At 65.7% G+C, this 114,610-nt stretch carries 97 protein-coding genes (1 of these 97 cut by a window edge); 48 read left to right on the top strand and 49 right to left on the bottom strand.

Annotation, left to right across the window (positions count from 1 at the left end):
- Positions 1–58: 58 nt before the first annotated feature.
- A complete protein-coding gene (locus JVX91_RS27700; protein WP_205337218.1) occupies positions 59–2,587 on the top strand; it encodes a LuxR C-terminal-related transcriptional regulator in 2,529 nt (842 codons plus the stop codon).
- An 18-nt stretch (positions 2,588–2,605) separates the two neighbouring features.
- On the opposite strand, the gene JVX91_RS27695 is transcribed toward JVX91_RS27700, so the two are convergent.
- Entirely contained in the window at positions 2,606–3,415 is an 810-nt protein-coding gene (locus tag JVX91_RS27695; protein WP_205337217.1) for a transglutaminase family protein, read from the bottom strand.
- 154 nt (positions 3,416–3,569) lie between these two features.
- Between JVX91_RS27695 and JVX91_RS27690 the strand changes: the two genes are divergently transcribed.
- Entirely contained in the window at positions 3,570–4,604 is a 1,035-nt protein-coding gene (locus JVX91_RS27690) for a Glu/Leu/Phe/Val dehydrogenase (protein WP_205337216.1), read from the top strand.
- A gap of 147 nt (positions 4,605–4,751) precedes the next feature.
- On the opposite strand, the gene JVX91_RS27685 is transcribed toward JVX91_RS27690, so the two are convergent.
- Together JVX91_RS27685 and JVX91_RS27680 are read right to left on the bottom strand one after the other, a co-directional pair.
- Complete coding sequence (locus JVX91_RS27685; protein WP_205337215.1) at positions 4,752–5,018, bottom strand: YebG family protein; 267 nt, start codon at positions 5,016–5,018, stop codon at positions 4,752–4,754.
- 268 nt (positions 5,019–5,286) lie between these two features.
- Positions 5,287–5,568, bottom strand: a complete 282-nt coding sequence (locus JVX91_RS27680; RefSeq protein ID WP_205337214.1) for a DUF3509 domain-containing protein — start codon at positions 5,566–5,568, stop codon at positions 5,287–5,289.
- Between the two features lie 169 nt (positions 5,569–5,737).
- Between JVX91_RS27680 and JVX91_RS27675 the strand changes: the two genes are divergently transcribed.
- The 6 genes from JVX91_RS27675 (at position 5,738) to JVX91_RS27650 (ending at position 10,801) form a co-directional block, all read left to right on the top strand.
- On the top strand, positions 5,738–6,220 hold the full coding sequence (locus tag JVX91_RS27675) for a phosphate-starvation-inducible protein PsiE (protein WP_084358703.1): 483 nt from the start codon (positions 5,738–5,740) through the stop codon (positions 6,218–6,220).
- 86 nt (positions 6,221–6,306) lie between these two features.
- On the top strand, positions 6,307–7,278 hold the full coding sequence (locus tag JVX91_RS27670) for an efflux RND transporter periplasmic adaptor subunit (RefSeq protein ID WP_205337213.1): 972 nt from the start codon (positions 6,307–6,309) through the stop codon (positions 7,276–7,278).
- Positions 7,260–8,432, top strand: a complete 1,173-nt coding sequence (locus JVX91_RS27665; protein WP_205337212.1) for an ABC transporter permease — start codon at positions 7,260–7,262, stop codon at positions 8,430–8,432. The genes JVX91_RS27670 and JVX91_RS27665 overlap by 19 nt, the downstream gene beginning before the upstream one ends.
- A gap of 9 nt (positions 8,433–8,441) precedes the next feature.
- Complete coding sequence (locus tag JVX91_RS27660; protein ID WP_205337211.1) at positions 8,442–9,575, top strand: ABC transporter permease; 1,134 nt, start codon at positions 8,442–8,444, stop codon at positions 9,573–9,575.
- 35 nt (positions 9,576–9,610) lie between these two features.
- Entirely contained in the window at positions 9,611–9,973 is a 363-nt protein-coding gene (locus JVX91_RS27655; RefSeq protein ID WP_205337210.1) for a YceK/YidQ family lipoprotein, read from the top strand.
- Between the two features lie 42 nt (positions 9,974–10,015).
- The gene (locus tag JVX91_RS27650) at positions 10,016–10,801 is read left to right on the top strand and encodes a 3-hydroxybutyrate dehydrogenase (protein WP_205337209.1); all 786 of its coding nucleotides are present in this window, start codon (positions 10,016–10,018) and stop codon (positions 10,799–10,801) included.
- Positions 10,802–10,891: 90 nt separating this feature from the next.
- On the opposite strand, the gene JVX91_RS27645 is transcribed toward JVX91_RS27650, so the two are convergent.
- Both JVX91_RS27645 and JVX91_RS27640 read right to left on the bottom strand, forming a co-directional pair.
- Positions 10,892–12,922 carry a DEAD/DEAH box helicase gene (locus tag JVX91_RS27645; protein WP_205340120.1) on the bottom strand — a complete coding sequence of 677 codons (2,031 nt, stop codon included), beginning with the start codon at positions 12,920–12,922 and terminating at the stop codon, positions 10,892–10,894.
- A 490-nt stretch (positions 12,923–13,412) separates the two neighbouring features.
- The gene (locus JVX91_RS27640) at positions 13,413–14,294 is read right to left on the bottom strand and encodes a DMT family transporter (protein WP_205337208.1); all 882 of its coding nucleotides are present in this window, start codon (positions 14,292–14,294) and stop codon (positions 13,413–13,415) included.
- Between the two features lie 123 nt (positions 14,295–14,417).
- Here JVX91_RS27640 and JVX91_RS27635 point away from each other — a divergent pair, with 123 nt between their 5' ends.
- The 5 genes from JVX91_RS27635 to JVX91_RS27615 all read left to right on the top strand — a co-directional run bounded on the left by JVX91_RS27635 (position 14,418) and on the right by JVX91_RS27615 (position 18,915).
- Positions 14,418–15,815 carry a PLP-dependent aminotransferase family protein gene (locus JVX91_RS27635; protein WP_205337207.1) on the top strand — a complete coding sequence of 466 codons (1,398 nt, stop codon included), beginning with the start codon at positions 14,418–14,420 and terminating at the stop codon, positions 15,813–15,815.
- 265 nt (positions 15,816–16,080) lie between these two features.
- Positions 16,081–16,650 carry a hypothetical protein gene (locus JVX91_RS27630; protein ID WP_205337206.1) on the top strand — a complete coding sequence of 190 codons (570 nt, stop codon included), beginning with the start codon at positions 16,081–16,083 and terminating at the stop codon, positions 16,648–16,650.
- Positions 16,651–16,784: 134 nt separating this feature from the next.
- Complete coding sequence (locus JVX91_RS27625; RefSeq protein ID WP_205337205.1) at positions 16,785–17,072, top strand: DUF3649 domain-containing protein; 288 nt, start codon at positions 16,785–16,787, stop codon at positions 17,070–17,072.
- Complete coding sequence (locus JVX91_RS27620) at positions 17,069–18,592, top strand: PepSY-associated TM helix domain-containing protein (RefSeq protein WP_205337204.1); 1,524 nt, start codon at positions 17,069–17,071, stop codon at positions 18,590–18,592. The genes JVX91_RS27625 and JVX91_RS27620 overlap by 4 nt, the downstream gene beginning before the upstream one ends.
- Entirely contained in the window at positions 18,592–18,915 is a 324-nt protein-coding gene (locus JVX91_RS27615) for a DUF3325 domain-containing protein (RefSeq protein ID WP_205337203.1), read from the top strand. Before JVX91_RS27620 ends, JVX91_RS27615 begins: the two co-directional genes overlap by 1 nt.
- A gap of 10 nt (positions 18,916–18,925) precedes the next feature.
- On the opposite strand, the gene JVX91_RS27610 is transcribed toward JVX91_RS27615, so the two are convergent.
- Complete coding sequence (locus JVX91_RS27610; protein ID WP_205337202.1) at positions 18,926–19,801, bottom strand: AraC family transcriptional regulator; 876 nt, start codon at positions 19,799–19,801, stop codon at positions 18,926–18,928.
- 136 nt (positions 19,802–19,937) lie between these two features.
- Here JVX91_RS27610 and JVX91_RS27605 point away from each other — a divergent pair, with 136 nt between their 5' ends.
- Positions 19,938–20,831, top strand: a complete 894-nt coding sequence (locus tag JVX91_RS27605; protein WP_205337201.1) for a DMT family transporter — start codon at positions 19,938–19,940, stop codon at positions 20,829–20,831.
- Positions 20,832–21,057: 226 nt separating this feature from the next.
- On the opposite strand, the gene JVX91_RS27600 is transcribed toward JVX91_RS27605, so the two are convergent.
- Positions 21,058–22,032, bottom strand: a complete 975-nt coding sequence (locus JVX91_RS27600; RefSeq protein WP_205337200.1) for a D-glycerate dehydrogenase — start codon at positions 22,030–22,032, stop codon at positions 21,058–21,060.
- A gap of 309 nt (positions 22,033–22,341) precedes the next feature.
- Positions 22,342–23,277, bottom strand: coding sequence for a LysR family transcriptional regulator (locus JVX91_RS27595; protein ID WP_205337199.1), 936 nt, complete (start codon positions 23,275–23,277; stop codon positions 22,342–22,344).
- A gap of 309 nt (positions 23,278–23,586) precedes the next feature.
- Here JVX91_RS27595 and JVX91_RS27590 point away from each other — a divergent pair, with 309 nt between their 5' ends.
- From JVX91_RS27590 to JVX91_RS27575, 4 genes are read left to right on the top strand one after another with little or no spacing between them, the layout of a single operon-like run.
- The gene (locus JVX91_RS27590) at positions 23,587–25,080 is read left to right on the top strand and encodes an efflux transporter outer membrane subunit (RefSeq protein ID WP_240201802.1); all 1,494 of its coding nucleotides are present in this window, start codon (positions 23,587–23,589) and stop codon (positions 25,078–25,080) included.
- Between the two features lies 1 nt (position 25,081).
- Complete coding sequence (locus JVX91_RS27585) at positions 25,082–27,268, top strand: FUSC family protein (RefSeq protein WP_205337197.1); 2,187 nt, start codon at positions 25,082–25,084, stop codon at positions 27,266–27,268.
- A 1-nt stretch (position 27,269) separates the two neighbouring features.
- Positions 27,270–27,470, top strand: a complete 201-nt coding sequence (locus JVX91_RS27580; RefSeq protein ID WP_045211321.1) for a DUF1656 domain-containing protein — start codon at positions 27,270–27,272, stop codon at positions 27,468–27,470.
- A 13-nt stretch (positions 27,471–27,483) separates the two neighbouring features.
- Positions 27,484–28,386, top strand: a complete 903-nt coding sequence (locus JVX91_RS27575; RefSeq protein WP_205337196.1) for an HlyD family secretion protein — start codon at positions 27,484–27,486, stop codon at positions 28,384–28,386.
- Between the two features lie 45 nt (positions 28,387–28,431).
- Here the strand turns inward: JVX91_RS27575 and JVX91_RS27570 are convergent, their stop codons facing one another.
- The 20 genes from JVX91_RS27570 to yaaA form a co-directional block, all read right to left on the bottom strand.
- Positions 28,432–30,120, bottom strand: coding sequence for a SulP family inorganic anion transporter (locus tag JVX91_RS27570; protein WP_205337195.1), 1,689 nt, complete (start codon positions 30,118–30,120; stop codon positions 28,432–28,434).
- 103 nt (positions 30,121–30,223) lie between these two features.
- Positions 30,224–30,469, bottom strand: a complete 246-nt coding sequence (locus tag JVX91_RS27565; RefSeq protein WP_205337194.1) for a hypothetical protein — start codon at positions 30,467–30,469, stop codon at positions 30,224–30,226.
- A 33-nt stretch (positions 30,470–30,502) separates the two neighbouring features.
- Positions 30,503–31,390, bottom strand: a complete 888-nt coding sequence (locus tag JVX91_RS27560) for a TIGR01459 family HAD-type hydrolase (protein WP_205337193.1) — start codon at positions 31,388–31,390, stop codon at positions 30,503–30,505.
- Positions 31,391–31,454: 64 nt separating this feature from the next.
- Positions 31,455–32,111, bottom strand: coding sequence for a dual specificity protein phosphatase family protein (locus tag JVX91_RS27555; protein WP_205337192.1), 657 nt, complete (start codon positions 32,109–32,111; stop codon positions 31,455–31,457).
- Between the two features lie 84 nt (positions 32,112–32,195).
- Positions 32,196–32,582: a hypothetical protein gene (locus JVX91_RS27550; protein ID WP_205337191.1), complete on the bottom strand. Its 387-nt coding sequence runs from the start codon at positions 32,580–32,582 to the stop codon at positions 32,196–32,198.
- Entirely contained in the window at positions 32,582–33,412 is an 831-nt protein-coding gene (locus tag JVX91_RS27545; protein ID WP_205337190.1) for an SDR family oxidoreductase, read from the bottom strand. Before JVX91_RS27545 ends, JVX91_RS27550 begins: the two co-directional genes overlap by 1 nt.
- Before the next feature lie 61 nt (positions 33,413–33,473).
- Positions 33,474–33,938: a multidrug transporter gene (locus tag JVX91_RS27540; protein ID WP_205337189.1), complete on the bottom strand. Its 465-nt coding sequence runs from the start codon at positions 33,936–33,938 to the stop codon at positions 33,474–33,476.
- Between the two features lie 346 nt (positions 33,939–34,284).
- Positions 34,285–35,727, bottom strand: a complete 1,443-nt coding sequence (locus JVX91_RS27535) for a mannose-1-phosphate guanylyltransferase/mannose-6-phosphate isomerase (protein ID WP_205337188.1) — start codon at positions 35,725–35,727, stop codon at positions 34,285–34,287.
- Between the two features lie 310 nt (positions 35,728–36,037).
- On the bottom strand, positions 36,038–36,685 hold the full coding sequence (gene algF, locus JVX91_RS27530) for an alginate O-acetyltransferase AlgF (protein ID WP_205340119.1): 648 nt from the start codon (positions 36,683–36,685) through the stop codon (positions 36,038–36,040).
- A gap of 96 nt (positions 36,686–36,781) precedes the next feature.
- A complete protein-coding gene (locus tag JVX91_RS27525) occupies positions 36,782–37,966 on the bottom strand; it encodes an alginate O-acetyltransferase (RefSeq protein WP_205337187.1) in 1,185 nt (394 codons plus the stop codon).
- 13 nt (positions 37,967–37,979) lie between these two features.
- Positions 37,980–39,542: an MBOAT family protein gene (locus tag JVX91_RS27520; RefSeq protein WP_205337186.1), complete on the bottom strand. Its 1,563-nt coding sequence runs from the start codon at positions 39,540–39,542 to the stop codon at positions 37,980–37,982.
- 460 nt (positions 39,543–40,002) lie between these two features.
- On the bottom strand, positions 40,003–41,115 hold the full coding sequence (locus tag JVX91_RS27515) for a mannuronate-specific alginate lyase (protein ID WP_205340118.1): 1,113 nt from the start codon (positions 41,113–41,115) through the stop codon (positions 40,003–40,005).
- Positions 41,116–41,151: 36 nt separating this feature from the next.
- A complete protein-coding gene (locus JVX91_RS27510; protein ID WP_205337185.1) occupies positions 41,152–42,564 on the bottom strand; it encodes an alginate O-acetyltransferase in 1,413 nt (470 codons plus the stop codon).
- Positions 42,565–42,575: 11 nt separating this feature from the next.
- Positions 42,576–44,270 (bottom strand): mannuronan 5-epimerase AlgG, encoded by a 1,695-nt coding sequence (gene algG / locus JVX91_RS27505; RefSeq protein ID WP_205337184.1) that lies wholly within the window; start codon positions 44,268–44,270, stop codon positions 42,576–42,578.
- Between the two features lie 155 nt (positions 44,271–44,425).
- Positions 44,426–45,859, bottom strand: a complete 1,434-nt coding sequence (locus JVX91_RS27500; RefSeq protein WP_205337183.1) for an alginate export family protein — start codon at positions 45,857–45,859, stop codon at positions 44,426–44,428.
- Positions 45,860–46,086: 227 nt separating this feature from the next.
- The gene (algK, locus tag JVX91_RS27495) at positions 46,087–47,484 is read right to left on the bottom strand and encodes an alginate biosynthesis TPR repeat lipoprotein AlgK (RefSeq protein WP_205337182.1); all 1,398 of its coding nucleotides are present in this window, start codon (positions 47,482–47,484) and stop codon (positions 46,087–46,089) included.
- A 13-nt stretch (positions 47,485–47,497) separates the two neighbouring features.
- A complete protein-coding gene (locus JVX91_RS27490; RefSeq protein WP_054910083.1) occupies positions 47,498–48,670 on the bottom strand; it encodes an HlyD family efflux transporter periplasmic adaptor subunit in 1,173 nt (390 codons plus the stop codon).
- A 51-nt stretch (positions 48,671–48,721) separates the two neighbouring features.
- Positions 48,722–50,203, bottom strand: a complete 1,482-nt coding sequence (gene alg8, locus JVX91_RS27485) for a mannuronan synthase (protein WP_037015978.1) — start codon at positions 50,201–50,203, stop codon at positions 48,722–48,724.
- A gap of 227 nt (positions 50,204–50,430) precedes the next feature.
- Complete coding sequence (gene algD, locus JVX91_RS27480; protein WP_138216128.1) at positions 50,431–51,741, bottom strand: GDP-mannose 6-dehydrogenase; 1,311 nt, start codon at positions 51,739–51,741, stop codon at positions 50,431–50,433.
- 1,020 nt (positions 51,742–52,761) lie between these two features.
- Positions 52,762–53,541 (bottom strand): peroxide stress protein YaaA, encoded by a 780-nt coding sequence (gene yaaA / locus JVX91_RS27475; protein ID WP_205337181.1) that lies wholly within the window; start codon positions 53,539–53,541, stop codon positions 52,762–52,764.
- A 527-nt stretch (positions 53,542–54,068) separates the two neighbouring features.
- Between yaaA and JVX91_RS27470 the strand changes: the two genes are divergently transcribed.
- The 6 genes from JVX91_RS27470 to glp all read left to right on the top strand — a co-directional run bounded on the left by JVX91_RS27470 (position 54,069) and on the right by glp (position 59,365).
- Entirely contained in the window at positions 54,069–55,460 is a 1,392-nt protein-coding gene (locus JVX91_RS27470) for a PhoH family protein (RefSeq protein ID WP_017519020.1), read from the top strand.
- Between the two features lie 426 nt (positions 55,461–55,886).
- Entirely contained in the window at positions 55,887–56,378 is a 492-nt protein-coding gene (gene moaC, locus JVX91_RS27465; RefSeq protein WP_205337180.1) for a cyclic pyranopterin monophosphate synthase MoaC, read from the top strand.
- Entirely contained in the window at positions 56,375–56,623 is a 249-nt protein-coding gene (locus tag JVX91_RS27460) for a MoaD/ThiS family protein (protein ID WP_205337179.1), read from the top strand. Before moaC ends, JVX91_RS27460 begins: the two co-directional genes overlap by 4 nt.
- 4 nt (positions 56,624–56,627) lie before the next feature.
- A complete protein-coding gene (moaE, locus tag JVX91_RS27455; RefSeq protein ID WP_205337178.1) occupies positions 56,628–57,080 on the top strand; it encodes a molybdopterin synthase catalytic subunit MoaE in 453 nt (150 codons plus the stop codon).
- A gap of 498 nt (positions 57,081–57,578) precedes the next feature.
- On the top strand, positions 57,579–58,133 hold the full coding sequence (moaB, locus tag JVX91_RS27450) for a molybdenum cofactor biosynthesis protein B (protein WP_205337177.1): 555 nt from the start codon (positions 57,579–57,581) through the stop codon (positions 58,131–58,133).
- Positions 58,130–59,365 carry a gephyrin-like molybdotransferase Glp gene (gene glp, locus JVX91_RS27445; protein ID WP_205337176.1) on the top strand — a complete coding sequence of 412 codons (1,236 nt, stop codon included), beginning with the start codon at positions 58,130–58,132 and terminating at the stop codon, positions 59,363–59,365. The genes moaB and glp overlap by 4 nt, the downstream gene beginning before the upstream one ends.
- On the opposite strand, the gene JVX91_RS27440 is transcribed toward glp, so the two are convergent.
- From JVX91_RS27440 to JVX91_RS27430, 3 genes are all read right to left on the bottom strand, one after another.
- A complete protein-coding gene (locus tag JVX91_RS27440; protein WP_205337175.1) occupies positions 59,362–59,730 on the bottom strand; it encodes a putative zinc-binding protein in 369 nt (122 codons plus the stop codon). The two genes, glp and JVX91_RS27440, sit on opposite strands and share 4 nt — an antisense overlap.
- A gap of 369 nt (positions 59,731–60,099) precedes the next feature.
- Entirely contained in the window at positions 60,100–60,753 is a 654-nt protein-coding gene (gene narL, locus JVX91_RS27435) for a two-component system response regulator NarL (protein ID WP_205337174.1), read from the bottom strand.
- Positions 60,750–62,612: a histidine kinase gene (locus JVX91_RS27430; protein WP_205337173.1), complete on the bottom strand. Its 1,863-nt coding sequence runs from the start codon at positions 62,610–62,612 to the stop codon at positions 60,750–60,752. Before JVX91_RS27430 ends, narL begins: the two co-directional genes overlap by 4 nt.
- A gap of 173 nt (positions 62,613–62,785) precedes the next feature.
- Here JVX91_RS27430 and JVX91_RS27425 point away from each other — a divergent pair, with 173 nt between their 5' ends.
- The 9 genes from JVX91_RS27425 to JVX91_RS27385 all read left to right on the top strand — a co-directional run bounded on the left by JVX91_RS27425 (position 62,786) and on the right by JVX91_RS27385 (position 75,961).
- A complete protein-coding gene (locus JVX91_RS27425) occupies positions 62,786–64,087 on the top strand; it encodes a nitrate/nitrite transporter (protein ID WP_205337172.1) in 1,302 nt (433 codons plus the stop codon).
- Positions 64,088–64,099: 12 nt separating this feature from the next.
- A complete protein-coding gene (locus tag JVX91_RS27420; protein ID WP_205337171.1) occupies positions 64,100–65,506 on the top strand; it encodes a NarK family nitrate/nitrite MFS transporter in 1,407 nt (468 codons plus the stop codon).
- A gap of 174 nt (positions 65,507–65,680) precedes the next feature.
- Positions 65,681–69,460 (top strand): nitrate reductase subunit alpha, encoded by a 3,780-nt coding sequence (locus JVX91_RS27415; protein ID WP_205337170.1) that lies wholly within the window; start codon positions 65,681–65,683, stop codon positions 69,458–69,460.
- An 11-nt stretch (positions 69,461–69,471) separates the two neighbouring features.
- Positions 69,472–71,007 carry a nitrate reductase subunit beta gene (narH, locus tag JVX91_RS27410; protein ID WP_205337169.1) on the top strand — a complete coding sequence of 512 codons (1,536 nt, stop codon included), beginning with the start codon at positions 69,472–69,474 and terminating at the stop codon, positions 71,005–71,007.
- A 17-nt stretch (positions 71,008–71,024) separates the two neighbouring features.
- Positions 71,025–71,765, top strand: a complete 741-nt coding sequence (narJ, locus tag JVX91_RS27405) for a nitrate reductase molybdenum cofactor assembly chaperone (RefSeq protein ID WP_205340117.1) — start codon at positions 71,025–71,027, stop codon at positions 71,763–71,765.
- A gap of 2 nt (positions 71,766–71,767) precedes the next feature.
- On the top strand, positions 71,768–72,454 hold the full coding sequence (gene narI / locus JVX91_RS27400; protein WP_205337168.1) for a respiratory nitrate reductase subunit gamma: 687 nt from the start codon (positions 71,768–71,770) through the stop codon (positions 72,452–72,454).
- 103 nt (positions 72,455–72,557) lie between these two features.
- Positions 72,558–73,376 (top strand): peptidylprolyl isomerase, encoded by an 819-nt coding sequence (locus tag JVX91_RS27395; protein ID WP_205337167.1) that lies wholly within the window; start codon positions 72,558–72,560, stop codon positions 73,374–73,376.
- 207 nt (positions 73,377–73,583) lie between these two features.
- Complete coding sequence (gene moaA / locus JVX91_RS27390) at positions 73,584–74,570, top strand: GTP 3',8-cyclase MoaA (RefSeq protein ID WP_205337166.1); 987 nt, start codon at positions 73,584–73,586, stop codon at positions 74,568–74,570.
- A 614-nt stretch (positions 74,571–75,184) separates the two neighbouring features.
- Positions 75,185–75,961, top strand: coding sequence for an ABC transporter substrate-binding protein (locus tag JVX91_RS27385; RefSeq protein ID WP_138526697.1), 777 nt, complete (start codon positions 75,185–75,187; stop codon positions 75,959–75,961).
- Between the two features lie 640 nt (positions 75,962–76,601).
- Here JVX91_RS27385 and JVX91_RS27380 read toward each other — a convergent pair.
- The 9 genes from JVX91_RS27380 to JVX91_RS27340 all read right to left on the bottom strand — a co-directional run bounded on the left by JVX91_RS27380 (position 76,602) and on the right by JVX91_RS27340 (position 88,406).
- A complete protein-coding gene (locus JVX91_RS27380; RefSeq protein WP_024765819.1) occupies positions 76,602–77,225 on the bottom strand; it encodes a transcriptional regulator in 624 nt (207 codons plus the stop codon).
- A gap of 89 nt (positions 77,226–77,314) precedes the next feature.
- Complete coding sequence (locus JVX91_RS27375; protein ID WP_205337165.1) at positions 77,315–78,445, bottom strand: FAD-binding oxidoreductase; 1,131 nt, start codon at positions 78,443–78,445, stop codon at positions 77,315–77,317.
- Positions 78,446–78,458: 13 nt separating this feature from the next.
- On the bottom strand, positions 78,459–79,406 hold the full coding sequence (locus JVX91_RS27370; RefSeq protein WP_205337164.1) for an ornithine cyclodeaminase family protein: 948 nt from the start codon (positions 79,404–79,406) through the stop codon (positions 78,459–78,461).
- A gap of 185 nt (positions 79,407–79,591) precedes the next feature.
- Positions 79,592–81,550, bottom strand: a complete 1,959-nt coding sequence (locus JVX91_RS27365) for a methyl-accepting chemotaxis protein (protein WP_205337163.1) — start codon at positions 81,548–81,550, stop codon at positions 79,592–79,594.
- 334 nt (positions 81,551–81,884) lie between these two features.
- On the bottom strand, positions 81,885–83,420 hold the full coding sequence (gene rhlB / locus JVX91_RS27360) for an ATP-dependent RNA helicase RhlB (protein WP_205337162.1): 1,536 nt from the start codon (positions 83,418–83,420) through the stop codon (positions 81,885–81,887).
- Between the two features lie 96 nt (positions 83,421–83,516).
- Positions 83,517–84,674 (bottom strand): dipeptidase, encoded by a 1,158-nt coding sequence (locus JVX91_RS27355; protein WP_205337161.1) that lies wholly within the window; start codon positions 84,672–84,674, stop codon positions 83,517–83,519.
- 65 nt (positions 84,675–84,739) lie between these two features.
- On the bottom strand, positions 84,740–85,678 hold the full coding sequence (locus tag JVX91_RS27350) for a GGDEF domain-containing protein (protein WP_205337160.1): 939 nt from the start codon (positions 85,676–85,678) through the stop codon (positions 84,740–84,742).
- Positions 85,679–85,828: 150 nt separating this feature from the next.
- Positions 85,829–87,721, bottom strand: a complete 1,893-nt coding sequence (locus tag JVX91_RS27345; protein ID WP_205337159.1) for an acyl-CoA synthetase — start codon at positions 87,719–87,721, stop codon at positions 85,829–85,831.
- Between the two features lie 31 nt (positions 87,722–87,752).
- Complete coding sequence (locus JVX91_RS27340) at positions 87,753–88,406, bottom strand: alpha/beta fold hydrolase (protein WP_205337158.1); 654 nt, start codon at positions 88,404–88,406, stop codon at positions 87,753–87,755.
- Between the two features lie 513 nt (positions 88,407–88,919).
- Between JVX91_RS27340 and JVX91_RS27335 the strand changes: the two genes are divergently transcribed.
- From JVX91_RS27335 to pcsA, 5 genes are all read left to right on the top strand, one after another.
- Entirely contained in the window at positions 88,920–89,948 is a 1,029-nt protein-coding gene (locus tag JVX91_RS27335) for an amino acid ABC transporter substrate-binding protein (RefSeq protein ID WP_205337157.1), read from the top strand.
- A gap of 119 nt (positions 89,949–90,067) precedes the next feature.
- Positions 90,068–91,252 carry an amino acid ABC transporter permease gene (locus JVX91_RS27330; RefSeq protein ID WP_205337156.1) on the top strand — a complete coding sequence of 395 codons (1,185 nt, stop codon included), beginning with the start codon at positions 90,068–90,070 and terminating at the stop codon, positions 91,250–91,252.
- Positions 91,253–91,276: 24 nt separating this feature from the next.
- Entirely contained in the window at positions 91,277–92,374 is a 1,098-nt protein-coding gene (locus tag JVX91_RS27325) for an amino acid ABC transporter permease (protein ID WP_205337155.1), read from the top strand.
- A gap of 12 nt (positions 92,375–92,386) precedes the next feature.
- Entirely contained in the window at positions 92,387–93,163 is a 777-nt protein-coding gene (locus tag JVX91_RS27320; RefSeq protein ID WP_205337154.1) for an amino acid ABC transporter ATP-binding protein, read from the top strand.
- Positions 93,164–93,586: 423 nt separating this feature from the next.
- Positions 93,587–94,282, top strand: coding sequence for a phosphatidylcholine synthase (gene pcsA, locus JVX91_RS27315; RefSeq protein WP_205340116.1), 696 nt, complete (start codon positions 93,587–93,589; stop codon positions 94,280–94,282).
- A gap of 110 nt (positions 94,283–94,392) precedes the next feature.
- On the opposite strand, the gene JVX91_RS27310 is transcribed toward pcsA, so the two are convergent.
- On the bottom strand, positions 94,393–95,349 hold the full coding sequence (locus JVX91_RS27310) for a helix-turn-helix domain-containing protein (RefSeq protein ID WP_205337153.1): 957 nt from the start codon (positions 95,347–95,349) through the stop codon (positions 94,393–94,395).
- 128 nt (positions 95,350–95,477) lie between these two features.
- On the opposite strand from JVX91_RS27310, the gene JVX91_RS27305 reads away from it, so the two are divergent.
- The 4 genes from JVX91_RS27305 to JVX91_RS27290 all read left to right on the top strand — a co-directional run bounded on the left by JVX91_RS27305 (position 95,478) and on the right by JVX91_RS27290 (position 98,036).
- The gene (locus tag JVX91_RS27305) at positions 95,478–95,960 is read left to right on the top strand and encodes a nuclear transport factor 2 family protein (protein ID WP_205337152.1); all 483 of its coding nucleotides are present in this window, start codon (positions 95,478–95,480) and stop codon (positions 95,958–95,960) included.
- Between the two features lie 73 nt (positions 95,961–96,033).
- Positions 96,034–96,735 carry a glutathione S-transferase C-terminal domain-containing protein gene (locus JVX91_RS27300; RefSeq protein ID WP_205337151.1) on the top strand — a complete coding sequence of 234 codons (702 nt, stop codon included), beginning with the start codon at positions 96,034–96,036 and terminating at the stop codon, positions 96,733–96,735.
- Positions 96,732–97,037, top strand: coding sequence for a GIY-YIG nuclease family protein (locus JVX91_RS27295; protein ID WP_205337150.1), 306 nt, complete (start codon positions 96,732–96,734; stop codon positions 97,035–97,037). The genes JVX91_RS27300 and JVX91_RS27295 overlap by 4 nt, the downstream gene beginning before the upstream one ends.
- A 63-nt stretch (positions 97,038–97,100) precedes the next feature.
- Entirely contained in the window at positions 97,101–98,036 is a 936-nt protein-coding gene (locus tag JVX91_RS27290; protein ID WP_205337149.1) for a glutathione S-transferase family protein, read from the top strand.
- Here the strand turns inward: JVX91_RS27290 and JVX91_RS27285 are convergent.
- The 3 genes from JVX91_RS27285 to JVX91_RS27275 all read right to left on the bottom strand — a co-directional run bounded on the left by JVX91_RS27285 (position 98,017) and on the right by JVX91_RS27275 (position 101,664).
- On the bottom strand, positions 98,017–98,943 hold the full coding sequence (locus JVX91_RS27285) for a DUF4344 domain-containing metallopeptidase (RefSeq protein ID WP_205337148.1): 927 nt from the start codon (positions 98,941–98,943) through the stop codon (positions 98,017–98,019). The genes JVX91_RS27290 and JVX91_RS27285 overlap by 20 nt on opposite strands.
- 233 nt (positions 98,944–99,176) lie before the next feature.
- Entirely contained in the window at positions 99,177–100,184 is a 1,008-nt protein-coding gene (gene yejK, locus JVX91_RS27280) for a nucleoid-associated protein YejK (RefSeq protein WP_205337147.1), read from the bottom strand.
- A gap of 115 nt (positions 100,185–100,299) precedes the next feature.
- Entirely contained in the window at positions 100,300–101,664 is a 1,365-nt protein-coding gene (locus tag JVX91_RS27275) for a TAXI family TRAP transporter solute-binding subunit (RefSeq protein ID WP_205337146.1), read from the bottom strand.
- A gap of 133 nt (positions 101,665–101,797) precedes the next feature.
- On the opposite strand from JVX91_RS27275, the gene sbcD reads away from it, so the two are divergent.
- The 4 genes from sbcD (at position 101,798) to JVX91_RS27255 (ending at position 107,758) form a co-directional block, all read left to right on the top strand.
- On the top strand, positions 101,798–103,018 hold the full coding sequence (gene sbcD, locus JVX91_RS27270; protein ID WP_205337145.1) for an exonuclease subunit SbcD: 1,221 nt from the start codon (positions 101,798–101,800) through the stop codon (positions 103,016–103,018).
- Entirely contained in the window at positions 103,015–106,464 is a 3,450-nt protein-coding gene (locus JVX91_RS27265) for an AAA family ATPase (protein WP_205337144.1), read from the top strand. The genes sbcD and JVX91_RS27265 overlap by 4 nt, the downstream gene beginning before the upstream one ends.
- On the top strand, positions 106,464–106,916 hold the full coding sequence (gene aac(6') / locus JVX91_RS27260; RefSeq protein WP_205337143.1) for an aminoglycoside 6'-N-acetyltransferase: 453 nt from the start codon (positions 106,464–106,466) through the stop codon (positions 106,914–106,916). The genes JVX91_RS27265 and aac(6') overlap by 1 nt, the downstream gene beginning before the upstream one ends.
- Positions 106,917–107,266: 350 nt before the next feature.
- Complete coding sequence (locus tag JVX91_RS27255; protein WP_240201801.1) at positions 107,267–107,758, top strand: DNA starvation/stationary phase protection protein; 492 nt, start codon at positions 107,267–107,269, stop codon at positions 107,756–107,758.
- Positions 107,759–107,884: 126 nt separating this feature from the next.
- On the opposite strand, the gene JVX91_RS27250 is transcribed toward JVX91_RS27255, so the two are convergent.
- Together JVX91_RS27250 and JVX91_RS27245 are read right to left on the bottom strand one after the other, a co-directional pair.
- Positions 107,885–108,685, bottom strand: a complete 801-nt coding sequence (locus tag JVX91_RS27250) for a hypothetical protein (protein ID WP_205337141.1) — start codon at positions 108,683–108,685, stop codon at positions 107,885–107,887.
- 26 nt (positions 108,686–108,711) lie between these two features.
- The gene (locus tag JVX91_RS27245) at positions 108,712–109,947 is read right to left on the bottom strand and encodes a dienelactone hydrolase family protein (RefSeq protein ID WP_205337140.1); all 1,236 of its coding nucleotides are present in this window, start codon (positions 109,945–109,947) and stop codon (positions 108,712–108,714) included.
- 170 nt (positions 109,948–110,117) lie between these two features.
- Between JVX91_RS27245 and JVX91_RS27240 the strand changes: the two genes are divergently transcribed.
- On the top strand, positions 110,118–110,660 hold the full coding sequence (locus tag JVX91_RS27240) for a hydrolase (RefSeq protein WP_205337139.1): 543 nt from the start codon (positions 110,118–110,120) through the stop codon (positions 110,658–110,660).
- A gap of 17 nt (positions 110,661–110,677) precedes the next feature.
- Here the strand turns inward: JVX91_RS27240 and JVX91_RS27235 are convergent, their stop codons facing one another.
- Positions 110,678–111,568 carry a LysR family transcriptional regulator gene (locus JVX91_RS27235; protein WP_205337138.1) on the bottom strand — a complete coding sequence of 297 codons (891 nt, stop codon included), beginning with the start codon at positions 111,566–111,568 and terminating at the stop codon, positions 110,678–110,680.
- Between the two features lie 158 nt (positions 111,569–111,726).
- On the opposite strand from JVX91_RS27235, the gene JVX91_RS27230 reads away from it, so the two are divergent.
- Positions 111,727–113,250 carry an MFS transporter gene (locus JVX91_RS27230; RefSeq protein ID WP_240201672.1) on the top strand — a complete coding sequence of 508 codons (1,524 nt, stop codon included), beginning with the start codon at positions 111,727–111,729 and terminating at the stop codon, positions 113,248–113,250.
- Positions 113,251–113,350: 100 nt separating this feature from the next.
- Here JVX91_RS27230 and rlmF read toward each other — a convergent pair whose 3' ends face one another.
- Entirely contained in the window at positions 113,351–114,340 is a 990-nt protein-coding gene (gene rlmF, locus JVX91_RS27225) for a 23S rRNA (adenine(1618)-N(6))-methyltransferase RlmF (protein WP_205337137.1), read from the bottom strand.
- 58 nt (positions 114,341–114,398) lie between these two features.
- Positions 114,399–114,610, bottom strand: partial view of a VTT domain-containing protein gene (locus tag JVX91_RS27220; protein WP_205337136.1) — the final stretch only. Its footprint extends 367 nt past the window's final position; only the last 212 of its 579 coding nucleotides appear in the window; its start codon lies off the right edge, out of view — the gene reads right to left on this strand; the stop codon is at positions 114,399–114,401.

Here is a 114,610-nt window from a genome sequence, read left to right as displayed (position 1 = left end):
TCCTTTGCCCGCCTCGTCCAGCGGCATAGTCTGGCCTGCAAATGGCCGGAAGAAGCCCATGTCGATAATCGCCCTGCACAGCGCGGCGCTGCCTCGCCTGCCCCGCCAGCACCTGCCCCGCGAACGGCTGCACGCCAGTCTGAGCGCAGCCGAATGCCGCCTGCGTCTGCTGGTGGCGCCGCCTGGTTGCGGCAAGACGGTGTTGATGAGCGAATGCGCGCGCCTGGCGCCCGCCGGCACTCGGGTGGTCTGGCTCGGCCTGGGTGGCCGGGCGCTGGAGCCCGAGCAGTTCTGCGAGCGCCTTGGCGAGGCGCTGGGCGTGCCCTGGTCCGGCGAAGCGGCCCTGGCTACCTGGCTGGAAAACGCCAGCGAGCCGGTCTGGCTGATGCTCGATGATTACCCCCGCGCGCCCGATCCGGTCCTGGACAACTGCTTCGATCGCCTGCTCGCCGTGGCCTCGCCACAGATCGGCTGGTGGTTGGCCAGCCGCCGCCGCCCGGCCTGCAACCTTACCCGTCTGCTGCTGGAAGGCGAATTGCTCGAGTTGGGCGCTGGCGCGCTGTCGCTGACCCAGTGCGAGCTGGATGCCTACTTGCAGATCGCCGGCCTGGAATGGCCGCAGGCACAGCGCCAGGCGCTGCAGGAGGCGACACTGGGCTGGTTCGCCGGCGTACGCCTGCGCCTGCTCAGCCTGGCCCGCGAGCCCATGGCCCCCTGCGTCACACAGGTGGCGGACACCGGTAGCGGCTTGCTGCAGGACTACCTGCAGCGCGAGGTGCTGGCCAGCCTGCCCGGGGAACTGGCGGAGGTTCTCTGCGGCCTGGCGCATATCGCGCGGTTCAACCGCGAACTCTGCGACTACCTGTTCGACGAACCGGGCCTTGGCCTGGACGGTCTGCTGGCCTGGGGCGTGCTGGTCGAGCCGGTGGACAACACGCAGCATTGGTTCCAGGTCGCGCCCATGGTCGCGCGGGTACTGGCCGGCCTGTCGCGCTGGCCGGCGGCGACCCTGCATCGCCGCGCCTGCCAGTGGTTCATCCAGATCGACGAGGTGCACGCCGCCTTCGAGCACTCGCTGTACGCCGAGCAGCCGGACGTTTCCGCCAGCCTGCTGCAACGCCTGACCGAAGAGCAGTTGCTGCATGGACGCAACGTAGAGCGCGTGCTGCAACTGCGCGAGTCCCTGCCTGAGGAGCTGCTGTGCAGCACGCCACGCCTGCTCATCCTCAACGCCTGGACCCTGCTCTTCGTGGGTCGGCTGGATGACGTCGAGTCCCTGCTGGCCGGTTTCACCCGCTTCCTGCCGATGCCCGGCGAACACCGCCAGCGCACGCTGATTGCCCAGTGGCAAGGCCTCAGCGGCATGCTCACCCATGCGCGAGGCTTGGCCGGCGCCCGCGAGCAACTGCGCGAGGCGCTGGCGCACCTGCCCGAGGAAGCCTGGGCGCAGACGCTGATCTGCCTCTCCGCCTTGACCCAGCAGGCCCAGGCCGAAGGACGCCTGGCCGAGGCGCGGCTGATCAACCGCGAAGCGCTCAAGCGTGCGCGCCTGCAGGGCAGCATGGCCTTCGAAGCCCTGCTGGAACTGGACCGCGCCCAGTGGCTGGAACAGCGCGGCGAGCTGCAACGGGCGGACGCGCTGTTGGCGCGGGTGCAGGAATACCTCGACGAGATGCGCATCACCTGCAACGCCATGGCGGGCCGTGTCGCCCTGCGCCGGGGCTGGCTGTGCCTGCGCCAGGGGCGCGACGAGGAAGCCCGCGAGCTGTTCATCGCCGGCCTGATTGAAACCCGCCGCAGCCAGGATCCAAGCCTGATCTACGGTTTTACCGGCATGGCCTGGCTGGACGCACTGGACGGCGACACCGATGGCGCGTTCGGCCGGCTGCTGGAGATGGAGCGGATGATGCAGCTGCAGCATGTACCGGAGCCGATGTACCGCGGCCCGCTGCTGCTCGCCAGCGGCGCGCTGAACCTGCGCCAGAATCGCCCAGGCCCGGCGCGGGAAGTCCTGCAACGGGTGGCCGCGCGGTACCGCATGGACCGCCTCAGCCCGCCGGCGGCGGCGCCGGACCAGATCCTGCGGGTCGAGCACCACCTTGCCCTGGCCGAGTTGTACGACGGCGATGTCGACGCCGCGCAACAGCGCCTGCTGGCAATGCTGCCGGAGCTGCTGCGCCAGGGCCGCAACACACTGGCCTGCGATGTCTGGCTGGCACTGGCCGAGACGCACTTCATCGGCGGGAGCCTTGACGAGGCGCGCAGTGCGCTCGACGAGGGCGTCGCCCTGGCGCAGCGCTTCGGTTTGCTCGCCACGTTGCGCGAAACCCAGCGGCGTCAACCTGGCCTGTTCGGCCTGCGTCCCCCATCCGGCGAGATGACCGCGCACAATCTGCTGAGCCTGCGCGAGCTTTCGGTGCTGGAGCTGATTGCCCGCGGCTGTTCGAACCTGGAGATCGGCGAGCGCCTGTACATCTCGCTGCACACGGTGAAGACCCACGCCCGCCGGATCAACGGCAAGCTCGGCGTGGAGCGCCGCACCCAGGCGGTGGCACGGGCGAAGGAATTGGGATTGTTGAAGGTCTGAAGCCGGCGGATCTCCGCCTCAGTGCAGCGCCTTGGGCGGCACGCTGATCACCGCCAGGCGTTGGGCCAGGCGCATCTGTTCGGCGGCGTCTTCGCTGAGCAGCATCGCCCGCTCCAGGTCGTAGCGTTCGGCCTGCGGGCAATCCAGCGTGTGGTAGAGATCGGCGCGGGCGAGGTGATCGCTGGCGCTGGGTGGTCCCAGTTCCAGGACGCGCTGGGCATCCTTCAGGGCCGCCAGTGGCTCGCCGGCGGCGAGGTGCAACTGGCGCAGGTTGCGCGACAGGCGCTGGACCATGTCGTTGGCGCTGGCCGTGCCCAGGTGCGCGGAGGAAAGCTCGGCATCGGGGCCCAGGTGACGTACCAGCAGGTCGCGACAATCGCGGGTGTAGAGACGACGGCCGGTAGCCGGGTCCAGCAGATGGTCGGCGCCGGGCACGCGCAGGAGAAAGCGGCCGGGGAAATTCACACCCACCAGGGTGATGCCGTTGCGTCGCGCCATTTCCAGCGCGATCAATGCCAGCGACAACGGCTGCCCGTGGCGGCGCTGCAGTACCTGCGGAAGCAAGGCGGCGCGCGGGTGCAGCGGATACTCGTCGTCCTCGGCGAAGCCCAGTTCACTCAGCCGGCGCAGTAGGAACTGCGCACGCTCGACATCGCCGGTGGTCAGCGGCAATGCCACCGCGACCTGGTGTGCCAGGCCATCGAACAGCCGCTGCGCCTGCTCGGGCGGCAGGTGCGGTTCGTGCTCGGCGGCGATCCACAAGGCTGCTTCGAACAGGGCGGGTGGGTCCTGGGCTAGGCAGGCGAGGCAGGCTTGACGCGGGTCCATGGCGTTCTCCGGCTGACCCTGCGGTTGTAACCGGAGCGGCGGGCGCTCGTCCAGTGGTGCGGTCGTCGCCCATGACGGTAACGTGACCGGCGCTGCCTATACTGTGAAGGTTCGCTTGCGAACCCATAACAATTCACAGCAAGGGAGCGCCGCCATGTTCGACATGATGGAAGCCACCCGGCTCGAGTCGCTGCATCTTGCCCAGGACCCGGCCACGGGACTCAAGGCCATTATCGCCATCCACAACTCCCGGCTCGGGCCGGCGCTGGGTGGTTGTCGTTACCTGCCCTATCCCAGCGATGAAGCCGCGCTGCGCGATGCCGCGCGCCTGGCACAGGGCATGAGCTACAAGGCTGCGCTGGCCGGTCTGCGCCAGGGCGGCGGCAAGGCGGTCATCCTGCGCGCGCCGCATGTGAACAATCGCGGCGAGCTCTTCGAGGCCTTCGGCCGCGTCATCGACTCTCTGGCGGGTGCCTACATCACCGCGGTGGACAGCGGCACCTCTAGCGCCGACATGGACTGCATTGCCCAGTTCACCCGCCATGTCACCAGCACCACCAGTGGCGGCGACCCTTCGCCGCACACCGCGCTCGGGGTCTTCTCCGGCATCCGCGCCAGCGCCCAGGCGCGCTTGGGCAGCGATGACCTGGATGGTCTCCGCGTCGCGATCCAGGGCCTGGGCAACGTGGGCTATGCCTTGGCCGAGCACCTGTCGGCGGCCGGTGCGGAACTGCTGGTGAGCGATATCGATGCGGGAAAGGTGCAACTGGCGGTGGAGCAGCTGGGCGCGCGACCCGTGCCCAATGAGGCGCTGCTGACCACGCCGTGCGACATTCTGGCGCCCTGCGGTCTGGGCGGCGTGCTGACCTCGCAGGTGGTCGGGCATCTGCGTTGCGCGGCAGTGGCGGGCGCGGCGAACAATCAACTGTCGCATCCCGAGGCCGCCGATGAGTTGGAAGCGCGAGGCATCCTTTACGCGCCGGACTATGTGATCAATTCCGGCGGACTGATCTACGTTGCCCTGCAACACCAGGGCGACTCGCTGCCGACCATCACCGCCCACCTGTCACGCATCGCCGAGCGGCTGACCGAGGTCTATGCCCACGCCCAGGCCGACCACCTGTCGCCGGCACGGATCGCCGACAAGCTGGCCGAACGGATCCTCTACGGAGAGTATTCGGGGCATTGAGATGTTCGGCGGGTGCGGATGCAGCCTGCGGGAGCTGGCCGCGCGCGATTGCGAGCGCGGCGACGGTTCTTCGCAGGAGCGGACCCTGTCCGCGAGGCTTTTGCGCAAAGCCCTCGCGAATGAATCCCCTCCTGCGGGTGCCCCCGCTTATTCCTCGGCGGCGGCTTCGCTGAAGATTTCGTTCAGCGCGTCGGGCTGGTTCTTGAAGGCGCGGGCGAAGGCGTCGCGGTTCTTGGCCATGAAGATGCCGATTTCCTCGACCTGATCTTCCTTCAACGAAGGCACCGCCTTCTGCAGTACCTCAGCCAGCGATTCCGCCAGCTCCAGCATCTTGTCGTGCCGGTCGGCTTCCGCCTTATCCATGAACAGGCGCTCCGGATCGCGGCTGCTGCGGTACACCACTTCGACGGCCATTCATCACCTCGTAAGCCTTCTCTTGATTGGGAGTGCGAAAATTACTGGGTATTTATACAGTAAAATGATTGCGCATTGCTACTGCTGCGCGAACCTTCGTTGGCAGCGTAGACGCAAGAGAGGGAATTGCCGGTATTCGGCCACTACGGATGGCGGCCCAAAGCAGTGCGCGCGCCCTGTTGGCGCGCGCGTGGCTATGGCGTGACTGGCGCAGGAGAACGTCAGTCAGATTGATCTGATGGTGGGGATTCTGCCGTAGGAGTCTCGCTCAGGACGCGATGGGCAGTCCGTTGCCGCCGCGGGTCATCGCGGCCAGCAACTGCGGCGCCGTGCCGCCTTGCTCGATGGCGATGCCGAACCGGATGCTCTGGATGAAGCGCTGCAACTGGTCCGGGTCCTGCAACTGGGCGTTGCGGATAAGACGGCGCGCGGCGACGCCTTCTTCGGTGGAAAGCGTGAGAACGATGCTGCCGTCGGGGCGTTCGAGGCTGAAGTTGACTCGATACTGCTCCTGGAAGGCATTTGTCAGCACCTGAAAGGGACTTTCCATAACTCGATCCTGCCTGTTTTGTGGCGTGCCTCTGGATGGACCGGAGAGTCGCCGAAAAAGTTCGCAGTCATATTGCCGCAGCGCAGCTATGGCATGACTGCGCAGAGTCAATGGCGTAGCCCTTGCAGGCTTTACGCCAACATAGCCTTGTGATGCGGAGAAGCGACGAATGAAACAGAACTGGGCCGAGCGCCTGAGCGAGCGGATGCACGGCTGTGCCGAGTCCCTGGGCAACCTGCTGGTGGAAGGCTTCCACTACCTGGCGCTGTTCGCCATCGGCGGCACGGTGTTCTGGTCGGCGGCGGTGGCTTTCGGCGAGATGGTCGGCAAGGGGCACGCCAGCATCGATGACATCCTGCTGCTGTTCATCTATCTCGAGCTGGGCGCCATGGTTGGCATCTACTTCAAGACCAACCACATGCCAGTGCGCTTCCTGATCTACGTGGCGATGACCGCACTGACCCGCCTGATGATCGCCGACATCCAGCACAACCACGTGCCCGACGACGGCATCATCCTGGTCTCGGTGGCGCTCCTGCTGCTGGCGCTGGCGATCCTGGTGGTGCGTTATGCGTCTTCACGCTTTCCCTCGCCGAGTTCGACGCAACGCGGTGGCGGCGAGCGCGACCTGATCAGCGACGACGAGCGCTGATCGGCCGGCGGCGTTGATCCAGACCCGCCGCTCGGGCGGCGGATGCACTACCATCGGTGCATCCACCGCCAGAGAAGTCCGAGCCCATGAAGGGATGGAAGCTGTTCGCCCCCTTGCTGATCCTGGTGATCATCGCCATCACCCTCTACCTGCGACTGCACACCCAGCCCCTGTTACTGCAGGGTGAGGCGGACGCCACCAATGTCATCGTCGCGTCCAAGGCCAAGGGCCGGGTCGAAGTGCTGCATGTGCACCGCGGCGACGACGTGAAGCAGGGCCAGGTGTTGCTCACCCTGAGCAGCCCGGAACTGCAGGCCCAGCTGGACTCCCTGCGTGCCGCGCGCAACCAGGTGCAGGCCAATCTCGACGAATCCCTCCACGGCACCCGCGAGGAAACCTTGCGCGCCTTGCAGGCCAGCCTGTCCCAGGCCCAGGCCGATCAGCGCAACGCTGATCTGGAGTACCAGCGCAACGAGGAACTGGCCGGGCGTGGCTTCGTGTCCCAGGCGCAGCTGGACCTGTCCCGCCGTGGCCGCGACGTGGCGCGCAACCGCGTCGCCGAGGCCCAGGCCAATCTCGACGAAGGCACCCAGGGCGACCGCGAGGAGCGCCGCCGTGCGCTGGAGGCCGCGGTACGCCGGGCCGATGCGCAGATTCTCGAACTGCAGGCGCAGACCGATGACCTCAGCGTAGTGGCGCCGGTGGACGGCGAGGTCGGGCCGATTCCGGCGGAGCAGGGCGAACTGGTCAACGCCTACAGCCCCTTGCTCACGCTGGTGCGCCTATCCGACAGCTACTTCGTCTTCAACTTGCGGGAAGACATCCTTGCGGATGTAAAAAAAGGCGATGAAGTGGCCATCCAGGTTCCGGCATTGAAGGGGGCGGAGGTGAAGGCCAAGGTCAGCTATATCGCGCCATTGGGCGATTTCGCCACCAAGCGCGCCACCCGCGCCACCGGTGACTTCGATCTGAAGACTTTCGAGGTTCGCCTCTACCCGGATCAGCCAGTGCCAGGCCTGCGGCCAGGGATGAGCGCGCTGTGGCAGTGGAAGCAGTAAGGCGCAACCTGCTGCGTTTCGCCCAGGCCTTCGGCAGCGAAACGCGGGTCGCCCTGCGCAGCTGGACCATCCACTGGCTCGGCTGGTTATGGCCGCTGCTGCTGTTCGTGGTGATCAGCGGCGTGTACCAGGCCGGCACTCTGCTGGACATGCCGGTGGCCGTGGTCGACGCCGATCACAGCAGCCTGTCCCGGCGTATCGTCCGCGAGCTGGACGCCGGCTCCCACGCCAAGGTCGAGGTGTTCGACGGCGGACTGCAGGAAGGCCTGCGGCGCCTGCGCATGGCCGACGATTACGCGCTGCTCTACATCCCGCGGGACTTCGAGGCCGATGCCCTGTCCGGCCGCCAGCCCACCGCCGAGCTGTACTACAACTCGTTGTTCTACTCGGCCGGCTTCTACTCGACCCAGGACTTCAGCGGGCTGATGAGCACGGTCAACGCCGAACTGCGCCCGCGCCTGGCTACCGGCATGGATCGCCCGATGCTGGCGCTGGCGAGCATCGCGGTGTCCTACGAGAGCCTGTTCAATGCCAGCGGCAACTACATCTATTTCCAGCAGTTCGCCGCCATCGTCCACCTGCTGCAACTGTTCGTCATCGTCGCCACGGTCCACGTGCTGGCCCGCGAGGCGCCGGAGCTGCGCGCGTCATCGCCGCACATCCTGCGGGCCAAGGCCCTGGGCGCGCGGCTGCTGGGCAAGATGGCGCCCTACACGCTGCTGTTCAGTACCTTGCTGATGGTCGAGCTGTTCCTGCTGGTGGAACTCAATGGCGCGCGGATCAATGGCAACCCCTGGTGGATGCTGGCGATTACCGTGTGCTACGTGGCGGCGGCGCAGAGCGTAGGGCTGATGCTGTTCATCTTCACCGCCGACCGCTTCAGTGCCTACTCGCTGATCGGCCTGTTGATCGGCGTGGCGCAGACCTATTCCGGCGTTCTCCTGCCCGAGCTGGCGATGCCGCAGATCGCCCGGATCATTTCCGAGGCCGAGCCGCTGACCCATACCCTGCACGGCCTGTTCGACCAGTTCCTGCGCAAGGCGCCCGCGGAGTCCGGGCTCTATACCTGCTGCAAGCTGCTGCTCTACCCGCTGATCGCCTACATGATCGCCAAGATGCGCCTGCGTCGGCGCCTCGACCTGAGTCCGGCGTAAGGAGCGGCCATGGAAAACTTCTGGAGCGTCTTTCGTCAGTCCTTGCAGAACATGCTTGGCAAGCCGCTGTGGCTGCTGATGGTGCTGTCGGTGGCGCTGACCACCTTGCCCTATGCCCACCGCACCATGGATGACCTGCCGGTGGCGGTGATCGACATGGATCACAGCGCCGTGTCCCGCGAGCTGATCCGCCTGCTCGACGCCGCGCCGAAGATCGCCACGATCGGCTACGACCAGTTGCCCGAGGCGCAGCGTGACCTGGCATGGCGCAAGCTGTTCGGCATCGTGGTCATTCCCGTGGACTTCGAGAAGCGCGTGCTGCATGGCGAGACGGTCACCGTACCGATCTTCGGCGACGCCACCAACCGCATGGCCAACGGGCAGATCCAGCAAGACATCAGCGCGACCTACAACGAGCTGTCGCTGCGCTACAACCGCGAGCGGCTGATGAGTGGCGGCTTCTCCGAACGGCAGGCCAACGTGCTGCTGCAACCGGCGATCGGCCAGCTCACCGACCTGTTCAACCCCGGCACCAGCTTCGCCGCCATCGTCCTGCCGGGGCTGGTGACGCTGATCCTGCAGCACAGCCTGTTGCTGTCCTGTACGCGGGTGAACCTCAACCTGCGCGGCGGCACCCCGCGTTCACTGCGTCAGCCGGCGTCCACGCGCTTTGGCCGCTACGCCGCGCAACTGTCGATCTGGACGGTGCTGGCGATGCTCTTCTATGTGATCTGGCCGTGGATGATGGGCTATCGCCAGACCGCCTCGTTCTTCATGCTGATGGGCCTGGTGCTGCCATTCCTGATGGCGGTGATCGCCATGAGCGAGTTCCTCGCCGAGGTACTGCCCTCGGAAGAGGCGGTGTACCTGACCATGACGTTCATCACCTTGCCACTGTTCTACATGGCGGGTTTCACCTGGCCGCCCCAGGCCATGCCGCAGTGGGTACAACTGCTGGCCGACGCGATCCCGTCCACCTGGGCGATCCGTGCGGTGGTGGAGATGAACCAGATGAACCTGCCGCTTTCAGCCGTGGCCGACCGCATCCTCATCCTCTTCGCCATGGCGGCGGCATATGGGTTACTGGGTACACTGGTCTATCAGTACCGCAACTGGCGCTGGGACCAACTCAAGGGTTGGTGAAGCACCACGTTTTTGGGTCGAGAGGGAGTTTCGATATGACGATCTACCGGATCGTGCCGTTGCTGGCCGCCGTGCTGCTCAGCGGCTGCGGGTCGATGCGTACCGTGGACAGCGATGCCCACGCCAGCATCAGTGAGTTGAAGCTGGGCAAAACCTACTGCACCGAGATCCCGCGGATCTACAGTGGGGTTGCGTACAACTACTGCGCGTTGCACGGCGATCCGGGCGGCAGGTACCAGCGCAGCGACAGCCTTTCGCCGCCCCCGCCCGACGCGCCCCAGGGCCTCTACTGGCCACTGTTCGACGGGGTGCTCTCCGCCGCCACCGACACGCTGGTGCTGCCCTATACCATTTATCGCCAGCAGCGCGACGGCAGCATCGAACTGATGCACGACTGAGCCGTCTAGAGTGAGTGTTTCAGTCTTTCCCGGGAGCGAGAAATGAGTGCATTGAACGGCAAGGTCGCGGTGGTCACTGGCGCCGCCAGCGGTATCGGCAAGCAGATCGCCCTGACCCTGGCGCAGGCTGGCGCGGCGGTGGCCATTGCCGACCTGCAGCAGGACGCGGCGCAACGTGTGGTCGAGGAAATCCAGAGCGCGGGCGGCAAAGCCCTGGCGGTGGCCATGGACGTCACCGACGAGCAGGCGGTGGATGCTGGCATCGATCGCGTCGTCGCCACCTTCGGCAGCGTCGACATCCTCGTCTCCAACGCCGGCATCCAGATCGTCAATCCGATTCAGGATTTCGCCTTCGCCGATTGGAAGAAGATGCTCGCCATCCACCTGGACGGTGCCTTCCTCACCACTCGCGCGGCGCTGCGCCACATGTACCCGGCCAAACGCGGCGGCGTGGTCATCTACATGGGGTCGGTACATTCCCACGAGGCGTCGCCGCTGAAATCGGCCTATGTCACCGCCAAGCATGGCTTGCTCGGCCTGGCCCGCACCTTGGCGAAGGAAGGTGGCCCGCACGGCGTGCGTTCCCACGTGGTGTGCCCCGGCTTCGTGCGCACGCCGCTGGTGGAGAAGCAGATTCCCGAGCAGGCCAAGGAGTTGGGTATCAGTGAAGACGACGTGGTGAAGAAGGTGATGCTCGGCGGCACCGTGGACGGCGAGTTCACCACGGTGGATGACGTGGCGCAGACCGTGCTGTTCCTCGCCAGCTTCCCCTCGGCAGCACTCACCGGGCAGTCGGTGCTGGTCAGCCACGGCTGGGGCATGCGCTGATTTGACGGGGTTCGCGAGCTCGCTCCTACGGATCAGGGTTGAGCTGCTTTCCGTAGGAGCGAGCTGGCTCGCGAAGCGTTCTGGTCGAGATCAAACCGCCTTGGGTAACGGCGCGAACAGCGCGTCGATGTCCGCGTCGTCCAACTGCCATTCGGTGGCGGAGCCTTCGAGTATGCCGGCGGCCAGCGCGGCTTTGTCCCGCTGCAGCCGCTGGATCTTCTCTTCCACTGTGCCGCGGGCGATCAGCTTGTAGACGAACACCGGCTTGTCCTGGCCGATGCGATAAGCGCGGTCGCTGGCCTGGTTCTCGGCGGCCGGGTTCCACCAGGGGTCGTAGTGGATCACGGTGTCGGCGGCGGTCAGGTTCAGGCCTACGCCGCCGGCTTTCAGACTGATCAGGAACAGCGGCACACGGCCTTCCTGGAAATCCTTCACCGGCGCACGGCGGTCCCGCGTATCGCCGGTCAGCAGGGCGTAATCGAGGTTGCGCTCGGCCAGCGCGTCGCCGATCAGTGCGAGCATCGAGGTGAACTGCGAGAACACCAGTACGCGGCGGCCCTCGGCGAGCAGTTCCTCGAGCATGTCCATCAGGTAGACCAGCTTGCCGGAGGTCACCGCGCGGGCGGATTTGCCGGTGGGAGCGGGCGCTTCCTTGTTCACCAGACGGATGTCGCAGCACACCTGGCGCAGCTTGAGCAGCGCCTCGAGGATGATGATGCGGCTGCGCGCCAGGCCACGGCGGGCGATCTCGTCGCGCACCTTGCGGTCCAGCGCCAGGCGCACGGTCTCGTAGAGGTCGCGCTGCGCCTCGCTGAGTTCGATGTGCTGGATGAACTCGCTCTTGGGCGGCAGCTCCGAGGCCACCTGTTCCTTGGTGCGGCGCAGCAGGAACGGGCGGATGCGCGCGGCCAGGTGCGCCAGGCGGCCCTGGTCGCCGTGGCGCTCGATGGGCGTGCGGTAATCCACGGCGAACTGTCGGGCATCGCCCAGCCAGCCCGGTAGCAGGAAGTGGAACAGCGACCACAGCTCGCCCAGGTGATTCTCCAGCGGCGTTCCGGTCAGGCACAGGCGATTGCGCGCGCGCAGGTGGCGCGCGGCCTGGGCCGCCTTGGTGCTGGCGTTCTTGATGTTCTGCGCTTCGTCGAGGATCAGCAGGTGATACTCGTGCTGGGCGAGCTTCTCCGCGTCGCGCGGCAGCAGGGCGTAGGTGGTGAGGATCAGGTCGTGCTCTTCGATCTTCGCGAAGGCCTTGCGCCGCCCGGCGCCGTGCAGCGCCAGTACACGCAGGCTGGGGGTGAAGCGCTCGGCTTCGTCGAGCCAGTTGGGCACCAGGCTGGTGGGCATGATCACCAGCGCCGGGCTGGTCAGACGCCCGGCCTGTTTTTCCAGCAGCACGTGGGCAAGGGATTGCAGTGTCTTGCCCAGGCCCATGTCGTCGGCAAGGATGCCGCTGGCACCGACTTCGCGCAGGGTCTGCATCCAGCTCAGGCCCTCGTGCTGGTAGGCGCGCAGTTCGGCATTGAGGCCGTCGGGGATCGTCGCCGGGCGGGCGCGGTAGTCGCGCAGGCGGTGGGCGATCTCGCGCAGCTGCTCGCCGCCCTGCCAGGTCAGTGGCAGTTCTTCCAGCTCAGTGAGCCGCGCCGCGTCGGGGGCGCCCATGCGCAGGCGGCGCACCGGCAGTTGTTCGCCGATGTAGAACTCCGACAGCGTGCCGAGCATCGGCTTGAGCTTGCCGAAGGGCAGGGACACGCGCAGCGGGCGGTCGGAGGCGGTCTGCCAGGTATGGATCGGGTTGCGCCCGGCATCCAGGCGCAGCACCAGTTGCTCGTCGTCGGCGTGACGGGCGAGGGCGATGGGATCGAGCAGCGCGGGCATGCGCCGGATCAGTTCGATCAGCGCCGGCAGCAGGCTGATGCGGCGGCCTTCCACCTCGATGCCCAGCTCCAGGTCGAACCACTGGCGGTCGTCGGTTTCCTCGATTTCGGCGTACCAGTTTTCCACTGGTGTGAGGTCGAAGACGAATTCGGGGCGGATGTCGATTTCCCAGCCTTGTTCGCGCAGCCGTGGCAACCCGTCGCGCATGAACTCCTGCCAGGCGCAATCGTCGGGCAGTTCGTGCATTTCCCCGGCGCTGTCTTCCAGCGCATCGCTACGGCGCATCGCCGGCTTGAAGCCGAGGTCGCGCAGGTCGGCGCGCCAGGCGTGTTCCAGCTCCAGCTGGCGGCTGACGCGGACGATCTGGTCGTCGCGGAACACCCGGATCTCGCGGCCCGAACGCTGGGTGACGCTGCCCGAGACCGGCATGTCGCCGTACAGGAAGGCCAGCGCGGCGCGGTGTCGGGAGATGTTCTGCATGCGCCCGCTGCGCAGATCGAAGCCGCTGTGCACATGGCTACCCAGGGTCAGGCGCGGCCGTGGCGCGAGCTCGTCCTGCTCCGTGGTGGGCAGGGGGGATTCGGCGGGTGGCTTCATCCGAGTTTCCTTCCGGCAGTCCAGCCGAGTACGCAAACGCCCGATCATACCGCGATTCTTCTCGGGCGGGACGCTTACGAGCCCGCTCACGACCAACTGCGCGTTGGCAGCGCGTGAGCGGGCTCCAGGAAACCACCGGTCAGCGGGCGAAGCGTTTCGCGCCGGCCACGCACAGAACCACGGCGACGGTCGCGCCAGCCATCAACGGGCTGATCTGCTCGTGCAGCAGCAGGCCGGCCAGCGCCAGGCCGAAGAACGGTTGCAGCAGCTGGAGCTGGCCGACCGCGGCGATGCCGCCAGTGGCCAGGCCGTGATACCAGAAGAAGAAGCCGATCAGCATGCTGAACAGCGAGACGTAGCCCAGGCTCAGCCAGGCCGGCCAACTGGCGCCGGTGAAGGTGTCCGGTTGGGTGTACAGCGCCAGGGGCAGCATCAGCGGCAGGGACAGCACCAACACCCAGCAGATCACCTGCCAGCTGCCCAGGTGACGGGCGATGCGCCCGCCTTCGGCGTAGCCCAGGCCGCAGACCGCGACGGCCGCGAGCATCAGCAGGTCGCCGGTGAGGTTTCCCGCGCCGCTCTGCGACAGCGCAAATCCGGCCACCACCGCGCTGCCCAGCAACGAGCAGATCCAGAACGCCGGGCGCGGCTGCTCGCCGGCGCGCACCACGCCGAACAGCGCGGTGGCCAGCGGCAGCAGGCCGACAAAGACGATGGCGTGGGCCGAGTTGACGTGCTTGAGCGCCAGCGCGGTGAGCAGCGGGAAGCCCACCACCACGCCGCCGGCAACCACCAGCAGCGGGATCAGGTCCTTGCGCGCCGGCAGTTTCTGCCGCAGCAGGATGAGGATCGCCGCTGCCAGCAGGCCGGCGATGCTGGCGCGGGCCAGGGTGAGAAAGGTCGGGTCGAAGTCGGCCACCGCTACCCGCGTCGCCGGCAGCGAGCCGCTGAAGATGAGGACGCCGAGGAAGCCGCTGAGCCAGCCGCCGAGGTTGCCGTTCTTGGCGAGATTGCCGTTCATGGTGGGTCTTCCAGCAGGAAATCGAGCGTCGAGGATGCGCGCGCCTCCGCCGGACGGCCAGTGACACACAGGTACAATCTGATCAAACTGTCCGTAAATTATCCCGGTACAGTCGAGGGCGGCATGGGCAGGCCAAAGAGCACGCGAGTCGATTCGGTGATGCACCATGTGCGCGAGCGACTGGCCGCGCGGGCGCTGGTGCCGGGTGAGCGGCTGCCGTCGATCCGCCAGCTCGCCGAGCAACTGGAGGTGTCCAAGACCACCGTCGTGGAAGCCTACGACCGTCTGGCCGCCGACGGGGTCATCGCCGCCCGTCGCGGTTCCGGCTTCTATGTCAGCGGCCACGCGCCGCCGCTGTCGCTGGCGGATGTCGGCCCGGCGCTGGACCGCAGCATCGACCCGCTGTGGATTTCCCGACAGTCGCTGGAAGCCGCCGATACATCGCTCAAACCCGGCTGTGGCTGGCTGCCCCCCTCCTGGCTGCCGGAGGAGGAGTTGCGCCGCGCGCTGAGACAGATCGCCCGGGCGCCGCAATCGAGCCTGCTGGAATACGGCCGCCCATACGGGCATGCCGGTCTTCGCGAGCAACTGGCGCGCCGGTTGGCCGACTACGGCGTTCCCGTGGGAGCGCAACAGGTGGTGCTCACCGACAACGGCACCCAGGCCATCGACCTGGTCTGCCGCTTCCTGCTGGAACCGGGCGATTGTGTGCTGGTGGACGATCCCGGCTACTTCAACTTCCAGGCATTGCTGCGTGCCCATCGCGTACAGGTCGTCGGCGTGCCCTATACGCCGAACGGGCCGGACGTGGCGGCCATGGCGAGCCTGCTGGAGCAGCACCGGCCACGCCTGTACCTGACCAACTCGGCTTTCCACAATCCCACTGGCGCGGTGCTCTCGCCGCTGATCGCCCATCGTGTGCTGAAGTTGGCCGAGGCCCACGATCTGCTGATCGTCGAGGACGACATCTTCGGCGACTTCGAGCACGAGAGCGCGCCACGCCTGTCGGCCTTCGACGGGCTGGAGCGGGTGATCCAGGTCGGCAGCTTCTCCAAGACCCTGTCGGCGTCCGTGCGCTGCGGCTATATCGCCACCAAACCCGAATGGTGCGAGCGGCTGGTGGACCTGAAGCTGGCCACCAGTTTCGGCAACAGTCCGTTCAGTGCCGAGATGCTCCACGAGCTGCTGCGCAAGGGCAGCTATCGCCGCCACCTCGACAGCCTGCGCGGGCGCCTGGCCGATGCCATGGGCGAAACGCTGCTGCGCCTGGGCGCCCTGGATATCCAGCCCTGGTTGGAGCCGCGTGGCGGGGTGTTCATCTGGGCCAGCCTGCCGGATGGGCTGGACGCGGCAGAAGTATCCCGCGCGGCCCTGGCGGACAACCTGGTGCTGGCGCCGGGCAACGTGTTCAGCTTGAGCCAGAGTGCCGCCGGCTTTCTGCGCTTCAATGTCGCCCAGTGCCTGTCGTCACGGGTATTCCAGGGGCTGGAGCGGGCCATGGAACGGGCGCGGTTGGCCTGAAACCTTTCCTCTTGGTGTCTGGGCGTTGCCGCCCTTCACGCACGGTGATCGCGGTGGCGCCGCTCAGGGCGTCCGTTCTCGGAAATCGAAAGGTTGTACAAGCTGATCGGAAAAATATGACTTCACGGACCAACCAAGAGAGCTGATCGGCGGCTGCGCGAACCTCTAGGATTATCGTTTCAGCAGCCTGCCAAAACGCGGGTCTTCCCTGGCTGCTGTCTTCTGCGAATAAGAATGGAGGAGTGCTATGGCGGAGCCATGTCAATTGTTCTTGAAGGTCGCTATCAGCCGCGCCAGCCTGGAGGCGTTCCTGCGCAGCGAAGCGGGATCGGCGGAATCTTTCGACGATTTGCGCTGCTGGCTCACCGGTAATCCGCGCTGGCGCTCGGATCTCACCTGGGACGAACTCTGCGAGCTGGGGCAGGGCACCACTGCCGAAGCCTGGATCACCGGCTGGCGAGACCACCGGCGTTCACCCGCTCGCAATGACTACGATGAACGGACGCAGACATGGACGCTGGCGGTGCTGGAGTTCGCCGAGAGCTGCGACTGGGTGATCGGTGCTGTCAACGTGCTGCGGCGGGTTGCCAACTTCAAGGATCTGCCCGGCACGGACTACCTGCTGATCTATGAATACCTGTTCGAACAGGGCGAGGTGCTTGCCGCCGTGGAGCTGACCGCAGGACGGTCGCGACTCCTGCGAGACACACCACCCGATGGCCTGCTGACCGACGCCGACCGGGCGATGGGGGCCTTGCTGCGCGCCATGGACGTATCCGGTGGTTATACCGTGCAACGAATTTCCGCGACGGACTGCGACGGGGGACGGGCGTGAGTTCTTTCAATTGAGAAGCAATATCATATAATCCTGGCTTTCATTCGTTCGCCCGCGCCTTGCGCGGGCTCCGCCAGGGTATCTCCAAGCATGTGCGCACCCTTCCCGAGCCGGCCGTTCCCAAGGCTCGTCGCATGACCGCCCAAACTGCCATCAGCGTGACTGCCCGCATCCTCAGTGCCGTCGTGGGCGGTTACGCCCTGGCCTACACGGCCACCGCCTTCCTCAGTGTCTATCTGCCGCTGTCTCGTCCCGACCGCGTTTCTTTCGCCAGTCTGGCCTGCTTCATCGTCTGGGTGGCGGCGATCATCTACGCCTTTGCTGCGCGCAGCCCTTGGCGCGCCGTCTGCGTGCCGGTGGCGCTGAGCGTCGTGCTGGGCCTCGCGGCCTTCCTGCCGGGCGGTTTCGGGGGGCGCCCATGAGCCTGCGTCAATCCATGTCCGGGCTGCACACCTGGAGCGGGCTGCTGGTCAGCTGGATTCTCTTCGTCGTGCTGTTCTCGGGCACCGTCGCGGTGTTCGACAAGGAGCTCACGCGCTGGATGACGCCGCAACTGCACAAGCTGGAGCAGGTGAACGTCAGCGCTGACCAGGTCCGCGATCTGATCGTCGAGCGCGCGCCCAAGGCTCACGGTTACTGGATGCATCCGCCCAGCGAGCGCATGCCGTATTGGACCGCCGGCTGGGAGCCAGCCGACTTCAGCGAGTTCCAGTCGTTCCTGGTGGATGCGCAGAGCGGCGAGGTGCTGCCCAAGACCGTCGGCGGCAACTTCTTCTTCGAGCTGCACTACGAACTGCACGGCGGCATGATCGGCCTCTACGTGGTCGGCGTGGCCGGCGTGTTCATGCTGGTGGCGCTGGTCAGCGGCGTGATCGTTCACCGGCGCATCTTCAAGGATTTCTTCACCCTGCGCCCCAAGGCGGCGAAGCAACGCGCCTGGCTGGATGCGCACAACGTGCTCGGCGTGCTCGGCCTGCCGTTCCATCTGCTGATGGCCTACACGGGCCTGGCGATCTTCATCACCTTCTATATGACTGCCGGCATCAAGGTGGCCTACAAGAACGACATGGAGCATTTCTTCCATGACGTCCAGGGTGCCTTCGACCGCGAGGAACTGGGCAAGCCGGCCAAGGCGCCGAAGTCCATCGACAACATGATCCTCAAGGCCCGCCAGGCCTGGGGCGACGACGGCCAGGTCGGCTGGATCAACATCGAGCATCCCAACGATGCCGCAGCGATGGTGCAGATTCGCAAGGCGGTGGACAAGGGCATGGTCAACGACCAGCGCACCGTGTCCTTCGACTCCGGCACCGGCGCGCTGCTGCACGTGCAGAAGCCCTACAAGCCGGGCTACCGCACCTACGGCTGGCTGACCGGCCTGCACATGGCGCAGTTCGGCAACGACCTGCTGCGGGTGATGTATTTCGTCCTCGGCCTCGTCGGCTGCGTGATGGTCTTCGGCGGCCTGCAGGTCTGGGTGAGCAAGCGCGAGGCACGCGGCCACCGTGGCGTGCCGCTGGTGCGCATCCTCAATGGCGCGGTGTGTGGCGGCCTGCCGATCGCTTCGCTCGGGCTGCTGGCCACCTCGCGCCTGCTGCCGCCCGACATGCTCCTGCGCACGCGTTATGAGGCGACCGCCTTCGTGGTGATCTGGCTGCTGGCGCTGATCCACGCCCTGTGGCGTCGTGGCAGCCGCGCCATGGCCCGCGAACAGTTCGGCGTGTTGGCCGCGCTGGCGATGCTGTTGCCGGTGCTGGGGCAGTTCGGGCCACAACCCGGCCGGCTGAGCACCCGGCTCGCCGAAGGTGACTGGCTGATGGCGGGTATCGACCTCGGCTTGCTGCTGATTGGCGCCTTCTGCGCCTTCCTGGCCTGGCGCCTGGGGCGGGAGCATGCTCAACCTGCGCGTGTGCGGCGCAATCGTGCCGAGGAGTACGCCTGATGCTGCTGGTGTTCGGACTCAACCTGCTGGCGCTGGTGGCAGCCTGTCTTTCCCTTTCCCGTCATCACCGCGATCTGTTCGGCAGCGCGCCTTCTGATTCCCGCGTGCGGTTACTACGGGGCGTGGCGTTGGTGGATGGGGTTCTGGCGCTGGCCTATGCGATCCGTGTCATCGGCGTTGAATTGGGTATCGTCTATTGGGCGTGCCTGTTAATGATCGCGGGTGCCATGCTGGTCCTGCTGCTGGCCTGGAGGCCGCGCTGGACGTTGCCGACGGCGGCGGCGATGCCGGTGATCGGCGGTGTCGTAGCCGTTTTCGGCTGATGCCGAATACTTACGGCTCGAACGCCGCCCGATACTCCCCCGGCGTCCCGCCCACCACCGAACGGAAGCGATTGGCGAAGTGGCTGGCACTGGAGAAGCCGCAGGCCAGGGCCACCTGGCTGAGCGGTTGGCGGGTGTCGCGCAACAGGCGTTGCGCCAGGGCCACGCGGCGGGCCAACACATATTGATGCGGTGGCATGCCGAAGCTTTCGCGGAACATCCGCGCGAAGTGGTATTCCGACAGTGCCGTCTGCATCGCCAGCTCACCCAGCGATAGCGGCTGGTCGAGGCGCTGCTCGATGTAGTCGGCGATCCGCCGGCGCATCGCCGGGGCCAGTCCGCCCTTCAATCGAAGCCCTTCGCGCATCCCGACCTGGTTGAGCAACAGATGATCGATCAGGTCGTGGGCCAGCGTGCTGGTGCGGATACGTTCGCCCGGCTCGTGCCAGTCCAGCTTCACCAGTTGGCGGAAGCGCGCGGCCTGTTGTGGATCATCGAGGAAGGTGCGCTCGTGCAGTTGCAGTTCGCGTGGCTCGCGGTCGAGCAGGCGGATGCAGCCCAGGGCGAACTGTTCCTGGCCGATATAGAGGTGGGCCAGGCGGATGTTGCCGTTGACGATCCACGCCGACTCGGCGCCGGCCGGCATCACGCATAACTTGTCGGGCGAGCCTTTCTTGCCCGGTGCATCGCGGCGGAAGGTGCCGGTGCCATCGTTGAGGTAGCAGGACAGCGTGTGGTGGCTGGGCGCATGGTAGTCGCGGGCATCGTGGCTGTTGCTCCAGATCGCCGCGGACAGCCCGTCGCCCAGCTCCGCGCAACGCTCCAGGCGGGCGTTGGGCGAGGCGTTCATCGACTGGAAGACTTCGAGCTGCAAAATGGATGACATGGGCGTTCCTCTGCTGCCTTCACTCTACCCGCGCGGACGCGCGCTGCCAGCCCGGTTGTCGCAATAAGCGCAAGAATCTGCAAGCCGGCGCCGGAGCCCGGCGGGAGACTGTTTCTCCAATCATCCGGAGATCACCATGAATCTCTCGCTCTACCTGCTCACGGTGCTCATCTGGGGCACCACCTGGATCGCCATCAAGCTGCAGGTCGGCGTGGTCGCCATTCCCCTGTCCATCGCCTACCGTTTCAGCCTGGCGGCGCTAGTGCTATTCGCCCTGCTGCTGGTGTCGCGGCGCCTGCAGCCGCTGGGCCGACGCGGCCAGGCGATCTGCTTCGCCCAGGGGCTGTGCCTGTTCTGCGTGAACTTCCTGTGTTTCTACACCGCCAGCCAGTGGATCCCCAGTGGGCTGGTTGCCGTGGTCTTCTCCACCGCGACTCTGTGGAATGCGCTGAACGCGCGAATCTTCTTCGGCCAGCGCATTGCGCCCAACGTGCTCGGCGGCGGCGCCTTCGGCCTGGCGGGGCTGGCGCTGCTGTTCTGGCCGGAGCTGTCCGGGCACCAGGCGACGCCGGAAACCTTCTACGGCCTGGGCCTGGCGCTGCTGGGAACGCTGTGTTTCTCGGCGGGCAATCTACTTTCCAGCCTGCAGCAGAAGGCCGGGTTGCGGCCGCTGTCGACCAACGCCTGGGGCATGCTCTATGGCTCGCTGATCCTGCTGGGCATCTGCCTGGTGCAAGGTGTGCCGCTGACCTTCGACAGCAGCCCGCAGTACGTCTGGTCGCTGCTGTACCTGGCGATTCCCGGCTCGGTGATCGGCTTTACCGCCTACCTGACACTGGTCGGGCGCATGGGGCCGGAACGCGCGGCCTATTGCACCGTGCTGTTCCCCGTGGTGGCGCTGAACGTCTCGGCCTTCGCCGAGGGATATCAGTGGAGCCTGCCGGCATTGGCCGGGCTGGTGCTGGTGATGGCCGGCAACGTACTGGTGTTCCGCAAGCCCAAGCCGATGTTGCAGCCAGCGCGCGCGTGAGCGGAGCTCGTGGGAGACTCCAGCGTTTGAGGGCAGCCCTCTCCCTAACCCTGGCTGCGCGCCCCGCTCCGAAGGGAGAGGGGACTGTAAGGCAGCAAGCGAAACACTGAGCTGACCGGCAACGCCGAACGGCTCCCTCTCCCTTCAGGGAGAGGGCGGGGGAGAGGGGGAAAGCTCAGGCACAGACTTGTCGGAGAACGAATGTCGTACGGAAAGCGTCTCGCGATCAGGCCTTCCACGTCTGCGGGTTGACCAGGTTCTTCGGTCGTTCGCCACGCAGGGCGGCTTCGAAGTTGTCCAGCGCGCACTCGGCCATGGCCTGGCGGGTTTCGTGGGTCGCGGAGCCGATGTGCGGCAGGGTCACGGCGTTGGGCAGGGCGAACAGCGGCGATTCGGCCAGCGGTTCCTTTTCGTAGACGTCCAGGCCGGCGGCGAGGATGCGCTTCTCCTGCAACGCCTCCACCAGCGCGGCTTCGTCGATCACCTGGCCACGGGCGATATTCACCAGGATGCCGGTGGGCTTCATCAGCTCCAGCTCGCGCTTGCCGATCAGCTTGCGGGTCTTCTCCGACAGCGGCACCACCACGCAGACGAAGTCCGCTTCACCGAGCAACTCCTCGAAGCCGCAGAAGCGCGCGCCCAGGTCCTGTTCCAGCTCCGGCTTGCGGCTGTTGCCGTGGTAGAGGATGTCCATGTTGAAGCCGAAACGGCCGCGCCGGGCGATGGCCGCGCCGATGCGGCCCAGACCGAGGATGCCGAGCTTCTTGCCGTGCACATCGACGCCGAAGTGCTGGGCGTCCACGGTGCGCTTCCACTGGCCGGCCTTGGTCCAGGCGTCCAGTTCGGCGGTGCGCCGGGCGGCGGCCATGATCAGGGCGAAGCCGAGGTCGGCGGTGGTTTCGGTGAGCACGTCCGGCGTGTTGGTCAGCGGGATGCCGCGCTGGTTCAGGTAGTTCAGGTCGTAGTTGTCGTAGCCCACCGAGACGCTGGAGATGACTTCCAGCTGCGTGGCCTGGGCCAGTTGCTTCTCGCCCAGCGGACGACCCACGCCGATCATGCCGTGGGTTTCCGGCAGGGCCGCGGCAAGCTGCGCGTCGACGTCGCCCTGCTTGGGATCGAGCACGGTGACATTGAACTGGCTGCGCAGGCGGTCGAGGTGTTCCGGGGCAAGGCGGCTGAAGACGAAGACGTTCTTTTTCATGGCGCTCGGACGGCTGAGGGGATGAAGGGGGTTAACCCTACCATCGCCGGACCAGAGCGGCGCAAGGCTTGCGTGCGCGGCGGGCGATTATCGAACGTGGCTCTTCGTAGGAGCGAGCTTGCTCGCGAACCGCGTACTGCCGGAGCCACCGGGGAATCTGTTCGCGAGCAAGCTCGCTCCCACAGGCGGAGGAACAGGCGCAGGAAACTTCGGAGGGGCGAGAAAGATGGGTTCGCGGGCAAGCTCACTGACACCGGGGTAGGGAGTTACACAGTGAGCTTGCCCGCGAAACACGGCGAAAAAGGGCGATCAGCGTCCCATATCGGCCAGGCCGGCGCCATCGGCCTGGAGCACGCCGGGGAGGTTTTCGCGCAGGTACGCGACCCACGTCTTGATCTTCGCATCCAGGTACTGCCGCGAGGGGTACAGGGCATAGACATTGAGAATCTGCAGCTTGTAGTGCGGCAGCACGCGCACCAGCGAGCCGTCGCGCAGGCCATCGATGGCCGAGTAGACGGGCAGGGCGCTGATACCCATGCCCGAGCCGATGGCTTCGGTCATGGCGTCGCCGACGTTTACCTGGAACGGCGAAGGGCCGAGGGTGATCATCTCCTGGCCGTTGGGGCCGTCGAACAGCCACTTGTCCAGCGGCAGCACCGGGCTGATCAGGCGCAGGCAGTCGTGCTCCATCAGTTCGGTGGGGGTTTTCGGTGTGCCGCGCCGGGCCAGGTAATCGGGCGAGGCGCAGAGGATGCTGTAGGTCTCGCCGATGCGCTGGGACACCAGGCCCGAATCGGGCAACTCCGAGGCGACCACGATGGCCACGTCGAAGCCTTCGTCGAGCAGATCGGGCACGCGGTTGGCCATGGTCAGCTCGAAGGTCACGTCCGGGTGCAACTGGCGATAGTTGGCGATGGCGCGGATCACGTAGTGCTGGCCGATGCCGGTCATCGAGTGCACGCGCAGGCGGCCGGCGGGGCGGGCATGGGCGTCGCTGGCCTCGGCTTCGGCCTCTTCGACATAGGCGAGGATCTGTTCGCAGCGCAGCAGGTAGCGCTGGCCGGCTTCGGTCAGTGCGATGCGCCGGGTGGTGCGGTTGAGCAGGCGGGTCCGCAGGTGCGATTCCAGGTTGGCGACCGCCCGGGATACGTAGGCGGTGGTGGTGTTCAGCTGTTGCGCGGCGGCGGTGAAACTGCCGGTTTCCGCGACACAGGCGAACGCACGCATGGTCTGCAGTGTGTCCATTGAGGCCTCGTCAGTGGGGCATCTGCCCCGAGCGGCGACGCCAATGAAGCGATACGTGGTCGCCGGCGGCATGTCCTTGATGGGTGGCAATGCCCGGAGCAGAGCGGGAGCGGTCTATTGTCACATGGATGACGACACACATTGTTTCATTATCGGTAATAAACAATCACAAAACAGCCGGCTTATCCGTTCCCTTTCCCGTCCCTAGAATTCAATCGCCGCAACTGGCTTTGCCGGCTCTCCACGCTTAAAAGCCCCACGCTGAAAAGCTAGACCACTTCCAGGACCTCCACCGTGTCGCGTCACCTCGTGAAAGGACTGACGTTCGTCGGCTCCTTTGTCATTTTTTCAACAATCGCCGGATGTATCAGCACCAACGGCATCGCCCCGCAGGAACAGCGCATGGGCGACACCGAGCTGGCCACCGACGCCGCCATCGCGCACGCCAACCAGGAAGCTGGCTGGCCCGCCGAGCAGTGGTGGCGCGCCTATGGTGATCCGCAGTTGAATAGCTGGGTGCAGACCGCGCTGGACGGCAGCCCGACCCTGGCCCAGGCCGAGGCGCGGGTGCGCATGGCCATGGCCATGGCCGGCGTAGCCGAGTCCGCCGAGTCGCCGCAGATCAGCGGCGACGCCTCGCTGACCCGCCACCGCTGGCCGACCGACTATTTCTACGGTCCGGGCGAACTGGCCGACACCACCACCTGGAACAACAACGCCGCCCTGGGCCTGAGCTATTCGCTCGATCTCTGGGGCCGCGAGCGCAGCAACACCGAGCGCTACGTCGATATCGCCAAGATGACCGCCGCCGAGGCCCGCGTGGCCCAGCTGGAGCTGGAGAGCAACATCGTCCGCGCCTACATCCAGCTGTCGCTGCAATACGCCGAGCTGGACATCGGCAAGGCCATGCTGCAACAGCAGCAGGGCATCCTCGCCCTGGCCCAGCGCCGCCTCGATGGCGGCATCGGCACGCATTTCGAAGTCAGCCAGGCGGAAGTCCCGCTGCCGGAAACCGAGCGCAAGATCGAAGCGGTCGACGAGGAAATCCAGCTGACCCGTAACCAAATTGCCGCCCTGGCCGGCAAAGGCCCCGGCGCCGGCGCCTCGATCAAGCGCCCGAGCCTCAAGCTCGCCGAAGGCCCCGGCCTGCCCAGTAAGCTGCCGATGGAACTGCTCGGCCATCGCCCGGACGTGGTCGCCAGCCGCTGGAAAGTCGCAGCGCAGGCCAAGGGCGTGGACGTCGCGCGCGCCGAGTTCTATCCCAACGTCGACCTGGTCGCGAGCATCGGCTACAGCGCGGTCGGCGGCGGCATGCTGGAATTCCTCAATGCCGAGAAATTCACCTACGGCGTCGGCCCGGCCATCTCCCTGCCGATCTTCGACGGCGGTCGCCGCCGCTCGCAGCTGAGCCAGGAATCCGCCGGCTACGACGCTGCCGTGGCGCAGTACAACCAGACGCTGATCAATGCGCTCAAGGGCATCTCCGATCACCTGATCCGCATGCACTCCATGGAGCTGCAACAGGGCTTTGCCGAGAAGTCCGTGGCCTCGGCCCAGCGCACCTACGACATCGCCACCAAGGCCTACCGTGGCGGCCTGACCGATTACCTCAACGTGCTCAATGCGCAGACCCGCCTGTTCCAGCAGCAACTGGTGGAGCAGCAGGTGCGCGCCGCGCGCCTGGCCACCCATGCCGGCCTGGTCGTCGCCCTCGGTGGTGGCCTGATGGACAAGCAGGAAGGCCCGAGAGAACAGAAGATGGTCCCCGAGACCGTCGACGTCCGCGCGGTCAGCGAGCGCTGAGATGGCGGCGAACGACTACAGCGCTCATCCAGCGCCGCTCGACGCCCTGCGCCGCGCGCTGCTGGAGTGGGGCCGCAGCGACGGCGTCACCTGGGTGTACATCGCCAAGGTGCTGCTCGCCTCGCTGCTGACCCTGTGGCTGGCGATGCGCCTGGAACTGCCGCAGCCGAGCACGGCGACCATCACCGTGTTCATCGTCATGCAGCCGCAAAGCGGACAGGTGTTCGCCAAGAGCTTCTACCGGATTCTCGGCAGCGTGGTCGGGCTGACCGTGATGGTCGCGCTGATCGCGATCTTCGCCCAGCAGCGCGAGCTGTTCCTGCTGGTCTCCGCACTGTGGATCGGCCTGTGCACCGTCGGCGCCGCGCGCTACCGCGACTTCCGCTCCTACGCCTGCGTCCTCGCCGGCTACACCGCCACGCTGATCGGCCTGCCCGCCACCCTGCATCCGGAGGCCGCGTTCATGTCGGCCATCTGGCGGGTGCTGGAAATCAGCCTGGGCATCCTCTGCTCCATGGTGATCAGTGCCACGCTGTTCCCGCAGACCTCCAGCACCGCCATGCGCAGCGCGCTGTACCAGCGTTTCGGCGCCTTTGCCGGCTTCGTGCTGGACAACCTCGGTGGCGGCGATCGCGGCAAGTTCGAGGCGTCCAACGTGGCCTTCGCTTCCCAGGCCGTGGGCCTGGAAGCGCTGCGCAGCGTCACCCGTTTCGAAGACCCGCACATGCGTCTGCGTTCGGGCCGCCTGTCGCGCCTGAACAACGAGTTCATGGTCCTCACCACCCGCTACCACGCGCTGCACCAATTGCTCTCGCGCCTGCGCGTGCAGGAAGCCGATGCCGTGTTGCGTGCGTTGCAGCCGTGCCTGGATGAACTGGCCAAGGTACTTGCCCCGTGGCGCGGCCAGTCGGTTACCGACCGCGACGCCGAGCGCCTTGCCACACAGCTGGAAAGCCACCGCACGCGGATGATGCAGTGCATCCGCTCCGGCCGCGCGCAGCTGCTGGACGAGCAGGATCATCCTGCCGCGCTGCTGGACTACAACACCGCCGGCGAGTTGCTCTACCGCCTGGCCGACGACCTCTACAACTACGCCCTGACCCACGCTTCCCTGGCCGCGCACAAGCACGAGCGGGAGAACTGGAAGCACGGCTTCTCGCCCAAGGCCAACCTGGTCGCCTCGCTGGTGGCCGGCGGGCGCACCGCGCTGATGGTGCTGGTGTTCGGCCTGTTCTGGATCGAGACCGCCTGGCCCAGCGGCAGCACCTTCGTACTCAACGCCGCCGCCGTCGCCGCGCTGGTCTCGGCCGCGCCGGACCCGGCGAAAATGGCCATGCAGATGGCCGTGGGTACCTTCTTCGCGGCGATCCTCGGCTTCTCGGAAACCTTCTTCGTGTTCCCGCACCTGGACGGCTTCGCCCTGCTGGCCTTCGCCCTGGCGCCGGTGTTCGCGGTGGGCGCGTTCTTCTCGATCAAGCCCAAGTACGCCGGCTACGGCCTGGGCCTGCTGGTGTTCTTCAGCTTCGGCGCGATCCCGGCGAACCTCACCGTCTACGATCCGGGCCGCATGCTCAACGAGTACATCGCCCTGGTGCTGTCGCAGAGCCTTGCCGCGGTAGTCGCCGCAGTGATCATGCCGCCCACCAGCGCCTGGCTGTGGCGTCGCCTGGAGAAGGACCTGCGCCTGCGCGTGGTGGAAGCCATCAGCGGCAAGCTCGACGGCCTCGTCTCGTCCTTCGAGAGCGGTACCCGCGACCTGCTCAACCAGGCCTACGGCGTGGCCGCGCGTAGCCCGCAGATGCAGCGCCGCCTGCTGCGCTGGACCTTCGTGGTGCTGGAGATCGGCCATTCGATCATCGAGCTGCGCGTCGAGCAGGAGAGCCTGCCGAGCGAGCCCTGCTATGCCGAATCGACGCCCTGGCGGCAGTCGATCCGCGCCATGGGCCGCGCGCTGATCCGTCTGTTCGTCAAACCCTGCGAGGCCAACCGCGAGCGCGCCCTGGCCGCCGTGGAACAGGCCATCGATTGCGTGAAGACCACCGATGAGCCGCGCGCGCCGGACTTCGAAAGCTCGCCGCTGCGCCGCGTGCTCAGCTACCTGCATTTCATCCGCAGCAGCCTGCTCGACCCGCAGTCGCCGCTGCGCGATGGCGAAACCTCTTCTGGAAGAACCACCCATGTTGCCTGACCTGCCCCGCGAGATCGCGTTCCACGGGGTCTACATGCCGACCCTGACCCTGATGTTCCTCGTTGCCGCGGTGATCTGCTGGGGCATCGACCGCATCCTCGCTTCCGTCGGCCTGTACCGCTACACCTGGCACCCGGCGCTGTTCCGCGTGTGCCTGTTCGCCTGCCTGTTCGGCGGGCTGTCCCTCACTATCTATAAGTAACGAGCGTGCACCCATGACTCTCAAATCCATCATCAGCCTGCTGGCGACCCTGATCATCCTGGCGGTCGCCGCGTTGATCGGCCGCGCCCTCTGGGTGAACTACATGGATACGCCCTGGACCCGCGACGGCCGGGTGCGCGCCGATATCATCAACGTCGCCGCCGACGTCTCCGGCGTGGTGGTCGACGTACCGGTGCGCGACAACCAGCAGGTGAAGAAAGGCGACCTGCTGATGCAGATCGACCCGGACCATTACCAGATCGCCGTGAAGCAGGCCGAAGCCCTGGTCGCCTCGCGCAAGGCCACCCTGCAGATGCGCCAGCTCAACGCCAAGCGCCGCCGCGCCATGGACGAGGAAGTGGTTTCCCGCGAGAGCCTGGACGACGCCAGCAACACCGCCGCCGCCTCCGAGGCCGACTACCAGCAGGCCCTGGCCGCGCTGGACGCTGCCAAGCTGAACCTGGAGCGCACCCAGGTGCGCGCCTCGGCGGACGGCTACGTGACCAACCTCAACGTGCACCGTGGCGACTACGCCCGCGTCGGCGAGGCGAAGATGGCGGTAGTTGACGAGAACTCCTACTGGATCTACGGCTACTTCGAAGAGACCAAGCTGCCGCACATCCGCGTCGGCGACCCGGCCGAGCTGCAACTGATGAGCGGCGAGCGCCTGAAGGGCCACGTCGAGAGCATCGCCCGCGCCATTTACGACCGCGACAACCCCGAGAGCCGCGAGCTGGTGGCCGACGTCAACCCGACCTTCAACTGGGTGCGCCTGGCCCAGCGCGTGCCGGTGCGCATCCATATCGACGAAGTGCCGGACGGCGTGCTGCTGGCGGCAGGCATCACCGCCACCGTGATCGTCAATCCGGAGACGCGCGGTGCGGAGCGCTCGGACGGAGCGGCTGCGGCGCAGTAAGAGAAACGGGAGCTTCGGCTCCCGTTTTCATTTCCCCTCCGGGACTCACACCACGCCAGCTTCCGCCGGCTCCGCGCCGACACCGGCGACCGCGAGCGCGCGGTGCAGGGTCGCGAGAATGTTCTTGCGGCCGATGACCCGTGCCACGTTGTGGCGTTCCATGTCGGCGCGCAGGTAGCGGTTGGCGCGACCGATGACCAGGGTCACACCACGCTTGCGCAGGCGTTCGCAGAGGTCCGTCAGGGAGCGCGCCGCGGAGTAGTCCAGCCCGGTGATGGCGCCGGCGTCCACCACGAACCAGCGCAGGCCCGCTGGCGCCATGTCGACCAGACCCATCACTTGCTGGGTGAAGTACGTATCGTTGGCGTAGAACAGGTCGGCGCCGAAGCGGAAGACAATCAGCCCCGCCGCCGTCTGCTTGCCCGGTTGCACCGGCACCGGCATCCAGCGGCCGTCGGCGTCCGGCTCCAGCATCAGGGTATGCGGACGGTAGCTGCGGCGTACGTGATGGGCCAGCGACAGCGCCATGGCGAGCAGGATGCCCTGCTCGACGCCCACCAGCAGCACGATGGCCGACGTGAGCAGGGCCGTGCGGAATTCCGAAGGGCTTTCCGTGCGCATGGCCAGCAGCGTCTTCACGTCGATCAGGCCGATGGCAATGGTGAAGACCACGGCGGCCAGCACGCAGTGCGGCAGGTATTGCAGCCACTGGCAGAGAAACAGCGCCACCACGCCCACCACCAGTGCGAACACCAGCTGGGCCACCTGGCTGCGGGAACCGGCCTGCTCGGCGATGGCCGTCTGGGTCGGGCTGCCGTTGACCACGAAGGCGCCGCTCAGGCTCGCCGCGACGTTGGCGGCGGCCAGGCCGAGGATGTTGGCGTTCTCGTCGTCCCGCTCGTGGTAGCGGTTGGCGTAGACCCTGGCGGCAGCCGAGCTCTGCGCGATGATCATGATGAAACAGGCGCCGGCGATGGGCAGCAGTTCGCTGATATCGCGCCAGTCCAGCGCCGGCAGCGCGAGGCTGGGCAGGCCCCCTGCGATGGGGCCGAGCACGCTGATGCCGTGTCCGGCGAAGTCGAACGCGGCGCTGGCGGCGATACAACCGACCAGGGCCAGCAGGGGAATCGGCCAGCGTGGCAGCCAGCGTTTCGCCGCGAGCAGCACGACAATCAGCAAAAGCGCCAGCGCAGCGGTGGGCAGGTCCGTCTGGTGCAGGTGGCCGGCAAGGTACAGCGCCTTCTCGGCCGAGCTCGTGGCGGGAACCGTGAGGCCGAGCATGTCGCCGCACATCGCCAGGGCGACCTGCAGGCCGACACCCACCAGGAAACCGGTCAGCGCCGTGCGTGACAGGAAATCGGCGAGAAAGCCCAGGCGCAGCAGCCTGGCGATCAGCAACATTGCCGCTGTCAGCAGCGCGACAGTTCCGGCCAGGGCGATGTAGCGCGGGCTACCGATGGCCGCGAGGCCGGCAAGGTGACCGGAAAAGATGGTGGCCGTGGCCGAGTCGGCGGCGACCACCAGGTGCCGCGATGCGCCGAAGAAGGCGAATGCCAGCAGTGGCAGCAGCGCCGTGTAGAGGCCGGTAATGGCGGGCATGCCGGCAATGCGCGCGTAGCCGAGCAGTTGCGGAATATCCATCGCCGCCAGGGACACGCCCGCCAGCGCGTCGCGTAGCGCACCCTTGCGGTCAAGTGGACGAAGGCCTGAAAAGAGTCTGGGTGGGAGTGCCATCGGTCTAAGCGCCTTGAATGAGGTGGCGCATTCGATCAATCGGCGTCGGGAGCGAACAGTGGCGTGCTTCCCAAGCGGTTATCGGAGACTTCGGCTCATGCCGTCATCCGTCGTTCTGCTGCCGGTTCTTGTAGCTCCCGCGAATGTTCATCGCTGCCAGGCACAACTGCAGCAGCACCAGCGCGTAGGCGTGGGCGGGTAGGCCCCAGGCGATCCACAGCGCGTTGCTGCCGAGGAACACCCAGAAGCCGATCTTGCGGCGCCGGCGGTCGCGCGAGCCGACCAGCCAGGCGGCGAGGACGGTGACCAGCATGGCTGGCCATTGCAGCAGGTCTATCAGCTCGTTCATGTCGCGGTCGCTTTCAGGGGGGGAGTCCTGATGTCAGACCAACCCGGGTGCGGCAAAGTGCGGACGAACTGGATAGCCGTCGAGCAGGGCGTTGGTTTTTTCCGGGTCGAGTGCCCCGTTGAACGGCACGCCCAGCGCCTGGCGGTGGATACCTGTGGCGGCGAGCCAGAGGGTGTCGATGCGCGCGGCGAGGGCGCCGGGCACGTCGGTCACCAACGAGTCGCCGACGAAGAGGATGCGCTGCGCGCCGCGGGCTTCCAGCTGCCGCTGGGCGATGCGGAACGCGGAAGGGTCGGGCTTGCCGTACCAGTGCACGCTGCCGCCTTCCTCGGCGAAGGCTTCGGCCAGGCGCCCGGCGCCGAACACCGTCTTGCCGCCGGAGACCACCACGCGGTCCGGGTTTGCGCAGAGGAAGGGTTTGTCGGTGGCGCCGCGCAGCGGGGCGAAGCGCTCCTCCAGTTCGTCCTGTGGGAAGCTGCCGACGCCGAGGATCATCGAGGCGGCATGGATGTCGTCGCAGAAGCGCTCGCGAATCTCCACCGGCCAGGTGGTCAGCGCATCGCCCACGCCGACGGTGAAGATGCCGCCGCGCTGGAACTCGCGCTCGTGGGTGAAGGCGTCGATGGCCAGTTGGCCGGAGGTGGTGATGCCGGCGAACAGCTCGCGGGATACGCCCAGGCGCACCAGGGTGTCGGCCATCTCCGGGACGCTGCGTGATGCGTTGCTGAGGAACCATACCGGCTTGCCTTCGGCGGCGCGGCGGGCGAGCCAGTCCAGGGCACCGGGAAAGACGTCCACACCGTCGATCAGCACACCCCAGAGATCGAGCAGGTAGCCGTCGTAGTCGGCGCAGAAGGCGTCGAGTCCGGCGTGGTCGATGTAGCGGGTGTGGGTAACGGCGCTGAAGCGGGAAGCGGTCATGGCGAGCCTGTGAAACGGTGAGAGTGCGGATAAGCTACCGCACTCTCGATGTTTCGGCTGCGCTTCAGTGCGCCGGATGAGGCGGCCGGCTCTCACCGAAGGTGTCGGCCAGCCAGCCCTTGAGCTGGCAGCCGGCGAGGGCGGAGGTGCTGCATGCGCCGCTGGCCAGGGCCTGTTGCAGCTTGCCGATATCGGCTTTCTGCACGTAGGCGATGGCGTCGGTCATATCGTCCTCGGTACCGAAGCCACCCTGGGTCATTTCCTTCAGCGCGTCTTCCTTGCTCCAACCCTGGATCACCGTGCGGTACATGGCGGCGAACAGGCCGGTGCGGTCACGCCCGTGCTTGCAGTGCATCAGCACCGGGCCATTCTGCTCGGCACTTTGCAGGATGCGCAGGACCTTGAGGACATCGGCATCGTCCACGCGGTCGGCATGGGTGGGGTAGCTGACGACGTCGAGAGGCTGCTGGCCAATCCACTCACGGTCGTCGTCCTTGATGAAGCTCACCACGGTCTTCACCTTCAGGCGTTCCAGCTCGGGCAGGTTGGCCGTGCCGGGCAGAGCGCTGCGGTAGAGGGTTGGCGACATCTGGTAGAGATTGAACGACTTGTCCACTGGCTTGGCCCAGTCGGCCGGTGTTTCGCCGGCGGCCAGGGCGAGCGAGCCGAAGGTCAGCAGGGTGGCGGCGATGGCGCCACGAAGGATATGGGACAGGGACATGGGCACTCCTCGAAGGTGGCGCCAGGGTAGGCGGGTTCGAGTTGCGCCCTGATGAAATCGGGGTGAAGAAAGCGTGAAGCGGTGTCAGCGTGATCCGCTTGGCAGGAAACGCACCAGCACGTTGGGGCGGAAGAACCACCAGACGCACAGGGGATAGCACAGGTAGTTCAGTGCGTAGATCAGCAGGGCCGCCGGGCTCGGGGTGTTTTTCCATGCCGCCATACCGACCAGGATGGCGTACAGCACTGCCAGGCTGCCGCCATACAGGGCGATCAGTCGCCAACGTTCGCCAGTCTCCGCCAGCCGCTTGTGCCGGCGAGCGAACCAGAAGGCCATGGCGGCGGCGATCACGGCTGCCACCAGTAACGTTGCCGGCACGCCGCCAACCCGCAACAGTCCTCGCGCCACTACGTTGAGGAAAAAGGCGGCGAGGATGCCGGCCAGGGCGAGGTAGCGGACCTGATAAGCCATCAGAGTTGCCCGTCGAGGCCGAAGCGTTTCTTCAGCACCTTGTCCAGCAGGCCGGTGGGCAGCCAGCGCGAGAGCAGCGGCAGGGCGCGGCTACCGTTACCGATGCGTACCAGGCGCGGGCGCGGGGATTTCTGCGCGGCGGCCAGCAGCTCGCGCGCAAAGTCGCTGGCCGGCGTGGGCTTGTCCTGGGACGCGGCGGCGCGTGCCTGGATGAATTTACGCAATGGCCACCAGGCGGAATCCTCGCTGACCACGGCGGCCATCTCGCGGCTGGCGTTGGCGCCGAAATTGGAGGCAATGGCGCCGGGCTGCACTTCCATCACCTCGATGCCGAACGGAGCCAGCTCCAGGCGCAGTGCGTCGTTCAGGGCATGCACGGCGGCTTTCGATGCGCAGTACGCGCCGGCGAACGGCGTGACGAGCACGCCGGACACGCTGCCGATATTCACCACCAGCCCACGTCGCGCGCGCAGCGCCGGGAACAGTGCGCGGGTCACGCCGACCACGGCGAACACGTTGGTTTCGAACTGTTTGCGGATCGCCTGGCTGCCGCCGTCGAGCAACGGACCCATGGCACCGTAGCCGGCGTTGTTGATCAGTACGTCGAGTCCTCCGACCTCACGCAGCACCTGCTCGGCGAGGCGTTCGACGGCGGGCTCGTCGTTGACGTCCAGCAGCACGCCACGAAAGCCCGCCTGGCCGAGGGCGGCGATGTCTTCATCGCGGCGGGCGGTGGCCCAGACCTGGTAGCCGGCGGCCTGGAAGGCGTCGGCGAGGGCGCGGCCGATGCCGCTGGAGCATCCGGTGATGAGGGCGACGGGCTGGGGCATGGTCTGGCAGTCCTTGGGCTGTGGGCGGGACTACCGTACCGGATTGTGCGGGGCAGGTGAATCAGTTGCCGAAGCGGCCGTTCACCCGTTCGGCGCGGAACTCCAGGGTGCTGGCGCGGTAGCCGGGGCGCAGCGGTGGCAGCGGCAGGCAATCGTTCCAGCTGTCGCCGGCGAGCAACGCTCCGGGGCCACGGTAGCGAGGGGCCTCGTAGAGGTTCTCGGCGAGGTCCGTGGTGTCGCCGGGTCGGTAGGCGGCGACCTTCCAGCGCAGTTCGAGGAGTGGATGGTTCGAGCCGTTCTTGAGGCTCACCGCCAGCGGGCGATCGGCAGGGCACTGCTCGGGCTGGTAGGCGATGCGCAGTTCCAGGTGCTGGAGTTGGCGAGATTCGCTGTTGTCCTGCCAGATGGCGAGGGCAATCACACAGGCCAGCCCGACCAGGCCGGCGCCGGAGATTGGCAGCGCGCGGGAGGGGTAGCGGATCAGCAGGATGATCCAGGTGACGATCAGCAGGATGCCGTACAGCATGGAGCGCTCCGCGGAGGATGTCTGGATACCTTAGCAGGAGCTTCGCGGCGGTGGGTTGATGCCGCTCCATGATACCGCTTGATGTAGGCGCGAGCTTGCTCGCGAACCGCCCAGCGCTGGTGCTTCCCTGTAGGAGCGGACTCTGTCCGCGATCAGGGTTTCACTTTGCGCCAGAGCAGTAACAGAGCACGAAGGCGTTCCCCTTGGGGGTATGGCGGCATGCGGCTCGCGAGCAAGCTCGCTCCTACGAATAGCGGGCCCCGCGGGCATAAAAAAGCCCCCGCACCATAAGGTGCGGGGGCGTCGGCGCCGATGGGGGAAAGCGCCAGGTCCAGTGACCCTCAGTTCAGCGCACTACCGCCTGTACTTCGACGTTCTCGGTGGTACGGCCGTAGACGTCTTCCAGACGCTCGATGTCGTCCTCTCCCAGGTAGCTGCCCGATTGCACCTCGATGATCTCCAGCGGGATCTTGCCGGGATTGGCGAGGCGGTGGACCGAGGCGATCGGGATGTAGGTGGATTGGTTCTCGGTGAGCAGGAAGGTCTTGTCGTCGCAGGTCACCTGGGCGGTGCCGGAAACGACGATCCAGTGCTCGGCTCGGTGGTGGTGCATCTGCAGCGACAGGCGCGCGCCCGGCTTGACCGAGATGTGCTTGACCTGGAAACGCCCGCCCATGTCCACCGAGTCGTAGGAACCCCACGGGCGGTAGACCTGGCAGTGGTTCTGGGTCTCGCTGCGGCCGGCGGCGTCGAGCTGGTTGACCACCTTCTTGACGTCCTGCACGCGGTCCTTGTGGGCGATCATCATGGCGTCCTTGGTCTCGACGACCACGATGTCTTCCAGGCCGATCACCGAGACCAGCTTGCCGTTGCCGTGCACCAGGCAGTTGTGGCTGTCGTGGACCATCACGTCGCCCATGGTGACGTTGCCGTCGGCGTCCTTGTCGTGGACTTCCCAGATCGACGACCAGCTACCGACGTCGTTCCAGCCGGCGGACAGCGGGACCACGCAGGCGCGGCGGGTCTTTTCCATCACGGCGTAGTCGATGGAGTTGTCCGGGCAGCACTCGAAGGTGGCGGCATCGATGCTGATCAGGTCGCCATCGGTCTGGCTGCGCTCCAGGGCCAGCAGGCAGGTGTCGTAGATGTCGGCGTCGTGCTTCTTCAGCTCCTCGAGGAAGCGGCTGGCGCGGAACAGGAACATGCCGCTGTTCCAGAAGTAGCCGCCGTCTTCGACGAACTGCTGGGCGCGGGCTTCGTCGGGCTTCTCGATGAAGCGCTCGACGCGGATCACGCCGTCCGGCAGGCCGCGCTCGTCGCCGGATTTGATGTAGCCATAGCCGGTTTCCGGGCGGTTGGCCGGCACGCCGAAGAGCACCATTTCGCCCTTTTCGGCGGCGTTGGTGGCCAGCGCCAGGGCGCGCTGGAAGGCGCGCTGGTCGTCGATCACGTGGTCGGCCGGGAGGATCAGCAGCAGCTCGTCGCGGCCCTCGGCCATGAGCTTCATGGCGGCGATGGCGACGGCGGGCGCGGTGTTGCGGCCGAAGGGTTCGAGCAGGATCGACTGGGTCTTGAGGTCCAGCGCTTCGAGTTGCTCCTGGACGATGAAACGGTGCTCCTGGTTGCTCACTACCACCGGCGGCTCCATCCCTTCGAACACCAGGCGCGAGAGGGTCTGCTGGAACAGGGTGTGTTCGCCGGTCAGGGCCAGGAACTGCTTGGGATACTGTTTGCGCGAAAGAGGCCAGAGTCGCGAGCCGCTGCCACCGGAAAGAATTACTGGGATCATCGGGTTTCTCCTTAAGCGTTTGCGTTCTGTCTGCCGGGCCACGTCGTGTGGGCCGGCCTGCGGTTTGGGTGACCTCTCCAGTGCTTGCCGTCGCTGCGGCGCACGGGTTTATCTGCCGGTGTGGGGCCGGTCTTGTTGTGCTTTCGAAGAGTGACGAGGCTTGCCGAGAAGCCCCTCACCCCAGCCCTCTCCCAGAGGGAGAGGGGGCAGTTCGTGCCGGCTGATCGCGCGCGCTTTCAACCTGCGCCAGGCCAGTCCCCTCTCCCTCTGGGAGAGGGTTAGGGTGAGGGCGGGGCAGCCGACCCATGGATCAATCCGCCTTCACCGGACGCTTCACCCACACCGGGTTCAGCTTGCTGTCGCCGGTGACATAGAGGCAGACCACTTCGCCGCGCTCGAGGGTGACGGGCTTGAGGTCGCTGACCTTCTTGGCGCCGTCGAACAGGGCGAGGTTGACTTTCACCGGGTTGATCTCGCGGTCGCCGTGGCTTTGCGGGGCGACGTTGCTGACCACTTCGGTCTTGCCATCGGCGGTCTTCAGGGTGAGGGCCTTGCCGCTGAGGTTCTGCACGCGGACCAGGGCCTTCTGCTTGTTCTTGAACGGTGGCTCGGGCACCAGGCGCGGCTGGCCGCCGGGTTGGCTGACGAGGGTGTAGTAAGCGTCCGGATCGAGTTTTACCGGCAGGCTCTGGGAGCCAACCTTGGCGGTGTAGTTGCCGGGCGGGAGGAACTTGAAGTCGCTGGAGCCCAGCGGCGAGATGTCGTTGAGGGTGGCGTTGCCGACGCTGACGGACAGCTCGGAGCTGCCGGCGTTGTAAGCCCGCACGAAGGTGGAGCCCTTGGGTGCCTGCGGGCCGTAGAGCGCGCCTTCACCGCCGGCGAAGGCGCCGAAGGATGCGGCGCCCAGGGCGAGGGCGAGGGCGGACGACTTCAGGATGCGAATGCTCAGTCGGTTCATGCTCAGTCGGTTCATGGGGTGTACCTCCGTCTTTCTCTCTTGTGGGGGCACGGGAGGTGCCCAGTTCCAGCGCTTGGTGCGCCGTGGGTGTTCGGGTCAGTGAGCGGCCTGGTTGGAAGCCAGGCGTTCGTCGCGGTTACCGTCCGCACGCAGTTGCGCCACCCAGTCCTGGTTGAACTGGCTTAGGTCGCTGTGCATCGGCAGGTAGCGTTCGGGGAATTCCCAGACCAGCAGCTTGGCCGGGGCTTTCTTGAAACCTTCGTCCTGCAGGAGCTCGAGCATCGGTTCCAGGGGGCCCTTGCCCTCCTTGGCGTAGTTGATGACATCCGCCGACAGCGCCTGCTTCAGCGCGCCGGCGAAGTTCCAGCGCGGGTTGGCGCTGTAGCTGGTGCCGACCAGGGCGATCTGCGGCTGGGCGCTGTCGCCGAACAGGTCGCCGCCACCTTCGGATTTCGCCGTGGCGTCGTCGGCCGGGTGGGTCTGGCGCTGTTCCAGCTGGTCTTCGGGCGGCAGCAGGTCGGTGAACAGCGGGTCCAGCGGCAGGAAGGTGAGCAGGTCGCCCTTGTGCGCGCCGCTCTTGCCGGCCTCGGTGACGAAGGTTTGGGTCGGCAGGTCGGCGCCCTGGCCCTGGCGGATGCTTTCGCCCAGACGCTGGGCCACGGCTTCGGCGCCCAGCGGGGTCCAGTGGGTGTCGGTGCGCAGGAACACCTGGCCGTTGTCCTTGGCTTTCTCCAGCGTCCCCAGCAGCTCGGGCGCGGCCATGCCGGCCTGGCGGGCGCGTTGCAGGAAGTCGTTGTAGAGCGAGGCGTGCAGGGCGGCCGGTTGCTCCTTGCCGACGAACTCGGGATACAGGCGGGTCTTGGCCGGGATGATTGCCAGCACCAGCTTCACGCCGCGTCGTTCCAGCTCCTGCTGCACACCGCGCACCAGCGCCCAGTTGTCGTCCAGCTGCTGCTGGGTCGGCGCGGGCTTGAATTCCTCATCGGTGAACAGCCAGCCCTCCTTGCCGATCACCACGCCGGGGCGGCCCTCGTCGAAGACGGTGTAGTCCAGCGCGGCCCATAGGTTGGTGCCCAGGCGCTTGATGGGGAATTCGTCGTCGTAGTGGCCTTCGAAGGCGTGGGCCAGCTTGCCGTTGAGCACGGTGGTGCCTTCGGCGGCGGAGAAGCTCGGGAAGGCCTTCAGCGACCAGCCGGCCAGGCCCAGCAGCATGCCGCCGAAGGCGGCGATGTAGGCGTACTGCAGGGGTTTGCTGATCTTGGGTTGAGTGGTCGATTGCATGATCCGGCCTCGCTCAGAACTGGAAGTAGAGGAACGGCGAGTAGCTCTGCGCCGAAAGCTTGAGCACCGACGCGGCGAACAGCAGGAGCAGGGCGAGTCGGGTGGCCAGTACCGGCAGCTGGGTCATCCAGTGCGGCTGGTAGACGGCGGCGCCGCTGGGCGAATAGGCGATGGCGGCCGGGTCCTGCCGGGCCATGGCCGGGGTACGCGGCTGCGCGCTGGCCGGGCCGTCGGCGTCGACCTGTTCGGTCTTCGCGGCGGCCTTGGGCGCCTTGTCCTGCATCGGCTGGTTGTAGAACTGGCGGATGCCGAAGAAGGCGAGCACGAGGTAGGCGATCACCAGGGTGCCGACCTGCAGGCCGGTGAGGCTGGCGCGGTTGAGCTCGGAGAGCTTCCAGTCGCCGAAGCTGAACATGGCTTCGTACATGCGCCAGGCCACGTGCAGGTTCTCGGCGCGGAAGATCACCCAGCCGACGATCACCAGCAGGAAGGTGAAGGCCCACTTGAGCGGATGGAGCACGCGCGGCGCGGCGTTCACGCCCAGGGCGCGCTCGATGGCCAGCCACACGCCGTGCCAGGCGCCCCAGATGATGTAGGTGACGTTGGCGCCGTGCCACAGGCCGCCCAGCAGCATGGTGAGGATCAGGTTGCGGTAGGTCTGGAAGGTGGTGCCGCGGTTGCCGCCCAGGCTGATGTACAGGTAGTCGCGCAGCCAGGTGGACAGGCTGATGTGCCAGCGCCGCCAGAACTCGGTGATCGACTGACTGATGTAGGGCTGGTTGAAGTTCTCCATGAAGCGGAAGCCCATCATCAGGCCGAGGCCGATGGCCATGTCGCTGTAGCCGGAGAAGTCGAAGTACAGCTGCGCGGTGTAGGCCAGCGCGCCGAGCCAGGCGTCACCGGTGGTGGGGTTCTGCAGGGCGAAGCAGTGGTCGGCCACCGCGGCCAGGGTGTCAGCGATGAACACCTTCTTGACGAAGCCCTGCATGAAGCGGGTGCAGCCTTCGGCGAACTTGTCGACGGTATGGGTGCGGTGGTTGAACTGGTCGACCAGGTCCTTGAAGCGCAGCACGGGGCCGGCGATCAGGTGCGGGAAGATCGCCACGAAGGCCGCGAAGTCGATCAGGTTGTGCGTGGCCGGGGTGTCGCCGCGGTACACGTCGATGATGTAGCTGATCGATTCGAAGGTGTAGAAGCTGATACCGATGGGCAGCAGGATGTGGGTCAGCACGAAGGGCTGCATGCCCATCGAGGTGATGATCTCGTTGAGGCTCTCCACGCCGAAGTTGGCGTACTTGAAATAGCCCAGCACGCAGAGGTCGACCACCACGCCGAGCAGCAGCCAGCGCTGGGCAGCCTTGGTGCGCACGCCGGCGGCGCCGATGCGCAGGCCGATCCAGTAGTTGAACACGGTGACGCCGGCGAACAGCAGGAGGAAGTCCACCCGCCACCAGGCGTAGAAGATGTAGCTGGCGACCAGCAGCAGGAGGTTCCGGTAGCGGTTCCCGCTCAGGTAGTACAAGCCGAGGAAGACCGGCAGGAACAGGAACAGGAACACGTTGGAAGAAAAGACCATTCCGCGTCTCTCTCTGGAGCTTCAAATCAAAGGCCGCTCCAGCCCTTCTTCCGGCGCCGCGATGGGCGCCCAAGGAAAGGCCGGATCAACCCGCCAATTCCTCCCCTGGTGGTGCTTAATCTGTTGCGCCCGCCCGCGTCTTTGGTTGCGTGGGTCGGGTGGTGTTGCTGTTGCTTGGGAGCGGGGCATTGCCCTCACCCCAGCCCTCTCCCGGAGGGAGAGGGGGCCGTTCGGAGTTGCCGGGTGGCCCGGTGTTTCGCTTGCTGCCGTTCAGTCCCCTCTCCCTTCGGAGCGGGGCGCGCAGCCAGGGTTAGGGTGAGGGGCTCTGGCCTTTCGTAGGGCGAATAACGCGAAGCGTTATCCGCCGTGGTTTCGTGCCATGCTCTTCGGTGGATAACCTCGGCGGATAACCGCAAGCGGTTATGCGCCCTACGGGTCAGTCAGGGAGATAGGCGCTGCCTCAGCTCCCCGCCCCCTGACGGTTGAAAACCTTGGTCACTTCACCCCCCAGGCGGAAGCTGTTGAACGGCTCCATCTTCTTCTTCCAGTCCTGGGTCTTCGGCGCGCAGCTGTAGAGCGCGCAGTAGGGTTCCAGCCAGGCGAACTTGCTGTTCTCCTTCAAGTCGCCCATGTCCTGGTCGTTGCCGGTTTTCTCGTCGAAAGCGTCCTGGTCGTCCACGCCTTGCATCACGCGGTTGGCCAGGCGCTGCAGGGCGCCGTTGTTTTCCTGGCGCAGGTCGACGCCGTTCACCTGGGCGAAGGCGGCGATCATGGTCAGCGGCGGCAGCGAGTAGTTGTGGTACGACAGCGCGCGCTGGCGGCGCTTGAGTTCGTTGGGCAGGTAGCCGTCGTTGTCCACCTGGTTGGCGGCGACCTTGAATTCCTGCACCGACCAATCGAACAGGTCGCGGCGGTTGGTCACCACGGCGGTGGACATCACCGACCAGGCGGCCCAGTAGGAGTGGTTGTTGATCTTCTTCAGCGGCAGATCGCTCCAGTCGCGCACCACCTGGCTGCCCAGGGTGCTGAACCAGTTCTCGATCTCTTTCGATTGCTCGGAGTAGGCCGCCAGCGGGCGGCTGCTGGAGAACTTCAGGCGCATGTAGGACGACGATAGGCTGCCCAGCGCCCATTTGCGCATGGACTTGCCGGTGTGGTTGTAGTCGCTGCTTTCCAGCGCGCCGGCCTTCGCCCAGCTGTCGAGCCAGTTCATCGCGCAGTCCAGGTCGCCCTTGTTGCCGCTGCGCATGTACTGGGTGATGAGCTTGGTGGCGCCGCGCTCCATGTCGGTGATGTCCTTGATCTGGCTGCGGAACTCTTTTTCCGCATCTGCGTTCAGGGTCGAGCGCGCCGAATCCGAGCCTTTGTACTTGCTGGTGAACTGCAGGCTGCCGGTGTAGGGCGTCGGGGCGGTGGGGCAACTGTCCGCGTCCTTCTTGCTGCCCTTGTCGCCGACGGCGGAGAAGTAGCCCGGTGGCGGCATCAGGTCGGCGGCATAGGTGGTGCTCTCGCCGAACAGCGCGCCGAGGACCGCGATGGTCAGGCCGATGCGGGCGACAACGGGTGTCTTGATCTTGCGTAGGCTGGGCATGGAATTAACTCCCTTGCGTCAGTTGGCGGCCACGTCGGCCGACTTGGCTTTGGGCGTCTGACAGAGCTTGGCCTCGACTTCCAGGCCCGCCGGCATGTCGTCCGGCGCCTCGATCTCCAGGGAGAGGAACTGCTGGTTCGACCAGTCTTCGTCGTTGCGCAGTTCGAAGACGTAGCGTCCGCCGGTATCCACGGCCTTGGACTGCTCGATCTTCAGCTGCTCGCGACGACCGTTCATGTACCAGATGGTGTTCTTGAGTTCGTGCACGCCGGGGTCGGAGTAGGTGACGTCGGCGGTGTAGCTGCCCGAGCGGATCGGCAGGGCGCCGCTGTTGAGCAGCACCTCGTTGCTGCCCGCGTGCAGCTTGACCTTGCGGCTGATGGCCGGCTTGCCGTCGGCGCAGCCGTTGTCCACCAGCGGCATGGCCTGGCGGTAGAAGCTCTTCTGCGCCATGTCGTAGTGGGTGGCGAATTCCCAGATGAGGATCTTCGGCGGCTTGTCGTGGAATTCCTTGCTGGTCATGTAGGCCAGCAGGGAGCTGTCGAAGCCGCCGCCGGAGACCGCGTTGTTGAGGATGTCGACCTTACCGTACTGCTCCAGGAAGCCGGCGAAGTTGTAGGCCGGGCCGCTGTTGGACGTACCCACCAGCGCAACCTGGGCATCGCCGCCTTCACCGAACAGATCGCCGCCGCCCGAATCGCCCACCGGCTCGGTCTCGAAGCGATCGACGTACTGCGGTGCGTAGCTGCTGCCGCACAGTTGCGCGGCAGCCTTGTGGAAGGTGCCGAGCTTGGACAGCAGGCCCACGCGCTTGCTCTCGAATTCCTTCTTCGGAATGTCGTTGTAGGCGGGGATTTCTTTCAGGGTGTCGGCGACGATCTTCGCGCTGCGCATCGCCCCGTACGGCGTCCAGTGGTGGTCGCCCTTGAAGTAGTAAGGATGCTCCTGCTTCTCGTCGAACAGCGGCGAGAAGTCCGGGGTGTAGATGCCGGCCTTGCGGAACTGGGCGATGGCCGCCTGGTAGTTCTGCTTGGCCAGGTCGTAGTTGAAGCTGGCCTTTTCCTGCGGGTTGAGCTTCTCGCGGTTCACCAGGCCACGGGTGGGCTGGTAGACCACGACCAGGTCGATGCCCTTGCGCTTGAGTTCGTCGCGCAGCTGCTTGAGCTCACGCCAGCCTTCGGCGCTGGTGCCGAAGTCGGTGCGCAGGTCGTAGGTGGTGCGGAACAGCCAGTCTTCCTGGGCCGGCACCAGGTGGGTGAAGAAGCCCAGGTACTTGGTGTTGTACGCCGCGTCGTTGGACGCGGTGGGGCACAGGCCCGCGGCCGGTTGCGCGGTGTAGCTGGGCGCGTCGGCGGCGCCGGCCTGGTGGGAGAGCAGCAGGGCAGCGGAGAGGCCCGACAGGCACAGCAGGTTGATGGTCAGTCGTTTCATGTGTCGGGTCCTCAATTTTGCAGTTCGGCCTGGCTTTCGACGGGGTCGATCAGCACCGCGCGTTGCTGGCGCACCAGCAGGTCCAGGATCTGGTCCTGCTTCTCGCCGAGCACGCCGTTGAAGCTGATGCCGGAAGATTTGGTCGGGCCGAGCATGGCCACCTTGTAGAGCTCCAGCGACAGCGGCGAATCCACCGACAGCGGGCCCGAGCCATTGCCGGCCAGCTTGCCGCCGACCACGATCAGCGAGACCTTGGTGTCGAAGGGGTCGAGGTCGATGTTGCGGTCGGTGTCGGTCAGGTCCTTGATGTGGCCGTAGACGCCGATGAGCTTGTTGCCGGCCGCGAGGTTCTCGTACAGGCGGATGTTCACGCTGTTACGGATGCGGATGCCGTGGCGCAGGTTGGCCAGCACCTGGTTGCCGTAGATGAGGTTGTCGCCCGACTCGTAGAGCGTGATGCCGTCGGAGTGGTTGCGGTACACCTCGTTGTAGGCCACCAGGTTGCGCTCGGAATTACGGTCGAGGACGATCCCGGAGAGGTGGTTGTCGTAGGTCTTGTTGTGGATGATCCAGCTGTCGTTGACCTCACGGGAGACGATGATGCCGTGCTTCTTCTTCGTCCCGTAGACGGTGTTCTCGGCGATGACCAGGCGGTGTGAACGGTCATGCGGGTCGATGCCGTAGACGATGTTGTTCTTGTAGGTGTTGCCGCGTACCACCAGGTCGTCCGCTTCGTAGCAGTAGAAGCCGTACCAGGCGTCCTCGAAGGTCGAGCCGATCACCCAGCCTTTGGGGCGCGGGCGCTTCATGGTCTTGTCCATGCCCGGGCTGTACTGCGAGATGGAGATGCCGTAGGCCTTGGAGGCGTTGTAGCCGAAGCTGGTGAAATGGCTGTTCACCAGGTAGGCCTCGGCGCCGCCCCAGGAGATCAGGAAGGGGCGGAATTCGTTGGGGGTCTTGTACCAGGCCGGTTCCTTCTTCGCCTCGTTCCAGGCGGTGACCTTGGTGTCCCGCACGAACAGCTTGCCGTCATTGACCAGGAACGAGCCGCGGTCCTGGGACAGGCGCAGTTCCTTGACCTTGCCGTCGATCTCCAGGGTTGCGCCCTGGCTGACGACGATGGGCAGGCGGGCGATGTAGACGCCCGGTTCGACCTGCTCCAGTGCGGTCTTCGGCAGCTTGCCGACGAGCTCGGCGAGGTTGACGTAGCCACCGTCGATGAAGATTGCCTGGGGCATCTGGCGCTGGCGCTTCACCCACTCGGCGAGACGGTTCTTGCCGCCGGTGAATTCCTTCAACGGCTGCTGCTGGACCATGCGTTCGATGTGGGCCCGGCCGGCCTTCTTGCGCTCGATCTTCTTCTCCACCGCTTCGGCGGTGTAGCCGGTGAGGTCGGGCAGCTTGGGCGGTTCCAGGTGCAGCGGTTCGCTGGGCGCGGCGGTGACGGTGTAGTTGCCGGACTCTTTCAGCGTCTGGGTCTTGCCCGGCTCGCTGCCCGGTTGTTCGGCTGGGGCTTTTTCCCCTTCGGCGGTCTTGCCTGCAGTGGCTTTCGCAGTGTCGGCCTTCTTCGCATGGGCGGTGCTGGCTTCGGCCTTGGCTGCGGGCTGCGCCGCCCAGGCAGGCGAAGTGGCCAGCAGGACGCTGCCCAGCAACAGTCCGGCCCAGGGTGCGGTGGCTAGCTTGCGCTGGCCTTGCGGCCCCCTCACCCCAGCCCTCTCCCGGAGGGAGAGGGAGCTGATTGGAGTGGCCGGCTGGTACGGCGTGCATCCTGATGCCGGACTGCCCCCTCTCCCTCTGGGAGAGGGCTGGGGTGAGGGCGCCGGAGCGGAGTAGGGGGCTCTGATGTTCATCGCTACAGTCCTCAGAAGCGCCAGATCACATCGACGAAGGCGTGGTGCATGGTCGAGTCGACGTGGCTGCCGTAGGCATCGCCGGGCTTGAACACACCGCCACGGAAGCGGATCAGCGCCGACGGCTCGTCGATCGCCTGGCTCATCGAGGCCGGCAGCAGGCCCTGCTTGAAGTACTTGGTGACGACCAGGTCGACTTCCTGGCCGATGTCCTTGGAGTCATTGACCAGCGGCGCGGTGATGCCGCTGTTGCCGATGTCCGAATCGCCGTCCACGCGGCGGAACTTGTTGTAGATGACGCTGGCGTCATAGTCGTCGCGCAGCTGCCAGGAACCGAACAGCGTGGCGGCCTCAAGGTTCGACAGCTCACCGCGGAAGGCTTCGCCGAAGCGGTGCGCGCGGGCTCGGGTGCCGGTGAAGTTGGAGCGGTTACTCTCCAGGCCCGTCTGTTCGAACTGGTCTTCGCCGTTCTTGCCGCCGCCGCTGCCACGGGCGTAGGCGCCACCGACGCGCCACTGCTCGTCGATGTTCCAGCGCAGGCCCAGGTCCGCGCCGTAGGCATCCACATCGCCGCTCTGCTTGCCGGCGGCGACACGCTCGCCGTTTACCGGGACGGTGGTCAGGCGGTCGCGGTTACCGGTGAGCCAGGTGGCGCTGGCCCAATAGTTGATCGGCATCTGCGAGCGCCAGTTGTAGCCGTCGCCGTTGGCCTCGATGCCAACCCAGGTGAGGTCGCCGGTGGAGCGCTTGTCCAGCGAGTCGACGGTTTCACCCGGGTCCGGCAGGCTGCCGCTGTCGTCGGCGTGGTGCACGCGCAGGCCGACCCAGTGCTGGGGCATCCACTGCGTGGAGATATCGCCGAAGACGTGGGTGCGGTCCTTGTCGTCCGGCGCCAGGTCAGTGATGTCGGTACGGTAGTCGGAGAAGCGCTGGGCGGCGCCAAGGTGGGCGCGCAGCAGGGTGGTGTCGAAGGTCCAGTTCAGGGCCTCGATGTTGGTGTCCTGCCACATGCCGCTGTCTTCGCGCAGGCGCTGGCGACCGAAGCGCAGGTGCTCGCCGGGGTACTGGGTGAGGCCGGCGTAGTCCACCCAGAATTCGCGCAGGGCGAGGTAGGCGTCATCGGGCTCGCGCTTGTTGTCGCTGCGACCGCTGCTGTCGTTGTTGACGTCGTCGTTCTGCAGGGTGTCGGTCTGAATGGTGTCGGTGGCGGCAACTGCCTGGCCCATCACATAGGCGCTCCAGTTGCCCCACTGGCCGAAGGCCCAGGGACGCAGGTCAAGGCCGATGCCGTTGAGGTCGCCGCCGTGGGCGGTGCCCAGGTCGCGATCATCCTCGGATTCGGCGGTGACCTTGATGTCGAGGCCGAAGTTCTTCGGCGGTTCTTCCGCCGCATGGGCGAGGCTGCCGAACAGGGTGCCGGCGAGGCTCAGGCCGACGCCGAACATGGCAGGGAACAGGCGGGCGCGGCGAATAGCGGTAGCCAGAGCTCGCGGCTGCCAGGCCCCGCCATTGACTACTGCGCTGGCCCGGGCTGCGTTGCAACGCGCCTCAACCTGCTCATTTGCGGCACGCAAACTCCGCGGTTTCGCCGCGTCGCGCCTTGCCCGGCCTGCGCTCGCTACGTCACTGGCAGGACCTGGGAATCGCGGGGTGGTCATCGGGTCGATGCGCTTCATAGGTTTTCTTGTTCCTGGTTGTTCTGCAGAAGGCTGACGGTGGCTTGCCAGTTGGCGCCGCGAGCCTGTTCTTCACGCTTGAGCAGTTGCTGCGCGGCGCTGCGGTCGGCCGGCTGGATCTGCGGTTCGAGCTGCGCCATCAGGTCGCTGGCGGTGGGTACCTGCTGGCGCTGGGCGAGTTCGCCGAAGACGTAGGCGTTGACCAGGTTCGGGCGCACGCCTCGGCCCTGCGAATACAGCTGGGCGAGGGCCATGTCGGCGCTGGCCTGGCCGGCGCGGGCGGCGATCAGCAGGTGATCCACGGCCTTCTGCGGGTAGACCTGGCCGAGGAAGCCGCGGCGGTAGATCTGGCCCAGGTAGTAGTGCGCCTGGGGTTCGCTGGCGGCGGCCTTGAGCAGGTGCTGCTCGGCTTTCTGTGGTTCCTGCGGGGCCCACTTGCCGTCGTAGTAGAGGCGGCCGAGCAGCAGCTCGGCGCGGGGCTGGGCAGCGTCCTGGGCTTTCTTCAGGTAGTCGAGCATCTGGTCGAGATCGCCCAGGTCGGGGTTGTCGTACTGCAGCTTGGCCAGGCTGACCCAGGCGGCCGGGTAGGTCGGCGCGATCTCGGTGAGCAACGCCTGCGCAGCCTGCGGGTCGGCGGTGCCGATGTTCGGATCGGCCAGCACGCCGGCCACCGATTCGACGCGCTCGGACGGCACGCGGCCGGCTTTCCAGCCTGCCTTGAGTGCTTCGATGTGGGCCTTCCGCTTATCCGCGTTGCCCTGCTTCTGGTACACGGTGGCCAGTTCCATCCAGCACACGTCCATGCGGTTCAGCCAGCGCTGGCAGACCTGCTCGACTTCGGTGAGGTGCTGGTCGTAGGTGCCCTGGGTGCGGTACAGGATGATCTGCGCCAGATCGGCCTGCGGCAGTCCCTGGGCGCGCCACTGGTCGATGCGCTGCTGCGGGTTCACGTTCGGCCAGGCCTGCGGGTATTGCAGGTAGAGGACGATCAGCGGCACCAGCGCGCTGTCCTCGCCTTCGTTGAAGGCGCGGCTCAGCAACTGCTCGGCTTCGCGGTGTTCGGCGTCGGTGCCGCCGGGCTTGGCCGCCAGCCATTTGCCCAGGCGGGCGCGGGCACGAGGCGAGCTCTCGGCGGCTTCGCGGTAGAGCTTCTCGGCGCGGGCCTGCTCGTCGGGGTCGCCGGTGGCAGCCTGCATGTCGGCCAGTCCGACCTGTGCGTCGGCGTAACCCATGGTCGCCAGGGCCTGGAAGTTGGCCTGGGCGGTGGCGATGTCGCCGCGCTCCAGGGCTTCCTGGGCCAGTCGCTGGTCGGGCAGGCCGGCGCAACCGGCGGCTGCGGCGATGGCCAGTGCCAGTGCCAAATGCGGGGCGTGTCGCAAGACAGGTCGATTCATGCGGGCAGTCCTCTTAGCGAGCGGTGGCCAGGGCCATCGCCTTGTTCAGCAGGGTGCGGCCCGGCAGGCCGCCGATGCTGACTTCAGTCGGGCGGCCAGCCATCTGGCTGTCGAGCGGCTGGTCGGGGGTGATCTGCACGCGGATTTCCGAGGACAGGTCACCGTCCACCGGTGCGGTGCGCAGGATGCGGCCGCCGCGTACTTCGCTGTCGCCGGCGACCTGGAAGTTCACGTGGGTGCCAGGGGACAGCTCGGCGGCGTTGCGGTAGGGGAAGCGCGCCTCGACGGTGGCGGTGCTGTCGCGCGGGGTCAGGGTGAAGATCACGTCGCCCTTGTTGGCGAACTGGCCGTTGGCGACGCGCTGCTCGACCACGCGGCAATCGCACGGGCTGGTCAGGGTGCCTTTCATCTGGTGGCCGAACAGCTTCTCGATGTTGCTCGGGTTGAGCTGTTCTTCGGTCAGGTTGCCCTTGAGCAGGTCCAGCAGGTTGGCGGAGAAGGAGGCGATCGGCGCGCCCTTGGCGACTTCCGCGCCCGGCTCCACCAGGCTTTCCACGGTGCCTTCGCGGGGCATGGTGATCTGCTGGTTGGCCACGCTGACCACGCCCGAATCGGCATGGGTGACGAAGTACAGGTTGTAGATCTGGTTGAGGATCACCGCGAAGGCGCCAACGCCGACCACGAAGATCGCGGTGCTCACGGTGACGGCGCGGAAGCGGCCGAAGAAGCCCATGCCGCCCGATCCTGCGCCGTGCTTGCGGGCCTTGGTGAAGTTCTCGCGCTGCAGGGTGTTGAGCATGTCGCCGACGCTGATTACCTCGCCAGCCAGGTAGGAGGTGATCAGGTAACGCAGGGCGGCGATCTCGCGCGGCTTCAGGTGCTGGAATTCGCAACCGACGCGGCCGCTGTCGCGGTCGTAGGAGCGCACCTGGAATTCCACTTCCAGGGAGAAGCTGATGCTGTCGATCTGGAACAGCAGCTTGCCCTTGTGCAGGTCGCCGACCTGCACCGGGGTGTTGTTCGCCGAGCTGAAGGCGAAACCGCCGGCGGACAGGTCCAGCAGGCGCGCATCGACGCCTTCGCGGTTGCCACCGATGTAGCGGATGCGCGCGGGCAGCTTGACCCGTGCGTGCTGGCGCTGGGCTTCGGATTCATGCACGACATTGACGTTGACGGCGGTATTCATGGGGTCGAGTCCTGTTCGTAGCTAAAGAGAGGCGTCTCTGACAGAAAGTCTTCAGACGATGGTCAGCAGTACGGCGACGAAAACGCTGGCCGCGGAAAAAGTCATGGCGCGCGAGGACCAGGTGTTGAACCAGCGCTGGAAGCTGGCCAGGCCGCGGTCGAGCTTGGTGTTCTGGCGGGTCCAGGACTGCTGGTCGAGGCGGAAGAACACGTAGATCTTCACCAGGGCGCCGACGATCTGGTTGTAATAAAGAATCGCCGGGTAGGCCGGCCCGATGTGGTGGCCCGACAGCGACAGCAGCAGGGTCAGCACGAAGCGGGTGATGCCGATCCACAGCAGGTAGATGAGCAGGAAGGCGATGCTGTACTTGATGCTGGCGATGATCGCGGCGACCAGGCCCAGCAGGCAGGTCCACATCGACAGGCGCTGGTCGAACAGCACCACGCTGGTGAACCAGCCCAGGCGTTGCGGACCGAGGGCCAGGGCGCGGGAGTTCTGCCGCAGGTTGTTGCCGTACCAGCGGAACATCAGTTTGCGGCTGGCCTTGATGAAGCTCTTCTCCGGCGGGTGCTCGACCGTGTTGATCGCCGCGTCCGGCACGTAGAAGGTGTCGTAGCCCAGGCGCATCAGGCTGTACCAGCTGGACTTGTCGTCACCGGTGAGGAACTGGAAGCGGCCCAGGCGCCAGTGGTCGAGGTGGTCGCTTTCGACGTCGGTGATGAAGTCCGGGTCGGTGACCACGGCGGCGCGGAATACCGACATGCGCCCGGTCATGGTCAGCACGCGCTTGGACAGGGCCATGGAGCACATGTTGATGTGGCGCTGGGCGAAGCGCAGCTTGTGCCACTCGCTCATCACGTAGCTGCCGCGCACTTCGCAGAATTCGTTGGTGGTCAGGCCGCCGACGTTGGGGAAGAGCTTGAACCAGGGCACGGTCTTCTTCACCACGCCGGGTTCGAGCACGGTGTCGCCATCGATCACCGCGACCACCGCGTGTTCATCCGGCAGGTGGCGGGAGATGGCGCGGAAGCCGTGGGCCAGGCCGTCGCGCTTGCCGGTGCCGGGGATGCGCACGAAGTCGAGCTTGACGTGGTCCGGCGGGTTGAGCTTCTGCCACTGCTGCTTGATCAGCACCTCGTCGGACATCTCGACGATGGAGCACACCACGGTGGTGGGGTAGCCGCAGGCAATGGCTTCTTCGATGACCGAGCGATAGACCATGGAGGTGGTCAGCGCGTCGATGCGGAAACTGGTGACCATCAGGTACACGTGGGACGGGTCGGCCGCGTCGCCGAGCTTGCGCACCTTGCGGCGGTAGTGCGGGTAGACCAGGTAGAGGAACAGCATGCCGCGCAGGAAGTGCAGGCCACCCATGGAATAGCGCCAGATACCGACCGCGCCGATCAGCAGCAGGAAGTCCTTGGACTCGGCGTCGAATACGGTCGGTGGCACCAGCAGCGCCAGCAGCATCAGCAGGCTGAGGAAGACCAGCCAGCCCGTGGCTTCACCGATTACTCGTTTGTAGGTTTCCATCGTCGAAATCCGTCTGTCGCATTTTGAGGGCAAGGAAGTGGGTTGCGCGCTGGGCGGCCCTCTCCCTAACCCTCTCCCTGAAGGGAGAGGGGACCGTACGGTGCAGGATGAAACCGTGGTGTCAGCCGGCACGGACAACTCCCTCTCCCTTCGGAGCGGGGCGCGTTGCCAGGGCGGGGGAGAGGGAATGCGCTTGCACCCATCTCCCCCGCGGGTGGTAATGGCGCTTACCAGCAGATCCCTTCGGCGCGCTCGTCGCTGACGCTGGGCATGAAGCCGATCAGGTCAACGACTTTCTTGCCTTCGGGCGCCTGCTTCACGACGTCGACGAACAGCTCGTCGCCGTTGCCGAGCACCAGCACGTCCGAGGACTTCACGACGGCATCCAGGTCCGAGACCAGCAGCGAGGAGACGTGCGGGATCTTCGATTCGATGTACTCCTTGTTCGCGCCATGGACGCGGGCGTACTCGACGTTGCGGTCGAAGATCTGCAGCTCGTAGCCCTTGCCGATGAGCATCTCGGCCAGTTCCACCAGCGGGCTTTCGCGCAGGTCGTCGGTGCCGGACTTGAACGACAGGCCAAGCAGGCCGACCTTGCGGCTGCCGTGGGCGGCGATGATGTCGAAGGCCTTCTGCACCTGGTGCTGGTTGCTGCGCATGATCGAGCCGAGCATCGGGTGTTCGATGTCCAGCTGGCTGGCGCGGTAGGTGAGGGCGCGTACGTCCTTGGGCAGGCAGGAGCCGCCGAAGGCGAAGCCGGGCTTCATGTAGTAGCGCGAGAGGTTCAGCTTGCGGTCCTGGCAGATCACGTCCATCACCTCGCGGCCGTCGACGCCGACTGCCTTGGCGATGTTGCCGATCTCGTTGGCGAAGGTGACCTTGGCGGCGTGCCAGACGTTGCAGGTGTACTTGATCATCTCCGCGACCTCGATGGTCTTGCGGATGATCGGCGCGTCCAGCTCGCGGTAGATCTCTTCCAGCAGGTCGCCGGTCTGGGCGTCCAGCTCACCGATGACGGTCATGGGCGGGAAGTCGTAGTCTTTGATCGCGGTGGATTCGCGCAGGAACTCCGGGTTGGTGCCCACGCCGAAGTCGGCGCCGGCCTTCTTGCCCGAGCAGTCCTCGATGATCGGGATCACCACGTTGTTCACGGTGCCCGGCAGCACGGTGCTGCGCACGACCACGGTGTGGCGCTCTTTCTTCTCGCGGATGGCGTAGCCGATCTCGCGGCACACGGACTCGATGTAGCCCAGGTCGAGGTCGCCGTTCTTCTTGCTCGGGGTGCCGACGCAGATGAACGACACGTCGGTATCCAGTACGGCCTTCTTGAAGTCGGTGGTGCCCGACAGGCGACCGGTGCGGATGCCCTGTTGCAGCAGCGGCTCCAGACCCGGCTCGACGATAGGCGACTTCCCGTTGTTGATCAGATCGATCTTGGTGGTGGAGACATCCACCCCAACGACTTCATGGCCTCGTGCGGACAGGCAGCCGGCACATACTGCGCCAACATACCCAAGACCAAAGATGCTGATACGCATCGCATTCACCTCTTCAATGGTCGAACTGTTTAAGTTGCCCGTGGGCGTTTTAAAGGGTGCCCCGAAGGGCGCTTTATTCAGGTTGAGTGAACCCTCGGAAGATGCTCTTTCGAGTTCTTCCGTACTTCCTTCCAGGCAGGCATGGGAATCGATTGCTAAACTTTCGAGCACAGTCTTGGGGCAAACTTTGAATAGTTGCCCTGTTATGTTTCAGGCGGATGGCAAAGTTGGTGCGTTCTCCGTCCTGGCGTGCTCAAGTCTGGTTAGATGATTGCCTCGTCATCTGAAAAGTTCAGTTTTTTCATTGGGTTAGGTGATTGATTCAATCGCTGATCGCTAATCGAAATAACCTTGGAACCTAATCTCCAATTTCTCATCGAGGCACTTTTGCGTCGCCATCGATGGTCGTTGCGCAAATAGGATTTATCCGAAATGCGGTTAGTTCCTTCCGCTCATCCCGCCTCGGAAATGATTTGAAATATCCAATTGATATCACTTGATACTGGATTAATGGCCATTCGCGATCTGGTCTTCCCAGTGCAAAGTGCATGGTGTGGGAAAGTTCCATTGAATTTTTTGTTAAAAACGACCGTGTATCGTCGGTAAGACATTCGTTCAGCTGCCGTTCAGCTTTCTCTATTGCAATCTGCAATCGTGAAATGCATGTCATGGCCAAAGGCTGTTAATGGCCAATGGATTACAAGGGCAGGAGCGAATCAGGACGATTTCCATCCATCCGGTCGGTTCGGATGGCCGAAAAAATTTCTCACGAATATTCCTGAAGCAGACGAACGGTCATTTTGACCATTTTCGCCGTAGGGGCATTCGGGGGTGTTTTGAGCAGGAAACGTACAGCTCAGGCACCCGTGACCGTGCAGTTCCATGGTCGATGGCTTACAGGCCAATTGAGATCAACGTCGATTTCAGGGGCGAAACAGAGGCGAAGCGGCAGGGGCGGAAACGAAAACGGGGGCCTTTCTTCCATCGGAAGGGCCCCCGTTCAGTGCAGGCGGGAATGGATCAGTCGTCGGCGTGGTCGCGCAGGAACACCAACTGGTCCTGTTTGGAGTGCTCGGCGCTGTAGGCGTAACCCGCGTAGTTGAAGTCTTTCAGGCCTTCCGGATTGCTCAGGCGTTCCTTGATCACGTAGCGCGCCATCATGCCGCGGGCCTTCTTGGCGTAGAAGCTGATGATCTTGTACTGGCCGTTCTTCAGGTCCTTGAACTCGGTGTCGATCACCCGCGCGTTCAGGGCCTTGCGCTTCACCGCGCCGAAGTACTCGTTGGAAGCCAGGTTCAGCAGCACGTCATCGCCCTGTTCGGCCAGGGACTCGTTCAGCCAGGTGCTGATGCGCTCGCCCCAGAAGGCGTAGAGGTCCTTGCCGCGGGCGTTGGCCAGCTTGGTGCCCATCTCCAGGCGGTAGGGCTGCATCAGGTCCAGCGGCCGCAGCACGCCATAAAGGCCGGAAAGCATGCGCAAGTGCTGCTGGGCGAAATCGAAGTCGTCTTCGCTGAAGTCCTCGGCCTGCATGCCGGTGTAGACATCGCCCTTGAAGGCCAGCAGCGCCTGCTTGGCGTTGGCCGGAGTGAAGTCCGGGTGCCAGCTGCCGAAGCGCGCGGCGTTCAGGCCGGCCAGCTTGTCCGACAGGTGCATCAGCTCGGCGATCTGCGCCGGGGCCAGTTCCCGCAGGATGCCGATCAGTTCCTGGGCATCGTCCAGGTGCTCGGGCTGGGTGAAGCGCTGGGTGGCCGGCGCGGTGTCGTAGTCCAGGGTCTTGGCGGGGGAAATCACCATCAGCATCGTGCGGTCTCCTACAAGCGAGCGGCGATTGTAGGGATTCGCGCGGCGCGGCTCCACCTATGGGGACGATTAGCATTGGTCGATCGAGGGTGGATTGCGACCGAGGGAGGACGATCTCGGTCGGAGCTCCTATAAGGAAGCGGCTGGATGCCCCATGAACCGGCTTGTGGTGGTGGTCTTCAGTGAGGGCTGCGGCGGGGACACGGAAAAAAGCAGGAGGAATTGCCGGGGGTGGGACTCTTAAAGCTAGCGCTCTCGGAAGCCCCCGCCAAGGTATTTCGTCGTACGACGAAAAAAAGGTTCCTGAGAAGGAAAAAGACTTTTTATCGTCATGTTTTTTCCTGTATTTCTTGAGATGTAGACCGCCGAACCCTGCAGACAGGTGGCGGCCCCGGCCCGGCCCGTCCTCTTCATGCAGTTCTCTCGATGCCTGCCCTGATCCCAGGCTTCGAGAGCCGGTGGTTCACAGCACGGCGGAGCGCTGTAGCGGCATTCCGTCGAACGCCCCCACAAGAGGTGAACCGCGTATGGATGACCACGGACGCTCCCGCCCCACCCAGCCCACCCTGTACGTCCTCGATACGAACGTTCTGATCCACGATCCCAACGCCTTGCTGAACTTCCAGGAGCACCACGTCGCCATCCCGATGACGGTGCTGGAGGAGCTGGACAAGCTCAAGACCGGAAAGCACACCGTGGCCGCGGAGTGCCGCCAGGCGATCCGTCTGATCGACTCGGTACTGGGCGAAGCCTCTCCGGAGCAAGTAGAGGATGGGGTTCCCATCCAGCGTGGCAAGAGCGGCCCCTGCGGCAGCCTGTCGATCCTCATGAGCAAGCGCGCCGAGCCGATCACCTGGCTGCCCGAGCACCTCAACGACAACAAGATCATCAACCAGCTGGTGGAGCTGAAGAGTCGCCATAGCAGCAAGCGCGTGGTACTGGTCACCAAGGACATCAACATGCGCCTGAAGGCGCGTGCGTGCGGGGTATTCGCCGAGGACTACCACACCGACCAACTGGTCGATGACATCAACCTGCTGTCGCGTGGCTACCACTCGCTCAGCGGATCGTTCTGGGACCGCGTCAGCAAGGTGGAGACCCGCCAGGACCGCGGTCGTACCTGGCACCGCGTGCAACTCACCGACAACCTGCCGGCGGTGCACATCAACGAGTTCATCGTCGATGAGCAGGGGTTCGTCGGCTGGATCAAGGGCATCGACCAGGACGAGCTGACTATCCTCGACCTGCACCAGGAGCCGCTGTTGCACCAGGAAGCCTGGGGCCTGCGTCCGCGCGATGTGTACCAGTCGCTGGCGCTGTACGCGCTGCTGGATCCGGACATCCACCTGGTCAACCTGTCCGGCGCCGCCGGCTCGGGCAAGACCATCCTGGCGCTGGCCGCCGCCATCGAACAGACCATGGTCACTAAACGCTACAAGCGCATCATCGCGACTCGCAGCGTGCAGGGCCTGGACGAGGACATCGGCTTCCTGCCCGGCACCGAGGCGGAGAAAATGGAGCCCTGGCTCGGCGCGATCACCGACAACCTCGAGGCGCTGCATTCGGATGATGAGTGCACCCATGGCAGCGTCGACTACATCCTCAGCAAGGTGCCGCTGCAGTTCAAATCGCTGAACTACATCCGCGGCCGCAGCTTCCAGCAGAGCCTGATCCTGATCGACGAGTGCCAGAACCTGACGCCGCACCAGATGAAGACCATCATCACCCGCGCGGGCAACGGTTCGAAGGTGGTCTGCCTGGGTAACCTGGCGCAGATCGATACCCCCTACCTGTCGGCCACCAGCTCCGGCCTGACCTACCTGACCGAACGCTTCAAGGACTTCCCCCACGGCGTGCACGTGACCCTGCAAGGGGTGCCGCGCTCGGTGCTGGCGGAGTTCGCCGAAGCGCACATGTAATCGACACACGACAACCGGCTTCTGCCGATTCCTCCTCCCGCTCCAGACAACCCCTCTCCCTTCAGGGAGAGGGCTGGGGAGAGGGCGGTGGTGTTCGAACTTGCTCCCCCATGCCAGGGCCGCTCCCCCTCCCTAACCCTCCCCCGCAAGCGGGAGAGGGGACTGTTGGGTAGAGCGGGAGGCCGAGTCGTCAGCCGGATGCTCTTTGTTCGCGAGCAAGCTCGCTCCTACCAGAGCATGTCGCGCCGGACCTGTAGGAACGAGGGGGACGCCCAGTCCTTGCTCGCGAACCCCGGCGACGCCGGCGCTAGCCCGCGCATACCTCTTCTTGTATACAATCCTCCCCCCAACGCGCCGCTCGCCGGTCTGCCAGCCCCGCGTGTCGGGGTTAAACTGTTCCCCTGATTCTCCGGAGAGTTCCCACCCGTGCTGACCCATCTCGATTCCCAGGGCCGCGCCAACATGGTCGATGTCACCGAAAAAGCCGTGACCTCCCGTGAAGCCGTGGCCGAAGCCCGGGTGCGCATGCTCCCGGATACCCTCAAGCTGATCCAGGACGGCGGCCACCCCAAGGGCGACGTGTTCGCCGTGGCGCGCATCGCCGGCATCCAGGCAGCCAAGAAGACCCATGAACTGATCCCGCTGTGCCACCCGCTGCTGCTCACCAGCGTCAAGGTCGAGCTGAACGCCGAGGGTGAAGACACCGTGCACATCGTCGCCCGCTGCAAGCTGGCCGGGCAGACCGGTGTCGAGATGGAGGCGCTGACCGCCGCCAGCGTCGCCGCGCTGACCATCTACGATATGTGCAAGGCCGTGGACCGGGGCATGACCATCGAAAGCGTGCGCCTGCTGGAGAAGCTCGGCGGCAAGAGCGGTCACTACGTCGCTGACGAGAGCGTTGCAGGAGACACCCCATGATCCGCGTGCAGTACTTCGCCCGTTACCGCGAAGCCCTCGGCTTGGACGGCGAGCAACTGAACTGGAGCCAGTCCCTGGCCAGCCTCGATGACCTGCGCCGTCTGCTGCTGCAGCGCGGCGGCGCCTGGGACGTGCTCGGCGAACAGAACCTGATGTGCGCGCGCAACCAGGAACTGTGCTCCCTGGACGAGCCCCTCGCCGATGGCGACGAGGTGGCGTTCTTCCCCACCGTCACCGGAGGCTGAGGTCATGGCGATCCGCGTCCAGCCAGCGGCGTTCGATCCGGGCGCCGAACTCAACGCGATGCACGCCGCCAACGTCGGCGTCGGTGCGGTGGTCGGCTTCGTCGGCTACGTGCGTGATTTCAACGACGGCCGCGAAGTGGGCGGCATGTTCCTCGAGCACTACGCCGGGATGACCGAAAAGGCCCTCGCCAAGATCGAGATCGAAGCCAATGAGCGCTGGCCGCTGCTGCGTCTGGAAATCCTCCACCGCATCGGCCGCCTGGAGCCGGGCGAACCCATCGTCTTCGTCGGCGCCGCCAGCGCCCACCGCCAGGCGGCATTCGATGCCTGCAACTTCGTCATGGACTACCTGAAGACCCGCGCGCCGTTCTGGAAGAAGGAAGACACCACCGACGGCCCGCGCTGGGTCGAAGGCCGCTGCAGCGACCAGGCCGCCGCCGATCGCTGGAAGAGCTGATCCGGCTGGCTCCGCCGTCACATCCGGCTGCCTCCGACGTCACTTCCGGCTGGCTCCGCCGTCACTGCTTTCGTAGGAGCGGACCTTGTCCGCGAAGCTTTGCCGCTGCTCAGGCGATCAAGGTCTGCCGGTTCTTGCGTTCAACCGCTTCTTCACTGGGTGGATAACGCGCCGCCGCGATGGAGTTCGCGGACAAGGTCCGCTCCTACAAAGATCAAGAGCCCCTCTAGGGAACTGTTCGGAACAGGATGAAACCCTTGCGTCAGCCGCTACGGACGGCTCCCTCTCCCTGGGGAGAGGGCTGGGGTGAGGGGAAAGCATCGGCACGGACTTCCCCGAAAAGACCATTGTTCCTATAGGCGCGCTCCCCGGTTTGAAAGCACGGCGAGGGCGATGCCCCGCACGCGCCGGAGCAGTACCTCCTAGGAGGAATGGGCGACAGGGGAGAAGGGGCGCAGGCTGGCGCCAGCCCTTTTGCTCCGAATCGGAGAACCCCTCATGAGCCATCTGAGCACCCAGGAATTCCAGCCGCTGGAGATTGCGGTCCTCACCGTCAGCGATACCCGCAGCCTGCACAACGATACCTCCGGCCAGGCCCTGGTCACCTCGCTGCAACGCGCCGGCCATGCTCTCGCCGAGCGCCGGCTGGTTATCGACGACATCTACCAGATCCGCGCCGTGGTCTCGGCCTGGATTGCCGACCCCAAGGTCCAGGTCGGCCTGATCACCGGCGGCACCGGCTTCACCGCCCGCGACAACACCCCGCAAGCTGTCGCCCCGCTGCTGGAGCGCACCGTGGATGGTTTTGGCGAGCTGTTCCGCCAGGTATCCATGGAAGAGATCGGCACCTCCACCATTCAGTCCCGCGCCATCGCCGGCATCACCAACGGCACGCTGATCTGCTGCCTGCCCGGCTCCACGGGGGCCTGCCTGACAGCGTGGGAAAAGATCCTCGTCCAGCAGTTGGACAGCCGCACCAAACCCTGCAATTTCGTTCCCCATCTCAAGCGCCTGCCTGAGCGCCCAGTGCTGGCCTGCGGTACCCGGTCATGAGCGGCTGCGGCTGTTCCGGCTCCGGGTTGCGTCCGGTGGACGAAGCCATCGCCGCGCTGAGGGACTTCGTCCCCCCGGCGCCACCGATCGTGCGCGTGGACCTGGAAAGCGCCCTGGGTCGCATCCTCGCCGAGGACATTCATTCGCCCATCGACCTGCCCCTGTGGGACAACAGCGCGATGGACGGCTATGCCCTGCGTAGCGCCGACACGGGAGAAGCCGGCGCGCGGCTGAAGATTGCCGGCTACATCGCCGCCGGCGATGCCGCCGAGGTCGAACTGCAGCCTAGCCAGGCCGTGCGCATCTTCACCGGAGCGCCACTTCCGCCGGGTGCCGACAGCGTGATCGCCCAGGAAGACTGTGTGGTCGATGGCGACTGGTTGCAGGTTCCCCAGGTCGCCCCTGGCAGCCATGTGCGCCGGCGTGGTGAAGAGCTCCGCAACGGTGATGCCCTGCTCAGCGCCGGAAAGACACTGCGCGCCCAGGAGATCGGCTTGCTGGCCAGCGTCGGGCTGGACCGGGTCGCGGTTTACCGGCCGTTGCGTGTCTGCCTGCTGAGCAGCGGCGATGAGCTGCGCGAGCCCGGCGAGCCACTGGCTCCGGGGCAGATCTACAACGCCAACCGATTCAGCATCGGCGCGCTGTTGCGCGGCTGGGGCATCGAAGTCCACGACTACGGCGTGCTCGCCGACACCCTGGCGGCCAGCCGCGATGCGCTGCGCCTCGCTGCGTCCGAGTGGGACGTGCTGATCACCAGTGGTGGTGTTTCCGTGGGGGACCGCGATTACCTCAAGCAGGCGATCCGCGAACTGGGCGAACTGCACCTGTGGAAGCTGAAGATGCAGCCGGGCAAGCCTTTGGCTTTCGGCAGCATCGCCGGCAAGCCGTGGATCGGCTTGCCGGGCAATCCGGCCGCTGCGCTGGTCACCGCCCTGGTGGTGGCGCGGCCGTTCCTCTGGCGTGCCCAGGGGCGCCTCGATGTCGACACGCTGCCGGTCACCCTGCCGGCGGGATTCAACTGGCCCACGGTCAATTCGCGCCGCCAGTACCTGCGTGCGCGCCTGGAGCTGGACAGCACCGGCACGGCACGCATCTGCCTGCATCCGCAGCAAGGCTCGGCCATGCTGCGCGCGGCGAGCTGGGCCGATGGCCTGGCAATGGTGGAGGCCGGACGCACCCTGCGCGCCGGCGAGCCAGTGCCGTTCCTGTCATTCAGCGAGTTGAGCGCCTAGGTAGCGGAGCGAAGGAGAAACCTGAGTTCCTCGTAGAGCATCTCGAAATCCTGCACCGGCGCCTCCTGGCCATAGCGCTTCTTGAGGCCGTACTCGGTCAGGGTGAGTTCGTGCGCGGCCTTCACACCGTGGCGCGCCAGGCAGTTCTGCACACAGTGCAGGTGGCAGCCGTCCACGGCGATGATCCTCCGGCCCGAGCAGGCCTTCTTCACCAGTGCCGGCACGTCGCCGCCCACTCCCGCAATGCAGGACATTTCCGCCAGTCCATCACGGTCCAGGCGCAGGGCGAGATCGTTCGCCAGTTGCGCGAGGTTGGAGCAGCCGGAGCAGGAGTACACGAGGGGCAGGTGCGGCGAAGGCGACATGGGGACCTCCTGGGTGAGTCCCGCAGTGTCCTGCCGCAACGAGTCGGCGCGACATGATCTGAATCAAGTCGGCGAGCGGGCTATTACCAGTGAGGTAGTGGCCTCTACAGTTGCTCTGGATGGCAGCAAGAGCCCCTCACCCTAACCCTCTCCCAGAGGGAGAGGGGACAGTTCGGCGCAGGTTGAAACCTCAGCTTCAGCCGGCTCGGGCGGCTCCCTCTCCTGGGGGAGAGGGCTGGGGTGAGGGGATAGCCCGAGCACTTAGGCTATCAGGGGGCTCCGTCGTAGGGGCGGGCCGCGAGCATGGTCCACTCCTACAGGGAGGCCGGTGTGAGTCGGCCGATGGCCATACGCCGTACCGCTGGGCAATCAGACCAGATGGTTCTCCACCGCCCAAACCGCTGCTTCCACCCGTGAGCGCATGCCCAGCTTGTGCAGCACGCGCTTCACATGGACCTTCACGGTGCCTTCGGTGATGTCGAGTTTGCGCGCGATCATCTTGTTGCTGTAGCCGTGGGCGAGCTGGCGGAGGATCTGCCGTTCGCGGTCGGTGAGTTCTTCGATGCCCTTGGGCCGGTCATCGCCGCGCAGGGCCTGGGCCAGTACCTGGGTCAGCTGCGGGCTGATGGTGAGCTGGCCGGTGGCGGCCTGGCGGATGTGTTCCAGCAGGCGCTCGGGTTCCATGTCCTTGAGCAGGTAGCCGTCGGCGCCGGCGCGCAGGACGTTGATCACGTCGTTGCGATCGTCGGAGACGGTGAACACCACGATGCGCGCGACCACGCCTTGCTCGCGCAGGGCGCGCAGGGTGTCGAGGCCGTTCATGCCCTTCATGTTCAGGTCGAGCAGGATCATGTCCGGGTCCAGCTCGGCGGCCTTGCGCAGGGCTTCTTCGCCGCTGCCGGCCTCACCCACCACACTCAGGTCGTCCTCGAACTCCAGCAACTGGATCACGCCCTTGCGCATCATCGGATGGTCATCGACGAGCAGGATGCGCGCACGGTCATCGGTGGGGGTGGCCGTCATGGGGTGGTCTCCGGGGACTGCGTCAGGGGTTTGTGGGTGAAGCGCACGCTGACGCGGGTACCTTGCGGCTCGCGCGGGGCGATGCTGAAGCTGGCTTCCAGGGTCTGGCTGCGCTCCCGCATGATGCTAAGCCCATAGTGCCCATTGCGGCTCTGCGCTGGGTCAAAGCCCACGCCGTCATCGTCCACGGTGATGCATACCTGATCCTCGGCATCTTCAAACAGGGTGACTGTCGCGTGCCGTGCCTGAGCGTGCCGTACCACGTTGGAAAGAGCCTCGCGGACGATCTGCAGGATGTGGATTTCCTCGTTGGGGTTGAGCGGAATATGCGCCAGCCGGTTGTCCAGCTCGACGGCCAGCCCACCGCGTTCGCCGAACTCTTCCACGGTCTTCACCAGCGCCGCTTCCAGGCTCGACTGCTCCAGGCTCAGGCGGAAGGTGGTGAGCAGTTCGCGTAGCTGCCGATAGGCGCTGTTGAGGCCTTCGCGCAGTTCGTCGAGGGTCTCGTCGATCTTTTCCGGCGGGACGTCGCGCTTGAGCAGGGTGGCCAGGCGGCTGACCTGGATCTTCAGGTAGGACAGCGACTGCGCCAGCGAGTCGTGCAACTCGCGGGCGATGGTGCTGCGCTCGGCGAACAGCGCCAGGCGGTTCTCCTGTTCCTGCTGCAGGGTCAGGGCGAAGGTGCGCGCGATGTTGTCGCAGAAACCTTCGGCGAACTGCCGCTGCCAGTCTTCCAACTGGCCGCTGGCGGTCTCGATGAACAGTTCGCCGAAGCGGTGTTCGCCAATGGACAGCGGCTGCATCAACAGCGGATTGATGCCTTGGCTCCGCTCACCGCAATGGTCGGCCTGGGCGCGGCAGGCACCGCAGTCGCCCTGCAGGCAGAAGCCGCCGGTGACGCCGTCGGTGGTGAGCGAACTGTAGGCGCGCTCGACGCCGTCCTTGTTCAGGCAGAGGGTCACCTTGCCGGCCTGCAGCACGCGCTCGAGCTGGTTCAGCAGCGGTTGCAGGGTGCGCTCGTCATACGGGTCCTGGCCCAGGCGGCGGGCACTGTCGTAGAGCAATTCCAGGCGTTGGTGGCTGTTGGAGAGGGCACGGGTCTTCTCTTCAACCCGCGCTTCCAGTTCGCGGTAGCTGGCCTGGAGTTCCTCGGCCATCTGGTTGAAGCGCTCGCCCAATTGACTCAACTCGTCCTCGCCACTGCTGCTGACCCGCGCGCTGAGGTCGCCCTGGCCCAGGCGGCGAGCTGTGCCAGTGAGTTCGCGCAGTGGACCGACCACGTGGTAGCTGAGGTCGTAGAGGCTGATGAACACCACCAGCAGGCTGAGGAACAGGCACAGGCCCTGCACTGTGCTGAGCATCTGCGAGCGCTGTTCGGCGTTGCGTTGCAGGGTGCCGACGAAGCCGTCGATGTGGCCGACAAAGGTATCCAGGGTGGTCAGCGCCGGCTCTTGGGCGAGGTCGAGTTTGCGCAGTTCCTCTCGCAGTTGCCGGTGCTGCTGCTGGATCGGCGCATCGGCATCGGAGCGGCGCAGCAGGCGGGTGATCTCGTCGCTGTCCAGGCGGGCGGCGAGGGTGGATTGCAACGCCTGGCGATTGATTGGCGACGGGTCGAGCGCCAGGCGATAGGTGAGCATGCGCAGCGAGCCGGCCTGGTTGATCACCGCCGCATCCTGATGCGAATAGTCGGCGAACAGCAGGGCGCTGAACATGCCGGCCAGGGCCAGGGATACCAGCAGGGTGAGGTAGCAGCCGAAGCGAACGACGATGGATTTGCGCAGGGACGTGCGTCCGGCAGGGGGACTACCCACAAAGAATCGGTCGTTGCCGGAGGGCTCGGAGGAAGGCGCTTTGTTCATACTAAATGCCTTTTAAAACAACAAGTTAAGCATTCATTTGAGTGATACCCACTAGGAGGTAGCGGCGCGCATCTGCTCATGAATCGCCGTTTGGCTCATTGATGACGATCAAGGGAAGGCCACTACTCCTTACCTAACGTGCGGGCAAAGGCTGTCAGGAAGTGAGCTTAGCCATGTTGTCCCACCGTCAGAAACAGTACTCCGTGCTCGGCATGAGCACACTGGCGTTCGCCGTGAACTTCGCGGTCTGGACGATGTTTTCGATCATCGGTATCCGCATCAAGGAGGAGCTGGGCCTATCCGAGGCGCAGTTCGGCCTGATGGTCGCGTTGCCGATCCTCACCGGTTCGCTGGTGCGCTTGCCCCTGGGGTTGATCACCGACCGCTTCGGCGGGCGCATCGTGTTCTTCATCCACATGCTGCTGGTGGCCATCCCGATCTACGGCCTGGCCTTCGCCACCCTCTACTGGCACTACCTGGTGCTGGGCCTGTTCGTCGGCCTGGCCGGCGGCTCCTTCGCCGTGGGCATCGCCTACACCTCCTCGTGGTTCGAGAAGGAACGCCAGGGCACTGCCATGGGCATCTTCGGTGCCGGCAACGCGGGAGCGGCCATTACCAACCTAGTGGCGCCGATGATCGTCGTCGCCTTCGGCTGGCGCATGGTGCCGCAGATCTACTCGGTGGCCATGCTGGTCACCGCGCTGCTGTTCTGGTTCTGCACCTGGACCGATCCGGCCCACACCAAGGGCGGCGACGCCGACCCGAGCCGTCCGCGGCCGACCCTGGCCAAGCAGCTGGCGCCGCTGGGTGAACTGCGCGTCTGGCGCTTCGGCCTGTACTACTTCTTCGTCTTCGGCGGCTTCGTCGCCCTGGCCCTGTGGCTGCCGAAGTACTACATCGCCGAGTACGGCCTGGACCTGCGCACCGCGTCCTTCATCACCATGCTGTTCACCCTGCCGTCGGGCCTGATCCGTGCGGTGGGCGGCTGGTTCAGCGATCACTACGGCGCCCGCTCGGTGAACTGGGGCGTGTTCTGGATCTGCCTGGTCTGCCTGTTCTTCCTCTCCTACCCGCCGACCACCATGACCATCCATGGCATCAAGGGTGACGTCAGCCTCGGCATCGGCCTGAACGTCTGGCTGTTCACCTTCCTGGTGTTCGTCGTCGGTATCGCCCAGGGCTTCGGCAAGGCCAGCGTGTACCGGATCATCCACGACTACTACCCACAGAACATGGGCACCGTCGGCGGCATGGTCGGGGTTATCGGCGGCCTCGGCGGCTTCTGCCTGCCGATCCTGTTCGGCTTCGCCGCCGATCGCATCGGCGTGCGCTCCTCCTGCTTCATGTTGCTGTTCGGCCTGACCGTGGTGTGCATGGTCTGGATGCACTACGCGATCAAGCAGCAACAGCGCCTCGACGGCCAGGCCCGCGTGGCCGATGTCGACGCCTCTCCCATTCCTTCCAGCCACTCCTGAGGTAATGCCGTCATGGGCATGATCGCCAATCCCCAACTCAAAGCCGCCAGAGGCCCGCTGCTGGTCGACTGGCGCCCCGAGGACCCCGAGTTCTGGGCGCAGAGCGGCAAGCGCATCGCCGCGCGCAACCTGTGGATCTCGATTCCCGCACTGCTGCTCGCCTTCGCCGTGTGGATGATCTGGAGCACCGTCACCGTGCGCCTGAACGCCGCCGGCTTCAGATTCAGCAACGACCAGCTGTTCCTGCTGGCCGCGCTGCCGTCGATCTCCGGCGCCACGCTGCGCATCTTCTACTCCTTCATGGTGCCGATATTCGGCGGCCGCCGCTGGACCGCGCTGTCCACCGCCTCGCTGCTGATCCCCTGCCTCTGGCTGGGCTTCGCCGTGCAGGACCCGACCACGCCTTACTGGGTGTTTGCGACCATCGCGCTGCTGTGCGGCTTCGGCGGCGGCAACTTCGCCTCCAGCATGTCCAACATCAGCTTCTTCTATCCGAAGAACCAGCAGGGCACCGCCCTGGGCCTGAACGCCGGCCTGGGCAATCTCGGCGTGTCGGTGATGCAGTTCGCCGTGCCGCTGGCCGTGGCCGGCGGCCTGTTCGGTGCCTTCGGTGGCGAACCGGAAACCCTCTCCGATGGCAGCCGCCTGTGGCTGCAGAACGCCGGCTGGATCTGGGTGCCCTTCATCGCCGTGGTCTCCGTCGCCGCGTGGTTCGGCATGAACGACATCGCCGATGCCAAGGCCTCGTTCCGCGATCAGTCGGTGATCTTCAAGCGCAAGCACAACTGGCTGATGTGCTGGCTGTACGTGGCCACCTTCGGCTCGTTCATCGGCTTCTCCGCCGGCTTCGCCATGCTCAGCAAGACCCAGTTCCCGGATATCAACCCGCTGCAGTACGCCTTTCTCGGCCCGCTGGTAGGCGCCCTGAGCCGGCCGCTGGGCGGCTGGCTGGCGGACAAGTTTGGCGGTGCGCGCATCACCCTGTGGAACTACGCGGCAATGATCGCCGGTGTGTTCGCGGTGATCAGCTTCCTGCCCGGCGCCAACGGTGCAGGCAGCTTCTTCGGCTTCCTCGGCTCCTTCATCGCGCTGTTCTTCTTTGCCGGCATCGGCAACGGCAGCACCTTCCGCATGATCCCGGTGATCTTCCGCAACGAGTGGGCCGCGCGCCTGAAGCAAGGCGGCTTCACCGAGGCCCAGGCCGCCAAGGGCGCGAGCATGGAATCGGCCGCGGTGATCGGCTTCTCCGCCGCCATCGGCGCCTTCGGCGGCTTCTTCATTCCCAAGGCGTTCGGCACCTCCCTGGCCATGACCGGCAGCGCCGAGGGCGCCCTCTACGTCTTCGTCGCCTACTACCTGACCTGCATCGTCGCCACCTGGTGGTGGTACGCGCGCAAGGGAGCCGAGAGCCCTTGTTGACCCCTTCGGCGGATAACGCTGCGCGCCATGCCCGTACGAACAGCGCCCTACGAACAGCACCTTACGAAATGTACCGAGGCGTAGGGCGGATGAGCTCCATCCATCCGCCGCAAGCCGCCCGAATGACCTGATTTGAGCTTGAACGCCCGGCGCAGACCGGGTGAGGAGATACAGATGAGTTACCTGCTCGACCGCCTGCAGTTCTTCAAGAAGAAGCAGGGTGAATTCGCCGATGGTCACGGCGAAGTCTCCAACGAAAGCCGTGCCTGGGAAAACAGCTACCGGCAGCGCTGGCAGCACGACAAGATCGTTCGTTCTACCCACGGGGTGAACTGCACCGGCTCGTGCTCCTGGAAGATCTACGTGAAGAACGGCCTGATCACCTGGGAAACCCAGCAGACCGATTACCCGCGCACCCGCCCGGACCTGCCCAACCACGAGCCGCGCGGCTGCCCCCGTGGCGCCAGCTACTCCTGGTACATGTACAGCGCCAACCGCCTGAAATACCCCAAGGTGCGCAAGCCGCTGCTCAAACTCTGGCGTGAAGCCCGCGCCGCCCACAACGACCCGGTGGACGCCTGGGCCAGCATCGTCGAGGACTCCGCCAAGGCCAAGAGCTACAAGAGCGAGCGCGGCCTGGGCGGCTTCATCCGTTCGAGCTGGAGCGAAGTCACCGAGATCATCGCCGCCGCCAACGTCTACACCGCGAAGACCTACGGCCCGGACCGCGTCATCGGCTTCTCGCCGATCCCGGCCATGTCCATGGTCAGCTACGCCGCTGGCGCCCGTTACCTGTCGCTGATCGGCGGCGTATGCCTGAGCTTCTACGACTGGTACTGCGACCTGCCGCCTGCCAGCCCGCAGATCTGGGGCGAGCAGACCGACGTGCCGGAATCGGCCGACTGGTACAACTCCAGCTACATCATCGCCTGGGGCTCCAACGTCCCGCAGACCCGTACCCCCGACGCACACTTCTTCACCGAAGTCCGCTACAAGGGCACCAAGACCGTGGCCGTCACCCCGGACTACTCCGAAGTGGCCAAGCTCACCGACCTCTGGCTCAACCCCAAGCAGGGCACCGACGCCGCACTGGGCATGGCTTTTGGTCACGTCATCCTCAAGGAATTCCACCTCGAGAAACCCAGCGCCTACTTCGTCGACTACTGCCGTCAGTACACCGACATGCCGATGCTGGTGCTGCTCGAACCGCACACCGAAGGCGTACTCAAGCCGACCCGCTACCTGCGCGCGGCGGACCTCGCCGGCAACCTCGGCCAGGACAACAACCCCGAGTGGAAGACCATCGGCCTCGACGAAATCAGCGGCGAACTGGTCTCGCCCACCGGCGCTATCGGCTACCGCTGGGGCGAGTCGGGCAAGTGGAACATCGAGGAGAAAGAGGGCGGCGCGCAACGTGAAACACGCCTGGCGCTGAGCCTGATCGATGGCCCGGAAAACGCCTGCGACGTCGGCTTCCCGTACTTCGCCGGGCAGGAACACCCGCACTTCAAGGGCGTGGACAACGACGAGGTGCTGGTGCGCCGCGTACCCTTCCGCGAGTTCACCGGTGCCGACGGCCAGACCCTGCGCGTCGCCACCGTGTACGACCTGCAGATGGCCAACTACAGCGTCGACCGTGGCCTGGGTGGCCGCAACGTCGCCGCCTCCTACACCGACGCCGACGTGCCCTACACCCCGGCCTGGCAGGCGCGCATCACCGGCGTACCGGCTGCCCGTGCCATCCAGGTGGCCCGCGAGTTCGCCGACAGCGCCGACAAGACCCACGGCAAGGCCATGGTCATCATCGGCGCCGCGATGAACCACTGGTACCACATGGACATGAACTACCGCGCGGTCATCAACATGCTGATGATGTGCGGCTGCATCGGCCAGAGCGGCGGTGGCTGGGCGCACTACGTGGGCCAGGAAAAACTCCGCCCGCAGACCGGCTGGGTCCCTCTTGCGTTCGGCACCGACTGGAGCCGCCCGCCACGGCAGATGAACGGCACCAGCTTCTTCTACCTGCACAGTTCGCAGTGGCGCCACGAGAAGATCTCGATGCACGAAGTCCTCTCGCCGCTGGCCGATACCAAGCAGTTCCCCGAGCACGCGCTGGACTACAACATCCGCGCCGAGCGCATGGGCTGGCTGCCATCCGCCCCGCAGCTCAACCGCAACCCGCTGCACATTGCCGCCGACGCCGAGCGCGCTGGCATCCCGGTGCAGGATTACGTGGTGCGCGAACTCAAGGCCGGCAACCTGCGTGTTGCCAGCGAGCAGCCGGATGATCCGCAGAACTTCCCGCGCAACATGTTCATCTGGCGCTCCAACCTGCTCGGTTCCTCGGGCAAGGGCCACGAGTACATGCTCAAGTACCTGCTGGGCGCGAAGAACGGCGTGATGAACGACGACCTCGGCAAGGCCGGCGGCCCCTGCCCGGGCGAAGTGGACTGGGTCGATGAAGGCGCCGAAGGCAAGCTGGACCTGGTCACCACCCTGGACTTCCGCATGTCCTCCACCTGCATGTACTCGGACATCGTTCTGCCGACCGCCACCTGGTACGAGAAGGACGATCTCAACACCTCCGACATGCACCCCTTCATCCACCCGCTGTCGGCCGCCACCGATCCGGCGTGGGAAGCCAAGAGCGACTGGGAAATCTACAAGGCCATCGCCAAGAAGTTCTCGGAAGTCTCCGTCGGCCACCTGGGCGTGGAGAAGGACCTGGTCACCGTGCCGCTGCTGCACGACACCGCCAACGAACTCGCGCAGCCCTTCGGCGGCAGCGACTGGAAGAAGGACGAGTGCGAACCGGTTCCCGGCCGCACCATGCCGACCCTGCACGTGGTCGAGCGTGACTATCCGAACACCTACAAGAAGTTCACCTCCCTCGGCCCGCTGCTGGACAAGCTGGGCAACGGCGGCAAGGGCATCGGCTGGAACACCGAGAAGGAAATCAAGCTGCTCGGCGAGCTGAACCACAAGGTCACCGAAACCGGCATCAGCGAAGGCCGCCCGCGCATCGAAAGCGCCATCGACGCCGCCGAGGTGATCCTCGCCCTGGCGCCGGAAACCAACGGCCAGGTGGCCGTGAAGGCCTGGGAAGCGCTGTCGAAGTTCACCGGCCGCGACCACACCCACCTGGCGCTGCCCAAGGAAGAAGAGAAGATCCGCTTCCGCGACGTCCAGGCGCAGCCGCGCAAGATCATCTCCAGCCCCACCTGGTCGGGCCTGGAAGATGAGCACGTGAGCTACAACGCCTGCTACACCAACGTCCACGAGATGATCCCGTGGCGCACCATCACCGGCCGCCAGCAGTTCTACCAGGATCACCCCTGGATGCAGGCCTTCGGCGAGGGCTTCGTCAGCTACCGGCCGCCGGTCAACACCCGCAGCACTGACAAGCTGTTCAACAAGAAGCCCAACGGCAACACCGAGATCACCCTGAACTGGATCACCCCGCACCAGAAGTGGGGCATCCACTCCACCTACAGCGACAACCTGCTGATGCTCACCCTGTCGCGCGGTGGCCCGATCATCTGGATGAGCGAGAACGACGCCAAGCGCGCCGGCATCGAGGACAACGACTGGGTCGAGGTCTTCAACGCCAACGGCGCCGCGACCTGCCGCGCGGTGGTCAGCCAGCGCGTGAAGGACGGCATGGTGATGATGTACCACGCCCAGGAACGCATCGTGAACCTGCCGGGCAGCGAGACCACTAAGACCCGCGGCGGCCACCACAACTCGGTGACCCGCGTGGTCCTCAAGCCCACCCACATGATCGGCGGTTATGCCCAACAGGCCTGGGGCTTCAACTACTACGGCACGGTCGGTTGCAACCGCGACGAATTCGTCGTGGTGCGCAAGATGAACAAGGTCGACTGGCTCGACGAGCCGGAGCAGGGCGGGCTGGGCGGTGACGCCCTGCCGCAACCGCTGCCCCAGGACATTTGAGGATTACTGCCATGAAAATTCGTTCGCAAGTCGGCATGGTGCTGAACCTCGACAAATGCATCGGTTGCCACACCTGCTCCATCACCTGCAAGAACGTCTGGACCAGCCGCGAAGGCGTCGAGTACACCTGGTTCAACAACGTCGAAACCAAGCCCGGCATCGGTTACCCGAAGGAATGGGAGAACCAGGAAAAGTGGAAGGGCGGCTGGAAGCGTAACGCCGACGGCTCCATCGTCCCGCGCATCGGTGGCAAGTTCCGCGTGCTGGCGAACATCTTCGCCAACCCGGACCTGCCGGAAATCGATGATTACTACGAGCCCTTCGACTTCGACTACCAGCACCTGCACACCGCACCCAAGGCCCAGCACCAGCCGGTCGCCCGCCCGCGCTCGCTGGTGTCCGGCCAGCGCATGCAGAAGATCGAATGGGGCCCCAACTGGGAGGAGATCCTCGGCACCGAGTTCGCCAAGCGCCGCAAGGACAAGAACTTCGACCAGATCCAGGCGGACATCTACGGCGAGTACGAAAACACCTTCATGATGTACCTGCCGCGCCTGTGCGAGCACTGCCTGAACCCGGCGTGCGTGGCGTCGTGCCCGAGCGGTGCGATCTACAAGCGCGAGGAGGACGGCATCGTCCTGATCGACCAGGACAAGTGCCGCGGCTGGCGCATGTGCATCAGCGGCTGCCCGTACAAGAAGATCTACTTCAACTGGAAGAGCGGCAAATCCGAGAAGTGCATCTTCTGCTACCCGCGCATCGAGGCCGGCCAGCCGACCGTCTGCTCGGAAACCTGCGTGGGCCGCATCCGCTACCTCGGCGTGCTGCTGTATGACGCCGATCGCATCCACGAAGTGGCCACCTGCGAGAACGAGCGCGAGCTGTACCAGAAGCAGCTGGAAATCTTCCTCGATCCGTTCGACCCGAAAGTGATCGAGCAGGCCCGCAAGGACGGCGTACCGGACAGCGTCATCGAATCCGCGCAGAAGTCGCCGGTGTACAAGCTGGCGATGGACTGGAAGCTGGCCCTGCCGCTGCACCCGGAATACCGCACGCTGCCGATGGTGTGGTACGTGCCGCCGCTGTCGCCGATCCAGAATGCCGCTTCCGAAGGCCACATCGGCAGCGACGGGGTGATCCCGGACGTCGAGTCCCTGCGCATCCCCGTGCAGTACCTGGCCAACCTGCTGACTGCTGGCGACACCGCCCCGGTGCTGCTGGCCCTCAAGCGCCTGCTGGCCATGCGCGCCTACAAGCGTGCCGAGCACGTCGAAGGCAAGCAGGACCTGGAAGTGCTGAAGAAAGTCGGCCTGACCGTGAACCAGGTGGAAGAGATGTACCGCTACCTGGCCATCGCCAACTACGAAGACCGTTTCGTCATCCCGACTGCCCATCGCGAAGAGGCCCTGTCGGATGCCTTCGCCGAGCGTTCGGGTTGCGGCTTCAGCTTCGGTAACGGTTGCTCCAGCAACTCCGGGGTGAACCTGTTCGGCGGTAAGGCCGTGGACAAGCGCAACGTCATCCAGACCGTGCAGATACAGGAGTGACGACTATGGCCATCTCAATGGAAAGTCACAGCCAACTGCTCAAGCTCAGCGCGCTGATGCTGGACTACCCGCGCGTTGAACTGCGCGAGGAAAGCCTGGCCCTGCACGCCCTGATCCGCACCTGCAACCTGCCGGAACAGCAGCGCGATGGCCTCGCCGCGCTGCTCAACGAGCTGTGCAAAGGCGACATCCTCGATGTGCAGGCGCGCTACGACGGCCTGTTCGAGCGCGGTCGCTCGGTCTCGCTGCTGCTGTTCGAACACGTGCACGGCGAAAGCCGTGATCGTGGCCAGGCGATGGTCGACCTGATGGACCGCTACACCCAGGCGGGCCTGGTCATCGACGTCAACGAGCTGCCGGACTACCTGCCGCTGTACCTGGAGTTCCTCGCCCTGCAGGACGCCGAGTCGGCCCGCGCCGGCCTGGCCGAAGTCGCGCACATCCTCGCGCTGATCGCCCTGCGCCTCGAAGAACGCGGCAGCGGCTATGCGGCGGTCTTCCACAGCCTGCTGGCGCTGTCCGGCGAGCAGCCCGACCTCGGCGCGCTCAAGCGCGACCGCGAGCAGGAAGTGCGCGACGACAGCCTGGAGGCCATCGACAAGGCCTGGGAAGAAACCCCGGTGAGCTTCACCGAGCCCGCTGTTGGTTGCCCGTCCACCAGCGCTCGCCGCGTCTCCACGTCCGCCGAACAACCCATGCAGTGGGTCGCCCAGCCGGTGCCGCAGATGCAGTACCGGGCGGCCAGAGAAGGAGTCTGAACATGTCCCTCGATCTTCTAGCGTTCGGGATCTACCCCTACGTCGCGCTCGCCATCTGCCTGATCGGCAGCTGGGCGCGCTTCGACCTCTCGCAATACACCTGGAAAGCCGGCTCCAGCCAGATGCTGAGCAAGAAGGGCATGCGGGTCTACAGCAACCTGTTCCACGTCGGTGTGCTGTTCATTCTCGCCGGCCACTTCGTTGGCTTGCTGACCCCGCATGCGGTCTATGAGCACCTGATCAGCACCGAGCAGAAGCAACTGCTGGCAATGGTTTCCGGTGGCTTCTTCGGCATCCTCTGCTTCATCGGCCTGACCGGCCTGATCCTGCGCCGCCTGACCAACGAGCGCGTACGCGCCACGGGTAATGCGTCGGACCTGATGATCCTGCTGGTGCTCTACGTCCAGCTGATCCTCGGCCTGTCCACCATCGTCGCCTCCACCCATCACCTGGATGGTTCGGTGATGGTCATGCTGGCCAACTGGGCGCAGTCCATCGTCACCTTCCAGCCGCTGGCCGCCGCCGAAGCCATCGCGCCGGTATCGCTGGTCTACAAGCTGCACGTGACCCTGGGCCTGACCCTGTTCGTGCTGTTCCCCTTCACCCGCCTGGTGCACATCGTCAGCGCCCCGGTGTGGTACTTCGGCCGCCGCTACCAGGTGGTCCGCACCAAGCGTCGCACTGTGTGATGAAGCGGCGGATAACGCTCGCGCGTTATTCGCCCTACCTGATGCTCTTCCCCCTCTCCCTTCAGGGAGAGGGTCGGGGAGAGGGATACTGGAGGTAATCGAAATGAGTTGCTCCCACTACGAAGCCAAGGTCGAACACGTCGACCTGCCGAAGATCGAAGTCAACGGCGTCGCCATCGCCGAGGACGAACTGGCCCGCGAGCTGCAATACCATCCTGCCGCCAGCCAGGCCGAGGCGCTGTACTCCGCCTGCCGTGCCCTGGTGGTGCGCCAACTGCTGGTGCAACGCGCCGCAGAGCTTGGCGTGACGGGGCAGGTCGAGGAGGGCGAGGCCGCCGAAGAGGCGAACATCCGCGCCCTGATCGACCGTGAGGTCGGCGTGCCCGAAGCCGACGAAGCCAGCTGCCGCCAATGGTACGAAGCCAACCCGACCCGCCTGACCTCGCCCTGGCGCATGCGTCTGCGCCATGTGCTGCTGGGCTGTGCGCCGGACGATCTGGAAGGCCGCGCCAATGCTCGCGAACAGGCCGAGGAACTGCTCGCCGAACTGCGCGAACATCCCGAACGCTTCGCCGAAAAAGCCATGCGCTTCTCCGATTGCCCGTCGAAAGACGAGGGCGGTGACCTTGGCTGGATCGAACCGGGACAGACCGTTCCCGAGTTCGAGAAACGCCTGCTGCAACAGCAACCCGGCCTGCTCGGCCATCCGCTGGAAAGCCGATACGGCCTGCACGTGGTCGAACTGATCGAGCGTGAAGGCGGCGAGCCGCTGGACTTCGCCGAGGCCCGCCCGCGCATCGCTGGCTACCTGCGTGCCCAGGTGTTGCAACGCGCCGTCAGCCAGTACATCAGCGTGCTGGCCGGTGAGGCGCGGATCGATGGTTTCGTCTTCGACGGAGCGGAGTCGCCGCTGGTGCAGTGACCTTTCACGTGGTCCCCTCACCCCAACCCTCTCCCGAAGGGAGAGGGGGCTGTCCTCTGCCCTATGAGCGGTCGTGCCGGGCGAGCGTTGGCACTTCCATAGTTGCAATGTCAGGCGAGCGTTGTACTCGCCGCCGCTTCGATCTGCCCCCTCTCCCTCTGGGAGCGGGCTGGGGTGAGGGGGTAGTGGTGTTCAAGGAGCTAAACCATGTCCGAATGGCTCGACGGCCAAGGCCGCAAGATCGACTACCTGCGCCTGTCCGTAACCGACCGCTGCGACTTCCGCTGCGTCTACTGCATGTCGGAAAACATGCGCTTCCTGCCGCGCCAGCAAGTACTGACCCTGGAAGAGATCGAACGGGTAGCTCGGCTCTTCGTCGAGCGCGGCGTGAAGAAGCTGCGCCTTACCGGCGGCGAACCGCTGGTGCGCCCCGGTATCGTCCATCTCTGTGAGCGCCTCGCCGCGCTGCCGGGGTTGCGCGAACTGTGCATGACCAGCAACGGCTCGCAGCTCAGCCGATTGGCGGGTGATCTCAAGGCGGCCGGCCTTTCCCGCCTCAACATCAGCCTCGACACCCTCGATCCGCAGCGCTTCGCCGCCATTACCCGCACGGGTCGTCTGGAGCAGGTACTGCGGGGTATCGACGCCGCGCAGCAGGTCGGCTTCGAGCGCATCAAGCTCAACTGCGTGGTGATGAAAGGCCGCAACGCCGACGAGGTACCGGCGCTGGTGGACTACGCCATCGCCCACGGGCTGGACATCAGCTTCATCGAGGAAATGCCCCTGGGCCAGGTCGGCCGCGAGCGCGAGGAAAGCTTCTGCTCCAGCGATGAAGTCCGCGCGTTGATCGCCGAGCGTCATGAACTGCTGGACAGCGCCGAACACAGCGGCGGCCCGGCCCGCTATGTGCGCCTGGCGAAGCATCCGGGTACGCGCATTGGCTTCATCTCGCCGCATTCGCACAACTTCTGCTCGACCTGCAATCGCCTGCGTCTGACCGCCGAAGGCCGCTTGCTGCTGTGCCTGGGCCACGAAAATTCCCTCGACCTGCGCGGCCTGCTACGCCGCCATCCGCTGCACGACGAGCCCATCCTCGAAGCCCTGCGCGGCGCCCTGCAGCGCAAGCCCGCTCGCCACGAGTTCACCGTTGGCGACGTACAGGTGCTGCGCTTCATGAACCTCAGCGGCGGCTGAAACAGACCTCCTTCGGCGGGCCTTGCGCCCGCCCTTTGCCTTGCCTGCATCCATCACCAGCTGACGCTGAACCCTGCCTCCACGCCGATCAGCCCCCTCTCCCCCTGGGAGAGGGTTGGGGTGAGGGCGGCCCTCGCTCCAGGCCTTCAAGCAGCGCTTTTTCGCCAGACAAAAGAAAAAGCCCCGGCGACATGAGCGTATCGCGGGGGCTTCGGGCATCTGCCAAATGTATAACCGTGGAAGCTACGGGAAATCATGCGAAAGAATCGATTCGAATCCTCCTCGGATCGCCTTGGAACGCTTCCCAGACTAAGGCGAGAGCCCGGTGCGCGACATTCCTCCGAAGGAGTAGCGCAGCGGTCGCAAAGGGGAGTGCGCCGCGCGGTCGCAGGGCGATTGACGTTATGTACTTTTTAGTCCAGATTGGATTTTAAGTTTACGCGCGCCCGCGCGTGGACGGACCAGAACAAGAAGTCGTTCGCCTGGGTGAGGGCAAGGCAATGCCGCTGCGACCTTTCGCGTCGCGCCCCTGGACGAGCCAAGAGATGCCGTACTCACTGCCAAGACGTACCGGCCGGCGCACGCACCCGGCGACCACACAACGGAGTTCATCGATGAATCGCAAAGCCCTGCTGGGCGGCCTGATGCTGGCCGCTTTCGCCACCTTCTCCCACGCCGACGACAAGCCGCTGCGCATCGGCATCGAAGCAGCCTACCCGCCCTTCGCCTACAAGACCCCCGAAGGCGGCATCGCCGGCTTCGACTACGACATCGGCAATGCGCTGTGCGAAGAGATGAAGCGCAAGTGCCAGTGGGTCGAGCAGGAGTACGACGGCCTGATCCCCTCGCTGAAGGTGCGCAAGATCGACGCCGCGCTGTCCTCCATCACCATCACCGAAGAGCGCAAGCACTCGGTGGACTTCACCCACAAGTACTACTTCACCCCGGGCCGCCTGGTGATGAAGGAAGGCTCGCAGCTGGACGAGCAGTTCAGCCAGCTCAAGGGCAAGAACATCGGCGTGCAGCGCGGCTCCACCGCCGACCGTTTCGCCACCGAAGTGCTGGGCAAGGCGGGCGCCAACGTGGTGCGCTACACCAGCCAGGACGAGATCTACCTGGACCTGCTGGCGGGTCGCCTGGACGGTACTTTCGCGGACTCCATCCCGCTGGAGATCGGCTTCCTGGAAACCCCGCGCGGCAAGGGCTTCGCCTTTATCGGGCCGGAATTCAAGGACCCGAAATACTTCGGCGAGGGCGCCGGCATCGCGGTGCGCAAGGGCAACACCGAGCTGGTCGGCCAACTGAACGCCGCCATCGACGCACTGCGTGCCAATGGCAAGTACAAGGAAATCGAGGGCAAGTACTTCAAGAGCGATATCTACGGGGATTGATCTTCCCGCCCCGTTGCAGCAAAGGCCGCCTTCGGGCGGCCTTTTGCTTTTCGTAGGAGCGAACTTGCTCGCGAACCGCGCCCTTCCGCCCCTGCCGATCAGCGCTTTCGTAGGATGAGGCGGGCGGCGTTCCGCGAGCTTGCGATACCCATGCTGGGCATGCCCTGGAATCGAGGCGCTTGGCTTGGGCATTTCTGCGCCGCTTCTGCGTGCGGGCTGACTTTTTGTTTCGCCCCCTCGGGCGAGTCACTTTCTCAAACGACGGATGGCCGCCCCCAGAAAGTAACCAAAAGGCTTGCCCCGGACGAGGCCTCCTGAACTGGGCAGTCCGGAGTGCGCGGGTGTTTCTCTGGGAGTCGAAAAAGCCAAGGCAAAAGCAGAGAAGTGCAGGAGCAACTGTCTTCTCTTGAAAGCCTGTGTTTGCGCTCCCCCTCACCCCAACCCTCTCCCTGAGGGAGAGGGGGCTGCCCGTGCCGGCTGAGGTTGAGGTCCCATCCTGCACCGAACGGTTCCCTCTACCGCTTGAGGAACGGGGCGCGCAGGTAGGGTTAGGGTGAGGGTCTCTTGATCCTGTAGGAGCGGACCTTGTCCGCGATTGGCATCCGCCGCTCGGTTTGCGAGCAGGAGGGAAGGGGGCGGCTCAGACCTCCTCCTTCAACTCCTTCAGGTGCTTGTACACCGTCGCCCGCCCCATGTTCAGCACGTTGGCCACATAGTTCGCCGCACTCTTGCCCTTGAACGCGCCTTCAGCATGCAGGGCCAGAACCAGCTCGCGCTTGTGGTCGCGGCTGAGGGTGGAAAGGCTCAGCTGGCGCTGCCGCAGCCAGGCATGAAGGAAGGTATTGATGCGCTCCTGCCAGTCATCACGGAACAGCGCATCGGGCTGCGGCACGATCTTGTTCGAGGACAGGAACAGGTCGAGCGCCGCCTTGGCGGTCTCGAACAGGGTGATGTTGAGGTTGATGCACAACACCGCCAGCGGCTCGCCCTTGGCGTCGCGTAGCACGGTACTGATGGAACGGATCTTCTGGCCGTCCCAGTTGAGCTTCTCGTAGGGGCCGATGTTGCGCTCGTCGTGGCCGCCTTCGAGCATGTCTTCCAGGGCCGAGTCGTCGCCGATCTCGCGCTTGGAGATGTTGTTCGCCAGGTACGCCACGCGCTGGTTGCGCAGGTCGTGGATGACGACTTCGGCGTGGGGGAAGAACAGCGCGGCGATGGCGTCGGCGATGGCCTTGTAGTTGTCCAGCGGATCAGCGGCGGTCATGGGCAAGGCTCTCGGGGCGATGAGGCGGACGATGAAACGGGCGCTGGCGAGTGTGCCGCAAGCGCCCGCGGGCTGTCACGGTCGGCGGCTCACTTGGCCAGCAGGCGCGCCGGGGAAAGCATCTCGGCAGTCAGGCCATGGCGGGTCAGATGCTCGGGCAGTGCTTCACGGCGGATCAGCGCGGCGCTGGCTTCACCCATCGCCGCCGAGGTCTGGATGCCATAGCCGCCCTGGCCGGCGACCCAGTACAGGCCCGGCGTGGCCGGGTCGTAGCCGGACACCAGATCGCCGTCGGCGAAGAACGAACGCAGCCCCGCCCAGGTGTGGCTCGGGCGGCGGATGCTGAGGGTGGTGTGTTCCTCGATCTGGTAGATGCCCAGGGCGATGTCCAGCTCTTCGGGCTGCACGTCGTGGGGCTCCACCGGGTCGGCGTTGGCCGGCGAGCCGAGCAGCATGCCGGCGTCGGGCTTGAAGTAGAAGGATTCGTCCAGGCTCACCAGCACCGGCCAGGCGTGGCTGTCCACGCCTTCCGGCGGGCTGAACAGGAAGGCGGCGCGGCGCTTGGGTGTCAGGCCCAGCGGCGCGGCACCGGCCAGTTCGGCGATCTTGTCCGACCAGCTACCGGCAGCGTTGACCAGCACCGGCGCACGGTAGGTTTGCTGCGTGCAGCGTACTTCCCAGGCGTCGTCGACGCGGCTGATTTCCAGGGCTTCGCTATCGAGCTGGACGTTGCCGCCGTTGCGGCGGATGCCGCGCAGGTAGCCTTGCAGCAGGCCGTCGGTGTCGATGTCGGCGGCGCTCGGGTCGAGCATCGCGCCATGGACTTTTTCGCGACGCAGCACGGGGACGATGGCGCAGGCTTCGTCGGCGTTGAGCAGGCGCATTTCCGGCACGCTGGCGAGGGCACTCTCGTACTGACGCTGGAGCTCTTCCGGATTGCCTTCGAAGTCCACGGTCATCTCGCCGCGCGGGGTGAGGATCGGGTGTTCGACGAAGCCCTCCGGCGGATTGTCGAAGAAGGCGCGGCTGGCCGCGGTCAGCGCACGCACCTGCGGCGTGCCGTAGGCGACGGTGTAGAGCGCTGCCGAGCGGCCGGTGGAGTGGTAGCCGGCGTGGGACTCGCGCTCCAGCACGGCGACCTTGCCGTGGCGGGAGAGGAAGTAGCCGGTGGAGGCGCCGGCGATGCCGCCGCCGATGATGAGGAAGTCGACTTCGATCATGTTCGTCTCCGGCTCAGGCGTTCTTCAGTTGCAGATGGTAGAGCGCATTGGCCAGAGCGACGTCTTCCAGGCCCAGGCCGATGGAGCGGAAGAAGGCGTGGCGCTGGTAGTCCGGCTTGGCGGCGCGGGCGCTGACCAGTTCCGGCAGGTCGCCGAGGATGTTGTCATCCCAGCCGTGCTCCTCGCGGGCCAGGTGCATCTCTCCGGCGGAGGCCGGGGTGGTGGCGCGGTAGTCGCAGTACACGTCCATCTGCGACAGCGACTGCGGCGGGACTTCGTGGGCGCGGGCGACGTTGGTGCTGATGGAGGTGATCAGCGCGGGTTTGGTGAGGATCGCCGGGTCGAGCACCGGGGTGCCGGAAGAGGTGCACAGCAGCACCACGTCGGCGTCGGCCACGGCGGACTCGACGCTGGTAGCCGGTTCGGCGCGGGAGTCGATGGCACCGAACTGGGCCAGCACGCCGGCATTCAGGTTCGGCGAGTAGACGCGGATGCTCTGCCAGTCGCGCACGCCAGCGACATAGCGCAGGTGCGCACGGGCGACCGGGCCGCTGCCGACAATGGCCAGGCGCTTGGCGTCCGGGCGGGCCAGTTCCTGCACGGCGAGGGCGGTGGTAGCGGCGGTACGCGCGGTGGTCAGGCTGCCGGCGTCGCACAGCAGCAGCGGCTGGCCGCTCTCCATGGACATCAGCAGGCTCCACGCGGTGACCAGCGACTTGGGCTGGCGCACGATGTACGGCGAGGTCTTCACGCCGTAGACCTTCTGCGAGGCCAGCACGCCCAGGTAGTTGATGAAGTCGCCGCCACCATTGGGGAATTCCACCAGCTGCTGCGCGGGCTGCACGGCGCTGCCAGCGGCCAGTTCGACAAACATGTCGCGCATCGCCTGGAGCACGTCGACTCGTTCCAGCAGGCGTTCGGCGTCGGCCTGATTGAGGGTGAAAGGCGTGGCGGCGGACATGGCGAGACTCCAAATGTGGATTTATTTTTCCATTCTGGACTCGATTGTCTTTGTCGACAAGCGCGGGTGGTCGGGTGGCGTGCCGTCGTAGGAGCGGACCTTGTCCGCGATCACCGCGGCAGCAGTGGCGGCCTGTCGGCCGCATCGCGGAGAAGCTCCGCTCCTACGGGAGAAGACGCGGGCGGTTACAGCTTGAACTGCGCCACCAATTCCTCCTGGCTGCCGGCTACGCGGCGCAGGTGCTCGCCGCAATCGCGGGTGTGCGCGGCGGTCTTGCGGTTTTCCACGGTCATGTCGCTCAGGCGGTGCATGTGCTGGTTCACTTCCTGGGTCGTGGCGGCCTGCTGTTCGGCGGCGGCGGCGATCTGGAAGGCCATGGCGTGCACGCCCTGCAGTGAGTCGTCCAGCGCGCCGAGGGCTTCGATCACCGCCTGGGTGTCCTGCTCCAGGGTGTGGGCCTGCTCGCTGGCGCCGCTCATGCTCGACTGCGCCTGGACGGAGGAGTCGCCCAGGCTGCCGACGATGGCGACGATCTCGTCGGTGGCGCTGCGGGTGCGCTGGGCAAGGCTGCGCACTTCGTCGGCGACCACGGCGAAGCCACGGCCCGCTTCGCCGGCGCGGGCGGCTTCGATGGCAGCGTTGAGGGCGAGCAGGTTGGTCTGTTCGGCGATGGAGCGGATCACGTCCAGCACCGAGCCGATCTGCTGGCTCTCGCCGGCCAGGGTCTGCACCACGCCGTCGGCCTGGCGCAGCCCGACCAGCAGTTGGTCCTGGCGGCCGATCATGTGCTGCAGGGTGCCCTGCATGGCGACGAAGGCCTGGCGCGCGGCGGCGCTGCCATCGGCGCTGCGGCTGGCGCTGCCGGCGATTTCCTGCACGGTGGCGGCCATCTGGTCGACGGCGCTGACTACCATTTCCAGCGCTTCCTGCTGCTGGTCGAGGTGGCTGCTGGTGCGCCCGGCCGCATCGAGGATGTCGCCGCTGGCGTTGCCCACGGCCTCGCTGGCCTGGCGCAGGCGTTCGACCACCTGGCGCCAGGCCACGGTCATCTCGCGCAGGGCCTGCATCAGGCCACTGCTGGCGGCGGCATCGTTGCCGAGCTTCAGTTCGCCGCTGGCCAGGCGTTGGGCCAAAGCGGCCATGTTGGCGGGTTCGCCGCCCAGCGGGCGCATCACGCTGCGGCTGACCAGCCAGGTGCCGGCGGCCACGCCCACCAGAGTCAGCAGGCCGAGCACGAGTATCTGCCACATCAGCTTGCGCACCGGGGCGAAGGCCTGGGCCTGGTCCATCTCCGCCACCAGCGCCCAGTGCAGGCCATCGAGGTTCAGCGGGACGAAGGACTTCAGCGCTGGCTCGTTGCTCAGTCCGATCTCGGTGAGGCGACCTTGTTCGCCGGCCAGGGCCTTCTCGATGGCCAGCCCTGGGAGGGCAGTGGGGCTTTCCTTGTCGCGGCGCACGTGGTGATCGGCGAAGCGCGCCGAGTCCGAGCGCAGGCTGCCGTCGCTGCCCACCAGGTAGGTCTCGCCGTCGTCGCCCAGGCCCTGGCGGTTCTGCATCACCTCGTTGATCGCGGCGAGCGGTAGCTCCAGCACCAGCAGCAATTGCAGCTTGCCGTTGTCCTTGATCGGCGCGGCCAGCCATTGCACGGGTTGCTGGTCGTTGGGCGCCTGCTCCAGGTCGCTGATGCTGGCCTTGCCGCTGTCCAGCGCGGTGCGGAGGAATTTGCCGAACGGGGTGTCGCGCCATTGCGGATCACCGATGTTCTGCTGGTAATCGACACCGCGGCCGAGGCTGAACACCACCTTGCCGTCGCCGGCCACCAGGCGCAGTTCGCGGTAGCCGAAGGTCTTGATGAAGTTCTCGAACACCGGGCGGTCGTAGTTGGCGGTGGTCACCAGGGATTCGCTGTCCAGCCCCGCGTAGTTGCTGCCCAGGTTGGTGGCCAGGCTGCTGAGCTGGTCGTTACGGGCCTTCCATGCGTCCATCAGCTGCCGCTGCTTGATGCTGGCGACCGCCTCCAGGGCGTTCAGGCTTTGTTCTTCGAGGGCTCGGCTGGCCTGGAGATAGACCACGATGGCCATCACCAGCACGGGGATTAGGCCGACCGAGAGGAAACTCAGAGCAAGTTTGGCGCGCAAGGGCATGGGAGGATTCCGACGAGTTCTTGGAATTGTTCTCGCGTGCTTTGCAAGAAGCGTGCGAATTATTTTACGTCTGTAAATAAAACTGAGCGGAAATGGCCGGGGTGGGGCTGATTTCTTGACAGGGATGGCGCGGTGCCATTGTTTGCGGGGAATCCCGTACGGTCGTCCCAGCGGGTCCGGCGGGAAAAACGCGAGGCTCTGGCGCGGGGACAGGCGTGCGTTTCAGCAGGGGAGAGGAGGAGGCGTCACCGGACGTAACGTCAGGTGGAAACAAAAAAGGCGAAGCCGGGTGGCTTCGCCTTGTTTTGGAGCAGAAAGCTGGTGCAGCGGCGGATCAGTGCTTGCGCGGAACCGGCTTGAGCAGCTCGGTCGGCGGCATCTCGCAGTTGATCTTGCGGCCCAGCAGTTCCTCGATCGGCGGCAGGGCGAAGGCATCGTCCTCGCCAGCGAAGCTGATGGAAGTACCGGTGCTGCCGGCGCGGCCGGTACGGCCGATGCGGTGCACGTAGTCGTCCGGATCTTCGGGCAGGGTGAAGTTGATCACGTGGCTGATGCCGTCGACGTGGATGCCGCGGCCGGCGACGTCGGTGGCGACCAGGACGCGGATCTTGCCCTCGCGGAAGCCTTCCAGGACCTTGATGCGCTTGTGCTGCGGCACGTCGCCGGACATCTGGGCGGCGCTGATGCCGTCCTTGGTCAGGCGTTCCTCGATGCGGCGCACTTCGTCCTTGCGGTTGGCGAAGACCATCACGCGGGTCCAGTCGTTCTGCGCGATCAGGTTGTACAGCAGCTTGTACTTGTCGCTGCCGGCCACGGCATAGACGTGCTGCTCGACGGTATCGCTGGCGACGTTCTCCGGCTCGATCTCGACGATGGCGGGGTCGACGGTCCACTGCTTGGCCAGGTTCATCACGTCGTCGGTGAAGGTGGCGGAGAACAGCAGGGTCTGGCGCTCGCCCTTGTACGGGGTCTGGCGGATGATCTGGCGGACCTGCGGGATGAAGCCCATGTCGAGCATGCGGTCGGCTTCGTCCAGCACCATCACCTCGACCATGTCCAGGTGCACCTCGCCGCGCTGGTTGAAGTCCAGCAGGCGGCCCGGGGTGGCCACCAGGATGTCGCAGAAGCGCGATTCCAGGGTGCGCAGTTGCTTGTCGAAGTCCATGCCGCCGACGAAGCTCATCACGTTCAGGCCGGTGTACTTGGCCAGGCCGAGCGCGTCGTTGGCGATCTGTACCACCAGTTCGCGGGTCGGCGCGATGATCAGCGCGCGCGGCTCACCCATGTAGCGCTCTTTCGGCGGCGGGGTCTGCAGCAGTTGGGTGATGATCGAGATGAGGAACGCGGCGGTCTTGCCGGTACCGGTCTGGGCGCGACCGATGGCGTCCTGACCTTTGAGGGTGAAGCCCAGCACCTGCGCCTGGATCGGCGTGCAGTAGGGGAAGCCCAGGTCATGGATGGCATGCATCAGACGCGGGTCAAGGTTGAAGTCGTGGAAACGGGTCTTGCCTTCAGCCGGCTCGACCACGAAGTCTTCCAGCTTCCAGTTGTCCACTACCGGCGGGCGCGGCTTGCGTTCGCGGCGCGGCTTGTCGGTCCTGGGTTCACGCGGTTTCTCGGCGCGTTCGGTTTTCTCGGTCTTTTCGCCGCGTTCGCTCTTGTCGGAACGCTCGGCGCGGGGCTTGTCGCCCTTGGGAGCGCGGGCCGGTTTCTCGGCGGATTCGCCTTCCGGACGCGGAGTGCGCGGTTTGCGCGGACGTTTCTCACCGCTCTGGGCGGGCTTTTCGGCGGCGGGAGCGGGGGCCGCTGGAGTGGCTACGGGTTGCTCGCCGTCGCCCTTGCTGAAGATTTTCTTGAGTGCTTTAAGCACGGCTGTCTCGTGTTGGTTAAGGAATGAACGGCCGCCAGTGTAATGCAAGATGCCCGCAGGGCGAAGTGCCACGGGCATCCAGGGGCTTGACTGGCGCTACGGAAGGTTCTCCAACAGCAGTCGGCGCACGTTGCCGCCCATGATCGCGGCGATGTCTTCATTGCTGAAACCGGCCTTGGCCAGGCCCTGGGTCAGTTGCGCCAGGCCGGTGGTGTCGAAGGGGGCGTTCACCGCGCCGTCGAAGTCCGAGCCCAGTGCAATGTGCTCGACGCCCACCTTGTCGGCGGCGTAGCGCATCGCCTTGACGATGGCCCCCACGGACGGCTCGCAGACCGCGCCATCCCAGTAGCCGATACCGATCACGCCGCCCGTGTTGGCGATGCCGCGCAGGTGGGCGTCGGTCAGGTTGCGCGGGCCGGGGCAGGTGCCGGCGACGCCGGTGTGGGAAACGATCACCGGGCGCTTGGCGATGGCCAGTACGTCGTCGATCAGCGGACGCGAGGCGTGGGCCAGGTCCACCAGCATCTTCTTGTCTTCCAGGCGCGGGATGACTTCGCGGCCGAACTCGGTCAACCCGCCTTTCTTCAGGCCGTGGGCGGAACCGCCGACTTCGTTATCGAAGAAGTGGGTCAGGCCCATGATGCGAAAGCCCGCGTCGTACATGCGGTCGATGTTCTCCAGCTTGCCTTCCAGCGGGTGCAAGCCTTCGGTGGCGAGGATGCCGGCAAGCTGTTTCGGGTCTTTCTGCCAGGCGGCGAGGTAACGGCTCAGGTCGTCGCGGCTGCGGATCAGGGTGAGCTTGCCGTGGCTGTCGGCAGCGGCCTTGTCCAGCAGTTCGCCCTGGTAGAGGGCGCGTTCCAGCAGGCTGTTCCAGGTCCGCGCCGGCCAGCGCTGGGCGATGATCAGCGGGGTGATGTTGTCGCTGTCGGCGCTGTTGCTTTCGTAGTTGAGACCGCGCGGGGTCTTGGTGACGGTGGAGAACACCTGCAGGCCGACGTTGCCCTCGATCAGGCGCGGCAGGTCGGTGTGTCCGTGGTCGTGGCGATCCAGCAGGTTGCGGTCCCAGAGCAGGGCGTCGTCATGCAGGTCGGCGACGAACAGGGTCCTGTGCAGCGCCTGCGCCTCGGGCGAGGCGGAATAGGGTGGCGGGCTGACCACCGTGTTCATCTGGCGGTCGAGATAACCGGGCAGGTTGAAGAAGATCCCCAGGCCAACGGCCAGCAGGACGAGCAGTACGATCAGCAGTTTGCGCATGTCAGCTTCCCAGCTTTCTTGTTATAGGCCGCCGACTCTAGCAAAAGGACATGGGCAGTGGGCGATCAGCCGCAGAGGCAGTTCCGGCCTTTCTGCTTGGCCTGGTAGAGGGCGCTGTCGGCGCGCAGGATGAGGCTGGGCAGGTTTTCCTGGAAGTCCATCTCGGCCAGGCCGAGGGAGACGGTAACGCCGGGCAGCACGCCCACCGGCGAGTAGAAGGAGCTGACCTGCTCGAGGCTCTGGCGCAGGCGGTTGCCGATGCGCCGGGCTTCCTCGATGGCGATCTCCGGCAGCAGGATGACGAACTCCTCGCCGCCAAAGCGCGCCATGCTGTCCTTGGGCCGCAACTGGCTGCGCAGGGTGTGGGCGACCAGGCACAGCGCGTAGTCGCCGGCCAGGTGGCCGTGCTCGTCGTTGTAGTTCTTGAAGTGATCGACATCGAGCATGAGCATGCACATCGGCTGTTCGTTGAAGGCGCAGCGTGTGCTCTCGCGGTCGTAGATGTGCTCGAGCCAGCGGCGGTTGAACAGCCCGGTGAGGGTGTCGATGTTGGCGTTCTGCTCGGTATCGAGAATGATCCGGTTGCCCTGGCGCACACGCTCGCACAGCACCGAAAGGAGGTTCTGCATGACCTGCGGGGAGTGCTCGAACAGACCGATCAGCGCTTCGCGATGAAGGCGCAGCACAGTGGTCGGTTCGCTGGCGACGACGTAGGCGGAAGGGTGGTCGCTGTCGATGAAGCTGATTTCGCCGGCGCATTCACCTGGACGCAGGGTGGTGACCGGCTGGTTGTCGAGGGAGCCGAGGTACACCGTGAGCTGGCCCTCGAGCACCATATAAAGGAAATGGTTGCGGTTGAACGGTGACAACAGGATTTCCCCGCGCTCGAGTTCGCAGGCGCGGAAATCCTTGAGCAGCCGTTCCAGGTTGGCCGCGGCCACGTTCTGGAACAGACGCAAGTGCTGGAGTTGGCGAACGTCCTCGTTCCACTGCGCGGCTTTCATGGCGCAGCGGAGGACAGGCGATAGCTGATGATGTGCACGACTGACTCTCCCTGTAGTCCGGATCGCACATTGAGACATCAGTATTAGTCAGATTTGATTACTGGCAATTCGCGGCCAGGCCCGGCCGACCGGCGGTCGGCCGGTGTTTCATCAGCTTTCCAGCAGCTCGATGTGCACCGCGTAACCGCCCAGTCGATCGGCCAGTACGGCGCGTGAGTCTAGGTCGAGGGCGCCGACGAAAAGCCGTGCTTTCTGACCAAAGCGGTCATCGGCGACCACCTCGATGTGCGGGCGCGGGTCGAGGTGCCGGGTCTCGTCTTCCAGCACGCGACGAATGGCGTCCAGGCGCAGCGCCGGCTTGAAGGTCTTGCCTACCGCCGTGACCGGAATCGCGTCCAGCAGCCAGACGTCCTTGGGTACCGCCGCGCGCTCGGGCACGTGCTTCGCTGCATGCTCCAGCAGTTCCGCCTCGCTGGCCTGCATGCCGGGCTTCAACTGGATGTACACCACCGGCAGCTCGCCGGCCTTCAGGCATGGCTTGCCCACGGCAGCGGCCATGGCCACGGCGGGATGGCGGTGCAGGGCTTCCTCGATCATCTGCGGGTCGATGTTGTGCCCGCCGCGGATGATCAGGTCCTTGCTGCGGCCGGTGAGCCAGATGTAGCCGTCGGCATCGATGCGGCCCAGGTCGCCGGTGTTGAACCAGTCGCCGTCGACCCAGATGTCCTTGTTCTTGCTGGCCTGCAGGTAGCCCTTGAACACGGTGGGGCCGCGCAGGCAGATGTTGCCGATCTCGTCCACGGCGGCATCGCGCAGGTACTGGCCGTCGCCGTCGAGGATCACCGACTTCAGCTCGCAGTAGGGCAGGCGCAGGCCGATGGAGCCCGGACGGCGCTCGCCGCCACGCGGGTTGCAGCTGGTGCCGCAGGTGCCTTCGGTCATGCCGTAGCCTTCGATGACCTTCAGGCCCGTCTTCGCCTCGAACTGGCGGATCAGCTCCACCGGCATCGGCGCCGCGCCGCACAGGGCGAAGCGCAGGCTGGAGAGGTCGCGGCCTTCGCTTGGCACTTGCAGCAGGGCGGCGTAGATGGTCGGCACGCCGCTGAAGCTGGTGACCTTGTAGCGTTCCACCAGCTTCCAGAAGTCCTGGATCAGCGTCGGGTTGCGGTAGCCCTGTGGTCCGGCCAGCAGTACTTCGCCGCCGCGCATGAAAGGCGCGAGGCCGCTGACCATCACGCCGTTGACGTGGAACAGCGGCAGGCCGCAGAGCAGCACGTCGTGGCCGTCGTAGTCGGAGTTCAGGCCCATGATCTCGGCCATTGCCACTTCGTTGAAATGGCTGTGCGGCGCCAGCTTGGGCGTGCCGGTGGTGCCGCCGGTATGGAAGTAGGAGGCGACTTCGTCGGGGCCGATCACCCGGCCGCTTTCCAGGTGGTCGTCCGGGCACTGGGCGAGCAGTTCGTCGAAGTCCAGCACGCCGTCTGGCAGGGCGCCACGCTGCGCCTTGATCGCCGAGCGCTGCGGTTCGGGCAGCAGGTTGGCGATGTCGACGGTAACGATGGCGTTGAGTTCGGGCAGGTGGTCGCGCAGGGCCGCCACCTTGTTCCAGAGGTCGGTGCCGGGGAAGGGCGCCAGGGTGACCAGCACGCGGGAGTCGGCGGCACGCACCAGCTCGGCGATGTGCTCGGGATCGAGCAGCGGGTTGATTGCGTTGACGATCCCCGCTGCTTCGCCGCCCCAGATCACGTAGTGCGTCTGCGGCAGGTTGGGCAGCAGGAACGACACCGAGGTGCCCGGCCGTACACCCAGGCGATGGAAGGCGTTCGCCGCTTGCGTGACGCGGGCGAACAGCTCCGCGTAGCTGACCCGCAGCGGCTCTTCGGCCGCCGAGCCCTGCAGCAGGAAGGTCAGGGCAGTGGACGGGCCGAACTGCTGGGCCGAGCGGCGCAGCAGTTCATAGGTGTTGGGTGGTAGGTCGCGGTCCTGCAGCGGGACCTGTTCCAGGGCTTCGACGTCACGCAGGCTGCTGATCGGGGCGTTCATGCTTCTTATTGTTCTCCGCAGGGTGTGGGGATCACAGACGTTCCCGCAGCCAAGCGCCGATATCGCCGAGTTCCTCGTTGCTCACTTCGTGGCTCATCGGATAGGTGCGCCACTGGACGGGCACCTCGTTGGCCTGCAGGAAATCGTAAGCGGCGCGGCCCATGGCGGGTAGCACCACGTCGTCGAAAGTGCCATGCAGGCAAAGCGCGGACAGTTGTCTTTTTGTAGCCGGCAGGCTTATGCCTTCGCTGAATGTCGGTCCATAGGTGGAGAGCGCCATGACACCGCCCAGTTCGCCGTCCCAGCGCAGGTAACCGGTGTGCAGTACCACGGCGCCGCCCTGGGAGAAGCCGGCGAGGATGATGCGCTTGGCCGCGATGCCCTGGTCGATCTGTCCCTGGATCAGCGCGATCACGCTGTCGGCCGAGGCCTCCAGCTGTGCTTCGTCGATAGCGCGAGCCGGGGCCATGGCGAGGATGTCGTACCAGCTCGGCGCGGGCATGCCGTTGAACACGGTGACCGGTCGGGTCGGCGCCTGGGGCAGGATGAAACGCGTGGTGGTGAACGAGCGCTGCAGCGCCTGTGCTACCGGCTCGAAGTCGTAACGGTCGGCCCCCAGGCCGTGCAACCAAATGACGCAGGAGTCGGCCGGCAGGGACGGGTCAAGGATCAGGGGCTGGGTCATGGGTGCTCCAGGTTGGGGCGGGCGCTCTAGGAAGGGGCGCGGCGCGGATGAAACGATGGAGGGCACATGCAAGAAGATGTCGCATGGCCATAACTTGTGGGACTTGACGCTGAAAAAATACAGGCGGTAACGCGCTCTGGTACGACCCTTGCTATCACAGGTTCCAGGCTGTGCGGCCCCACTTCCGGTAACACTCTACCGACCCCATCCGGAAAGCTGTACCGGAAGTGGCGCCGCTAAGGTCTTGGGCTGCTTCAGGGCCCGTCGTCGTCGGCTGCGGTCAACAGTCGGCGCGGCGGGCCTTCGCCTTCACACGCAATGATCCCTTGATACCCGTTCCAGCGCGCACAACCTGCGCGCTCGAAGGTGTGTTCGCGGTTTCCGATAGGTTTTTCGGAGCCGTCTAGACTCACCTTCAGGTCTCCATCCCGTTTGTTGTCTTGCTGGTGCCTCACGAGGGTACGGCGGTGGAACCGGGACTCCAAAACACTAAAAAAGCAACGGAGAAGATCGATGAAGATGGTGAAATCCACCCTGGCAGTGCTGACCACCGCCGCCGTGTTCGGCATCAGTGGGCTCGCCCACGCCGGCGCGACCCTGGATGCTGTGAAGAAGAAAGGCTACGTGCAGTGCGGTATCAGTGACGGTCTTCCCGGCTTCTCGTATGCCGACGCCAAGGGCCAGTACAAGGGCATCGACGTCGATGTCTGCCGCGCAGTTGCCGCGGCCGTGTTCGGCGACGCGAGCAAGGTCAAGTACAGTCCGCTGACCGCCAAGGAGCGCTTCACCGCGCTGCAGTCCGGCGAGATCGACATCCTTTCGCGCAATACCACCTGGACCAGCTCCCGCGACAGCGCCATGGGCCTGAACTTCGTCGGTGTGACCTACTACGACGGCCAGGGCTTCCTGGTGAACAAGAAGCTCAGCGTCTCCAGCGCCAAGGAACTCGACGGCGCCACCGTGTGCATCCAGGCCGGCACCACCACCGAGCTCAACCTGTCCGACTACTTCCGTTCCAACAACCTAAAGTACACCCCGATCACCTACGACACCTCCGACGAAAGCGCCAAGTCGCTGGAGTCCGGTCGTTGCGACGTGCTGACCTCCGACCAGTCGCAGCTCTACGCCCAGCGCATCAAGCTGGCCGCGCCGGATGAGTATGTGGTGCTGCCGGAAGTGATCTCCAAGGAACCCCTCGGCCCGGCTGTACGCCAGGGCGACGAAGAGTGGTTCGACATCGCCCGCTGGACGCTCTTCGCGATGCTCAACGCCGAGGAACTGGGCATCAACTCGAAGAACGTCGAGGAACAGGCCAAGAGCACCAAGAACCCGGACGTCGCGCGCCTGCTCGGCGCCGAGGGTGACTATGGCAAGGACCTCAAGCTGCCGAAGGATTGGGCAGTGCAGATCGTCAAGCAAGTGGGTAACTACGGCGAGATCTTCGACCGCAACGTCGGCGACGGCAGCGATCTGAAGATCAAGCGTGGCCTCAATGCCCTGTGGAACAAGGGTGGTCTGCAGTACTCACCGCCGGTGCGCTGACCTGACCCGTTCCGGCGCCCGGAGTCTGGGCGCCGGACTGTTTCGAACGACGTGAAGCCTTTCGGGCGGTCGCGGGCGTAGCCCCGTGGTCGCCCGGCGGGGTTCGTAAGAGGGCTTACATGCAGAATTCCATCAAAGCCCGGCCTGCGCAGAAGGTATCGCTCAACGATCCCGTCGTGCGCGGCTGGGCATTCCAGATCATCGCCGTCATCTTCGTCGTGGCGGTCGGCTGGTTCCTCTTCGACAACACCCAGACCAACCTGGCCCACCGTGGCATCCAGTCCGGTTTCGGTTTCCTCGACCACAGCGCCGGCTTCGGCATCTCCCAGCACCTGATCGACTACAGCGAAAGCGACACCTACGGACGGGTGTTCCTGGTCGGCCTGCTGAACACGCTGCTGGTCACGGTGGTGGGCATCTTCTTCGCCACCATCATCGGCTTCATCCTCGGTGTGGCGCGGCTGTCGCCCAACTGGCTGATCCGCAAGCTGGCGACGCTGTACATCGAGACCTTCCGCAACATCCCGCCGCTGCTGCAGATCTTCTTCTGGTACTTCGCCGTGCTCGGCCCGCTGCCGAACCCGCGACAGAGCATCAGCTTCGGCGGCCTGTTCTTCGTCAACAACCGCGGCCTGCAGATGCCCGCGCCGATCGCCGCCGATGGCCTCGGCCCATTCATCGTCGCGGTGATCCTGGCGCTGGTCGGCTGGGCGGTGATCTGGAAGTGGGCCAGGGCTCGCCGCCATGCCACGGGCAAGGCCTTCCCGGTATTCCTCAGCGGCCTGGCGTTGCTGATCCTGCTGCCGGGCGTTGTGTCCCTGGTGGCCGGCGCGCCGTTCCACTGGGACGTGCCGGTGCTGCAGGGCTTCAACTTCCGTGGCGGCTGGGTGGTGATTCCGGAGCTGGTGTCGATCGTGCTCGCGCTGTCGGTCTACACCGCCGCCTTCATCGGCGAGACGGTGCGCGCCGGCATCCAGGCGGTCAGCCATGGCCAGACCGAGGCCGCCAGCTCCCTGGGGCTGCGTCCGGGCCACATTCTGCGCCTGGTGATCATCCCGCAGGCGCTGCGGGTGATTATCCCGCCGCTGACCAGCCAGTACCTGAACCTGGCGAAGAACTCCTCGCTGGCCGCCGCCATCGGCTATCCGGACATGGTCTCGCTGTTCGCCGGCACGGTGCTCAACCAGACCGGCCAGGCCATCGAGACCATGGCCATCACCATGAGCGTGTACCTGGCCATCAGCATCAGCATTTCGCTGCTGATGAACTGGTACAACAAGCGCATCGCGCTGGTCGAGCGCTGATCCGTATAGAGAGCAGAGAATTCGATGACTACTCATACTTTCAAGCCCGACCTGCCGCCGCCCGGCCTGAGCATCGGCCCGCTGGCCTGGCTGCGCGCCAACCTGTTCTCCAGCTGGTTCAACACCCTGCTGACGCTGCTTGGCCTGTACCTGGTCTACCTGATCGTGCCGCCGCTGCTGGAGTGGGCGATCATCAAGGCCGACTGGAACGGCACCACCCGCGCCGACTGCTCCCGCGAGGGCGCCTGCTGGGTGTTCATCGGCTCGCGCTTCGGCCAGTTCATGTACGGCTTCTACCCCGAGGAACTGCGCTGGCGCGTCGACCTCACCGTGCTGTTCGTGGTGTTCGGCGCGGCGCCGCTGTTCCTCAAGCGTTTCCAGTACAAGGTGAAGTACGGCCTGGGCTTCCTCGTGGCGCTGCCGATCGTGGCCTACTGGCTGCTGCACGGCGGCTTCCTCGGCCTGGAGACCGTGCCGACCAGCGCCTGGGGCGGGCTGATGCTCACCGTGGTGATCGCCGCGGTCGGCATCTGCGGGGCGATGCCGCTGGGCATCCTGCTGGCACTCGGGCGGCGTTCGAAGATGCCGGCGATCAAGGTCATCTGCGTCACCACCATCGAGTTCTGGCGCGGCGTGCCACTGATCACCGTGCTGTTCATGTCCTCGGTGATGCTGCCGCTGTTCCTGCCCGAAGGCATGAACCTGGACAAGCTGCTGCGGGCCATGGTGATGGTGGTGCTGTTCGAGGCCGCGTACATCGCCGAGGTCGTTCGCGGCGGCATGCAGGCGATTCCCAAGGGGCAGTACGAAGCGGCGGCTGCCATGGGCCTGGGCTACTGGCGGACCATGGGCCTGGTGATCCTGCCGCAGGCGCTCAAGCTGGTGATCCCCGGCATCGTCAACACCTTCATCGCGCTGTTCAAGGACACCAGCCTGGTGATCATCATCGGTCTGTTCGACTTCCTGAATAGCATCAAGCGCGCCACCTCGGACCCGGCCTGGCTGGGCATGGCCACCGAAGGCTATGTATTCGCCGCGGTCGTCTACTGGATTTTCTGTTTCGGCATGTCCCGCTACTCCATGCACCTGGAGCACAAGCTGGACACCGGCCACAAGCGTTAGGAGCGATCCATCATGTCTGAAGCCACCAACAAGACCGCACAGCCGGCCATCGGCGATCACGTGATGATCACCATGAAGGGCGTGAACAAGTGGTACGGCCAGTTCCACGTGCTCAAGGACATCAACCTGGAGGTCAAGCAGGGCGAGCGCATCGTGCTCTGCGGGCCGTCCGGCTCGGGCAAGTCCACTACCATCCGCTGCATCAACCGATTGGAAGAGCACCAGCAGGGCAGCATCGTGGTCGACGGCACCGAGTTGACCAACGACCTCAAGCAGATCGAGGCGATCCGCAGCGAAGTCGGCATGGTGTTCCAGCACTTCAACCTGTTCCCGCACCTGACCGTGCTGCAGAACTGCACCCTGGCGCCCATGTGGGTGCGCAAGATGCCCAAGCGCCAGGCCGAGGAAGTGGCGATGCATTACCTGGAGCGCGTGCGCATCCCGGAGCAGGCCCACAAGTTCCCCGGCCAGCTCTCCGGCGGCCAGCAGCAGCGCGTGGCGATTGCCCGCGCGCTGTGCATGAAGCCGAAGATCATGCTGTTCGACGAACCGACCTCGGCACTCGACCCGGAAATGGTCAAGGAAGTGCTCGACACCATGATCGGCCTGGCGCAGAGCGGCATGACCATGCTGTGCGTGACCCACGAAATGGGCTTCGCCCGCACCGTGGCGAACCGGGTGATCTTCATGGACAAGGGCGAGATCGTCGAGCAGGCGCCGCCGGATCAGTTCTTCGATAATCCACAGTCGGACCGGACCAAGCTGTTCCTCAGCCAGATCCTGCATTGACTTCGGAGCAAGTAAACCCTCTCCCCAGCCCTCTCCCTGAAGGGAGAGGGTGCCGTTCGGTGCGCGTGGCGAGAGCGGTGCCATCCTGACGTTCTGCAACGTTCCCGGTGGAAACTTGAGTTTTGCTTCCGCTCGGACAATCCCCTCTCCCTTCAGGGAGAGGGTTAGGGAGAGGGCAACCGCACGCCATAGCCCGCCACCTGTTCGCACGCTCGTCTCCCCCGATGGCAAGCCCCCGTTGCAACGGCGTATGCTGCCGATTCCACCGCACAGGGTGCGCATCGCGAAAAACCGGCTGAACTCGACCGTCGGATCGGTGATCCCATGTGCAGTGGTTTGTCAGGGATGGGCTAACGTTTGAAGTAGCTCGCCTGCATCCGCCGTTAAAGGAAGAGAGCCGACGTGAACCTGATCCTATCGCCAATGAACCTCAGCAAAGCCAAGGCCTGGGGCGCCCACGCGGTGACCTCCAGCGGTGTCATTCTCGCACTGCTCGCGCTTCTGGCGCTGGTCGACAACAGGCCCCAGGCCTGCCTGCTTTGGCTAGGCGTGGCACTGCTGGTGGATGGCCTGGACGGCACCCTGGCGCGCAAGTTCGACGTCAAGGCGGTGCTGCCGCACTTCGATGGCTCGACCCTGGACCTGGTGATCGACTACCTCACCTACGTCTTCATCCCGGCAATCTTCATCTACCGCTACGTGCCGCTACCGGTCTACACCGAGCTGCTGGCCGTGGGCGTGATCCTGGTGTCCTCGCTGTTCTGCTTCTGCAACGTCAACATGAAGAGCAAGGACAACTACTTCGTCGGCTTCCCGGCCGCGTGGAACGTGGTGGCGGTGTACTTCTTCGTGCTCGAGCTGCACCCCTGGGTGAGCTTCGTCACCGTGCTGGTGCTGGCCGCGCTGACCCTGACCCGCATGAAGTTCCTCCACCCCTTCCGCGTGCGCCAGTTCATGCCGCTGAACATCGCCGTGACCTTCGTCTGGATGCTCAGCAGCGCGCTGCTGATCCTTCAGCAGCCGGTCGACCAGCCCTGGCTGCTCGGCCTGTGGTTCGTGGCTTCGGCTTATTTCGTCGGCGTCTGCGTGTGGCGTACGGCGATGGAGTGGTTCCACTGATCCGTTGTTTGTAGGAGCGAGCTTGCTCGCGAACCACCCAGCGTTTGGAGTTGCCGGAGAATGGTTCGCTAGCAAGAACTGGGCGTCCCCCTCGTTCCTACAAGAGATTCTTACGTCTGCCGTCCCAGCAACCGCTGCCGGAATGCCCCCGGCGTCTCCCCGCATACCTGCTTGAACAGCCGCGCGAAGCTCGCCCGGTCGGCATAGCCGACGTCGCTGGCGATGCGCTCCAGCGAGCGCGCCGGATCACCCAGCGCCTCCTGTGCCGAGGCGATGCGCAGGCGCTGCACGTAATCGTTTGGCGACATCCCCACCTGCTCGCGAAAGCGCCGCAACAGCGTGCGCGTGGAGCAGTGCACGCGCTGCGCCAGGCTGGAGAGGTCGAAGGGTTGCGCGTAGTTGTCCTCCAGCCAGGCCAGCAACGGCGCCAGCGGTGAGCCCGCGGGCAGCGGATCGGGCAGCAGGGGAGTGAAGCGCCGCTGGCGGCCTCGCCCGTGCTCGAACACCAGGGTCGCCGCCGCCCGCCGTGCCAGGGCCGCGCCGGCCTCGCGCTCGATCAGGTACAGGCAGAGGTCCAGGCCCGCCTGCGCCCCGCCGGAGCAGAGGCGGCCATCGTCGTCGGTGCAGAGGGCGTCGATATCCAGCCGCACCTGGGGATAGCGCTCGCGGAATGCCGCCTCCAGCGCCCAGTGCGTCGTCGCGCGGCGGCCATCCAGCACCCCCGCTTCGGCGAGCAGGAACGCGCTGCTGCACAGGCTGCCCAGCTGCGCACTGCCAGGTGCGCGGCGCAGCCAGGCGAGCAACGGCTGGTTGGCTGTGAAGGTCATGGCGATATCCGCGCCGGTGGCGGGAATCAGCAGCAGGTCACAGCCCGAGGCGAGATCGAGCCCGCCTTCCACTTCGATACGGCCAAAGGGCAACTGCACCGGCTCCCCGTCGGCGCTGACCCGCACCACCTCGAAGCGGCGCGCGCCGGCCAGGCGGTTGGCGAGGTGGAAGCTGTCCATGGCCAGGCCAAGGCTGGAACACAGGGTTTGCGGGCAGACGAACAGGGCTATCCTGAACATGGCGTCTCGCTGTGCATGGGGGGGGAGGAGTTTGGCGCTATTGGTCATAATGTTGTCGATATTGCCAATCGTGTCCAGTCCACTCCATGCCGATACTGCACACATTCCCTCCTGCCGCGAGTGCTGACATGGCCCACCCCCACGCCCAACTGATCGAGCGTTTCTACCAGGCCTTCCAGCGCCGCGACGGCGACGCCATGGCCGCCTGCTACAGCGCCGACGTGCACTTCAGCGACCCCGTCTTCACCGATCTGCGTGGGGGCGAGGCCGGGGACATGTGGCGGATGCTGACGACGCGGGCGCAGGACTTTTCTCTCAGCTACGAAGGCGTCGAGGCGGACGATCAACGCGGCTCGGCGCGCTGGGTGGCGTCCTACACCTTCACCCAGACAGGCCGGAAAGTGACGAATCACATCCAGGCACATTTCCAGTTCCGTGACGGATTGATCTGTCGTCACGCGGACTCCTTCGACCTCTGGAAGTGGTCTCGGCAGGCCCTTGGCGCCAAGGGAACCCTGCTGGGCTGGGCGCCGCCGGTGCAGGCGGCGATTCGCGCACAAGCGGCAAAAGGTCTTGCGGCCTATCGCGCACAACGGGCCGCGCGCGCTTGATCCGAGGCTTTCGGGCTCGCCCGGCGCGGCTGGATAGGCTTAAATGACAGGCGACTGAAAGCCGGACGCCGCCATGATCACACTTTTCCAGTTCCCGCCCGCCTTCAACGTACCCAATGTCAGCCCTTTCTGCCTGAAGCTGGAGACCTTCCTGCGCCTGGCCGGGCTCGAATACCAGATCAAGCATGTGATGGACCCGCGCAAGGGCCCCAAGGGCAAGCTGCCCTTCGTCACGCTGGACGGCAAGCCCATCGCCGACACGTCGATCATCATGCGCACCCTGCAGCAATACTATGAATTCGACCTGGATGCCGGCCTGGACGCCCGCGGGCGTGGCTGGGCCGTGTCGATCACCCGTTTGTGCGACGAGCACCTGGTGCCACTGCTGGTCTATTTCCGCTGGCTCGACGAACCCGGTTTCCGCCAGGTCAAGGACGTCATGTTCCGTGGCATCCCGGCGCCGTTGCGCCCGGCCGTGGGCGTGCTCATGCAGCGCAAGATCCGCGCTGACCTGAAGGGCCGTGGCCTGATGCGCCATAACCGCGAGGAGTTGCTCAGCTTCGCCCGCGACGACCTGGAGGCGCTGGACGGCATGCTCGGCGACCTGCCGTACTTTGGTGGCGCTCAGCCGTGCAGCGCGGATGCCGCCACCTACGGGGTGCTGGCGAACCTGATCCTCAGCACCCTGGAAACCCCGCTCAACGACATGGCGCGCAGCTATGAACGCCTGGTCGCCTACTGCGACCGCATGCAGGCGCGGGTCTGGGCGTCGTGACGGCGGCCCAGCCCAAACCCTGGTTCGTCTACCTGGTGCGCGCCGAGAACGGCGCGCTCTACTGCGGCATCAGTGACGATGCGCGGCGCCGGTTCGAGGCCCATCGCAGTGGCAAGGGCGCGCGTTTCTTCCACTCGAGCCCGGCGCAGGCGCTGGTCTACGTCGAGGCCTGCCCCGGCAAGGGCGACGCCCTGCGCCGCGAGCGCGCGATCAAGGCGCTGACCAAGCTGGCCAAGGAGCGCCTGGTACTCGCCAATCCATTCTCCATCAGCGCCGTGGATGTCGTCCCATCCGAGGGATGAGGTAGGACTCGCCCCGCGCACGGGTTAAGCTGCCGGACCACCTTCCGGCCGTTGGAGCCTGTGATGTCCGAGTTGATCCTGCACCACTACCCGACTTCGCCCTTCGCCGAAAAGGCGCGTCTGATGCTGGGCTTCAAGCAACTGTCCTGGCGCTCGGTGACCATTCCGCCGCTGATGCCCAAGCCGGACCTGATGCCCTTGACCGGCGGTTACCGCAAGACGCCGGTGTTGCAGGTCGGCGCCGACATCTACTGCGACACCGCGCTGATCGCCCGCCGCCTGGAGCAGGAAAAGGCCGTGCCGGCGCTGTTCCCCGAAGGCCACGAGTTCACCTCCGCCAGCTTCGCCCAGTGGGTCGACTCGGTGATCTTCCAGCACGCCGTCAGCCTGGTGTTCCAGCCGGAATCCATTGCCATGCGCTTCGGCAAGCTGCCGCCGGAGTTCCTCAAGGCCTTCGTCGCCGACCGCAGCCAGCTGTTCAGCGGCGGCACCGCGAGCAAGCTGTCGGCCGAGCAGGCCAAGCACCAGTGGCCTGCGTTCATGGCGCGCATCGAGCAGCAACTGTCCCGCGAGGAGGGTGATTTCCTCTTCGGCGAGCCGTCCATCGCCGATTTCTCGCTGGCCCACTGCCTGTGGTTCGTCAAGGCTACCCCGGTGACTTCGCCGCTGGTGGATGACTATCCGGCGGTCAGCGCCTGGCTTGCCCGCGTGCTCGGTTTCGGCCATGGCGCGTCCAGCCCGATGAGTGCCGACGAGGCCATCGCCGTCGCCCGCGACAGCCAGCCCGCCGCGCTGCCGGAGGATGGCTTCGTCGACCCCAATGGCTTCCAGATCGGCCAGCGCGTAGTGATCGCCGCCACCGACTATGGTTGTGATCCGGTGGAAGGGGAGTTGCTGCATGCGGGCCGCGAGAGCCTGATCCTGCGTCGCGAAGATCCGCGCGCGGGCGTCGTCCACGTTCACTTCCCGCGCATCGGTTTCAGCATCCGCCCGGTCTGAGTCCTGCCGGACCGGGGCACCGCCGCATCATCGGCGTACGCAAGCGCGGCAGGTTCTCGGCCATGTCGCGGAAATGCTGCAGGCGCTCGTAACAGAGCGCCATTTCCCCGCTGTTGCTGTTGTACCAGGCGTCCGGCGCGCCGCAGCTGACCAGCTGGATCGTCAGCGGACGCGGCGGGCGGAACAGGCGGAAGACCTCGTCCACCATCAACTGCAAGTGGTCGCCGTCACGCAGCAGGGCGATCAGCGGCAGCGTCGCATCGCGATCCACCGCTGGCGTGTCGTAGTTCAGACGCAGCGCGGCGCGATGCTGAATGGACGCATGTCGTCGCGCGTGGCGAATCCACTCCAGCGCCTTGCTCGCCTGGCGAAACTCCTGGTCGCAGTAGACGGCGCGCTCGTAGGGCAGGCCAGTGAGCGGCGGCAGCCAGTCCAGCCGCGCCATGTCGCTGCCGTACAGCAGGCAGGCGATGTTGTAGTAGCGCTGCTCGTCCAGCGGATGGCTGTCCCAGGCCAGCACCTGGTCCGGCGGCGGCTTGGGCGTCTGCCATTCCAGGCGCCAGTAATCGGCGATGTCCAGCAGGCGCGCGTCCACTTCGTCGCGCGGCAGCTTCGCGTAGAGGCGGAACAGCAGGATGAAGCCGAGCTGGTCCGCCGCGTCTTCCTCGCGCCCCAATACGGGCAGGTCGTACTCGGCGATCAGCATGTGCCCCATCTCGTGCATCACGCTGAATTCGGCGTTGGCCAGGACGAAACGCGCGACGTTGGGCGTCAGCGCGGGTGACGCCGCGGCGGCCAGGGCGAGGTGGGTACAGAGCAGGAGCAGCAGCGCGAGAGCCGAGTGGTGCACCCGGGGATGCCCGGAGAGCGGGGAAACTGCGGCGGTGAGAGCGTGCAGGGCAGACATGGCGGCCACCGCGAACGTGAGGCGCCTGGATTGACTCTAGCAGCGCGGAGCCGGCCGCTCTGGGTTGTTTTGTCGGAAGTTGGCAGGTTGGCGAGCAAGCTCGCTCCTACGGGTCGCCGGAACGCCCAGCGGGCTTTTTGTAGGAGCGAGCTTGCTCGCGAACCGCACAGCGTCAAATCGTCAGCCACAAAAAAGCCCATCGCGAGATGGGCTTTTTCGTCAGCGCACGGACCTCAGTCCTTGCGCCGCTTGAGCTGGTCCTGCAATTGGGTCGGCAGGCCGCGGATGATCAGCATGTCGCGCGCCTCGTCGTACTCCACCTTGCTGCCCAGCAGGTGCGCTTCGAAGCTGATCGACAGCCCCTCGGCGCGGCCGGTGAAGCGGCGGAATTGATTGAGGGTGCGCTTGTCCGCCGGGATTTCCGGCGACAGGCCGTAGTCCTTGTTGCGGATGTAGTCGTAGAAGGCGCGTGGCGCCTGGTCGTCCATCAGCTCGGAGAGCGCGTCCAGGGCCATCGGCTCGCCGATCTTGGCCTGGCTGGTGGCGTAGTCCACCAGCACGTCGGTCTTCTCGCGGGCCTGCTCTTCGGGCAGGTCTTCGCTCTCGACGAAATCGCTGAAAGCCTTGAGCAGCGTGCGGGTCTCGCTCGGGCCGTCGACGCCCTCGGTGCAGCCGATGAAGTCGCGGAAGTAGTCCGAGACCTTCTTGCCGCCCTTGCCCTTGATGAAGGAGATGTACTGCTTGGAGGTCTTGTTGTTGCGCCACTCGGAAATATTGATCCGCGCTGCCATGTGCAACTGGCCGAGATCGAGGTGGCGCGACGGGGTGACCTCCAGCGACTCGGTCACCGCCACGCCTTCGCTGTGGTGCAGCAGGGCGATGGCCAGGTAGTCGGTCATGCCCTGCTGGTAATGGCAGAACAAGACGTGGCCGCCGGTGGAGAGATTGGACTCTTCCATCAGCGACTTCAGGTGTTCGACCGCCTGCACGGAGAAGCCGACGAAGTCCTTGCCGCCGTCCAGGTACTCGGTCAGCCAGCCGCTGAACGGGTAGGCCCCGGATTCGCCCTGGAACAGGCCCCAGGCCTTGTTCGGCTTGGCGTTGTAGCTCTCGTTGAGGTCGGCCATCAGGTTCTCGATGGCCTGGGAGTCGCCCAGTTCGGCTTGGCGCGCGTGCAGCGTCGCGGGATTGCCGTCGGGCTTCTTGTCGATCAGGTGGACGATGGCGTGACGAATCGGCATGGCGGACCCGGATGTTCAGTGCCGGCCACGCCGCGCGCATCGAGGCGGCGGCGGGGCGGGCGGATTGGAAAACGCCAGAGTTTACCCGACCCGGCGCCGGGATGCGCGACGCCGATCAGTCCGCCGCCGGCGCCAGCCCCGCATCGCGTTCACGCCGATTACGTCGCAGCTGGCGCAGGCGGCGAATCACGTAGTTCAGGTGCAGGTGCAATTCGTACAGCTCGTTGTAGTACGACAGCGGCACCTCGACCTTCGCCAGCTCGGCTTCGAGTTGCTCCAGGCGTTCGATCTCGGTGCTCAATTCGGCGCTGCCCGTGCGCTCGTCCAGGCGCCGGTCGATTTCGCGCAGGTAGCGGTACCAGCGGTAGATGCGCGCGCGGATGCGCCAGCGGTACAGCGGGCCGATGGACTTCATCAGCGGAATGAGGATGGCGATGAAGGGAATCAGCAGGATGATGTAGCGATCCGCGAGCGAGGCGATACGGAAGGGCAGGAAGCGCTGCAACAGCGGCGGGCCGTTCTTGTAGTAGCGCTCGGCGTCTTCCTGCAGACCCAGGGTGCGCGGCTCGGCGCTGGGGAAGGCGCCGGCCGGGTCGAGCAGGGTGCCGCTCTTCATCACCTCGCGCGCCGCTTCCAGGATCAGCGGGGTGAGCGCCGGGTGGAAGGCATCGTTGATCACCAGGGTCGCCACCGGTGCGAGCGTGGCGATGTCCTGGTCCGGCATGTTCTGCGCCAGGTTCAGCAAGCCCTCGCTGACATCCACGCGCTTGAGGAAGGGAATCCGTGCTTCGTAGGCGTGGGCACGGCGGAAGCCGGCGAGCTTCAGCTCGGGGCTGGCGGCCAGCCGTTGCACCAGCGGGTTTTCCGCCGGGCCGACGAAGAACGCGGCATCCAAATCGCCGGCCAGCAGCTCATTGGCCACGGCGTTGCCGCCGCGTGCCTGCCAACCCGCCGGCAGCGGTTGGAAGGGAATCTCGTTGGCCGTGAGGATCGCCTCGGTCACCGCCTCCGTGCCGCTGCCCGCGCTGCCGATGGCGACGCGCAGCGCCTGCAGGTCGGCCAGGCGGTCGATCTTCGCGTCGCGTCGCTGGAACAGCCACAACGGCTCCTGGAACATTGCACCGAGGGTGTGCAACTGCGCGCGCTGCTTGGCTTCCAGCTGGCGCTCCTGGCCGCTTTGCACCAGTGCCAGGTCCACGCCGCTAGCGCCATCCAGCAACTCGCCCAGGTTCTCCCTCGAACCAGAGGTGCGTACCAGCTTCAGGTCGAACCCCTGCTTGGCCAGTTCTTCCTTCAGCCGCTGGCCGAACACCGCATAGCTACCGCCCGGCGCGCCAGTGGCCAGGGTGGCGCTCATCGGTGGCGGCGGGGCGACGAAGTAGAAGACGGCCGCCACCAGCGCGGCCAGCACCGGCACCAGCCACAGGTTGGCGCGGACCAGGATGGCGAGGTCCTTGAGCATGTTCAGAAGGCGTTGCATGGGGAGTCCTTGTGGCGACTGCTGTCCTGAAACGATAGCCAGCCTGCGCGGCGACGGCAGGCGAATCCGCCAATGCGGGGGCGGAAGCCGCTATCATCCGAATCCTTCGAAACACGGCTGCGGACTTCACGGCATGCGCATTCTCCACACCTCCGACTGGCACCTGGGCCAGCACTTCATGGGCAAGAGCCGCGAGGCCGAGCACCAGGCCTTCTGCGCCTGGCTGATCGAGCAGGTACGCGAGCAGGCCGTGGACGCGGTGATCATCGCCGGCGACATTTTCGACACCGGCGCGCCGCCCAGTTATGCGCGTGAGCAGTACAACCGCTTCATCGTCGATTTGCGCGATACCGGTGCGCGCCTGGTGGTGCTGGGCGGCAACCATGATTCGGTGGCGATGCTGGAGGAGTCCCGCGACTTGCTGGCGTGCCTCGACACGCAGGTGATCGCCGCCGTCGGCACCGACCTTGACCGCCAACTGCTGGTACTGCCGCAGCGCGATGGCCAGCCCGGCGCGATCCTCTGCGCGATCCCGTTCATTCGCCCGCGCGACGTGCTCACCAGCCAGGCCGGGCAAAGTGCGCAGGACAAGCAACTGGCGTTGCAACAGGCGATCCAGGCGCATTACCGCGAGCTGTTCGAACGCGCCGAGGCACAGCGCGAGGACCTCGGCCGGCACCTGCCGATCATTGCCACCGGGCATCTCACCACTGTGGGCGCGAGTGCCAGCGAGTCGGTGCGGGAAATCTACGTGGGCACGCTGGAAGCCTTCCCCACCAGCGCCTTCCCGGCGGCGGACTATATTGCCCTCGGCCACATCCACCGACCGCAGAAGGTAGGCGGGCTGGAGCACATCCGCTACTGCGGCTCGCCCATCGCCCTGAGCTTCGACGAAGCGACCCAGGGCAAGGAAGTGCTGCTGGTGGATGTCGATGACAGCGGCCTGCGCAGCGTCACCGCCTTGCCCGTGCCGCGCTTTCAGCCGATGAAGTCGGTGTCCGGCAGCCTCGCCGAATTGCCTGCCGAACTGGCCCGAGTCGCCCGTGAAGGCAGCGCGGAACAGCCAGTATGGCTGGAAGTCCTGGTGCACACCGACGACTACCTCACCGATATCCAGCTGCGCGTGGAAAAACTCTGCGAAGACCTGCCGGTGATCGTCCTGCGTACCCGAAAAGCGCGCGGCACCGCACAGGCCGCGCTGTTCAGCGAGTCCAAGGAAACCCTCGACGAGTTGAGCCCCGAGGACGTGTTTCGCCAGCGCCTGGACGCCGAGGAACTGGACGCACCGCTGCGCGAACGGCTGACCGGGCTCTACCGCCAGGTCGTCGCCGACCTGCAGGAGGAGCGCTCGTGAGAATCCTCAGCCTGCGCCTGAAGAACCTCAACTCGCTCAAGGGCGAGTGGAAGATCGACTTCACCGCCGAGCCGTTCGCCGGCAACGGCCTGTTCGCCATCACCGGGCCGACCGGGGCGGGCAAGACCACGTTGCTCGACGCCATCTGCCTGGCGCTGTACCACCGCACGCCGCGCATGAGCGTGCTGTCGCAGAGCGGCAACGAGCTGATGACCCGGCACACCGCCGACTGCCTCGCCGAGGTGGAGTTCGAGGTGAAGGGGCAGCCGTACCGCGCCTTCTGGAGCCAGCGCCGCGCCCGCGACAAGGCCGAGGGTGCGTTGCAGGCGCCGAAGGTCGAACTCGTACGCATCGACCGCGCCAGCGGTGAAGGCGAAATCCTCACCGACAAGATCAACGACAAGCTCAAGCAGACCGAGACCCTCACCGGCCTCGATTTCGAACGCTTCACCAAGTCCATGCTGCTGGCCCAGGGCGGCTTCGCGGCCTTCCTCGAAGCCAATGCCAACCAGCGCGCGGAACTGCTGGAAGAGCTCACCGGCACGGAAATCTACGGCCTGATTTCCCAGCGCGTGTTCGAGCGCACCCGGGAAGTGCGCGGTGCCCTGGAGCAACTGCGCGCCCGTGCCGAGGGCTTCGAGTTGCTCAGCGCCGAGCAGCGCGGCGATCTGGAACAACAAGGCCGCGACGCCGCCGCGCAGGAAGCGACCTTGCACGAGCAGCAAGCCGCCCTGCAGGTTCAACGCCGCTGGCGTGAAGACCTGACCCGCGCACAGCAGCAGGTCGAGCAGGCCACCGCGCAAGAGGCCAGTGCGCGCGAGTCGCTGCAGCAGGCACAAGCGGATATCAAGCGCCTGGCAGACAGCGAGCCCGCCGCGCGCTTGCAGCCATTGCACCAGGCTTGGCGCAGCACCCAGCAGAGTGTCGAGCAGGATCGACTCGCGCTTGAGGATAACCGTGCCCAGCAGGCCGTCAGTCACGACCAGGTAGCCCACGCCATGTGGGCAGCCGCGCAGTTGGCGCAGCAAGCGAGCGATAGGCGCGATGGTGAGTGGCGGGCTGTCGGCGAACAGCGGCAGGCGCTTGAGGCGCGGCTGGCGCAGCATCCCCACCGTGCGCGGCTGGGCGAGCTGCTGGGCGGCTGGCGTGCGCAGTTCGCCCAGCGTTCGCGCCTGGCGCAGGCCATCGCTGAATTGCAGCGGCAGGCGCATGCGGTTGACCAGGCCTTGCAGACCGCGGCCACGCACCGGCAGACGCTTCACGGCAGCGTCGAGTTCATGCGGCAACAGTTCGAGGTGGCCGTCGCCCAGGAGGCGCAGCACCAGCAGCAGCTCGACGCCGTGCTGGGCGGCGCGACCGAGAGCGCGCTGCGCGAGCGTCTACAACAATCGCAGTCGCATGGCCGTAGTCTCGATCGCCTGGAGCAACTGGCCCAGGCCCGCACCCAGGCCGCTGCGCAACTGGCGCGTTGGCAACCGGAGCTGGTTGCGCTGCGGCAGCGAAAGACCGAGCGCGATGCAGCTATTGTCACGTTGCGCGAACGCTACCAGGCGACCAAACAGCAGGTCGCCGACAAGGAAAAACTGCTGCAACAGGAGCAGCGCATCCATCAGCTGGAGCACCTGCGGGCGCAGCTCCAGCCGGGCGAGGCCTGCCCGCTGTGCGGCTCGCCGGAGCATCCGGCGGTGGCGGCCTACCAGGCACTGGACGTGTCCTCCACGCAGCGCGCACTGGAACAGCTGCGCCAGCAGTTGACCGAGCTGGAGAGCGAAGGCATCGCCCTGCGTGGCGAGCTGGCGGAACTGGATGCGCAATGCGTGCAGGGACAACGTCAGGTGGACGATGCCCAGGCCGCGCTGACTCAGCATCAGGAAGCGTGGCGGCAATTGTGCGCCGCGCAGGGGCTGGCGCTGGAGGATGACCAGCAGCTCACCGCCGAGCGCGAACGCCATGAAGCGGCGCAGTCTGGCTTGCAGCGGCAGTTGACGGCGCTGGAGGAGCACAGGGTTCATTGGCAGCAGGCGCAGCAGCAGCGTCAGCAGGCCGAGCGTGATCATGCCGACGCATCACAGCAGCTGGCGTTGTTCGATCAGAAGCAGATTCACGAGCGTCAGCGCCAGGACGAACGCGCCCAACAACTGGCCGCGCAAGGTGTCGAGCTTCAGCAACAGGATGCAGCGCTGGTCGCCGCCCTGGACGAGCTGGGCTACGCGATGCCGGCCGATGGCGAGCAATGGCTGGCCGAGCGCACGGCAGAGTGGCAGCAATGGCAGCAGGATCAGTCGGAGGGCCAGCAGCTGGCGACGGCTGAGCGTGATGCCGAACAGCTCGCCCAGGCTGCGCGGCAGGTGGCGCAACAGTGGTCGCAGCGCTGGCAGGCTGCCGGCTTTGCCGAACGGGAGCCTCTGGCGGTTGTGCCTGCGCCACAACAGGCCCTGGCACAGGCTGACGAGCAACTGGCCGCCGCGCAACGCCAGGCCGACGCCTTGCAGGGCCGCGAGCAGACCCTGCGTGAGCGCCTGGAGAATGAGCAGGCGCGCCTGGCGGAGCGGCTGGCGAGCTGGCAGCAGGCGCTGGCGGCGAGTCCCTTTGCCGACGAGATGGCCTTCCTCGCCGCGTTGCTCGACGATGATCAGCGCGCGCACCTGACGCAAATGCGCCAGCGCCTGGAAACGGCGATCACCGAAGCCGTCACCCTGCACACCGCCGCTGCGCAGGATGTGGAGCGCCTGCAGGTCGAACCCCGCGGCGAGCTATCGCTGGAAGAACTCGACCAGCAGTTGCAGGCGCTCGCCATCCAGCTGCGCGAGCTGGGACAGCGTCAGGGCGAAATTCGCGCGCAATTGCAGGGCGACGACAACCGTCGTGCCAGCCAGCAGAGCCTGTTCGCCCAGATCGCCCGGCAGGAGGACGAACACGACCTCTGGCAGCGCCTCAACAGCCTGATCGGCGCGTCCGATGGCGCACGCTACCGGCGCTTCGCCCAGGGCCTGACCCTCGATCATCTGGTGCACCTCGCCAACCGCCAGTTGCAGCGCCTGCACGGCCGCTACCAGCTGGCACGGCGCAGCGACGGTGAGTTGGAGCTGGAAGTGATCGACACCTGGCAGGGCGATACCGCACGCGACTGCAAGACGCTGTCCGGTGGCGAGAGTTTCCTGGTCAGCCTCGCGCTGGCGTTGGCGTTGTCCGACCTGGTCAGCCACAAGACCAGCATCGACTCGCTGTTCCTCGACGAAGGCTTCGGCACCCTCGACGGCGAGACACTGGAAGTGGCGCTGGATGCCCTCGACAGCCTCAATGCCACGGGCAAGACCATCGGCGTGATCAGCCACGTCGAGGCACTGAAGGAGCGCATCCCGGTGCAGCTCAAGGTGCATAAGGGTGTCGGCATGGGATACAGCCAGCTGGAGAGTCAGTTCCGATTCAACCCGGAGAAGTCCTGATGGACAGGCAGGTACGGCACTGCGAAGAGAGCGATCTGGCCGACTGGATCGACCTGCGCCTGCAACTCTGGCCGGGCGATCACGCGGATGAGTTCCGCGAGGAAGCACGGGACATTCTCGCGCAGCCGGAGCGCTTCTGCGCCTGGCTTGCGCGCGACGAAAAGCGCAGGGCTATCGGCCTGGCGGAAGCCTCGGTGCGCCACGATTATGTGAACGGTACCGAAGGCTCTCCGGTGCTTTTCCTCGAAGGTCTCTATGTCACCGAGGCCGCGCGCCGGCAAGGCGTGGCGCGGGCTCTGGTGCAGGTGGTGCAAGCCTGGGGACGCGCCCGTGGCTGCGTGGAATTCGCCTCCGATGCCGCGCTCGACAACACGGCGAGCCATGCGCTGCACCGCGCCCTGGGCTTCGTCGAGACCGAGCGGGTGGTGTACTTCCGCAAGCCGATTCGCTGATCGGACCTCAACGGTCGGAACGCCCGCGCATGACCGCGGTCAACTTGCAATCGACGCCAGGCGAGATAGGCTCAAGACCGCGTAAGTCAGCCGTATCCGCCTGGGTCGGCATCCACAGGTATCGTGATCTTTCGTAGAGGTGATTTGTGATGAAGAAATCCGCATCGGCTCCGAAGAAACCCGCAGCGGCCAAGCCCGCCGCGAAGCCGGCTGCGAAAGCGGCCAGTAAACCCGCCGCGAAAACCGCCGCTGCCAAGCCGGCCGCCAAGCCCGCTGCAGCCAAACCCGCCGCGAAGACGGCTGCAGCAAAGCCTGCCGCAACCAAACCCGCTCCCCGCCGCGCGCCTGCCCTGGCCACGCCGTCGGACCTGAGCAAGAACGCCACCCGCGATCTCTCCGCCGCGCTCAACCGCCTGCTCGCCGACGTCTTCGCGCTCTACCTGAAAACCAAGAACTTCCACTGGCACGTGAGTGGTCCGCACTTCCGCGACTACCACCTGCTGCTGGACGACCACGCCACCGAGATCTTCGCGATGACCGACGCCATCGCCGAGCGCACCCGCAAGATCGGCGGTAACACCATCCGTTCCATCGGCCACATCGCCCGCGACAAGCGCATCCTCGACAACGATGCGGAGTTCGTGCAGCCGCTGGACATGCTGGCCGAGCTGCAGGAGGACAACAAAACGCTGACCTCCTACATGCGCGAAGTCCATGACCTGTGCGACGAGTACCACGACATCGCCACCGCCAGCCTGATCGAGAACTGGATCGACGAGACCGAGCAGCGCACCTGGTTCCTCTTCGAGACCAGCCGGCGTGGGGACAGCACGGGGCACTGATCCCGCGACGCGCAGCACTCCATGACGCCGCGTCCCTGACAGGGGAGCGGCGTTTTTTCATGCCTGCCAACAGGTGGAGAGTCGAGTCGCGCCGGATGCCGATCGCGGACGGAGTCCGCTCCTACGCTAAGGCTTGCTCTGCCAGAAGGTCGAGAACTCCTCGAACGGGTAGCGCGTGCCGTCGTAGCTGACGGTCTTGCGGACGGCCCGCGATGCGCCGACATCCTCGCCAGCCGATTCGCGCTGCACCTTCGAGCTGATGATCAGGTCGGCATAGCCGTGGTGGCTTTCCTGGCCCATCGACAGGGTGAGTTGTGATCGTTCGATCACCGTGTGCTCATCGCTGCAGGTCTGGCCCTCCAGCGTCGTCCACTGCCGCAGGTAGGTGCGGAATACCTCCTTCAACGTATCGCCCTGCGGTGCGTACAGGCTGAAATCATCGTAAGACCAGGCGTCCGGGCAGCTCGCGCCGCGTGCCACGCTGCCGATGATCAGGCCGAAGCCGCGGGCGTCCGGCGCCAGGCGATAGCGGGCGGTGTCGATCCACAGGCTGGAGCTGTCGATTTCCACCATGGCGTCTTCGCCGATGCTGTCGTCGACGCGCGTCACCAGCTTGCCGCTGCTGGTGTCGAGTTGCCCGACCAGCAGGTTCAGGTTGCGCTCGCCCGACTCGGTCTTGTCGTTTGCCGCGCTGTAGGCGACGGCGACCACTTCGAGCTTCGGATCATCCGGCCAGGCCTTGCAGGCAGCTGCGACCACCGGCGTTGCAGCACCGGACTCCGGCGCCTGCCAGCCCTGCTGGCCGAGCAGCCCGGCCAGGGTCTGCAGGGTGCCGTCGTCGCACGGCTGTGCGGTGCGCTCCGCCGCGCCGACGCTGCCGGCAAGTACCAGCAGCGCGGCGCAGGTCCATTTCCCTATGGGGTACATCGATGGCTCCTTGTGGGGGTGGAGGATCAGCGACCTTCGCTGTCCTTCCACTTGTTCATCAGGGTGTTGGAGACCAGGCTTTCATCGAGCAGCTTCTTCGCCGTTTCCACGCCGGCCACCGGCAGCCCGGCGGGGTCGAGCAGACCGATCTGCACCAGCACGCTGGCCTGGTCCCAGTAGATGTGTTCGTGGCACAGCTTGTCGCCACGGAAGCGGATCACGCCGAGCATGGGGATTTCCACGTACTTGCCGGTGGGCGGTACGCCGGGGAGCATCCAGTCGATCTCGGTGGAGTGGGTGAAGCACATGACGAATTCATCCACCACCTGCAGGGCGCCGACGGTGCGGGAGATCGGCACCAGCTTCATGTCCGGCGGATTGCCGTGGACGAAGTGGTTGCGGTAGAAGCGCGCCAGTTCGTCCTGGCCGACGCCGCCGGTCATGGTGGGGATATGGTTGACGTAGGGCTGGGCGACCATCGTTGCCATGGTGGCGGGCACGTCGCGGGCGGCGAATTCGTGGTGGATGTGGTCTTCCCAGAGTTTCGACAGGTCGAAGTCCGGGCCGATCTCGCGTTTGAGCGCGCCGATGCTGCGCTCGTGGGCCATCAGCGCGGCGGGCTTGTCGAAGTGCATTCCGTTGGGGCGGGCGAAGGCGTGGTCGACGCCGGGGTAGCTGTAGATCTCCGCCTTCGACAATTTGCCCAGCACCTCGCCAATGGCCGCGCGGGCGTTCGCGTCGCAATACACGTCCTGCTCGGCGAAGTGCAGCACCAGGCGACCCCGGATGTTCTGCGCTTCATCCAGCATGTGCTCGATGCCCATGCCGTAGTAGCCGACCGAGCAGGCCGCGTCGGTGCGCGCGGCGGTGAGGTAGGCAAGCTTGCCTCCGAGGCAGAAGCCGACGTAGCCGAGGCCGCGGTCTTCTACTTCCGGCAGTGCGCGCAAGGCGTCCATGGCGGCGGCGATGTCGTCCACGCCCTTGTCCACGTCGAAGCGCTGAAACAGGCCGATGGCCTGGCCGAACTCGGCCTCGCTGTAGCCCAGCTCGAGGTTGGGCTGCAGGCGCCAGAACAGGTCGGGCACCAGTGCGACGTAGCCTTCCTCGGCGTAGCTGTCGGCGATGCTGCGCATGTTGGCGTTGACGCCGAAGATCTCCTGGCCGATCACCACGCCAGGGCCACGCCCGCTGGTCGGTACCGCGAGATAACCGCTGAAGCTGCCACTGCCGTCACGCGCGGCGATGCTGATGCTCTTGCCCATGTTCCCTGTCTCCCAGGCTCGTTGTTGTGTTGTTCTGGCGCTGCATAGGGTGCGTGCTGGCGCGCCTCCTGCCAAGTGGCCGATGGTGCGATGGCGGTTGACAGCATGCCGCTGCGGGACCACAACTCGGGTTCGAATCTCGCGTTCCCATGCAACGGAGGACACCCACGATGCTGCTGCGCGCCCAGGCTTCGACCCTGCTGATCATCGACATCCAGGAACGCCTGTTCCCGGCCATTCACGAGGCCGAATCGGTGCTGGAACACAGCGCCTGGCTGCTGGCCATCGCGCGCCGGCTGGGTGTGCCGGTGCTGGCCACCGAGCAATATCCGAAGGGGCTGGGACCGACCGTGCCGGCGCTGCGCGATGAGCTCAACGATGGTGAGGTGCTGGAGAAGATCGCCTTCTCCGCCGTCACCGACCCCGGCTTGCTGCAGATGCCGGGTGGTGATCGCCGGCAATTCGTGGTGTGCGGCACCGAGGCGCACGTCTGCGTGTTGCAGACCGTGCTGGGGCTGCTGGCCGAGGACCGCGAGGTGTTTGTGGTGGCGGACGCCGTCGGCTCACGCCGCCCGCAGGACAAGGCGCTGGCGCTGGAGCGGATGCGTCAGGCGGGCGCGGTGATCGTCTCGCGGGAGATGGTGGCGTTCGAATGGCTGGAACGCGCGGGCACGGAAACCTTCCGCGAGATCAGCAAGCAGTTCATCCGCTGATCGCTCCTTGGGCATCCTTAACGGGTGACGAACAGTCGGTCGCCGAGGAAGTCGAGGAACACCCGCAGCTTTAGCGGCATGCGCCGGCCCGCCGGCCAGAGTGCATGGAAGCTACCCTGGTGCACGGTGTGCTCGGCCAGCACCTGCACCAGCCTGCTGTCGTTCAGCGCGCTGCGCACGGCGAAGTCGGGCAGGCAGGCGATGCCCATGCCCTGGCTGGCGACGTTGATCAGCATGTCAGCGGTATTGCAGATTAGCCCGCCCTCCAGGCGCGGCTCCGACTCACCCGGCGCAAGGTTGAGTGGCCAGCGTTGCACCAGCCCGCTGCTGGGGTAGCGGTAGTGCAGGCACAGGTGCTGGTTCAGGTCGGCCGGCCGGCGAGGCGTACCGTATTGGCGCAGGTAGGCCGGCGCGGCTACCAGCAGCAGGCTGAAATCGCCCAGCTTGCGCGCCTTGAGCCGCGAGTCGCGCAGTTCGCCGCCGCGTACTACCAGGTCGAAACCTTCCTCGATGACGTCGACCAGGCGGTCGGTGAAGTCGATGTCCAGCTGGATGCGCGGATAGCAGCGCAGGAACTCCGGCAGCACCTGCGGCAACAGGCCGGCCACCAGCGGCATGCTGACTTTCAGCCGGCCGCGCGCCTGCTGGGTGGACAGCGCCAGTTCCTGCTCCGCCGCCTCCAGCTCGTCGAGGATGCGCCGGCAGCGTTCGAGGAACAGTTGGCCCTCGTTGGAGAGGCTGAGGCTGCGCGTGCTGCGATGGAACAGGCGCACGCCCAGGCGTTCTTCGAGGCGCGCGATGCTCTTGCCCACCGCCGAGGCGGAAAGACCGAGCAGGCGCGCGGCCTGGGCGAAGCTCAGGGTGTCGGCCACCTGGAGGAAGACGCGCAGGCCGTTGAGGCTGTCCATGTGAATGCGTCCGTGTGGGCGGGCGGCCATTGTGCCGCATGACGGTACGGGGATTGCGGACAGCAGTGTCCGTTATGTTCGGAATCCTAGCCTGTTTTTCCGCAATGCCGGGTTGAATAGTGTGCAGCGGGTCTTCTTCGGATCATCACGGACCCACCATGACTCTCTCCCACGATACTCAACCAGGCAGCAACGACGCGTCGCGCTGGCTGCTGTTGCTCGCCGCCAGTCTGACGGCAGTGCTGATTCCCCTGTGTTTCACCGGTCCGGCGGTGGTGCTGCCGGCGATTGCCCACGAGCTGGGCGGTTCGGCGGTGGAGCTGAACTGGATCGTCAACGGCTATGTGCTCGCCTATGGGGCGGCGATGATGGCGGCCGGTAGCCTGGCGGACGTTTACGGCCGCAAGCGAATCTGGCTGATCGGCCTGGGTCTGTTCTGCGCGACTACCCTGGCGATTCCCCTGGCACCTTCGGTGGTGGCCATCGACGTGCTGCGCCTGTTGCAGGGCGCGGGTGGTTCGGCGGCCTTCGCCGCGGCCATGGCGGCGCTGGCGCAGGAGTTCGAGGGACCCATCCGCACGCGGGTATTCAGTCTGCTGGGGACGACCTTCGGCGTTGGCCTGGCCTTCGGCCCATTGCTGGCCGGCTGGCTCACCGACGGACCGGGCTGGCGCTGGGTGTTCCTGGTGCCGGCGGTCTGTGCGCTGGCTTCGGTGCCGATGGTGCTGCGCTATTGCCGCGAGACACGCGACCCGCACGCGCGCGGGCTGGATTGGCCCGGTGCGCTGAGTTTCACCGCTGCGCTCAGCCTGTTCACCTATGGCCTGCTGCTGGCGCCGGAGCAGGGCTGGGGCAGTATTGCCGTGATGCTCACGCTGGTATCGAGCGCCGTGTTGCTGGCGGCGTTCATCGTCATCGAACGTCGTGTCGAACGGCCGCTGCTGGACCTGTCGCTGTTCAGCCAGTGGCGCTTCGTTGGCGTGCAATTGCTGGGGGCCTCGCCGGCTTTCGCCTACGTCGTGCTGATCGTATTGCTGCCCGGACGCTTCATCGGCATCGAGGGCCAGGGCGCGTTGCAGGCCGGTTGGACCATGTTGGCGCTGTCGGCGCCGCTGCTGATGGTGCCGTTCCTGGCGGCGCTGCTGGCGAAGCACATCAGCGCAGGTAGTCTGTCGGCGCTCGGTTTGCTGATCGTCGCGGGCGGGCTGCTCTGGCTGGCGCGCAATCTCGCGGACGGGGTGGCGCCGGACGCGCCACTGCTGGTGATCGGCATCGGTATCGGTCTGCCCTGGGGGCTGATGGATGGGCTGGCGGTGAGCGTCGTCGAACGCGAGCGCGCCGGCATGGCCACCGGCATCTTCAACACGGTGCGGGTGTCCGCCGATGCGGTGGCGATCGCGGTGGTCGGTGCCTTGCTGGCAACCTTGATCGCGGCGCAGTTGGAGCCGCTGGGACTGGGCTCGACGGAGCGCCTGATGAGTGCCAACCAGTTGGCCATCGGTAACCTGGCGGCAGTGGTCGAACTACTCCCGCACGTGCCAGTGGAGCAATTGCGCGGCGATTACACGGCGGTGTTCAGCCGCGTACTGGAGCTGCTCGCCGGGATCACGTTCATTGTGGCGGGGCTGGTGTTCGTGCTGCTGGGCCGTGAGCGCATCCCGGCGATGGTGGCCGAGGCCTGACGGACCGCGAAAGCTGCGGCCACCTGTAGGGCGGATAACCGCTTGCGGTTATCCGCCGTGCTCTGGGTGATGGCGGATAACGCGTGCCGCGATATTCGCCCTACGGCAAGGTTCGGCGGTGTTCGGGCTCCAGGAAGGTCCAGGCGACGAAGCGACTCTGCTTCTGGCCTTGGGCCATGTCCACGGTGCGAATCGTGATGGCGCCGGCCTTCTTCAGGGCGCGGCGGAAGTCGTCGAGGTTGCCGGCCTTGGACACCAGCGAGCTGAACCAGCGCACCTGCTGGCCGACTTCCGCGCTCTCCACCGCCAGCTTGCGCAGGAAGGCGATCTCGCCGCCTTCGCACCACAGCTCGTTGCTCTGCCCGCCGAAGTTCAGCTTGGGCAGTTGGCGCGACGGGTCGAGCTTGCCAAGGTTTTTCCACTTGCGCCGGCTGCCGTTGCTGGCCTCTTCGGGCGAGGAGTGGAAGGGCGGGTTGCACAGGGTCGCGTCAAAGCGTTCCTCGGCGCCCAGTAGCCCGTGGAAGATGTGCTTGGGGTCGTGCTGCTGGCGCAGTTCGATCGCCTCATTCAGGCTCGGATTGCCATTCAGGATGGCGTGGGCCGAAGCCAGGGCCGCAGGCTCGATGTCCGAGCCGAGGAAGCGCCAGCCGTAGTCGCGGTGACCGATCAGCGGGTAGATGCAGTTGGCGCCGACGCCGATGTCCAGTACGCGCACATCCGGTCCGCGCGGCACGCTGCCGCCGTTTTCCTCGGCGAGCAGGTCGGCCAGGTAGTGCACGTAGTCGGCGCGGCCGGGGATCGGCGGGCAGAGGAAGCCGGCGGGAATATCCCACTGGCCGATGCCGTACTGCGCCTTGAGCAGCGCCCGGTTGAACACGCGCACCGCCTCGGGGTTGGCGAAGTCGATGCTCGGCTTGCCGTAGGGGTTGGTGATGACGAAACGGCCCAGTTCCGGGCAGCCCTCGATCAGCGCCGGGAAGTCGTAATGCCCTTGATGGCGGTTGCGCGGGTGCAGCAGGTTCGGCCGCTTGGCGGCGGGGTCGCGCAGGGTTTCAGGTTTGCTGGCGGGGCGTTTCGGTGGTTTCGACATGGGAGGCGCGGGGCTGGAAGGCGGTGGGCGATTTTCCCACAGATGCGCTCGCCGTGCCTCAGCCGATCAGCACGTTGCTCAGCCGGTCGAACAGCAGGCAGCAGAGCAGCAGGGGAATGGGCAGGCCGAAGACCGTGCCGAGCATGTAGGGCGCGAAGCCGATGCCGGAGAGGGCCAGGCTGTAGTTCAGCGTCGGCGAGGTGATGAAGGCATGGCGCAGGAGGAACACGCTGCTCGCCGGGCGCTGGTCGAGGTGGCTGAACACTGCGC

The sequence above is a fragment of the Pseudomonas sp. PDNC002 genome, assembly GCF_016919445.1.
GTDB lineage: Bacteria > Pseudomonadota > Gammaproteobacteria > Pseudomonadales > Pseudomonadaceae > Pseudomonas.
This window is presented reverse-complemented; position numbering and strand designations above follow the sequence as displayed.

Excerpts from the sequence above, each read along its gene's own strand:
- JVX91_RS27370 (WP_205337164.1), bottom strand. The coding sequence starts at position 79,406 with ATGTCCGCCGCCACGCCTTTCACCCTCAATCAGGCCGACGCCGAACGC.
- JVX91_RS27395 (WP_205337167.1), top strand. The coding sequence starts at position 72,558 with ATGAGTTGCTCCCACTACGAAGCCAAGGTCGAACACGTCGACCTGCCG.
- JVX91_RS27245 (WP_205337140.1), bottom strand. The coding sequence starts at position 109,947 with ATGGGCAAGAGCATCAGCATCGCCGCGCGTGACGGCAGTGGCAGCTTC.
- JVX91_RS27670 (WP_205337213.1), top strand. The coding sequence starts at position 6,307 with ATGAAGGGATGGAAGCTGTTCGCCCCCTTGCTGATCCTGGTGATCATC.
- yaaA (WP_205337181.1), bottom strand. The coding sequence starts at position 53,541 with ATGCTGATGGTGATTTCCCCCGCCAAGACCCTGGACTACGACACCGCG.
- JVX91_RS27545 (WP_205337190.1), bottom strand. The coding sequence starts at position 33,412 with ATGCCCCAGCCCGTCGCCCTCATCACCGGATGCTCCAGCGGCATCGGC.
- narI (WP_205337168.1), top strand. The coding sequence starts at position 71,768 with ATGTCCCTCGATCTTCTAGCGTTCGGGATCTACCCCTACGTCGCGCTC.
- JVX91_RS27570 (WP_205337195.1), bottom strand. The coding sequence starts at position 30,120 with ATGGCACTCCCACCCAGACTCTTTTCAGGCCTTCGTCCACTTGACCGC.
- JVX91_RS27300 (WP_205337151.1), top strand. The coding sequence starts at position 96,034 with ATGATCACACTTTTCCAGTTCCCGCCCGCCTTCAACGTACCCAATGTC.
- moaB (WP_205337177.1), top strand. The coding sequence starts at position 57,579 with ATGAGCCATCTGAGCACCCAGGAATTCCAGCCGCTGGAGATTGCGGTC.
- JVX91_RS27285 (WP_205337148.1), bottom strand. The coding sequence starts at position 98,943 with ATGTCTGCCCTGCACGCTCTCACCGCCGCAGTTTCCCCGCTCTCCGGG.
- JVX91_RS27440 (WP_205337175.1), bottom strand. The coding sequence starts at position 59,730 with ATGTCGCCTTCGCCGCACCTGCCCCTCGTGTACTCCTGCTCCGGCTGC.
- algF (WP_205340119.1), bottom strand. The coding sequence starts at position 36,685 with ATGAACCGACTGAGCATTCGCATCCTGAAGTCGTCCGCCCTCGCCCTC.
- JVX91_RS27330 (WP_205337156.1), top strand. The coding sequence starts at position 90,068 with ATGCAGAATTCCATCAAAGCCCGGCCTGCGCAGAAGGTATCGCTCAAC.
- moaE (WP_205337178.1), top strand. The coding sequence starts at position 56,628 with ATGGCGATCCGCGTCCAGCCAGCGGCGTTCGATCCGGGCGCCGAACTC.
- JVX91_RS27575 (WP_205337196.1), top strand. The coding sequence starts at position 27,484 with ATGACTCTCAAATCCATCATCAGCCTGCTGGCGACCCTGATCATCCTG.
- JVX91_RS27250 (WP_205337141.1), bottom strand. The coding sequence starts at position 108,685 with ATGTACCCCATAGGGAAATGGACCTGCGCCGCGCTGCTGGTACTTGCC.
- narH (WP_205337169.1), top strand. The coding sequence starts at position 69,472 with ATGAAAATTCGTTCGCAAGTCGGCATGGTGCTGAACCTCGACAAATGC.
- JVX91_RS27235 (WP_205337138.1), bottom strand. The coding sequence starts at position 111,568 with ATGGACAGCCTCAACGGCCTGCGCGTCTTCCTCCAGGTGGCCGACACC.
- JVX91_RS27600 (WP_205337200.1), bottom strand. The coding sequence starts at position 22,032 with ATGAAAAAGAACGTCTTCGTCTTCAGCCGCCTTGCCCCGGAACACCTC.
- JVX91_RS27690 (WP_205337216.1), top strand. The coding sequence starts at position 3,570 with ATGTTCGACATGATGGAAGCCACCCGGCTCGAGTCGCTGCATCTTGCC.
- JVX91_RS27325 (WP_205337155.1), top strand. The coding sequence starts at position 91,277 with ATGACTACTCATACTTTCAAGCCCGACCTGCCGCCGCCCGGCCTGAGC.
- JVX91_RS27430 (WP_205337173.1), bottom strand. The coding sequence starts at position 62,612 with ATGAACAAAGCGCCTTCCTCCGAGCCCTCCGGCAACGACCGATTCTTT.
- JVX91_RS27415 (WP_205337170.1), top strand. The coding sequence starts at position 65,681 with ATGAGTTACCTGCTCGACCGCCTGCAGTTCTTCAAGAAGAAGCAGGGT.
- algK (WP_205337182.1), bottom strand. The coding sequence starts at position 47,484 with ATGAATCGACCTGTCTTGCGACACGCCCCGCATTTGGCACTGGCACTG.
- JVX91_RS27335 (WP_205337157.1), top strand. The coding sequence starts at position 88,920 with ATGAAGATGGTGAAATCCACCCTGGCAGTGCTGACCACCGCCGCCGTG.
- JVX91_RS27605 (WP_205337201.1), top strand. The coding sequence starts at position 19,938 with ATGAATCTCTCGCTCTACCTGCTCACGGTGCTCATCTGGGGCACCACC.
- JVX91_RS27660 (WP_205337211.1), top strand. The coding sequence starts at position 8,442 with ATGGAAAACTTCTGGAGCGTCTTTCGTCAGTCCTTGCAGAACATGCTT.
- alg8 (WP_037015978.1), bottom strand. The coding sequence starts at position 50,203 with ATGGAAACCTACAAACGAGTAATCGGTGAAGCCACGGGCTGGCTGGTC.
- JVX91_RS27230 (WP_240201672.1), top strand. The coding sequence starts at position 111,727 with ATGACTCTCTCCCACGATACTCAACCAGGCAGCAACGACGCGTCGCGC.
- JVX91_RS27520 (WP_205337186.1), bottom strand. The coding sequence starts at position 39,542 with ATGGTCTTTTCTTCCAACGTGTTCCTGTTCCTGTTCCTGCCGGTCTTC.
- JVX91_RS27320 (WP_205337154.1), top strand. The coding sequence starts at position 92,387 with ATGTCTGAAGCCACCAACAAGACCGCACAGCCGGCCATCGGCGATCAC.
- JVX91_RS27240 (WP_205337139.1), top strand. The coding sequence starts at position 110,118 with ATGCTGCTGCGCGCCCAGGCTTCGACCCTGCTGATCATCGACATCCAG.
- narL (WP_205337174.1), bottom strand. The coding sequence starts at position 60,753 with ATGACGGCCACCCCCACCGATGACCGTGCGCGCATCCTGCTCGTCGAT.
- JVX91_RS27425 (WP_205337172.1), top strand. The coding sequence starts at position 62,786 with ATGTTGTCCCACCGTCAGAAACAGTACTCCGTGCTCGGCATGAGCACA.
- JVX91_RS27565 (WP_205337194.1), bottom strand. The coding sequence starts at position 30,469 with ATGAACGAGCTGATAGACCTGCTGCAATGGCCAGCCATGCTGGTCACC.
- JVX91_RS27585 (WP_205337197.1), top strand. The coding sequence starts at position 25,082 with ATGGCGGCGAACGACTACAGCGCTCATCCAGCGCCGCTCGACGCCCTG.
- JVX91_RS27615 (WP_205337203.1), top strand. The coding sequence starts at position 18,592 with ATGCTGCTGGTGTTCGGACTCAACCTGCTGGCGCTGGTGGCAGCCTGT.
- JVX91_RS27510 (WP_205337185.1), bottom strand. The coding sequence starts at position 42,564 with ATGAAACGACTGACCATCAACCTGCTGTGCCTGTCGGGCCTCTCCGCT.
- JVX91_RS27620 (WP_205337204.1), top strand. The coding sequence starts at position 17,069 with ATGAGCCTGCGTCAATCCATGTCCGGGCTGCACACCTGGAGCGGGCTG.
- JVX91_RS27525 (WP_205337187.1), bottom strand. The coding sequence starts at position 37,966 with ATGCAATCGACCACTCAACCCAAGATCAGCAAACCCCTGCAGTACGCC.
- JVX91_RS27500 (WP_205337183.1), bottom strand. The coding sequence starts at position 45,859 with ATGTTCGGCGTCGGCCTGAGCCTCGCCGGCACCCTGTTCGGCAGCCTC.
- glp (WP_205337176.1), top strand. The coding sequence starts at position 58,130 with ATGAGCGGCTGCGGCTGTTCCGGCTCCGGGTTGCGTCCGGTGGACGAA.
- JVX91_RS27345 (WP_205337159.1), bottom strand. The coding sequence starts at position 87,721 with ATGAACGCCCCGATCAGCAGCCTGCGTGACGTCGAAGCCCTGGAACAG.
- JVX91_RS27385 (WP_138526697.1), top strand. The coding sequence starts at position 75,185 with ATGAATCGCAAAGCCCTGCTGGGCGGCCTGATGCTGGCCGCTTTCGCC.
- JVX91_RS27535 (WP_205337188.1), bottom strand. The coding sequence starts at position 35,727 with ATGATCCCAGTAATTCTTTCCGGTGGCAGCGGCTCGCGACTCTGGCCT.
- JVX91_RS27560 (WP_205337193.1), bottom strand. The coding sequence starts at position 31,390 with ATGACCGCTTCCCGCTTCAGCGCCGTTACCCACACCCGCTACATCGAC.
- JVX91_RS27550 (WP_205337191.1), bottom strand. The coding sequence starts at position 32,582 with ATGGCTTATCAGGTCCGCTACCTCGCCCTGGCCGGCATCCTCGCCGCC.
- yejK (WP_205337147.1), bottom strand. The coding sequence starts at position 100,184 with ATGCCGATTCGTCACGCCATCGTCCACCTGATCGACAAGAAGCCCGAC.
- JVX91_RS27680 (WP_205337214.1), bottom strand. The coding sequence starts at position 5,568 with ATGGAAAGTCCCTTTCAGGTGCTGACAAATGCCTTCCAGGAGCAGTAT.
- JVX91_RS27350 (WP_205337160.1), bottom strand. The coding sequence starts at position 85,678 with ATGAAAGCCGCGCAGTGGAACGAGGACGTTCGCCAACTCCAGCACTTG.
- JVX91_RS27460 (WP_205337179.1), top strand. The coding sequence starts at position 56,375 with ATGATCCGCGTGCAGTACTTCGCCCGTTACCGCGAAGCCCTCGGCTTG.
- JVX91_RS27310 (WP_205337153.1), bottom strand. The coding sequence starts at position 95,349 with ATGTTCAGGATAGCCCTGTTCGTCTGCCCGCAAACCCTGTGTTCCAGC.
- narJ (WP_205340117.1), top strand. The coding sequence starts at position 71,025 with ATGGAAAGTCACAGCCAACTGCTCAAGCTCAGCGCGCTGATGCTGGAC.
- moaA (WP_205337166.1), top strand. The coding sequence starts at position 73,584 with ATGTCCGAATGGCTCGACGGCCAAGGCCGCAAGATCGACTACCTGCGC.
- JVX91_RS27470 (WP_017519020.1), top strand. The coding sequence starts at position 54,069 with ATGGATGACCACGGACGCTCCCGCCCCACCCAGCCCACCCTGTACGTC.
- JVX91_RS27610 (WP_205337202.1), bottom strand. The coding sequence starts at position 19,801 with ATGTCATCCATTTTGCAGCTCGAAGTCTTCCAGTCGATGAACGCCTCG.
- JVX91_RS27365 (WP_205337163.1), bottom strand. The coding sequence starts at position 81,550 with ATGCCCTTGCGCGCCAAACTTGCTCTGAGTTTCCTCTCGGTCGGCCTA.
- pcsA (WP_205340116.1), top strand. The coding sequence starts at position 93,587 with ATGAACCTCAGCAAAGCCAAGGCCTGGGGCGCCCACGCGGTGACCTCC.
- JVX91_RS27695 (WP_205337217.1), bottom strand. The coding sequence starts at position 3,415 with ATGGACCCGCGTCAAGCCTGCCTCGCCTGCCTAGCCCAGGACCCACCC.
- JVX91_RS27275 (WP_205337146.1), bottom strand. The coding sequence starts at position 101,664 with ATGCAACGCCTTCTGAACATGCTCAAGGACCTCGCCATCCTGGTCCGC.
- JVX91_RS27540 (WP_205337189.1), bottom strand. The coding sequence starts at position 33,938 with ATGCTGTACGGCATCCTGCTGATCGTCACCTGGATCATCCTGCTGATC.
- JVX91_RS27685 (WP_205337215.1), bottom strand. The coding sequence starts at position 5,018 with ATGGCCGTCGAAGTGGTGTACCGCAGCAGCCGCGATCCGGAGCGCCTG.
- JVX91_RS27490 (WP_054910083.1), bottom strand. The coding sequence starts at position 48,670 with ATGAATACCGCCGTCAACGTCAATGTCGTGCATGAATCCGAAGCCCAG.
- JVX91_RS27355 (WP_205337161.1), bottom strand. The coding sequence starts at position 84,674 with ATGCGCAAACTGCTGATCGTACTGCTCGTCCTGCTGGCCGTTGGCCTG.
- JVX91_RS27595 (WP_205337199.1), bottom strand. The coding sequence starts at position 23,277 with ATGGACACACTGCAGACCATGCGTGCGTTCGCCTGTGTCGCGGAAACC.
- JVX91_RS27305 (WP_205337152.1), top strand. The coding sequence starts at position 95,478 with ATGGCCCACCCCCACGCCCAACTGATCGAGCGTTTCTACCAGGCCTTC.
- JVX91_RS27635 (WP_205337207.1), top strand. The coding sequence starts at position 14,418 with ATGGGCAGGCCAAAGAGCACGCGAGTCGATTCGGTGATGCACCATGTG.
- JVX91_RS27420 (WP_205337171.1), top strand. The coding sequence starts at position 64,100 with ATGGGCATGATCGCCAATCCCCAACTCAAAGCCGCCAGAGGCCCGCTG.
- JVX91_RS27700 (WP_205337218.1), top strand. The coding sequence starts at position 59 with ATGTCGATAATCGCCCTGCACAGCGCGGCGCTGCCTCGCCTGCCCCGC.
- JVX91_RS27375 (WP_205337165.1), bottom strand. The coding sequence starts at position 78,445 with ATGATCGAAGTCGACTTCCTCATCATCGGCGGCGGCATCGCCGGCGCC.
- JVX91_RS27640 (WP_205337208.1), bottom strand. The coding sequence starts at position 14,294 with ATGAACGGCAATCTCGCCAAGAACGGCAACCTCGGCGGCTGGCTCAGC.
- JVX91_RS27380 (WP_024765819.1), bottom strand. The coding sequence starts at position 77,225 with ATGACCGCCGCTGATCCGCTGGACAACTACAAGGCCATCGCCGACGCC.
- JVX91_RS27655 (WP_205337210.1), top strand. The coding sequence starts at position 9,611 with ATGACGATCTACCGGATCGTGCCGTTGCTGGCCGCCGTGCTGCTCAGC.
- sbcD (WP_205337145.1), top strand. The coding sequence starts at position 101,798 with ATGCGCATTCTCCACACCTCCGACTGGCACCTGGGCCAGCACTTCATG.
- JVX91_RS27625 (WP_205337205.1), top strand. The coding sequence starts at position 16,785 with ATGACCGCCCAAACTGCCATCAGCGTGACTGCCCGCATCCTCAGTGCC.
- JVX91_RS27650 (WP_205337209.1), top strand. The coding sequence starts at position 10,016 with ATGAGTGCATTGAACGGCAAGGTCGCGGTGGTCACTGGCGCCGCCAGC.
- JVX91_RS27555 (WP_205337192.1), bottom strand. The coding sequence starts at position 32,111 with ATGTCCCTGTCCCATATCCTTCGTGGCGCCATCGCCGCCACCCTGCTG.
- JVX91_RS27340 (WP_205337158.1), bottom strand. The coding sequence starts at position 88,406 with ATGACCCAGCCCCTGATCCTTGACCCGTCCCTGCCGGCCGACTCCTGC.
- algD (WP_138216128.1), bottom strand. The coding sequence starts at position 51,741 with ATGCGTATCAGCATCTTTGGTCTTGGGTATGTTGGCGCAGTATGTGCC.
- rlmF (WP_205337137.1), bottom strand. The coding sequence starts at position 114,340 with ATGTCGAAACCACCGAAACGCCCCGCCAGCAAACCTGAAACCCTGCGC.
- JVX91_RS27645 (WP_205340120.1), bottom strand. The coding sequence starts at position 12,922 with ATGCACGAACTGCCCGACGATTGCGCCTGGCAGGAGTTCATGCGCGAC.
- JVX91_RS27290 (WP_205337149.1), top strand. The coding sequence starts at position 97,101 with ATGTCCGAGTTGATCCTGCACCACTACCCGACTTCGCCCTTCGCCGAA.
- JVX91_RS27675 (WP_084358703.1), top strand. The coding sequence starts at position 5,738 with ATGAAACAGAACTGGGCCGAGCGCCTGAGCGAGCGGATGCACGGCTGT.